107 protein-coding genes, 4 tRNA genes and 9 pseudogenes are annotated in these 114335 nt (G+C 63.2%); 50 read left to right on the top strand and 70 right to left on the bottom strand.

Annotation, left to right across the window (positions count from 1 at the left end; genetic code table 11):
* Window positions 1-6 precede the first annotated feature (6 nt).
* From ACHIRB_RS06265 to ACHIRB_RS06185, 17 genes are all read right to left on the bottom strand, one after another.
* Window positions 7-711 (bottom strand): cation efflux transmembrane domain-containing protein, encoded by a 705-nt coding sequence (locus ACHIRB_RS06265; protein WP_395126498.1) that lies wholly within the window; start codon window positions 709-711, stop codon window positions 7-9.
* A complete protein-coding gene (locus tag ACHIRB_RS06260; RefSeq protein ID WP_395126497.1) occupies window positions 711-1040 on the bottom strand; it encodes an ArsR/SmtB family transcription factor in 330 nt (109 codons plus the stop codon). Before ACHIRB_RS06260 ends, ACHIRB_RS06265 begins: the two co-directional genes overlap by 1 nt.
* A 294-nt stretch (window positions 1041-1334) precedes the next feature.
* A complete protein-coding gene (gene resB / locus ACHIRB_RS06255; RefSeq protein WP_395127639.1) occupies window positions 1335-2996 on the bottom strand; it encodes a cytochrome c biogenesis protein ResB in 1662 nt (553 codons plus the stop codon).
* A complete protein-coding gene (locus ACHIRB_RS06250) occupies window positions 2993-3799 on the bottom strand; it encodes a cytochrome c biogenesis CcdA family protein (protein ID WP_395126495.1) in 807 nt (268 codons plus the stop codon). Before ACHIRB_RS06250 ends, resB (ACHIRB_RS06255) begins: the two co-directional genes overlap by 4 nt.
* On the bottom strand, window positions 3796-4353 hold the full coding sequence (locus tag ACHIRB_RS06245; RefSeq protein WP_395126504.1) for a TlpA disulfide reductase family protein: 558 nt from the start codon (window positions 4351-4353) through the stop codon (window positions 3796-3798). Before ACHIRB_RS06245 ends, ACHIRB_RS06250 begins: the two co-directional genes overlap by 4 nt.
* Before the next feature lie 95 nt (window positions 4354-4448).
* Complete coding sequence (locus ACHIRB_RS06240; RefSeq protein ID WP_395126494.1) at window positions 4449-5084, bottom strand: TlpA family protein disulfide reductase; 636 nt, start codon at window positions 5082-5084, stop codon at window positions 4449-4451.
* A 117-nt stretch (window positions 5085-5201) separates the two neighbouring features.
* Complete coding sequence (locus ACHIRB_RS06235) at window positions 5202-5852, bottom strand: vitamin K epoxide reductase family protein (RefSeq protein ID WP_395126493.1); 651 nt, start codon at window positions 5850-5852, stop codon at window positions 5202-5204.
* The gene (locus ACHIRB_RS06230; protein ID WP_395126492.1) at window positions 5827-6474 is read right to left on the bottom strand and encodes a DsbA family protein; all 648 of its coding nucleotides are present in this window, start codon (window positions 6472-6474) and stop codon (window positions 5827-5829) included. Before ACHIRB_RS06230 ends, ACHIRB_RS06235 begins: the two co-directional genes overlap by 26 nt.
* A 227-nt stretch (window positions 6475-6701) precedes the next feature.
* A complete protein-coding gene (locus tag ACHIRB_RS06225) occupies window positions 6702-7634 on the bottom strand; it encodes a cytochrome c oxidase assembly protein (protein WP_395126490.1) in 933 nt (310 codons plus the stop codon).
* Between the two features lie 42 nt (window positions 7635-7676).
* Window positions 7677-8216, bottom strand: coding sequence for a copper resistance CopC family protein (locus ACHIRB_RS06220; RefSeq protein ID WP_395126489.1), 540 nt, complete (start codon window positions 8214-8216; stop codon window positions 7677-7679).
* An 802-nt stretch (window positions 8217-9018) separates the two neighbouring features.
* Window positions 9019-10797 (bottom strand): aa3-type cytochrome oxidase subunit I, encoded by a 1779-nt coding sequence (gene ctaD / locus ACHIRB_RS06215; RefSeq protein ID WP_395127638.1) that lies wholly within the window; start codon window positions 10795-10797, stop codon window positions 9019-9021.
* 104 nt (window positions 10798-10901) lie between these two features.
* Entirely contained in the window at window positions 10902-11810 is a 909-nt protein-coding gene (locus ACHIRB_RS06210; protein WP_395126741.1) for a M56 family metallopeptidase, read from the bottom strand.
* A 47-nt stretch (window positions 11811-11857) separates the two neighbouring features.
* A complete protein-coding gene (locus ACHIRB_RS06205; RefSeq protein WP_395126739.1) occupies window positions 11858-12247 on the bottom strand; it encodes a BlaI/MecI/CopY family transcriptional regulator in 390 nt (129 codons plus the stop codon).
* Between the two features lie 203 nt (window positions 12248-12450).
* Window positions 12451-12885, bottom strand: a complete 435-nt coding sequence (locus tag ACHIRB_RS06200; protein WP_395127637.1) for a M23 family metallopeptidase — start codon at window positions 12883-12885, stop codon at window positions 12451-12453.
* 1664 nt (window positions 12886-14549) lie between these two features.
* Window positions 14550-14624, bottom strand: a tRNA-Val gene (locus tag ACHIRB_RS06195).
* Between the two features lies 1 nt (window position 14625).
* Window positions 14626-14696, bottom strand: a tRNA-Cys gene (locus ACHIRB_RS06190).
* Between the two features lie 24 nt (window positions 14697-14720).
* Window positions 14721-14793, bottom strand: a tRNA-Gly gene (locus ACHIRB_RS06185).
* Window positions 14794-15036: 243 nt separating this feature from the next.
* Here ACHIRB_RS06185 and ACHIRB_RS06180 point away from each other — a divergent pair.
* From ACHIRB_RS06180 to ACHIRB_RS06140, 9 genes are all read left to right on the top strand, one after another.
* Window positions 15037-15108, top strand: a tRNA-Val gene (locus ACHIRB_RS06180).
* A gap of 342 nt (window positions 15109-15450) precedes the next feature.
* Window positions 15451-15672: a helix-turn-helix domain-containing protein gene (locus tag ACHIRB_RS06175; RefSeq protein WP_395124802.1), complete on the top strand. Its 222-nt coding sequence runs from the start codon at window positions 15451-15453 to the stop codon at window positions 15670-15672.
* 242 nt (window positions 15673-15914) lie between these two features.
* Window positions 15915-17177 carry an AAA family ATPase gene (locus ACHIRB_RS06170; protein WP_395124803.1) on the top strand — a complete coding sequence of 421 codons (1263 nt, stop codon included), beginning with the start codon at window positions 15915-15917 and terminating at the stop codon, window positions 17175-17177.
* 346 nt (window positions 17178-17523) lie between these two features.
* The gene (locus tag ACHIRB_RS06165) at window positions 17524-17973 is read left to right on the top strand and encodes a hypothetical protein (protein WP_395124804.1); all 450 of its coding nucleotides are present in this window, start codon (window positions 17524-17526) and stop codon (window positions 17971-17973) included.
* Window positions 17974-18325: 352 nt separating this feature from the next.
* Window positions 18326-18814 carry a hypothetical protein gene (locus tag ACHIRB_RS06160; RefSeq protein ID WP_395124805.1) on the top strand — a complete coding sequence of 163 codons (489 nt, stop codon included), beginning with the start codon at window positions 18326-18328 and terminating at the stop codon, window positions 18812-18814.
* A 308-nt stretch (window positions 18815-19122) separates the two neighbouring features.
* Entirely contained in the window at window positions 19123-20205 is a 1083-nt protein-coding gene (locus ACHIRB_RS06155) for a helix-turn-helix domain-containing protein (protein WP_395124806.1), read from the top strand.
* Window positions 20206-20231: 26 nt separating this feature from the next.
* Window positions 20232-20756, top strand: a complete 525-nt coding sequence (locus ACHIRB_RS06150; protein ID WP_395124807.1) for a PIN domain-containing protein — start codon at window positions 20232-20234, stop codon at window positions 20754-20756.
* Between the two features lie 1238 nt (window positions 20757-21994).
* Window positions 21995-23896: a coiled-coil domain-containing protein gene (locus tag ACHIRB_RS06145; RefSeq protein ID WP_395124808.1), complete on the top strand. Its 1902-nt coding sequence runs from the start codon at window positions 21995-21997 to the stop codon at window positions 23894-23896.
* Window positions 23897-24219: 323 nt separating this feature from the next.
* Window positions 24220-25044: a hypothetical protein gene (locus tag ACHIRB_RS06140; protein ID WP_395124809.1), complete on the top strand. Its 825-nt coding sequence runs from the start codon at window positions 24220-24222 to the stop codon at window positions 25042-25044.
* An 845-nt stretch (window positions 25045-25889) separates the two neighbouring features.
* Here the strand turns inward: ACHIRB_RS06140 and ACHIRB_RS06135 are convergent.
* Together ACHIRB_RS06135 and ACHIRB_RS06130 are read right to left on the bottom strand one after the other, a co-directional pair.
* Entirely contained in the window at window positions 25890-26255 is a 366-nt protein-coding gene (locus ACHIRB_RS06135; RefSeq protein ID WP_395124810.1) for a hypothetical protein, read from the bottom strand.
* An 11-nt stretch (window positions 26256-26266) separates the two neighbouring features.
* A complete protein-coding gene (locus ACHIRB_RS06130; protein WP_395124811.1) occupies window positions 26267-27463 on the bottom strand; it encodes a TRAFAC clade GTPase domain-containing protein in 1197 nt (398 codons plus the stop codon).
* Window positions 27464-27974: 511 nt separating this feature from the next.
* Here ACHIRB_RS06130 and ACHIRB_RS06125 point away from each other — a divergent pair.
* Window positions 27975-28529 carry a hypothetical protein gene (locus ACHIRB_RS06125; RefSeq protein ID WP_395124812.1) on the top strand — a complete coding sequence of 185 codons (555 nt, stop codon included), beginning with the start codon at window positions 27975-27977 and terminating at the stop codon, window positions 28527-28529.
* 73 nt (window positions 28530-28602) lie between these two features.
* Here the strand turns inward: ACHIRB_RS06125 and ACHIRB_RS06120 are convergent, their stop codons facing one another.
* The 3 genes and pseudogenes from ACHIRB_RS06120 to ACHIRB_RS06110 form a co-directional block, all read right to left on the bottom strand.
* The gene (locus ACHIRB_RS06120; protein WP_395124813.1) at window positions 28603-29037 is read right to left on the bottom strand and encodes a hypothetical protein; all 435 of its coding nucleotides are present in this window, start codon (window positions 29035-29037) and stop codon (window positions 28603-28605) included.
* Window positions 29034-30200 carry a hypothetical protein gene (locus ACHIRB_RS06115; RefSeq protein ID WP_395124814.1) on the bottom strand — a complete coding sequence of 389 codons (1167 nt, stop codon included), beginning with the start codon at window positions 30198-30200 and terminating at the stop codon, window positions 29034-29036. The genes ACHIRB_RS06120 and ACHIRB_RS06115 overlap by 4 nt, the downstream gene beginning before the upstream one ends.
* Window positions 30197-30424 (bottom strand): annotated as a pseudogene (locus ACHIRB_RS06110) (helix-turn-helix domain-containing protein); the annotation flags it as partial. The pseudogene ACHIRB_RS06110 and the gene ACHIRB_RS06115, both read right to left, overlap by 4 nt.
* A 105-nt stretch (window positions 30425-30529) precedes the next feature.
* On the opposite strand from ACHIRB_RS06110, the gene ACHIRB_RS06105 reads away from it, so the two are divergent.
* Window positions 30530-31018 carry a hypothetical protein gene (locus tag ACHIRB_RS06105; protein ID WP_395124815.1) on the top strand — a complete coding sequence of 163 codons (489 nt, stop codon included), beginning with the start codon at window positions 30530-30532 and terminating at the stop codon, window positions 31016-31018.
* 47 nt (window positions 31019-31065) lie between these two features.
* Here the strand turns inward: ACHIRB_RS06105 and ACHIRB_RS06100 are convergent, their stop codons facing one another.
* The 4 genes and pseudogenes from ACHIRB_RS06100 to ACHIRB_RS06085 form a co-directional block, all read right to left on the bottom strand.
* Window positions 31066-31647: a DUF6262 family protein gene (locus ACHIRB_RS06100; RefSeq protein WP_395124816.1), complete on the bottom strand. Its 582-nt coding sequence runs from the start codon at window positions 31645-31647 to the stop codon at window positions 31066-31068.
* Window positions 31640-34102 carry a tyrosine-type recombinase/integrase gene (locus ACHIRB_RS06095; RefSeq protein ID WP_395124817.1) on the bottom strand — a complete coding sequence of 821 codons (2463 nt, stop codon included), beginning with the start codon at window positions 34100-34102 and terminating at the stop codon, window positions 31640-31642. The genes ACHIRB_RS06100 and ACHIRB_RS06095 overlap by 8 nt, the downstream gene beginning before the upstream one ends.
* The gene (locus tag ACHIRB_RS06090) at window positions 34099-35238 is read right to left on the bottom strand and encodes a tyrosine-type recombinase/integrase (protein WP_395124818.1); all 1140 of its coding nucleotides are present in this window, start codon (window positions 35236-35238) and stop codon (window positions 34099-34101) included. The genes ACHIRB_RS06095 and ACHIRB_RS06090 overlap by 4 nt, the downstream gene beginning before the upstream one ends.
* A gap of 113 nt (window positions 35239-35351) precedes the next feature.
* Window positions 35352-35720: pseudogene (locus tag ACHIRB_RS06085) on the bottom strand (recombinase family protein); the annotation flags it as partial.
* A gap of 500 nt (window positions 35721-36220) precedes the next feature.
* On the opposite strand from ACHIRB_RS06085, the gene ACHIRB_RS06080 reads away from it, so the two are divergent.
* The gene (locus tag ACHIRB_RS06080; RefSeq protein ID WP_395124857.1) at window positions 36221-37348 is read left to right on the top strand and encodes a site-specific integrase; all 1128 of its coding nucleotides are present in this window, start codon (window positions 36221-36223) and stop codon (window positions 37346-37348) included.
* The gene (locus tag ACHIRB_RS06075; protein ID WP_068575068.1) at window positions 37345-38382 is read left to right on the top strand and encodes a hypothetical protein; all 1038 of its coding nucleotides are present in this window, start codon (window positions 37345-37347) and stop codon (window positions 38380-38382) included. The genes ACHIRB_RS06080 and ACHIRB_RS06075 overlap by 4 nt, the downstream gene beginning before the upstream one ends.
* A 70-nt stretch (window positions 38383-38452) precedes the next feature.
* Here the strand turns inward: ACHIRB_RS06075 and ACHIRB_RS06070 are convergent, their stop codons facing one another.
* The 4 genes and pseudogenes from ACHIRB_RS06070 to ACHIRB_RS06055 form a co-directional block, all read right to left on the bottom strand.
* Window positions 38453-39055 (bottom strand): cadmium resistance transporter, encoded by a 603-nt coding sequence (locus ACHIRB_RS06070; RefSeq protein ID WP_068575069.1) that lies wholly within the window; start codon window positions 39053-39055, stop codon window positions 38453-38455.
* Window positions 39056-39189: 134 nt separating this feature from the next.
* Window positions 39190-39669: pseudogene (lspA, locus tag ACHIRB_RS06065) on the bottom strand (signal peptidase II); the annotation flags it as partial.
* Entirely contained in the window at window positions 39666-41621 is a 1956-nt protein-coding gene (locus ACHIRB_RS06060) for a heavy metal translocating P-type ATPase (RefSeq protein ID WP_395124819.1), read from the bottom strand. The gene ACHIRB_RS06060 and the pseudogene lspA, both read right to left, overlap by 4 nt.
* Window positions 41618-41998: an ArsR/SmtB family transcription factor gene (locus ACHIRB_RS06055; protein ID WP_395124820.1), complete on the bottom strand. Its 381-nt coding sequence runs from the start codon at window positions 41996-41998 to the stop codon at window positions 41618-41620. Before ACHIRB_RS06055 ends, ACHIRB_RS06060 begins: the two co-directional genes overlap by 4 nt.
* Window positions 41999-42350: 352 nt before the next feature.
* Here ACHIRB_RS06055 and ACHIRB_RS06050 point away from each other — a divergent pair, with 352 nt between their 5' ends.
* The 6 genes from ACHIRB_RS06050 to ACHIRB_RS06025 all read left to right on the top strand — a co-directional run bounded on the left by ACHIRB_RS06050 (window position 42351) and on the right by ACHIRB_RS06025 (window position 47150).
* Window positions 42351-43010, top strand: coding sequence for a DsbA family protein (locus ACHIRB_RS06050; RefSeq protein ID WP_068575073.1), 660 nt, complete (start codon window positions 42351-42353; stop codon window positions 43008-43010).
* Window positions 42985-43632: a vitamin K epoxide reductase family protein gene (locus tag ACHIRB_RS06045; RefSeq protein ID WP_395124821.1), complete on the top strand. Its 648-nt coding sequence runs from the start codon at window positions 42985-42987 to the stop codon at window positions 43630-43632. The genes ACHIRB_RS06050 and ACHIRB_RS06045 overlap by 26 nt, the downstream gene beginning before the upstream one ends.
* A gap of 55 nt (window positions 43633-43687) precedes the next feature.
* Window positions 43688-44317, top strand: a complete 630-nt coding sequence (locus tag ACHIRB_RS06040) for a TlpA family protein disulfide reductase (RefSeq protein WP_068575075.1) — start codon at window positions 43688-43690, stop codon at window positions 44315-44317.
* A complete protein-coding gene (locus ACHIRB_RS06035; protein WP_082778227.1) occupies window positions 44314-44943 on the top strand; it encodes a TlpA disulfide reductase family protein in 630 nt (209 codons plus the stop codon). The genes ACHIRB_RS06040 and ACHIRB_RS06035 overlap by 4 nt, the downstream gene beginning before the upstream one ends.
* On the top strand, window positions 44940-45809 hold the full coding sequence (locus ACHIRB_RS06030) for a cytochrome c biogenesis CcdA family protein (RefSeq protein ID WP_068575076.1): 870 nt from the start codon (window positions 44940-44942) through the stop codon (window positions 45807-45809). Before ACHIRB_RS06035 ends, ACHIRB_RS06030 begins: the two co-directional genes overlap by 4 nt.
* 99 nt (window positions 45810-45908) lie before the next feature.
* Complete coding sequence (locus ACHIRB_RS06025; protein WP_068575339.1) at window positions 45909-47150, top strand: Nramp family divalent metal transporter; 1242 nt, start codon at window positions 45909-45911, stop codon at window positions 47148-47150.
* Here ACHIRB_RS06025 and ACHIRB_RS06020 read toward each other — a convergent pair.
* Window positions 47132-47485 (bottom strand): annotated as a pseudogene (locus ACHIRB_RS06020) (DUF5313 family protein); the annotation flags it as partial. The gene ACHIRB_RS06025 and the pseudogene ACHIRB_RS06020 overlap by 19 nt on opposite strands.
* 50 nt (window positions 47486-47535) lie before the next feature.
* Window positions 47536-47781 (bottom strand): YgaP family membrane protein, encoded by a 246-nt coding sequence (locus ACHIRB_RS06015; RefSeq protein WP_068575077.1) that lies wholly within the window; start codon window positions 47779-47781, stop codon window positions 47536-47538.
* Window positions 47782-47916: 135 nt separating this feature from the next.
* Here ACHIRB_RS06015 and ACHIRB_RS06010 point away from each other — a divergent pair, with 135 nt between their 5' ends.
* Complete coding sequence (locus tag ACHIRB_RS06010) at window positions 47917-48126, top strand: hypothetical protein (protein ID WP_395124822.1); 210 nt, start codon at window positions 47917-47919, stop codon at window positions 48124-48126.
* Here ACHIRB_RS06010 and ACHIRB_RS06005 read toward each other — a convergent pair.
* A pseudogene (locus ACHIRB_RS06005) lies at window positions 48093-48212 on the bottom strand (MMPL family transporter); the annotation flags it as partial. The gene ACHIRB_RS06010 and the pseudogene ACHIRB_RS06005 sit on opposite strands and share 34 nt — an antisense overlap.
* A gap of 3 nt (window positions 48213-48215) precedes the next feature.
* Between ACHIRB_RS06005 and ACHIRB_RS06000 the strand changes: the two are divergent.
* Together ACHIRB_RS06000 and ACHIRB_RS05995 are read left to right on the top strand one after the other, a co-directional pair.
* Window positions 48216-49631: pseudogene (locus ACHIRB_RS06000) on the top strand (MMPL family transporter); the annotation flags it as partial.
* 121 nt (window positions 49632-49752) lie between these two features.
* Window positions 49753-50016, top strand: a complete 264-nt coding sequence (locus tag ACHIRB_RS05995) for a metal-sensitive transcriptional regulator (protein ID WP_006898188.1) — start codon at window positions 49753-49755, stop codon at window positions 50014-50016.
* A gap of 54 nt (window positions 50017-50070) precedes the next feature.
* Here ACHIRB_RS05995 and ACHIRB_RS05990 read toward each other — a convergent pair whose 3' ends face one another.
* From ACHIRB_RS05990 to ACHIRB_RS05980, 3 genes are read right to left on the bottom strand one after another with little or no spacing between them, the layout of a single operon-like run.
* Complete coding sequence (locus ACHIRB_RS05990) at window positions 50071-50448, bottom strand: Rv2732c family membrane protein (RefSeq protein ID WP_395124823.1); 378 nt, start codon at window positions 50446-50448, stop codon at window positions 50071-50073.
* Between the two features lie 3 nt (window positions 50449-50451).
* The gene (locus ACHIRB_RS05985; RefSeq protein WP_395124824.1) at window positions 50452-50607 is read right to left on the bottom strand and encodes a hypothetical protein; all 156 of its coding nucleotides are present in this window, start codon (window positions 50605-50607) and stop codon (window positions 50452-50454) included.
* Window positions 50604-51809, bottom strand: a complete 1206-nt coding sequence (locus ACHIRB_RS05980) for an NAD(P)/FAD-dependent oxidoreductase (RefSeq protein ID WP_395124825.1) — start codon at window positions 51807-51809, stop codon at window positions 50604-50606. The genes ACHIRB_RS05985 and ACHIRB_RS05980 overlap by 4 nt, the downstream gene beginning before the upstream one ends.
* A gap of 581 nt (window positions 51810-52390) precedes the next feature.
* Between ACHIRB_RS05980 and ACHIRB_RS05975 the strand changes: the two genes are divergently transcribed.
* The 5 genes from ACHIRB_RS05975 to ACHIRB_RS05955 all read left to right on the top strand — a co-directional run bounded on the left by ACHIRB_RS05975 (window position 52391) and on the right by ACHIRB_RS05955 (window position 56610).
* On the top strand, window positions 52391-53785 hold the full coding sequence (locus ACHIRB_RS05975) for a rhodanese-like domain-containing protein (RefSeq protein WP_395124826.1): 1395 nt from the start codon (window positions 52391-52393) through the stop codon (window positions 53783-53785).
* Between the two features lie 462 nt (window positions 53786-54247).
* The gene (locus tag ACHIRB_RS05970) at window positions 54248-55036 is read left to right on the top strand and encodes a GntR family transcriptional regulator (protein ID WP_068575081.1); all 789 of its coding nucleotides are present in this window, start codon (window positions 54248-54250) and stop codon (window positions 55034-55036) included.
* Between the two features lie 28 nt (window positions 55037-55064).
* Entirely contained in the window at window positions 55065-55403 is a 339-nt protein-coding gene (locus tag ACHIRB_RS05965) for a rhodanese-like domain-containing protein (protein ID WP_082778229.1), read from the top strand.
* A gap of 1 nt (window position 55404) precedes the next feature.
* On the top strand, window positions 55405-56247 hold the full coding sequence (locus tag ACHIRB_RS05960; RefSeq protein ID WP_068575082.1) for a sulfite exporter TauE/SafE family protein: 843 nt from the start codon (window positions 55405-55407) through the stop codon (window positions 56245-56247).
* Window positions 56248-56388: 141 nt separating this feature from the next.
* The gene (locus ACHIRB_RS05955) at window positions 56389-56610 is read left to right on the top strand and encodes a hypothetical protein (protein WP_395124863.1); all 222 of its coding nucleotides are present in this window, start codon (window positions 56389-56391) and stop codon (window positions 56608-56610) included.
* A 170-nt stretch (window positions 56611-56780) separates the two neighbouring features.
* On the opposite strand, the gene ACHIRB_RS05950 is transcribed toward ACHIRB_RS05955, so the two are convergent.
* The gene (locus ACHIRB_RS05950) at window positions 56781-57107 is read right to left on the bottom strand and encodes a zf-HC2 domain-containing protein (RefSeq protein ID WP_395124827.1); all 327 of its coding nucleotides are present in this window, start codon (window positions 57105-57107) and stop codon (window positions 56781-56783) included.
* A gap of 120 nt (window positions 57108-57227) precedes the next feature.
* On the bottom strand, window positions 57228-57668 hold the full coding sequence (locus ACHIRB_RS05945; RefSeq protein ID WP_395124828.1) for an RNA polymerase sigma factor: 441 nt from the start codon (window positions 57666-57668) through the stop codon (window positions 57228-57230).
* A gap of 33 nt (window positions 57669-57701) precedes the next feature.
* Here ACHIRB_RS05945 and ACHIRB_RS05940 point away from each other — a divergent pair, with 33 nt between their 5' ends.
* Window positions 57702-57917 (top strand): YgaP-like transmembrane domain, encoded by a 216-nt coding sequence (locus ACHIRB_RS05940; protein WP_006898201.1) that lies wholly within the window; start codon window positions 57702-57704, stop codon window positions 57915-57917.
* 22 nt (window positions 57918-57939) lie between these two features.
* On the opposite strand, the gene ACHIRB_RS05935 is transcribed toward ACHIRB_RS05940, so the two are convergent.
* Window positions 57940-58359 carry a hypothetical protein gene (locus ACHIRB_RS05935; RefSeq protein WP_395124829.1) on the bottom strand — a complete coding sequence of 140 codons (420 nt, stop codon included), beginning with the start codon at window positions 58357-58359 and terminating at the stop codon, window positions 57940-57942.
* A gap of 381 nt (window positions 58360-58740) precedes the next feature.
* On the opposite strand from ACHIRB_RS05935, the gene ACHIRB_RS05930 reads away from it, so the two are divergent.
* Together ACHIRB_RS05930 and ACHIRB_RS05925 are read left to right on the top strand one after the other, a co-directional pair.
* Window positions 58741-60423, top strand: coding sequence for a Mu transposase C-terminal domain-containing protein (locus ACHIRB_RS05930; RefSeq protein WP_395124830.1), 1683 nt, complete (start codon window positions 58741-58743; stop codon window positions 60421-60423).
* 4 nt (window positions 60424-60427) lie between these two features.
* Complete coding sequence (locus tag ACHIRB_RS05925) at window positions 60428-61393, top strand: TniB family NTP-binding protein (RefSeq protein WP_395124831.1); 966 nt, start codon at window positions 60428-60430, stop codon at window positions 61391-61393.
* Between the two features lie 68 nt (window positions 61394-61461).
* Here the strand turns inward: ACHIRB_RS05925 and ACHIRB_RS05920 are convergent, their stop codons facing one another.
* Window positions 61462-62049, bottom strand: coding sequence for an IS5 family transposase (locus ACHIRB_RS05920; protein ID WP_395124832.1), 588 nt, complete (start codon window positions 62047-62049; stop codon window positions 61462-61464).
* Window positions 61970-62386: an IS5 family transposase gene (locus tag ACHIRB_RS05915; RefSeq protein ID WP_395124833.1), complete on the bottom strand. Its 417-nt coding sequence runs from the start codon at window positions 62384-62386 to the stop codon at window positions 61970-61972. Before ACHIRB_RS05915 ends, ACHIRB_RS05920 begins: the two co-directional genes overlap by 80 nt.
* Here ACHIRB_RS05915 and ACHIRB_RS05910 point away from each other — a divergent pair.
* From ACHIRB_RS05910 to ACHIRB_RS05895, 4 genes and pseudogenes are all read left to right on the top strand, one after another.
* A complete protein-coding gene (locus ACHIRB_RS05910; RefSeq protein ID WP_395124858.1) occupies window positions 62355-63590 on the top strand; it encodes a TniQ family protein in 1236 nt (411 codons plus the stop codon). The two genes, ACHIRB_RS05915 and ACHIRB_RS05910, sit on opposite strands and share 32 nt — an antisense overlap.
* Window positions 63591-63777: 187 nt before the next feature.
* Window positions 63778-64944, top strand: a complete 1167-nt coding sequence (locus tag ACHIRB_RS05905) for a site-specific integrase (protein ID WP_395124834.1) — start codon at window positions 63778-63780, stop codon at window positions 64942-64944.
* Complete coding sequence (locus ACHIRB_RS05900) at window positions 64941-66056, top strand: site-specific integrase (RefSeq protein WP_395124835.1); 1116 nt, start codon at window positions 64941-64943, stop codon at window positions 66054-66056. The genes ACHIRB_RS05905 and ACHIRB_RS05900 overlap by 4 nt, the downstream gene beginning before the upstream one ends.
* A gap of 151 nt (window positions 66057-66207) precedes the next feature.
* Window positions 66208-66373 (top strand): annotated as a pseudogene (locus tag ACHIRB_RS05895) (transposase); the annotation flags it as partial.
* 178 nt (window positions 66374-66551) lie between these two features.
* Here ACHIRB_RS05895 and ACHIRB_RS05890 read toward each other — a convergent pair.
* From ACHIRB_RS05890 to ACHIRB_RS05860, 7 genes and pseudogenes are all read right to left on the bottom strand, one after another.
* On the bottom strand, window positions 66552-66779 hold the full coding sequence (locus ACHIRB_RS05890; RefSeq protein ID WP_094686187.1) for a heavy-metal-associated domain-containing protein: 228 nt from the start codon (window positions 66777-66779) through the stop codon (window positions 66552-66554).
* A gap of 399 nt (window positions 66780-67178) precedes the next feature.
* On the bottom strand, window positions 67179-67988 hold the full coding sequence (locus ACHIRB_RS05885; protein ID WP_395124836.1) for a F510_1955 family glycosylhydrolase: 810 nt from the start codon (window positions 67986-67988) through the stop codon (window positions 67179-67181).
* A 383-nt stretch (window positions 67989-68371) separates the two neighbouring features.
* Window positions 68372-69229 carry a hypothetical protein gene (locus tag ACHIRB_RS05880; protein WP_395124837.1) on the bottom strand — a complete coding sequence of 286 codons (858 nt, stop codon included), beginning with the start codon at window positions 69227-69229 and terminating at the stop codon, window positions 68372-68374.
* Window positions 69230-69449: 220 nt separating this feature from the next.
* Window positions 69450-70009: pseudogene (locus ACHIRB_RS05875) on the bottom strand (PASTA domain-containing protein); the annotation flags it as partial.
* A 211-nt stretch (window positions 70010-70220) separates the two neighbouring features.
* Window positions 70221-70916 (bottom strand): GNAT family N-acetyltransferase, encoded by a 696-nt coding sequence (locus ACHIRB_RS05870; RefSeq protein WP_395124838.1) that lies wholly within the window; start codon window positions 70914-70916, stop codon window positions 70221-70223.
* Between the two features lie 226 nt (window positions 70917-71142).
* Entirely contained in the window at window positions 71143-71532 is a 390-nt protein-coding gene (locus ACHIRB_RS05865) for a hypothetical protein (RefSeq protein ID WP_395124839.1), read from the bottom strand.
* A gap of 691 nt (window positions 71533-72223) precedes the next feature.
* The gene (locus ACHIRB_RS05860) at window positions 72224-73537 is read right to left on the bottom strand and encodes an IS256 family transposase (RefSeq protein WP_395124840.1); all 1314 of its coding nucleotides are present in this window, start codon (window positions 73535-73537) and stop codon (window positions 72224-72226) included.
* A 130-nt stretch (window positions 73538-73667) separates the two neighbouring features.
* Between ACHIRB_RS05860 and resB (ACHIRB_RS05855) the strand changes: the two genes are divergently transcribed.
* Both resB (ACHIRB_RS05855) and ccsB read left to right on the top strand, forming a co-directional pair.
* The gene (resB, locus tag ACHIRB_RS05855; protein WP_395124841.1) at window positions 73668-75293 is read left to right on the top strand and encodes a cytochrome c biogenesis protein ResB; all 1626 of its coding nucleotides are present in this window, start codon (window positions 73668-73670) and stop codon (window positions 75291-75293) included.
* A gap of 4 nt (window positions 75294-75297) precedes the next feature.
* A pseudogene (ccsB, locus tag ACHIRB_RS05850) lies at window positions 75298-76270 on the top strand (c-type cytochrome biogenesis protein CcsB).
* 9 nt (window positions 76271-76279) lie between these two features.
* Here ccsB and ACHIRB_RS05845 read toward each other — a convergent pair.
* Window positions 76280-76411, bottom strand: coding sequence for a DUF3703 domain-containing protein (locus tag ACHIRB_RS05845; RefSeq protein ID WP_080733457.1), 132 nt, complete (start codon window positions 76409-76411; stop codon window positions 76280-76282).
* Between the two features lie 154 nt (window positions 76412-76565).
* Here ACHIRB_RS05845 and ACHIRB_RS05840 point away from each other — a divergent pair, with 154 nt between their 5' ends.
* Window positions 76566-77198 (top strand): TlpA disulfide reductase family protein, encoded by a 633-nt coding sequence (locus ACHIRB_RS05840; protein WP_395124842.1) that lies wholly within the window; start codon window positions 76566-76568, stop codon window positions 77196-77198.
* The gene (locus tag ACHIRB_RS05835) at window positions 77195-78016 is read left to right on the top strand and encodes a cytochrome c biogenesis CcdA family protein (protein WP_395124843.1); all 822 of its coding nucleotides are present in this window, start codon (window positions 77195-77197) and stop codon (window positions 78014-78016) included. Before ACHIRB_RS05840 ends, ACHIRB_RS05835 begins: the two co-directional genes overlap by 4 nt.
* A gap of 295 nt (window positions 78017-78311) precedes the next feature.
* Here the strand turns inward: ACHIRB_RS05835 and ACHIRB_RS05830 are convergent, their stop codons facing one another.
* The 4 genes from ACHIRB_RS05830 to ACHIRB_RS05815 all read right to left on the bottom strand — a co-directional run bounded on the left by ACHIRB_RS05830 (window position 78312) and on the right by ACHIRB_RS05815 (window position 80650).
* On the bottom strand, window positions 78312-78968 hold the full coding sequence (locus tag ACHIRB_RS05830; protein WP_395124844.1) for a DUF305 domain-containing protein: 657 nt from the start codon (window positions 78966-78968) through the stop codon (window positions 78312-78314).
* A 91-nt stretch (window positions 78969-79059) separates the two neighbouring features.
* Window positions 79060-79482 carry a DUF6153 family protein gene (locus ACHIRB_RS05825; RefSeq protein ID WP_395127644.1) on the bottom strand — a complete coding sequence of 141 codons (423 nt, stop codon included), beginning with the start codon at window positions 79480-79482 and terminating at the stop codon, window positions 79060-79062.
* A 100-nt stretch (window positions 79483-79582) separates the two neighbouring features.
* Complete coding sequence (locus ACHIRB_RS05820) at window positions 79583-79810, bottom strand: C40 family peptidase (RefSeq protein ID WP_395127643.1); 228 nt, start codon at window positions 79808-79810, stop codon at window positions 79583-79585.
* Window positions 79811-79819: 9 nt separating this feature from the next.
* On the bottom strand, window positions 79820-80650 hold the full coding sequence (locus ACHIRB_RS05815; protein WP_395124846.1) for a hypothetical protein: 831 nt from the start codon (window positions 80648-80650) through the stop codon (window positions 79820-79822).
* Window positions 80651-80937: 287 nt separating this feature from the next.
* Between ACHIRB_RS05815 and ACHIRB_RS05810 the strand changes: the two genes are divergently transcribed.
* A complete protein-coding gene (locus ACHIRB_RS05810) occupies window positions 80938-81441 on the top strand; it encodes a hypothetical protein (RefSeq protein WP_395124847.1) in 504 nt (167 codons plus the stop codon).
* A 16-nt stretch (window positions 81442-81457) separates the two neighbouring features.
* On the opposite strand, the gene ACHIRB_RS05805 is transcribed toward ACHIRB_RS05810, so the two are convergent.
* The 5 genes from ACHIRB_RS05805 to ACHIRB_RS05785 form a co-directional block, all read right to left on the bottom strand.
* The gene (locus ACHIRB_RS05805; RefSeq protein ID WP_395124848.1) at window positions 81458-82186 is read right to left on the bottom strand and encodes a TVP38/TMEM64 family protein; all 729 of its coding nucleotides are present in this window, start codon (window positions 82184-82186) and stop codon (window positions 81458-81460) included.
* A gap of 99 nt (window positions 82187-82285) precedes the next feature.
* Complete coding sequence (locus ACHIRB_RS05800) at window positions 82286-82642, bottom strand: metal-sensitive transcriptional regulator (RefSeq protein ID WP_395124860.1); 357 nt, start codon at window positions 82640-82642, stop codon at window positions 82286-82288.
* A gap of 23 nt (window positions 82643-82665) precedes the next feature.
* Window positions 82666-82833, bottom strand: a complete 168-nt coding sequence (locus ACHIRB_RS05795; RefSeq protein ID WP_395124849.1) for a hypothetical protein — start codon at window positions 82831-82833, stop codon at window positions 82666-82668.
* Between the two features lie 109 nt (window positions 82834-82942).
* Window positions 82943-85207 carry a heavy metal translocating P-type ATPase gene (locus ACHIRB_RS05790; protein WP_395124861.1) on the bottom strand — a complete coding sequence of 755 codons (2265 nt, stop codon included), beginning with the start codon at window positions 85205-85207 and terminating at the stop codon, window positions 82943-82945.
* Window positions 85204-85494, bottom strand: coding sequence for a hypothetical protein (locus ACHIRB_RS05785; RefSeq protein WP_395124864.1), 291 nt, complete (start codon window positions 85492-85494; stop codon window positions 85204-85206). The genes ACHIRB_RS05790 and ACHIRB_RS05785 overlap by 4 nt, the downstream gene beginning before the upstream one ends.
* Window positions 85495-86147: 653 nt before the next feature.
* On the opposite strand from ACHIRB_RS05785, the gene ACHIRB_RS05780 reads away from it, so the two are divergent.
* A complete protein-coding gene (locus ACHIRB_RS05780; RefSeq protein WP_094648397.1) occupies window positions 86148-86372 on the top strand; it encodes a DUF4396 domain-containing protein in 225 nt (74 codons plus the stop codon).
* Between the two features lie 145 nt (window positions 86373-86517).
* Here the strand turns inward: ACHIRB_RS05780 and ACHIRB_RS05775 are convergent, their stop codons facing one another.
* The 4 genes from ACHIRB_RS05775 to ACHIRB_RS05760 all read right to left on the bottom strand — a co-directional run bounded on the left by ACHIRB_RS05775 (window position 86518) and on the right by ACHIRB_RS05760 (window position 89864).
* On the bottom strand, window positions 86518-87807 hold the full coding sequence (locus tag ACHIRB_RS05775) for an MDR family MFS transporter (protein WP_395124850.1): 1290 nt from the start codon (window positions 87805-87807) through the stop codon (window positions 86518-86520).
* Window positions 87804-88934: a PLP-dependent cysteine synthase family protein gene (locus tag ACHIRB_RS05770; RefSeq protein WP_395124851.1), complete on the bottom strand. Its 1131-nt coding sequence runs from the start codon at window positions 88932-88934 to the stop codon at window positions 87804-87806. The genes ACHIRB_RS05775 and ACHIRB_RS05770 overlap by 4 nt, the downstream gene beginning before the upstream one ends.
* A gap of 104 nt (window positions 88935-89038) precedes the next feature.
* Complete coding sequence (gene lpqS / locus ACHIRB_RS31240; protein WP_465259339.1) at window positions 89039-89446, bottom strand: putative copper homeostasis (lipo)protein LpqS; 408 nt, start codon at window positions 89444-89446, stop codon at window positions 89039-89041.
* Between the two features lie 58 nt (window positions 89447-89504).
* Window positions 89505-89864: a hypothetical protein gene (locus tag ACHIRB_RS05760; protein WP_395124853.1), complete on the bottom strand. Its 360-nt coding sequence runs from the start codon at window positions 89862-89864 to the stop codon at window positions 89505-89507.
* Window positions 89865-89977: 113 nt separating this feature from the next.
* Between ACHIRB_RS05760 and lnt the strand changes: the two genes are divergently transcribed.
* Both lnt and ACHIRB_RS05750 read left to right on the top strand, forming a co-directional pair.
* Window positions 89978-91543, top strand: a complete 1566-nt coding sequence (gene lnt / locus ACHIRB_RS05755) for an apolipoprotein N-acyltransferase (protein WP_094642697.1) — start codon at window positions 89978-89980, stop codon at window positions 91541-91543.
* Window positions 91544-91706: 163 nt separating this feature from the next.
* A complete protein-coding gene (locus ACHIRB_RS05750) occupies window positions 91707-92492 on the top strand; it encodes a M23 family metallopeptidase (protein ID WP_395127636.1) in 786 nt (261 codons plus the stop codon).
* Window positions 92493-92693: 201 nt separating this feature from the next.
* Here ACHIRB_RS05750 and ACHIRB_RS05745 read toward each other — a convergent pair whose 3' ends face one another.
* Window positions 92694-93872 carry a peptidoglycan DD-metalloendopeptidase family protein gene (locus tag ACHIRB_RS05745; protein ID WP_395127635.1) on the bottom strand — a complete coding sequence of 393 codons (1179 nt, stop codon included), beginning with the start codon at window positions 93870-93872 and terminating at the stop codon, window positions 92694-92696.
* A gap of 458 nt (window positions 93873-94330) precedes the next feature.
* On the opposite strand from ACHIRB_RS05745, the gene ACHIRB_RS05740 reads away from it, so the two are divergent.
* The 4 genes from ACHIRB_RS05740 (at window position 94331) to ACHIRB_RS05725 (ending at window position 97979) form a co-directional block, all read left to right on the top strand.
* Complete coding sequence (locus ACHIRB_RS05740; RefSeq protein ID WP_032375710.1) at window positions 94331-94957, top strand: TlpA family protein disulfide reductase; 627 nt, start codon at window positions 94331-94333, stop codon at window positions 94955-94957.
* A gap of 85 nt (window positions 94958-95042) precedes the next feature.
* The gene (locus tag ACHIRB_RS05735; RefSeq protein WP_094662170.1) at window positions 95043-96542 is read left to right on the top strand and encodes a multicopper oxidase family protein; all 1500 of its coding nucleotides are present in this window, start codon (window positions 95043-95045) and stop codon (window positions 96540-96542) included.
* A gap of 121 nt (window positions 96543-96663) precedes the next feature.
* Window positions 96664-97020, top strand: coding sequence for a BlaI/MecI/CopY family transcriptional regulator (locus ACHIRB_RS05730; RefSeq protein ID WP_032375711.1), 357 nt, complete (start codon window positions 96664-96666; stop codon window positions 97018-97020).
* Window positions 97017-97979, top strand: a complete 963-nt coding sequence (locus ACHIRB_RS05725) for a M56 family metallopeptidase (RefSeq protein WP_395127634.1) — start codon at window positions 97017-97019, stop codon at window positions 97977-97979. The genes ACHIRB_RS05730 and ACHIRB_RS05725 overlap by 4 nt, the downstream gene beginning before the upstream one ends.
* A 668-nt stretch (window positions 97980-98647) precedes the next feature.
* Here the strand turns inward: ACHIRB_RS05725 and ACHIRB_RS05720 are convergent.
* Both ACHIRB_RS05720 and ACHIRB_RS05715 read right to left on the bottom strand, forming a co-directional pair.
* Window positions 98648-99145: a rhodanese-like domain-containing protein gene (locus ACHIRB_RS05720; protein ID WP_395127633.1), complete on the bottom strand. Its 498-nt coding sequence runs from the start codon at window positions 99143-99145 to the stop codon at window positions 98648-98650.
* Entirely contained in the window at window positions 99142-100437 is a 1296-nt protein-coding gene (locus ACHIRB_RS05715; RefSeq protein WP_395127632.1) for a prolipoprotein diacylglyceryl transferase family protein, read from the bottom strand. Before ACHIRB_RS05715 ends, ACHIRB_RS05720 begins: the two co-directional genes overlap by 4 nt.
* 296 nt (window positions 100438-100733) lie before the next feature.
* On the opposite strand from ACHIRB_RS05715, the gene ACHIRB_RS05710 reads away from it, so the two are divergent.
* Entirely contained in the window at window positions 100734-100985 is a 252-nt protein-coding gene (locus ACHIRB_RS05710) for an SHOCT domain-containing protein (RefSeq protein ID WP_032401334.1), read from the top strand.
* Window positions 100986-101686: 701 nt separating this feature from the next.
* Here ACHIRB_RS05710 and ACHIRB_RS05705 read toward each other — a convergent pair.
* The gene (locus tag ACHIRB_RS05705; protein WP_395127631.1) at window positions 101687-101815 is read right to left on the bottom strand and encodes a hypothetical protein; all 129 of its coding nucleotides are present in this window, start codon (window positions 101813-101815) and stop codon (window positions 101687-101689) included.
* Between the two features lie 126 nt (window positions 101816-101941).
* Here ACHIRB_RS05705 and ACHIRB_RS05700 point away from each other — a divergent pair, with 126 nt between their 5' ends.
* Window positions 101942-104155 (top strand): heavy metal translocating P-type ATPase, encoded by a 2214-nt coding sequence (locus tag ACHIRB_RS05700; protein ID WP_395127630.1) that lies wholly within the window; start codon window positions 101942-101944, stop codon window positions 104153-104155.
* Window positions 104156-104265: 110 nt separating this feature from the next.
* Here the strand turns inward: ACHIRB_RS05700 and ACHIRB_RS05695 are convergent, their stop codons facing one another.
* Complete coding sequence (locus ACHIRB_RS05695; protein ID WP_395127629.1) at window positions 104266-104892, bottom strand: DUF305 domain-containing protein; 627 nt, start codon at window positions 104890-104892, stop codon at window positions 104266-104268.
* A gap of 85 nt (window positions 104893-104977) precedes the next feature.
* Complete coding sequence (locus tag ACHIRB_RS05690; protein WP_395127628.1) at window positions 104978-105406, bottom strand: DUF6153 family protein; 429 nt, start codon at window positions 105404-105406, stop codon at window positions 104978-104980.
* 170 nt (window positions 105407-105576) lie between these two features.
* Here ACHIRB_RS05690 and ACHIRB_RS05685 point away from each other — a divergent pair, with 170 nt between their 5' ends.
* Window positions 105577-105855 (top strand): hypothetical protein, encoded by a 279-nt coding sequence (locus tag ACHIRB_RS05685; RefSeq protein WP_395127627.1) that lies wholly within the window; start codon window positions 105577-105579, stop codon window positions 105853-105855.
* On the opposite strand, the gene ACHIRB_RS05680 is transcribed toward ACHIRB_RS05685, so the two are convergent.
* Window positions 105847-107147 (bottom strand): IS3 family transposase gene (locus ACHIRB_RS05680; RefSeq protein ID WP_395124854.1). Its coding sequence is split into 2 segments (ribosomal slippage): window positions 105847-106874 and window positions 106874-107147, totalling 1302 coding nucleotides; the frame shifts between segments, so codons are not numbered across the junction. The two genes, ACHIRB_RS05685 and ACHIRB_RS05680, sit on opposite strands and share 9 nt — an antisense overlap.
* Before the next feature lie 18 nt (window positions 107148-107165).
* Window positions 107166-112148, bottom strand: a complete 4983-nt coding sequence (locus ACHIRB_RS05675) for a DEAD/DEAH box helicase (protein WP_395124855.1) — start codon at window positions 112146-112148, stop codon at window positions 107166-107168.
* Between the two features lie 343 nt (window positions 112149-112491).
* On the opposite strand from ACHIRB_RS05675, the gene ACHIRB_RS05670 reads away from it, so the two are divergent.
* Complete coding sequence (locus ACHIRB_RS05670; protein ID WP_395124856.1) at window positions 112492-113361, top strand: hypothetical protein; 870 nt, start codon at window positions 112492-112494, stop codon at window positions 113359-113361.
* Window positions 113362-114335 lie beyond the last annotated feature (974 nt).

Below are 114335 nucleotides of genomic sequence, written 5' to 3'. Positions count from 1 at the left end.
CGACGGTCAGTCGCAGCAGTCGCAGTCGTGCGCAGATGCTGTTGTGCCGGATTGTGTTTCGAAAGGCGTGGTGCAACAGGTGTCGCCGCGCCAGGCATCGCGGCCTTCCTTGACCGCGACGATTGCGATCACGAGGGCGGCGATCGGGTCGGCCCAGGACCACCCGAACAAGCTGTTGAGCAGTAGGCCGACCAGCAACACCGCCGACAGATAGGTACACAACAGGGTTTGCTTGGAGTCGGCGACCGCCGACAGCGAGCCGAGTTCGCGTCCGGCGCGGCGTTGTGCCGCCGAGAGCAGCGGCATGACCGCGAGACTGACCGCGGCCAAACCGATCCCGATCGTCGAGTGCTGGGCTTCGCCGGCGCCGAGGAGTGAGCGGACCGCATCGATGCTGACGTAGACGGCGAGCGCGAAGAACGAGAACGCGATGATCCGTAGCGCGATCTTCTCCCGCGCTTGCGGGTCGCGGCCCGTGAACTGCCACACCACCGCTGCCGCGGAGGACACCTCGATGACCGAATCCAGGCCGAATCCGATCAGCGCCGCCGACGAGACACGAGTGCCCTCGGTGATCGCAATGACCGCCTCGATCACGTTGTAGCTGATGGTCGCGGCGGCGAACCATCGAATCCGTTTGGTGAGCAAGGCTTTCCGCTCCGATGATGCGACATTCGAGCGCGTTCGGGGCATCCCCAACGGGGCGCTCATCAGCAGCACTCGTCGGTGGCGGCGGCCGGGCAGCAGGCCGGGTCCACGGCCAGGGCCACACCGAGCAGGTCGTCGAGCGCAAGCCCGATCCGAGGGTCCGCCAACTCATAGCGGCTACGGCGGCCCTCCGTGACGGCGACGACGAGCCCGCAACCCCGTAGACACGCAAGGTGATTCGACAGAATCTGGCGCGAAACCTGGATCGCGTCAGCCAGGTCGGACGGGTAACTCGGCTCGACGCGGAGGATCATCAGAATTTGCGTACGCGTCCGATCCGACAGGGCGTAGCCGAAGCGGGACAACGCCTTCGTATGCACGGCTGTGGTCATAACCCCAAACGATACATCCAGTTCTGTATTCAGGAAAGGATGAACTAGTTGCCGGCTCGTGTCGGTCGCGGTGCTCATGGATCGAGCAGCCGAATCATCAGCGAGCAGCATCCGAGCCCGCAACGGATGATTTGCTGGACCAGCGACAGCGCGTCGTGTCGCGGTCGCGTATTTGCATTCAGCTGAGGTCGGCAATCCCGGAAGTACTGCAGCACGCGCTGTCGCCCTCACCTCGGAGATCAGAAAGGGAGGGGACTTTCCTTCGGTCCCCGGCAATGATCGTGACCACAGCGGCTAAGCGCGATTCGTACCTGGCTGTGGTTTGTGCTTCGCGCGCGGTTGCTCGTCGCACGGTTGCTCGATCACATCCGCGAACAGGCTGTCGCAGAGTTTGTTGAACTCGGGTCCCCAACCTGCCTGGTCGGTCCTCGCCAGACCGCCGACTTCGACAACGACGAACGCCTCGACATCCTGCGGGTAAACGCGCAGCCAAACCCGACGTCTGGGCACCGCCAAAGACACAACGAGTCCGGAAATCAATGTGATCGCCGATACGAGCACCCACAGTTGTGCTGGATCGTGGGAGATTTTCAGGTTTACGAATTCCTTCGCGCCATCGAACCGAACGTTGGTGCCGTCGGCCAGGGTGGCGGACTCGCCCGATCGAAGATTGACTCGGTCCTGCCTCACGAGCTGTTTCCGGTCGATGAGTTCCTTGTTGAGGCCGAAGATGGATTGCGGAATTCCGGAGTCGAGTCCGGTGTCGCCTTTGTAGATATCGACGGCTACGGCGGGTTCGAGCATTTCTGGGAAGATTGAGGCCAACAGCGTTCCGTTGAACTTGGCGGTGGGCGCGAACAGTCCTTCGATGGCGATCTGGTTGCGGCGACGCTCTTCGTCGGTGTTGTATGTTCCGCCAGGAGGGTCGAACCTTAGAGCGCCACTGCTGAGGAACGTCGTCGCGTCGTTGGGCGCGAATTGGATCGCCTCGGTTCGAGTTTGCCCGTCCGGGAAGGTGACTGTGAACTGGGGTGCATACCCGTGCCCAGTGAGATAGACCCGTTCTCCGCCGACTCGTAGCGGGTTGTTGACTCGCAGCTGAAAATCTTGCCATGAGTTGGTTGCGAGGTCCGCGCCAGCTTGGAACGAGATGTTCGAGGTGAACATCTCTGCCTGCCCATTGGGAAGATAGGTTGCTTCGAAGTCCTTGACGCGGACGCACAAAGGTCGCAGTCCGGTTCCGTCGATACTGTTTCCTGCCTGGAACGAGTCGTAGACCGCGGGGGATGTGTTGCAGAACCCAGGACCGTTGTCGGCGATGACGATGACGGAACCCTCGTAGCCGAACATCTTCCCGACAGCGATCGAGACGAGCATCCCGATCAGGGAGAGATGAAAGGCGAGGTTTCCAGCCTCACGCAGGTAACCCCTTTCGGCGGACACGGTTGTAACGCCATCGTTTTCGACGCGGGTGATCACACGCCAACGCCGCAACGACACCGCGACCCGAGCTGCGATCTCCTGTTGCGCAACGTCCACACTGCCGGTGCGGTGGTGCGGTAGGCGAGACAAATTCCGAGGAGCAGCGACCGGATCCGCCCGCAGTGCTTTCGCGTGGTCGACAACTCGTGGGCCGAGACAACCGACCAGTGAGATGAACAGAAGGGCGTACACGGAGGTGAACCAAAAGCTGCTGAAGACGTCGAACAATTGCAGCTTGTCCATCGCTGGACCCAGCGTAGGACGGGCAGCGATGTAGGCACTGACTTTCTGCGTGTTCAGATTGCGTTGGGGCAACACCGCGCCCGGAACCGCTGCGAGTGCGAGCAAGAACAACAGGACCAGCGCCGTACGCATGGAAGTCAGCTGCCGCCACGTATTGCGGACGGTAGCGGCTACAGTGCGCACGACATTGGGTCGCGGCGCACGGGTAGGCGATGCCTTGATTGCCGTCATATCGGCAGGACCACATTGGAGACGAACTCGTTGCGTAACCATCCGACGAATAGTTCCCACGCCCCGGTGAGTAGTGCGAGGCCGACCGCGACGAGCATGACGCCGCCCAGCACTTGGATGGCTCGGGCATTGTGGCGTAGCCACCCCACTCCTCGGATCGCCTTGGCAGACCCGAATGCCAGGACCACAAAGGGCAGGCCGAGACCCAAACAGTAGGCAACGATCAATACGACTCCACGAGCCGCAGTCGCACCTTCGGTACCGGCTGCAACGGAGATCACTCCGGCCAGGGTGGGTCCAAGGCACGGCGTCCAACCGAGACCGAATACCGCCCCGAGCAAGGGCGCACCGGCGAGTGATGAAACACGGCGCGGCGCAAAACGGGTGTCGCGCTGCAACATCGGGATCAGACCGACAAAGGTCAGACCCATAACGATGGTGATCACTCCGCCAATTCGTTGCAAAAGCTCACGGTTGACACTGAGTGTGCCGATCACACCGAACACAGACGCCGTCGCGGCAACGAACACGACAGTAAATCCTGCGACGAACAACACTGCGGCGCCGGTGACGCGCCACCGTCCGGTGATTTTCACCTTGTGGCCGACCATCGCCGTAGCGGGAGGCGCTTCCGCGCCGGATATCCCGGCGAGATATGACAGATAGCCGGGTACCAGCGGCACGACGCAGGGCGAGGCGAACGAGACCAAACCGGCGAGAAAGCACGCCCCGAGTGCGAGCAACAGGGGTCCGCTCGCGGCGAGAGTCTGGAAGCTGTCGCCGACCTGTGCGAGAAACGTCATTGTTCGGCGGCGATGCGCTCGATGACAGGCTGCAGATCATCGGTGAGTAGTGCGCGCATGAATATCGCTGCAACACGATGCTGCCGGTCCAGTACGAGAGTGGAGGGGATAACGCTCGTCGGGTAGTTGCCGCCCAGCGCGATCAACGTCCGCATCGACGGGTCGTAGATCGACGGGTAGGAAACCTGATTGTTCCGGACAAAGTCCTGGGCCTTGTCCTTCTGCGGGTCGCGGACGTTGATCCCGAGAAACTGGACGCCCAACTGTTTCGTTGCCTCGTAAGCGCGTTCGAGGTCGTCGGCCTCGGACCGACATGGAGCGCACCATTGGCCCCAGAGATTGATCACGACAACTTTGCCCGCGTAGTCCGAGAGCGAGACGTTCTGGAGGTCATCCATGAGGTCGGGGCCGGACAGGGTGCCGACCGTCCCTCGCTGTGCTGGTGGGTCGTAGAAGATGTCGGTTTTCCCGCCGGGAGAGACGAAGTCGAAGTTGCCGCCAGACGCGACCGCGTCGCTACCTGACGCGCAAGCGGTACTGGCGACGAGCGCCACAAGGAGCGCGAAGAGGAACGCCGTCGAGCGTGTGTTCTGCGTTGCGCGGGACTCCGGCCGGAGGACCCGCCGTAGGTAGCCGGCGAGTGCAGTAGTCAACTCAAATCCCGAATGGCAGAACGGATTTGGTCAGGACTATCGAACACCATCGGCGAGGTGATCCGATCGACGGTTCCATCGCCGCGGAGCAGAAAACTCAGCGGAAGAACGGGTGGCGTCGCCAGCTTCTGCTGAGCTGAACCGCTATCTACGTAGGACGGATAATGTGTTCCCAATTCTGCGAGCAATGCGAGTGCCGCATCGCTGTCGTCCTGCACGTTGAGCCCGACGACCCGAATCGCACCCGGTTCTTCGTCGTACGCGTCGAGGACCGGGATCTCGGCACGGCAAGGACCACACCAGGATGCCCATAGATTGATAAGAGTCGGCTCACCGTCGAGGGCAGCGCCGAGGTCGATGTCGGTTGCTGCTCCCAAACACCTCACCATGACGCCTCGGAGAATTCCGTCTTGGACGTCTGCGCTTGTTGTCGCGGTCGGGCACTGTGCTGCCGATAGTCCTGGCTTTGGCGGCGCGAAGGGCGCGTCTCCAAGGAGACTGTCGTTGCGACCGTACTCGGTTCGGTTCGGGAAGAAGCCCGACTTCGATGATTGTGAGCGAGGCCAGATCGCCGCGATCAGGGTGACGATCACTATCAGGAAGAACACGCACCAACGGGTTCTGACCTGCATAAAACCTACTTTCGTAGTCGCTGATCGCGAGCGGATGGTCATCACGGTCCACCTGGACGTTTTATGGTCGTCGGTGAAATGCGTTGTCGTCGGGATGGCGCCGGGTAATCGCATGACTCACAACAGTCCGGACCAGTACGACCAGAATCGATGCGCGATCAGTGCGACCACGACAAGCGCCCAAACCGTCAGCGGCACAGCGTGATTGCTCGCGATGACGGTGAAGATCGAGCGCTGTTTCGGCGCCGCGAAGCGTTCGAAGTTGTGGAGAGTGGTGTACCAGAAAATCGGCACCGTAACCGCCCAGACAATCATGCAGTAGGGGCATAGAGCGCCGATGGTGTAAAGGCTCTGGAATATAAGCCAATGCACGAACAGCGCCCCGGCCAGAACGCCGGCTTGCAGGCCGAGCCAATACCACCGTGCGAGCTGAGCACCGGCGAGCAATGCGGCACCGGTGCTGGCAACTACAGCGAAACCACTGATGCCGAGCAGGGAGTTTGGAAAACCGAACACCGATGCCTGCCAGGTCTCCATCACCGAGCCGCAGTTCAGAACCGGACTGATGCTGCATGAGGGCAGGTACAGGGGATCGACTTCGAGCATGAACTTCTCGACCGTCAGCAGAAACGCTGCCGCCGACCCGGCCAACCCACCGATCAGTAGCAACCACGGCAAAATTCGTTCGAACCGGCCGGTGCCGGTCTCTGTCGCGGTGTCCGGCGCGGGCACGCCGTCACGATCAGCCGAGCGCGGCGTCGAGAGCATTGGTCAGGTCGGCGTAGCTACGTGGCTTGATTTGAGTGCCGTTGACAAAGAAGGTCGGGGTGCCTTTCACGCCGAGTGCCTGGCCGTCGGCAACGTCGATGCGTATGCGATCGAGAGTTGCCGAATCGGTGTAGGCAGAATCGAAGGCATTCATCTCGAGTCCCAGTTCGCTCGCGTAGCCACGGAACAACTCGTCTTTTGGTGTGCGTTGCTCACCCCATTCGGATTGCGTCTCGTACATTTTCTTATACATCTGTTCGAATTGGCCTTGCCGTGCAGCGGCTTCGACCGCTCGCGCTGCACGTTCGGCATTGAAATGCGATGGCAGCGGAAAGTAGCGGACGACGAAATTGACTCGATCGCCGTAGTCACGTCGCAGCTGTTCCACAACGGGAAACATCGCCCCACACGCCTCGCATTCGAAGTCGAGGAATTCCACGAACGTCACCTTCCCGTCTGCGACGTTGGAAAGTCGGTGACTGTCAGCGCGCACAATCGCAGCGGAGCGATCGCCGACAACGTCGTCGCCGTCGTCAGTGGTGCGGTTGGTCAACAACAAAGCGGCGAGCGCCACGATGAAGGCACCTACCAGTGCCAACGAAATCCTGAGGTTTCGTGTCATCGTTCGTTAGCTCCTCGGCGATCACGGGATACGGACAAATGCGACAAAGTGGTCATGCTCCCACACTAGCGGATTTCGAAACGGCGACCTGTGACGTGAGCTTCGAATCAAGTACACTCTTTGCTGTTTATAGCTGATGTTCGTTCGGCAACTGTGAATTGCGTTGGTTGGAAATCTATTTGGCCGGATGAGTTCGACGAGCGGACCCGAACGTAAAACACCCGCGATCACCGCTGTGGGTCGAGGCTCTTGAGATATAGGTTGTACGCGGTCAATTCGGCGTCGTCGATTCGGCGCTCCTTGACCGCGGATGTCCGCGCTTCGTCACGGTTCCATCGAACGGCGAAGACAATCACGATCAGCAGCGCGATCGGTTCGCCGTACGACCAAGCCAACCCGCCTGCCAGTTGCTGATCCGTCATCGGGTCGATTCCCCATTGCGGTGGGGGGTCTGCAAACAGCGAAACCATCGGGGATGTCGACATCATGACGATGACGCCAAAAAAGACATGTAACGGCATCTCGAGGAAAAGATCGAAGAATCGTCCGATGTTACTTTGTCGCACGGGAAGTGGTCCCGTTGACAGAATTGGAACAATGAATAACAGGCCACTTGCGAGGAAGAACAGCTCGATCGCAATGTGTCCGATCCAGCTGGACCCAACGATGTCGAGGAGAGAAGACAAGTACAGGCCGTAATAGCTGAAAAGGAACAGCGGGATGGTCACCCCGGGATTCAGCACGATCCTTGCTGCTCGGCTTCTGAGTCCACTCAAGGCAACGATCAGGAGAATTCGGCCAGCGCCGTGATGCGCAGCTGTGCGAAGGAGTAATCGACCGGGTGAGCCCAGAACCAGGAGGGGGGGAATCGCCATCGAAAGCGTCAGATGCTGAAACATCCACACGCTGAACAACTTGTGCCCATAGCCCTCGATGCCCAGTCCGGTTACAACGATCAGGAGCCCGCATCCGAAGAGGAAGGAGGCTGTTCGCCGCCCTTGCCATTTCGTGCCGCTTGCGCGCAATCGAAATAATCCCCAGCAGTACAGCACAGCGAGGGTTACCCCGATCAACGGCAGAATCGGTACCGGTTGGGGATTCCATCCCAGGAGCGTCGCAATCGTCGGCGGCGCCTCCGGGATGACCGCGATAGTTAGCATCAATTCGCCTATCGGTCCTGCGTCTGGGCTCGCACCGTCGAATCAGCGATTCTTCTTGCCCGTGCCGCGGAGCGCCAGAAAAGAGCCGACCACGAGCAGAACTCCCGCAGTGCCGGCTAGCGACCACTTGATCGCGTTGTTGCCGGAAGGCGTAGGTGCCGGAGTCGACGCTGCCGCGGGCGGTACTCCGGCTACGTTCGCTTGCGCCGGAGTTCGCGAACGATCGATAAGGTCGAATTCGTATGATCCGCTTATCGGATGGCCGTCTTCCGATACGACCCGGTAGGCGACGGTGTAGCGCCCCGGTGGTATCCCGTCACCGACCTCGGCTCGAACGCGCGCTTGCTCGACGACCGGACCTTCTGCAGCCCATTGGATTCCGTCGATTCCGGTCACCGTTAGTGCTGCAAAACTAGGTTCGATCTGCTGATTGAACACAAGGGTTACGGCGGTGAGCGGTGCCTCGAACTCGCCGCCGGCGGCGGGGTCGGAGGACTCGAGTTCGCTATGTGCACCTGCAACCCCCGCACTCCCGAAGAGGGCAAGAAACGCCGCCGCGAAAATTACCAAGATAGATTTCACGCGCGAGCCCTTCGTGGTTTCGTCCAAGGCTGGGGGACTAGCGACCAGCCAAACTTCTTCTACTACTACTATATATAATAGTAATACAGAAGGTCCATGCGGCAAGGTGGTGAGCGCGGTCTCGCTGGCGCTGGAAACCGATCGGGCGAGCGCCTGCCATCGAATCCTGAGTCTGGCCTGCGCCGCGCCTCCCTATGTCGGACTTGACTGTTGGCGCGTGGAATGGAAGTCAGCTCACGCCTTGAGTTCGACTTTAGCGTGCGGTTCCGACAGCCACAGCGACGTAAGCACTCGGCGATACGATTCGATCGCAGCGAACCGCATCTCAGGCACTGGTTGCGTGCCAGCGCCACTGCTTGCGACATCGAAGGCCAGCGAGACTGCCTGGCAAGCAAGCGCTGCGGCCGGACTCCCGACGTCCGTGATTGCACCGACGATGTGCGACGCGGCGTCGACAAGCTCCAGCGGTAATTCAACTTTCCTTCGTATAGGCATGGTTCGTGAGCGCGTCGAGTCTCCGCCTATAGCGAGGCGAGCTTCAGCGACACGAATCGACTTTTGCAGTTGCCGCTCGTAGACCGAAAACCGCCGTGGATTCTCGACGTGGGTGGCGGTGATCCGGGGGAGCGACCGAATTTGTCCCGCAAATGGTTTCAGCCCGCCGCCATGTAAAGCGTCCGCGGCCAATTCGCGAATTAACCAATCCGCCAATGTGGCCGTCACTGCATCGGTCGCAGGCAAGGTGATTACCGGAGTTGGACATGATCCCGTGCAGTGAACTTCGCTCGACATCCCAAAGCGCCTATTCGTGAGAGTTGGGCTTGGCGTCGCCAACCCCTCCTCGGATGCGGCCTCGTTCAATAATCGAGCGGTCGGTGACCTCGATCGCATCGCCTTGCGAACCCCATCCAACGTGCGCTTCTTTACGTATTCGATCAATCATGTGCGGATAATGCAGCTCGAATGCAGGACGCTCTGACCGGATGCGCGGCAACTCGTAGAAGTTGTGACGCGGGGGCGGACAGCTGGTCGCCCATTCCAAAGAGTTCCCGCATCCCCACGGATCGTCGACGGTGACAACCTCGCCATAGCGAAAGCTTTTGAAGACATTCCAAACGAAGGGCAATGTCGATGCACCTAGGATAAAGGCCCCGACGGTCGAGATGCTGTTCAGCAACGTGAACCCGTCGCTAGGCAGGTAGTCGGCGTAGCGGCGCGGCATACCTTGCGACCCGAGCCAGTGCTGGACCAGGAACGTTGTGTGAAACCCTATGAAGGTCAACCAGAAATGCGCCTTCGCGAGCCTCTCGTCCATCATTCGCCCGGTCATCTTCGGGAACCAAAAGTAGATTCCCGCGTAAGTCGCGAACACGATGGTGCCGAAGAGCACGTAGTGAAAATGCGCGACAACGAAATAGGAGTCGGTTACTTGGAAGTCCAGCGGCGGGCTCGCGAGGAGCACACCCGACAAACCACCGAACAGGAAGGTCACGAGAAAGCCGATAGAGAACAGCATCGGTGATTCGAAGGTCAACTGTCCCTTCCACATCGTTCCGATCCAGTTGAAGAATTTGACACCCGTGGGAACGGCGATCAAGAACGTCATGAAGGAGAAGAACGGCAGCAGCACGGCACCTGTCGCGTACATGTGGTGCGCCCACACCGCGATCGACAGAGCGGCGATGCCGAGTGTCGCATAGATCAGGGTGGTGTATCCGAAGATCGGTTTTCGGCTGAATACGGGGAAGATCTCGGACACGATCCCGAAGAACGGTAGTGCGATGATGTACACCTCGGGGTGACCGAAAAACCAGAACATGTGTTGCCACAAGAGGACACCACCTGTCGCTGGGTCGAAGATGTGGCCGCCGAGGTGACGGTCGACAGCGAGGCCCATCAACGCGGCCGTGAGTAGCGGGAACGCGAGCAGGACCAGGACGCTGGTGACGAGGATGTTCCAGGTGAAGATCGACATCCGGAACATAGTCATGCCAGGCGCACGCAAGCACACCACCGTTGTGATCATATTGACGGCGCCGAGGATCGTGCCGAGACCACTCACCACGAGGCCCATGATCCAGAGATCGGCGCCCACGCCGGGCGAATACAGGGCACTGCTCAGCGGGGAATAGGCGGTCCAACCGAATTCGGCGGCGCCGCCCGGAGTGATGAAGCCTGCGGTCGCCATCGTCGCGCCGAAGAGGTACAACCAGTAGCTGAAGGCGTTGAGGCGTGGGAAGGCAACGTCGGGAGCGCCGATCTGCAGCGGCAAGATGACGTTGGCGAAACCGAACACGATTGGGGTTGCGTAGAACAGCAGCATGATTGTGCCGTGCATGGTGAATAACTGGTTGTACTGCTCGTTCGACAGAAACTGCAATCCTGGGACCGCGAGCTCGCTACGAATCAGAAGGGCCATCAGGCCGCCGATCATGAAGTACGCCATCGATGTAACGAGATACATGATCCCGAGCACCTTGGGGTCTGTCGTCGTGACCATCTTGTACAGATAGGAGCCCTTGGGGCCGACCCGTGGCGGAACAGGCCGCCGCGCAACAAGTTTGGGTGCTACCGCTGTCATGGCGCCCTTCGGTCTCTCGCTTGATTGCAACTCAGAACAACGTCGAGTTTAGCCTATCTACTATTTCATATAGTAGAAAGGTGCGATCTTCGACTTGGTCCAGGTCAGCGCAGCAGAACGCACCCGATCGTGGCCGTGGCCATCAACGCAACTCCGGCAGCGAGGGCGGGAAGGAGGGTGGGTAACAACGCTGCAGCGATACACGCGCCAGCTCTTGTTCCGGTCCGTGGCACCCCGGACGTGACCATCTCGAGACGGCGCAGCCTGGTGCCCGTGGCGTCATTGAGAAGTCGAAGGGTCACCGTCGGCAGGTGTGTCACTGAAGCCGAGACTGCGAGCAGCGCAGACCGCATCGAGTCGGTACTCGTGGCTTCGGCGGCAGACTGATCTGCAGCAAGTTCGATCAGGGTTTCGACTGCTGCCGGTGCAGCGACGAAGAGTGGGATCCGCGGAAACGCTGCAGCAAGGACTTCGCACACACTCAGGATGAGATGATGGTGTGAACGCAAATGCGCACGTTCGTGAGCAATGACGGCGTCGCACTGTTGAGTAGTCAGACAGCGCGCCAGCCCTTCGGTCGCGACGATGTAGCCGGGTCGACCGTCAATGCTGTATGCCATCGGCAACGGATGCTCGAGCCAAATCACGCCACTATGCATTGCGTCTCTGCGGGCGACGACAGTCAGAATGTCTCGATGAAGGGTTCGAATCTTTGACCGGGCGTGCTCGTGCCGATGGGCGGAGAAAACAAGTCGCACGGCGACGGCGCCGGCTAAGAGCACACTGCCTACACCCACGAACGCGCCTATCCATGGGCGAACGGCGTGTTGCAAAGTAGCGAGGCACCTGGTGAGCGCTTCAAGCGTGGTTTCGACCGGAGCATGTGTGGGCCAGATCAGAACGAGAGCAGCTGATCCGGCGAAGAGAAAGAAGCCGGCGATCGTGGCTAGCCACGATGTCAAGGCAACGACGGGCGGGACCGACTTCGGGAGTCGCTCGAGGAGCACTGGCATGACGAGTGCCGCAACAACAGCGCCAACCACCATCGGGAAGGCTAGGATCACTGGCTGGAATCGCCGGAAGACAGACCTAGGCGAATCGCCTCGGATTCGGTCGCAGACACATTTCTCGCCAGGTGTAGCAACACAGCTGCGGAGTCGGCGCTCGCGTCCAAAATTTCCCGCAGTGCACGGGAGGTCGCCTCTTCGCGGCTTCGGCTCGGCCGATAGAGAAATCCTCGGCCGTGCTTATCGCGCAGAACCCAGCCCTTCTCGTAGAGATGCGTCATCACCGTGAGAACTGTTGTGTAGGCGAAAGTCTGGTTGCGGTGGGTCAAGGAGTCCAAAATGTCGCGGACAGACTGTGGCTCCGCGCATCTCCAGAGAATGTCCATCACATCGGCCTCGAGCGCTCCGAGGCCCTTGATGTGGCCCTTCTTCCCTCGTGTCATGCAGTCCTTCTACGATCGGGTAGCTGGGCATCGGCCGCGGAGTGGTAACAGATATATGACGGTCTGATCTGACAGACTACAACTATTTCTTATAGTTTTCTCGCTCGCCTTACGGTTGGCGAGCGCTGCGGGTGTGAATTCGCAAGCATGGACATTTGACGCACGGCTCGCGAACACCAGTATCTCGAGCCACCGAAGACCGCTCAGGCGGAATCGTTGGAGATAGATGCCCCGCGCGCTGCGAGCCACGCTGTCGGGTCGACCTGCTCCCCGGAAGGGGACTCCACTTCGAAATGGAGATGGGGTCCGGTGGAGTTTCCGCGGTTTCCTACCGATGCTATTTGATCGCCCGCACGTACTCGTTGACCGCTAGATACGTTGTTGCCTTGATTGTGACCGTACGTTGTAATTGTTCCGTCGTCGTGTCGAATGCGAATCCACAAACCGAATCCCTGCGCGGGACCGGCGCTGATCACCGTGCCCTCAGCCACGGCAACGATGGGCGTACCCAGTGAGTTCGCGATATCGATGCCACCGTGCCCGCGGCCGTCACCCACCAGCGAGGTGACGGTACCTGTCGTCGGTGGCACGACTTTCGCGTCGCTGCGGGGAATCGGTCGACCTTGTGTATTCGGCACTGGCACTGCACCTTTAGGCACATGAGGTACCGACTGTCGGTGCGGTGCGCTCTCGGCGTCTAGTACGCCGACGAGGCGGTCGACATCAAATGACGCCAGGAACCTCCGGCCCACGGTGGGATCGACTGAATCGAGGGCCGCGGCGCAGTCGATCGCACCGCTTTCAACCTCGCTCGCGATAGCGGAACCGACTCGTTCGGCCGTCCACTTCGTAATGCATTGTGTGAGTACCAGTTGTGACTCCGCGAAGTCGCCAAGGGTGCCGTCGGATGATGCGCTGTCGAGGCCATCTGTCACGATCGCAGCGATTGTGCCGATCAGGTATGGGTCCGGCGTCCCTGACCCCGAGTCGGGTGACGCGGACGCGAGGGGTGCTCCGATAGAAATGCTCACAATCCCACTGCAGGCACTGATCAGTGCTAGCCATCGTGCATTGCGTGACTGCGTCTGTTTCTTCATCGGGTACCTCTCGCTGGGGACTTCGGATCCGCCGAATTGATGTCGAGCCCGCCGTCAAGCCGACACGCCGCATCACTATTGCACTTCTGCCCCATGCGCGCCACCAGCCCCGTTGGCAACACAGGGGAGTGGGACGAGCATTGCGACCGATGTTCGGTCTGCGTTGCGTGGCAAGTCGTCCAGCTCGAATGGACGCCCTGATTTCAAAGATGCTGCGTGGCAGCAAGATCGGCGCTCATCGCACTCGGTTCGCAGGGTGCAGGCAGGCGGGAGGCGATGCGCAGTCTGCACTGGATCCGAAGCGGAAGTTCTACTATTTGAAATAGTATTGAGATGTACGCACCCCACCGAAGGCGGCGTCCAGGCAATTCGTTCGGCGATTGGCGAACGCACTCTCCAGTGCTCCAGAAGCGCCCGGCCTGGTCGCCGCTCTGCGCGTGGCGACTGAGAGCGCGGCGCACGGACTCATCATCGATGTCCGTTACGTTCCCGGCATCGGCCGGCATCTCAGAGCTGCTAGGTGGTGTCTGACGACGACTATTTGCACGTCGACGAATGTGCTCGCGCATGCACCGCACCAAGGTCAGATTCGTGCATTGGCGGCAGTCCGCGCCACCGTTCGAAATGAGTTCTGCACTGGTTGATCCGTCCAGATTCCGTCTTTCGGATTTCGATTCCGCGCTGTGGAGGTGCCGACGCATCTCGCGGACACGGCGTCAACTCACTTCGGGCTGCTGGGGACCCGCACGATCGAGTCGTGCCGCTCGCGTTGCTCATATCTTCTCTGGCTGGCTGGATCCGGACTGAACAGTCCCGGGCCTGGGCCACCGTGCGTTCCGCAGACCGCTTTCGTATGTCTCCGCCGAGGAGCCGTTCGAGCTTGGAGCGGACCGCCTCGTAGTCGGCCGGCGCGTCCGAATTCGGCCATTCCTGCGCGGCCATCCACAGCCAGTAGTGAATTGCTCTCAGCTCGGTTGACGTGAAATCGTGGCCGGCCGCGGAGTCGATGCCATCGATGTCACTCCTCCCGATTTGAGCGTTTTGTCAGCTTCGCCTGGCTCCATGGCTGTCGTTTCAGCAACAACCAGCCATCATCTGATGTCATCGACCATGGATGTAAGGGGTTCGCCGGCACGCCTACCCCACGATTACCCCACGCCAACAAGAAAGACCCCCTCGAAAGGGGGCCTGACCTGGTCTAACTGTGGTGCGCGATACTGGGATTGAACCAGTGACCTCTTCCGTGTCAGGGAAGCGCTCTCCCGCTGAGCTAATCGCGCGAGGTGGAGACGGGAATCGAACCCGTGTGCACGGCTTTGCAGGCCGTTGCCTCACCACTCGGCCACTCCACCGTAAGGTCGAAATCGACCTTCTCGAGCGGATGACGGGATTCGAACCCGCGACCCCAACCTTGGCAAGGTTGTGCGCTACCAGCTGCGCCACATCCGCATTTTGTCCCTGCGAGACTGTTTCCGGCCTCGCTGGGTGCGAGGTGAAACATTAGCCGACGTACAGGTGAAGTCACAAATCCGCTGGCCAGCGGCGGATTTTCCCTCAGTCGTCCAAGTGGTGAGCGGGTGCTCACCGATTGCCCTTCCCAACACCTCTTCCACGCTGGTACGGGGGATTGGGAACCGCCGGAGCCACCGTGTTAAAGTTCCACCTCGTTCGGGCGGTGTTACTACAGCCCCCGGTCCCGTGGCTCAGTGGAAGAGCGTCCGCTTCACACGCGGAAGGTCGCTGGTTCGATCCCAGCCGGGACCACAACAAGAAACCGCCTGTTAACAGGCGGTTTCTTGCGTTTCAGGCGGAGTCGATTCTTGGGCCCGTGGGCCCTGCGTGGGCCCTGCGGATTTGTAGGTCTCTGTGGGCACTGGTGACTCTGCGACGGCCTGCCCTAGCATCTGCACACCTTGGCGCCTCTGGTACGTTCGGTGTCATACGGCCCCCGTTGGTAGGGAATACCTGCTGAGAGCAGTGATCGGACGGTTTCATCGCCGCCTGTAGCGAAAAGGGAACTCGGGGATAACAGCAGGCCACTCATATGACGCCAGCCGCAGAAAGTCACCTGCCGTGCGGAACAACCAGTAATTCTGGAGTTCCGTCGTGTCTTCTGCATCTACGCTTCCTGAGCTTCGCGCCTTCTCAGTGCCCGAGGTCTCCGAACGTCTACAAATCAGCCAACGCGCCGTCTGGCGCTTGCTTGCGAATGGTCAGCTGAAAACCCTCTTTGCCCGTAAGCCGGGTGTACCGGTGCGCATTCCGGCAGAAAGCCTGCGTGCATTGCTGGCCAACGGCCACCGCGACGGTATTGGTGGCGATGCCTGATGCCGCATGCACAAAACCCCGCCAGCAGCGCTGACGGGGCCTTGAAGACTGGGGAGTCTTGGGATAACGATAACAGTGCCGCGGACGCTTACGCCCGTCTCTGCCAGAGCCTCGTGGACGAAGGCCATATCGACACTGAAGGCAGGGCAGTCGAGCGTTCGCAGCCTGACATGCTGCGCGCTGGACTTCTTCGCCTCGGCGTTAACCAAATCGACCGCTTCACCGATCTCGTGTCGGCCGGCATGCTGAATCTCACAGAGCTCGGACAGATCGTTGCCACCCGCGACAAGCACATGGTGAGCGAGCAGGCGGCCCGGCTGCAGCCCGACATCGAGCCCATCGAGATCGATCTGGCCGCCCTCGGCGAGATCGACCTTGCCACGGTCTCCGACACTGCTGACCCACCGCTAAGTCCCTACCTCGACGGCCTGTTACCCGAGGTCGGCTGCGCGCTCCTTGCCGGCAAGGGGGGCGTGGGTAAGACCTGGGTGTGCCTGCGAGCGTGTCAGGACGCGGCGAAGGCTTCAGGATGGGCCACCGGTGCTGCGGTGTACCTGGACTTGGACGGCAATGGTGTCGGCAAGCTGTACGCACGCCTGCGGATGCTTGGGATGCCGGACAGTGCCATCACCAGTCGAGCAGTGAACATCGTCGATCCGGCTGCCCTTGGTGGCGAGCGCCGAATGAGCACATTTGAGGCGCTGAGCGGCATCCTGAAGGGCCTCGAAACAACCCGGCCGCGACTGGTCATCATCGACTCGTTCGCGAAGGCGATCGCGGCTATGGGTGGCAGCGAAAATGATGCCTCGGATACTAACCGCGTGCTTGGCCTCGTCGAGGTGCTGCGGACCCTCTGCTCGGTCGTGGTGATCGACCACGTCGGTCACGAGAGCACGAGCCGGCCGCGTGGTGCAGCGGCGAAAATCGACACCCCCGACACGGTCGTGATGCTGCAACCCCATCAGGATGCCGACGCCGATGTGGTCGCGGCCGCCACAGTCATGGCTGTCAAGGACCGACACGGCGCGCTCCGGCAGCTTGCCGCTTCCGGTGATCTCGTGGGCTCGGGCAGTCACCTCGGGGTGATCCGAGTGCGGCGTGGTGAGCCGTACTCGGTCAATCTGGTGACCGCGAGGGCCGCGAACGAAGCTGCCGAGACGGCCGCCTCGATCGCTCGCGTCACCGGCACAGACCCGAACTCGCGGCGCCGGGCCGAAATCGAACGCTGGATCGCAGAATCGGGTACCGCAGGCGTTTCCAAGAGCGAGCTCGCCGTGTCGGTGGTGAAACTGCACAGCACCCTCGCACTACCGCGGGCGGACGCGCGCGCGTTTGTCGCCGATGTAGTGGACGGACTGCTGCGTAGCGGCTGGGTGACGGAGTCACCGGTGCGTGGTGGTACCCGCGTGGTCTGGACGGCACCCGAACCGATACTCAACCCCGCAACTGACGACCCGTTCGCAGGACCGGTCGCCCCGGGATGGGACGGCACCCCTCCGCGATGAAAGTGTGTCGGACCACGCTATGGCGGCTGTCCCCGGCAAGGAGATAGAAGTCCCGCACCGATTGGTGCGGGACTTTGCTGCGGGCGGTGCCGCCGGCAATCTGTTGAGGCGCACCCTCACGTGCGCCGCAAGCCTCGCGGCCGAAGTTTAGATATTCGAGTTGGATATTCGGACGTTTGATCTGTCCGGGCAAACGTCCGTTTTCAAGCGGCCGGTCGTTTCTTGCTCAGAAACTCGCGGATAAACTCCGCTTTGACCTGCAAAAACCGGTACTTGCGGTGGCTCGTGAGTTGTGTCAACTTGGACCAGACCGAGGATCGGAGACCGAAGGGTTCAGCTCGTGGCGATGGCCAGCAAGACCTCAGCGCTGCCGGCGAGTCATGTCTACAACGAACTCGTCGGTCCGTTCTATGACATCACCGGCCTGACCCGGTGGTGGGGCGTGAACCGGCAGACAGTCAACGAGGCCGTGGCCACAGGCACCGTGATTGCCTGCCAACTGGACGCTGGCCAGTGGGTTTACCCGGTCTGGCAGTTCATCGACTCGGGTGCTGCGCATCCACACCTGATCACCCTGTGGGCAACGCTGCGCGCTGCCGCAGACCCGTGGACATGCGCCGTATGGCTATGTACCCCTCAGTCCGAGCTCGACGATCAGAGCGCGGCGCGCTGGATCGCACATGGCCACTCTTTCGAGGCGGTCTTGGTGCTGGCCCGCGCCGACGCGCAACATTGGGCCGGTGATCAGTTGGGCGATCGAACCGTCTCGCAGCCCCCGCCACCAGAAACCGAGTAGCTGGCCCCGCCGACAGCGAGGGACGAAGTATCCCAAAGAGTCTGTGGCGGTGTACATCTCGCAAAGGTGTACGTCCCGGCCCCGTCATGGCTTGAATGCCACGCGCGCATTCGGAGCTGACCGCAATTGGTTCAATTCAAGGAGCAAGCCGTTGCGGCGAAGTTCAGCGTCGGGCCGAACGCCACAAACGGCGGAGAAGACTTCGAAAGGCCCATGGGGAGGGTTTAGTCGGTGCGGCGCAAGCCCCGGTCGAGTTCGCAATTGGTCACGGTGATGCAGGAATTCCCCGGAAGTGCCACTCAATCGATTGGTACTACGACTCAGCGTGTGGATTATCGAGGAAGGACATTTCGTGTCGAAATTGGCGGCCGGAGTTGCAGATCTGATCGCGATGGGAGTTGAGGGCCAGCACGAGCCCTTATGGCACCCGCTATGGCGGGAGTTGGCAGCCTATGCCGAACCGCTCGAGGTGGGAGACAAGCCCACGGCGACACTCCTGCGCGCGATCTGGCGGGCACTCGAACCGACGGATCCTGAAGACGCGGGATACATCGATTGTCCAACTTTGACCGACGAGCTCGAGCTATGGAGCGAGGGAAGAGTGCGCGAGGGACTCTATGCGCTTCGATACGTCGATCTGACTATCAACCATGGGTTCTATTGGCGGTGTGCATGGACTTACGGATACCAGCCACCAGTTATCGAATTGACGCTGGACCACGCCTTCGAACAGCTGGTCGTTGGGCGAAACAAACTGTCCGCTCAGCAATGGCGCGCAGTCCGCCTGAACGCCCGTAACCGCTGGCGCGAAGGCGCACCACACGGCCTCCCCCGACGGTGATTTTGCCCGCCTGATAGCCGCGGAACCACTGAACTTTCGTCGATGACCCGTACGCGCTGGGCGACGGCGCCGGGCTGCGGTGGTCAGGCAGATTCACCGCCAGGTCGACGCCCAAAGCGGTCGGCCTGTTCACGCACGCGGGGAGTAGGGCCGACCGGGCGACCGAACGCCGCAGCCGCTCACCACGGTGCCTGGCGCGACCGCATCGAGTGCCCAGGTGCACTCGCTACGGCGTTCGTTGATCCTGAGCCGAGGCAACTGCCGCGCCGGGGTGGCGCGAGATTCGGCGATGTGTGAAAATCGCACATGTGGATGCCAAGACACTGGGCGGGCGTATCAAACAGGCTCGCGAGGACCTCGATATAACCCAGGAGCACCTGGCCAATCGTGCCGGAATCGACCGCACTGCCGTCCTTCGTATCGAAAAGGGCGAGCGGAAGGTCTCGGCGGTAGAGCTTGTCAGTCTCGCCGAGGTCCTCGCAACCCCGCTGGCATGGTTCGTGCGAGACCCCCTGCCTATGGTTGTCAGTCGCCGCTCGGACGCCAGTCCCGCACATGAGGTGACGGCTCTGATGGACCGGCATCTGGAGCTGCTCGCGGGCGACGTCGCGGGCCTGCTCGAATCCGGGGTGATCACGGCTGTGCCGGACCGACCCCAGTGGCGCACACCGCAGTCGCATCCTGAAGCCGAGGCCACCGCTAGTCAGGTTCGGGCGCACCTCGGTGTCGGAGTCGACCCTGTGCTGGGGCTTCCCGAAATCGCCGAGCGGCTCGGCTTGTACTCATGTTCCTTGGGGCTCGGTGAGGGAGGCGCAGACGGCGCGATGGTGGAGGTGTCCAGCAATGCAGCCGTAGCAGTGATCGACGGCGACACCAGAATTGGCCGTCGGCGGATGTCACTTGCGCACGAACTAGGACATTGGCTGTTCGGCGATCCCTTCGACTCGGTCGCAAGCGACGCCGAGCGCATGATCAATTCGTTCGCGGCGCATTTCCTCGCCCCCCGCGCGGGTGTCAATGGGTTATGGCTCAAGCACCACAACGACGTTGTCCGAGACAAGGCCATCCGCGTGGCGGCGACTTTCCGCATGTCGTGGTCAGCGGTCATCTTCCATCTCCGGAATCTGAACCTCATCAACGAAGACGAGTACCGCCACCTCGAAGGGCGAAATCCGAAAACTGGTGAGTTTGCGAAGCTGGGCCTGACGCTCGATACCGACGAGCTGGGGCCTCCGTCGCTGTCACCGGTGCTGACCGCCGCAATCGTGGCGGCCTACATTGACCGCAGAATGACGGCAGGCCGCGCGGTGGAACTTCTCCGCGGTGCGCTCGTCGAGGACGACCTGCCCGACCGGCGTGAGGAATCGGCTGAAGACTTCGCAAGCCTGTGACCACGCCCGACGGCCCTCGATGGGTCATGGACACCTCCACGTTCACCCACTTCTGCCGTGCAGGTCACGAGGAAGTGCTCGAGCGGTTGGCGCCCCAGGGACTGATCCTGATCCCGGATACCGTGAACGCCGAGGTTGAGGATGGCCGCGAGGCCGGATACGACATCCCGGCGCTTGCGACCCTGTCCTGGGTCGAAATCGGGGTGCTCACCGAAGACGAGTCGATGACACAGCTGTACATCAAGGTCGACATGCCGTCAGGCAAGAGCGATCGTCCTGGGAAGAATCTAGGCGAGTGCGCGGTCCTGGCGTGCGCACAACACCGCGAAATGATCGCCGTAATTGACGACGGTGATGCGCGGGAACAGGCACGTGCGCGGAATCTCAAGTTCATCACAACGATGCGGATCATCGCCGAGGCGCATAGGCGTCTGGACGACGTCGACGCGGAGCACTTGTACGAGGCACTCATCGCAACGGGGATGCGCCTCCCGAAGACAGACAGTTTCGTCGGCTGGGCTTATGCGATCGGTTGGCTACCAGGCGACTGACATGGGCCTCGTCGGCTACTCAAGCTGTCGCCGCCCCGGCACCTGGCTGCAGTTTCGCTGACCCCAACAGTAGGAGAACTTGCACTCTGGCTTCCTGCGCCCGGTGCGGTTTCTCTTCTTTCGCCACCGGATCAGACGGGCGGGCGCGAAAATGTCATCCCAGTTTGGGGGGAGCACACAGCGAAATGGATTCGAAGCGCGTCCAGGAACCCTGGCTGCCGCGCTGGAGGGTCGGGTTCCTCTTTGCCTCCGGCTGAGCCGGGCGACCCTTCACTTAGCGGACGTCTAAGGGTCGTTCAAGGGACTGCAAATCTGTACACGCGGAGCCGACACGACATCTAATAGACAATTGAGTCACTAGATAACTGTCTCTCGGATGTCGTGGGCTCCATACCGTCCGTTTAACTGTCCTTTAGATGCACTTTGTACCGTCTCTAAACTGCTAGCGCATGGCTCCAAAGTGACTTTTGCGCAGTAACTGGAGCGCGGCGTTGTCGTCTTTCTCTGCGGGAATCTGTGTCGCTGACGAATCACCCTGCTACGCACACGATTATCAGGTGGTCCTGGGTCGGTGCGCAGCCGACAGGTCAAGGGGCTCTTGCGTTGTCACGGGCGGCGACGGGAAATACTCCGCGAGAAAACAGCAGTGTCGAACTGCGATAGTCCGGCGATCTTCGGCGCGGGCACATTCGCCGGGGCGAGGTCACCCGCAGGCGTCGTTGGCGCAGCATTGATCCCGGCGCTGGTTCGGAGTAGATCATGGCGGACAACGAGATGTCCGCGATCTTTCGGGAGGTGCTGGCGGTGCGCCCCACAGGTGCGTCTGAGGCTGCCGGCGCGGTGGTCGAGTGCCCGACAGCGGACGCGAGCGAGCGGGTGTTTGGGTCGGCCGTACTCCCAGCACGTAGTGGCGGTCAATGCTTTTGAGGTTCGTCGGGCGCAGCCCTAATGCCTCCGGCAGGGCGCAGATGGAGGGGTGAGCTTGCGAATCGGGAGGGGTGAGCTTGCGAGCCCCGACCACCCATCCTACGGCGCCTAGGAAGGGTCGGCGCGGAGGCTGGATACCAATAGGGGGTACGGGTATTATCGACAGGGAAGGGCCCCGACGATGATGCGCATACACCGGTATCCCCGGAGCGTTGAACCTTCTCCGGTGTGGGGCGGGGCTGGCGACGACCGTGCGAGGCGGAGGACCCTGCCGCAACACACACCGGATCACCGACTGAAGGGAGGATTCTGTGTCCGAGAACGCAAGCCGCGCGAGCATGAATCACCAGGGCCACGGCTCCACCGGAACGGCGGGAGACCGCAAGGCCCGCCGCGGCATCACCCGCGAGGCGCAGCGGAAGACCGAAGGGCCGAAAGCCATCGCGTGGTACGCGAAACACAATCCCGCGATTATTCCCGCGAAAACTCACCTGAATATCGACATGGTCAATGACGGAGCCGGTGGGTTCCGCGAGACCGAGTCGATTGACGAGGTGGTGGCGTACGGCGACGACCGCGCTTCACGGGTGAAGCCCGGCCTCAGGGATGGCAATCGATTTGCTGTGACGACGGTTGGACATCTGCCGTGGGCGTACCTGGAGCCCGATGGCACCGAGTACCAGCCGGTCGACGCTGCCGGTGTGCCGAAGGTCTTCGGCTCGGGTCCGAAGGCGGGACAGCCCATCATGGAGCCTCGGTACCGGATCAAAGCCGACTGTGAGGAGAAGGCGAAGGCCTACTTCAACGATTGGATTGAGTTCCAGGCTGGACTTCTGCCGGACGGGCGGTTGTCGATGCACGGTTACTCGATCAATCTCGACGAGTCGAGGCCGCACATTCAGCTTTTGAGCGATCCGTTCGAGGCCGCACCGAGCAAGAAGGACCCGGCCCGGCTCACCAATGGCTTCTCGCGGGCGTTCGGCTCGCACCCGAAGGACCGCGTGGTGCCGCAGCTTGATGGCCGCGGCGAGCCGGTATTGCTGCCCGACGGGTCGGCCAAGCTGGTGCGCGAGGGTGCCAGCCGGAAGATGGAGCGCTATCAGTCCAACTTTCGAAAGTTCATGATCAAGTGCGGTCACGAGGTCGAGGCCGAGCGCGACGAGGCCCGTCATGATCGGCACTTGGACCTGCAGGACTACAAAGACTTGCAGCACAGTCAGCGCGAAGTCGCCGACACCGCGCAGATGTACGCGGCAGACATCGGCGCGCTCCAGAGCGAGCGTGAGCATCTCGATGACAGCGTGATCGAGGCGCACCAGAGGCTCCATGAACAAATGGCCGGCGAATTGGGGCCGGCCATGGCCGCGGTCGCCGAGGCAGAATCACAGGTCGTCGAGACCTATCGAGCGGGCGAGGTCATGCTTGCCGAGTACAAGATCGCGCTGGACGCGCAGCGCGTCGACCAGACTGCTCGTGAGCAGAGCCTGGTTGCGCGTACCGCAGCCCTGGCCGAGCTCGAGACTGCGTTGATCGCGGACAAGACCCAATGGGACGAGGTCGAGCAGCCGGCGCTGCTCGCCAAGGTCCGAGCTGAGGGTGTGGCAGCGCTCCAGCAGGAATGGTCGGAAACGCGACCCGTGCTGGTAGCCCAGGCCAGGACCGAGGGATTGGCCGAGGGCTTGGCCGAGAGCGGGACCGACCGAGCCGCAGCGGCGCAGCTACTGAAGGACGCTCGAGCCGCCAAGACGGCCGCCGGGGCGTCGTTGGCGCGCCAAGCTGCCGTTGAAACCCGGCTCGCGGCTGAGGAGGACGAGCGGCGCCAGCAAGCTGCTGACCGGATCGCCGAGTACGAGGGCACGCAGATGGCAGGTATTGACGCCCTCGTTGGTGCCGAGGTCGAGCGCCTGGCTGGTCCGGCGGTGGAAGACGCAAAGAGAGCGGGCTTCGAGAGAGGCATGGAGATCGCCAAAGCAACGCTGGCGCGCACGCGGACCGAGCTGCAAGCAGCATATGACGGGCGGCACCGCGAACTCACTGCGTTGCAAGACAGCCTGGGGCGAATGCTCAAATCCGTACCTCGCGACAAGTGGACGCTTGCGATGAACCGGGGATACGCGAAGTTCAGCGAAGAAACGATTGCGCGCGGTAACCAATTACTTGAGGGGAACCCCGCCAGGCGCCAGGCCAAGTCCAACAGCAACAAGTACAGCTAGATTGCGAAGATTTAGCGCCGCAAACGATCTTGGTGCGGAGCCTGGTCTACATTGCGCTCGGTCCTGAGCCGTCGCCGAAGCTCGGTCGACTGGTGGACCGCCTCGCCTCCAGGCCTCGGCGCTCAAACTGGGTCACCAGCTTGCCGGTCTCACACTGGGTCAGATCCATTGTTCGCATCTCTTCGAAGATTGCTTTTGCCGACGACTGCCACGTCAGGAGGTCGGCAAAACCTGACCTTTGGGGCGATGGTCGGGAGTCAGGCCATTTCGCCAAGCTAAGGACCTCGGTCCCAAATGCGCCGAGATCGGCTGCCCTGAAACGGATGTCGGAGCCGGGCTCTATCGTCGACGCCATGACTGAGAGAAGGCCGTACACGGTGCCAGCCGCGGGCATGGAGTACAACGAGTTCGTCGGGTCGCTGGGCCCCTACGGGAACGGCAACCCGGTGAACACCGAGCTTCACGTGCGGTACGGGTTCCGGGGCGGGCGATACTACGACTGGACGATCGAGGTGGTGGCAAGGGAGGGCGACGTCGACTCCTTCCGTGCATCCGGCGAGCGCCCGGTGCGGTATGTGATGGACTCGTTTGCGGTGGAGCCGGGCGCCGTCGTGCACCGGGTCCGCACTGGCCCGGGGCCCGATGACTTCGAGACCACCGTGGCCAGGAAGCTCTACGCCGGCGACGGGGCCGTAGTGGACTCCGGTTACGACTTCTTCATGCAGCAGCTCGCCGAAGCGTGGGACGAGCGGCACGAGACGCGCGACCCCCGCACGGTCGCGACGTTCGGGTTCGCGAGCCGCAACCGCGAGCCGGAGTTCCGCGACGGCACGTATTCATGGGTGCGCAGCACCGTGGTGTGCATCGACGACGACTCTGCCGACGACGTCGTGGTCGAACGCTTGAAGCATTACTTCCCTGACGGCGGAACGGTGGCGGTGCACAGCCGAGCAGCCGAGCGGATGAAATTCTTGAGGGTCGGCGCGGGGTCTCGACCCGCTGACGGTGGCTATGCCAGCGAAAACGACCACGAAGACGAGGGCGAAGACGGCGGGACGATGACCGCGACCGGGTACACGTCGATGGGCATGATGGTCGACGCGATCTACCGCGGGGACGACTGGATCAGCGACGTCCTGCCGTCTTGAATTAAGAGGACAGAGCCCGCATCGGATCTCGGTACGTAGGTCTTCGCGGCTCGGGGTGCTCGATGGGCGGCGCGATCCGATCGACCAGACGGAGTTCAGACCCACCCGCAATGAGGGGTAAAAGAGGCCAAGAGAGGCGGGGTAAAACTACAGTGGGGATCGTGATTCGACGCTGCCGACGGGAACCCATCAGTACGCGTACGACGATTTACCCGACGTGCTGATGAACGGGTCTTCCCTCCACGCTCGTCTGGTGCGCGAGCTGTGCCCCGGTGACTCGAGTTGGATGCGCAGCGACCAGCAATCTCGATTGGGACGGCGGTCGAGCTGCTTGTCAAGAACGTCTTGGCGCGACAAGTTTCCACCTCCTGCCCGACAAGTACTCAGTCGAGACGGCGCTAACACTAGTTGGCAAGGGAGCAGCGTCCGCTCAGTTTCCCGAGCTGACAACGGTTGCGGGACTAGCGGCCTTCGATCGGGTGAGTTCCCAATCGACACCCGCGAGTGCTTCAGCCTTCAACATTTCCGCTGGCGACCACCGGGGCCCCGGCAAAGTCATAGTTGATGCCCGCTGGACTGCGACTTCAGTGCGAGATGGCGCCCGACAAGATGCGTCGATTGGGCGGGCACGACCGTCTCGGTGATGATTCAAGTTCCTCTACAATCGTCACAACCAAGAACGAGTGCTCCCGCAGCCCCATCCCCGCCAATGCATGCCCGAGTGTCCGTCACCGGGTTCCTCGACGCACTCGCCGAAGCAGTTGCGAGGCGCCATCGGGGTAGCTCCCAGGCGGCGCGTCACGATGCCCGCTTGACAAACTCTCCTACATATCAGCTGAGGCGGCTCATTCGAAGCGCAGGTCGGCGACGGACGGCGGCGTATCGGCGTCCCACACATGTTCGAAGGATTGTTCGACCATTGGCCACAGGTGCTGTTCGCCGTCGTACACGGAGTTCACGACGTCAGCCCCGTCACCAAAGACCACGAACTCGTGGGGGATGACTCGTCCCGCTGCGTCTCGTCGCCCCTCCGGGTCCGGGAATCGCACTGCGACCACTTGTCCGCTTCGGCGCCACACCGCGGGTTCGTCCGCGAGTTCGGCGAATGCACGCTCGTATCCTGAAAGCGGATCGCTCAGGCCCGCATCGAGCAAGAATCGAAAACCCCAGTTTCGGCCCCGAGTCGCCCAGATGAGGTGCGACCGAGACACCCCTCTCACGGTCACTTCTGCTTCCTGAGCACGTTCTCGGTCACCGCTTGGTCGAGGTCAATCTTGAACTGCGTGAGCATGGCTCGCAGGTACAGATGCTTCGCGCGCGCGTCCTCGTTCATCTCCTTGAGTTTCGGGCCGACGATCTTGATCGCAGAAGCGAACGCCGCAGGGAGAACTTTGGCCACGAACGCGGCTTGCGCATCGTTCTTGGTGACCATTCGCAGGAGCTTCTCGAATCCTGTGAACTTGGTATCCGTCAAGGCTGCTGCGATCACGTCCGCCCCGTCAGCGAGTGTGTTTGCCACCTTCCACGGGAGCTTCATCCTCTCCTCCCACAGGACACGGCGCTCTAGCGGCAGAAGTGACGCGATGGGGAGTACCAGGTCAAGGCCGATCCGCTGTTTCAGGTCGATCTCGACCGGCTCTGCGCTGTCCGCCTTGAGTTCGAACTTGGCAGACGAGAGGAGCATGAAATCCTCGCCGATGGACAGCGCGTCCGGCGTGACGATAATATCCGCGATTGTCGAGCGAAGCTGCTCGATATCGTCAGCAGCCTTCAGGATGACGAGATCACGGAAGGTATTCACGTCCCAGTCGGGGAGCAGATCGGCCTTGGATAGCGACAGGATCCAGATTCGTGGGAACTCGATCAGCGGCCCGTCATCGCTAAGGAGAGGGCCCTTGAGTCTGACCAAGGCCTGGCGGAAGTTGTGAAAGAGGGACTTGAGGTATCGCTCTTCCTCGCCGCGGTGGTCAAGGAGTTTCTGTCCATCGACGAGGAGGAGGGCAACGTCCGAACTGAGAAGGGTCCTGAATGTGTCGATCCGGTGCAGGTTCTCTTCCTCGCTGCTGGGATCGTCCTGGAACCACTCGCCCGGGTAGTCGTGCCATGCCAGGCGCAACTCGTCGAATGGACGGGACTTTTCCTCATCGCCTTCCCCTGCCTTGAGCTTGACTGAGAAGTCGTATGTGGTGTTCAGAAAGCGGTTTGTCATGGGCGTCTTTGCGCTGTCTCGCATGCCGAGGTAGTTCTGGTACAGGCGAATTCCTTGCCCGCCCTTGTCGGCGACGAGATCCCATAGGTCGTTCTTGTGGGAGCCCTCCTGGGTGCGGCCGTAGAACGATGACACCAGCACGGTCTTGCCCGACCCTGACTCACCAAAGACTGCGATGTTCTGTTGCCGAATTCGCGGATGCTTCGCCATGTCTGGAAACCTATCCCAGCCGTCCGACGCTACCGGTAGGGACCGGTGTACTTCGGCCTGACGCCCAGGGTGGTGGCGACCACCGACCTATATAACGGAGAAGGACTGATGTCCGCGATCAACATCACCGACCTGGCTGGCGCCGTCTAAACCTGCAGAAAAGTGTTCGATGGTCTGGCTGCCGGCCGCCGGGACACCGAGAGCTTCCTGCGCTCAGGGAGCATGGTCGGAGTCTCCGCCCGCTCCGACCTCGCGCTGCATGAAGACTTGCCAGACGTTGCACAGTTTCATCATCAACCACCACGGCTTTAAAGCCTATGCTGTCAATGCCATTTCGCTTTTGGCGTGCATCCTCGATGCGCTGGTGATTCGAGGTTGTCTCGTCACCGGCTGTGCCAGTGTGTGCGTTAGTGGCACCTAATCGAGCCCAGGACGCCTGGAACTGTCACCGCTGTCTGGTATTAACGCGCGAGAGCGACACCAAGTCGCCCAGCACGGACGGGAGGTATCCATGGGATCGAAACCGGTGACCACGGCATTGCGAGCGGCGCTCAGTTTCGCGCGCGATCAGCCGGGTCGGTGCGACGAACGGACCATTGAGTCGTTGCTGTGGGGCGCTTTGGGCGAGTCGCCCGATTTGGCGGAGGCGCTGACCGGTCATCGTGACCTGGACTTCTACCTCGGGATGCACGATCACGCCGACGTCGTTGGCTTCGAGGCCGGGACCACTGAGCACGCGATCGCGGTGATCGAGGTGAAGCTGCGAGCGGCATTCCACTGGCGTAAGCCCTCGGATAAGTCGCAACTCGACGCCTATGCGGAGAGGAGTCCCGCCGCGTCCCTGATCCTCGTCGCCTCAGATCAGTCGATCGCGAATTTCTATGCGCGGGGAACCGGTAAGTATCACCTCGATGGACGCCGCGAGTTCGAGTCCTACGATCGGTGGAACGCCAACATTGTGCCGCTCGACAGGCTCTACGAGATGCTTGATGCTGCATTAGACGGCGTACCGCCCGACGCGTCGGCCGAGACAATCGGGCGCGTTGTCGCGCGACAAGGTGTGTGAGTGCTCGGGAACGAGCACCGTCAAGGCCACCAGGAGGCGGGAGCACCCCGCCTCAGAGAGAATTGTCGTGCTTTCACTCGCTGATGATTGCCTTGAATTCGGCGCTGGTCCTCACTGAGATTTCGAACTCAGTGGCCTTGGCCTGAACAGCCCCGTCGTCGGAGACCACGACCCAAGTCGGCCAGAACAAAAGACCTTCATTTGCGTCTTGGGCGTCGAGTGCGCAGGCCACGATGAGCGGATCGGCATTGCCTTCGTTCGCGTACAGGTCGACGAGCCTGGTGTTGTCGATCGGTACGGTCTCCATGACCTTGACCAGCTGCCGCAGAACGCCTGGGGTGGTGGGGTACTCGCGAGTGCTAAGCGAATCAATGTCGGGGAATCCGCGTGCCTCGTGCAGAACTTCGCTCGGCACATGACATTTCGTGCGGAAGAAGTCGCTTGCACGCTGATCCCTTGACAGTTTGGTCAGGACGTTGTTGTCGATGAGGTACTGGAAGTCGGTCATTGCAAGGCCACGCGGAAGTCATTGAGCTGTGAGGGCTTGAGCTTGTTCAGGCACACAGCTTGGCAGAACTGGCCGGGTGAGAGCTTGCCCGCGTCGAGCGCGTCGAACATCCGTGAGGATAGTTCGCGGCCAGCGTACTTCTTGACGGCGTTGACCGGTAGTGGGTTGCGTGCCGTGGACTTGGGTCTCTCGGTGTGCCGTCGGGCAAGCTCGTCGAGGTGGTGGTTCGCGGTCTCGATGTCAATGCGCTTGAGTCGCATTGCGCGGACCGTCATCGCACTTGGCGTCACCTTGAAGTCTTCGGCTGCAGTCACAATGTCGTCGAGCGATGCCAGCGGCAGACGGCTAATCTCGCCTGTGGGCATTAGAATCTCTCCAACGATCTCGTACTCATGGCCAGGACTAGGCCCCGCGCTCTTCGCGTCATAGGTAACCGGTGCGAAGATCTTTCGCGCGATGAGAACGGTGAGCAGAGTCAGCGTAAAGACCTGCCGGCCGAAGAGCTCTTCTCGGTCAGATTCGCTCGCGAGGAAGATGTACGGGACCTTGTTGTCCTTGATAGTCATTCCGCTGAACTTCTTCTTCAACCGCTGGGGCATGTAGTTGTTGACACTGCGTGAGACCAGGATCTGGTTAGCCTCCAGCCGCTCGATGAGATGCTCCAGTGCGGTCTGCTTGTTCTTCGCCGCTCGCATAGCAGTGTGCGTTAACCCGATGGCTCGCATGAGCATGGCAGCGTCCTCCTCCACGGGCCTCCCCGGCCGTCCCAACAGTCCTACGATCTCGTTCCGAGCCAACGTGTCATCGTGCTTCTTGAGCAAGGCCTGTTTGCGCAGAAGGTCTTTGACGATCAGCTCGATGCTTCGCAGTTCAACCACGTCCCGCGAGTTCACCGAGAAGGTGGACTTGCCAACCCCCTCCAGTAATTTGGCGGTCTTAGTCTCAATCTGCGTTTCCACCAATGGCAATGGTGCGAAGAACAACGAGTAAGGGATCTCGCCTTTCGTGGCCAAAAAGACGAGGTTCTTGAACTTGATCGAGCCCTTGTCGACGGCGTTACGAAAAGCGACGTAGTCGCTTGCCACCGAGTTCTCCAGGAGAGCCTCGAACACGGCTTGAACGATCGGTACACGTTCCCCATCCAGAACTACGTCGATGGTCACGCACTTTTCCCGTGAGAGGCCAAGTCGCCAGCGCGCTCTACGGCGCGGTAGACGGTCGAGCGGGCTACGCCAAAGTCGGCGGCGAGCTCGGTGGTGGTGTGCTCACCGGTTCGCCACAGTTCGACGAGGCGTTTCTCCTGGTTCGATGGGAGTTTGGGCTTCTTGCCACGCAGCTTGCCCTTGGCCTTGGCGACCTGCATACCCTCGCGGGTCCGTTCCTTTATCTGCATGCAAAGGCCCCCGATCGTGGCTGTGAAGTGGGCCGATGGTCTTATTCGGTGAGTCTGGAACTCCGAGACACGTGAGGGACGTGACGTAGCGTTGACGCTGTGCGGAACACATGGCTGGAAAGGCGCGAGCGAGTATTGAAAGCGGTGTGGACGCCTGCGACCGGAATCAGTGATCTCACCGCCGATTTGCCTGATGATTGGTTCGCTGCTGTGCGCCGCCTCGGGCACGACCTGCATGTCCGCCAGTACGGCGGACAGATTGATCACATCGAATTGGTCGGCGAGTACGACGAAGACTTCGGCGGTGTGACGATTCTCGCCAACGTGACATCAAACGGCGGGCAGCCGAGCGGATTAAGCGGCACCGGCAGCCCTTCCCTCGACAGCGATCAGGAAACGATCATTAGCTATGTCGTGGACAGCATTCAAGACTCAATCGGCGACGCCGGAATCGCGTGGCCATGGGGAGACTCAGGCGGCTTCCTGCGCCCACGCATCGAGGACATCCAAGCGATCTGGTACGACGGGCGCCTTGGGCACACTGTCGCGCGAATCGGCGACTTGACCGATCTTTCGCCACCGCTTTGAGATTGACTTGCCGGGCGCCCGAGTCATGCGCACCCCGCCATCTCGGTCTAGCTCGGGTCGCACTGGGATCGGCTGGCCTCTTTCATGTAGCGGCGAAGCAAAATGTTCGCGGTCTCGAGATTGTCGTGTTGTTCGGCGTTGAGCCTGGTGAGGCTTGCGTTGGCCGCAGCGAGGTCGGCATTGTCGGTGCGCAATGTCGCGATGGCCGTCTCGAGGTCTGCGATGCGTGCAACGAGTTCGGAGCGGTCGATCTGCTCGATTTCGGCACCCAAGGTTCGTTGCAGTCGGTCACGCAGTTTGCGTTCGGATCGGCGCAGGACGGCGATCTCGTGTCGGGCGAGCTCGAGGTCGGTCCGCAGCCCGTCCGGCGCGGCGTGAGACTGTCCGCGCGACGACGTCGGTGGCTCGGGTTGTGGGTGTCGTTGCATCCCGCTGTGGATCGCCTGTTTGAGTTCGGGACTGTTGTAGAGCAGCCAGGTGGACACGCCGGCTTCCCGCGCGACACCTGCGAAACTGATCCGCGCCCCCGACTGCAGCAACCGATGCAGAGTGGTCAGAGTGCGTTCGTGCTTGTCTCGGCTGACCTGTTGCCGGGCCGCGATCAGCTTGTCCGTACGCGAGTCAGGCATCGATGTCGCCCGCACCGGAGTGAGTAACGAAGAGGGGCAACGCCTTTCGATGACGTTCCCGGGCAGAGCGGATGGTGCCGATCGCGGCGTCGAGCCCTGCCCGTTCGTGCGGGTCGAGTTGGGCGAGGTTCGCGGTCATCTTGGCCAGGATGGATTCGAACATCGCCAGGTTGTAGCGAAGGTTGTCCACCACTGGTGGGGCGGCACACAGCTGCGCCTCCATAATGTCGGCCTTGATCTTGCGGATCTCTTGCTCGATCTCGGGAATGTAGGACGGGTCCGGCCGGTAATGGTCACAGCCGCCGCACTGGAATCGGATCGGACAAGATTTACCACCCGATTTCACGTTCGACGGTTCCACACAGCCACCGAGGAGCGTGGATACCGACCGTCGTTCGTATTCGACCTGATCCACGGCAGGGCGCAGCGACCCGCGACGATCCATCACGAGGGCACCTACTCGTTCGATCGCCTCTCGTTTGCGTTTGGGCCCGACCCGGTAGTACCCCTGCGTGACGGCGACGTTGCGATGGTCGAGCAACGCGGCAAGCACGTCGACGGGCGTACCGGCGTCGGCATGACGCTGCGCATAGGTGTGACGTAGCGAGTAGGCGATCACGTCGCGCCGGTCGATGACACCCTCGGGGCTCGACGGCGTGCGAAGCAGGGCCTCCAACTCGGGGATCGAGTCGACCCACGCGCCGAAGATGGTCCCGAACGCCTGGGCCTTGAAATGGTTGTCGGACTGCGGTTCCGACCGGTGCAGCTGCGGAAACAGATACGCGGTGTCGCGATCGGGTCGCAGAGATGAGACTTTCGCCCGCCAGATCCTCACCACCTCCGCGGTGTTCGCAGTGATGTGTAATCTCCGGTTGAGCCGGTTGGCCTTGGAATTGGTGTAGATCAACACGGGGTCCCCCGCGTTGTCGGAGTCGAGGCAGTCACGGCGCAGTGCGGTGATCTCACCGGGGCGTCTTCCGGTGTCGCGCAGCAGCTGATAGACCGTCTGCCGCATCAATGCGTAGTCGTCGTTCGACCAACCTTCGATGCGGTATTGCGCCGACATCGACGGACGCAGCAGGTCCATGTTCTTGTCCAGGATGTCGACTACCACGTCGGGTAACGCCTTACCGGGGTCGTCGTCGTCTCGGCGTCGACTCTCGGGCCTGCCCCGCAGATGAGCTGTCGTGAGGACGAAGCTGCCGGGGACGTCGTCCATGTGCCCGGCGGACCGGCAGAACGCCAGTATTCCCTTCAGATCCCACAGTCTGCGCTCCGAGTAGTCACTATTGAAGGGTGTGCCCTCACTGGTGGTCTGCCGGCGGCAGTACCCGACGATGGCCGCAATGTCGCCACGTCCCGCCCGTGTGGGATCGGTGAATGCGCGGCTCGTCTCGAGTGCCAGCGACGCCCACGTCAACGCCCGCAGCGTTGGGCGGAGATTCTCGTACGTGGGCAGCGTTTCGGTGGCCCAGGTCTTGCCGAGCCGTCGCAGCCAATCGCATCCGACATCCGACCAGTCGATGACGATGTTGCGGCTGCGCGTGCGCTGGACACTGGGAAATCGTTCCAGCACATCGGGTCCCCACCGATCCGACACGGTCGCATCGGTTCCCTCCGACAGTGACCGCTGCGACTGCAGCAGCGGCATCGTCATCCGCAAGAACTTCGCCGAATGCTCATGCGACGCCGTGACCTCGAACAGGGTGTCCGCCCCCCGCGCGGCCTTCACGAGATTGCGCATACGAAGGATGCTGATGCCGAAGCCGCGACGGTCACGTTCCTGCAGAATCCACAACAGCTCCGCGATGACCGTCTCGCTGCAACCGACGAGGGTGAACTCGTGTGAATGGATCAGCGGCAACGCTTGCGCAGCGAACTCGAGGCGACCGATCGGTGATCCGCCGTTCTCGGTCCGGGCCCGGTACTGATGGTGGTGCGTCGAGCACAGCGGTGTGGCCTCATACAACACCTGATGACGACACCCCGACACTGCGCACGCTGCCAGCGAACCCAATGGCTCTGCGGTGGTGAGGAACTCGGCCAGACCGATCTCACCGACTTTGTTCGCGTAGTCGAACCGGGAGTTGTGGGTGAAGCACAAACCGGTGCCGGAATATCGGGGACGCTCGCACCGCTTCTCGTCGTCGTCGACGACGACGCAGGGATCGAACGGACTGTCATGGAATCGGCGCGCCACGGACCGGCTGCGTGGCTTGCGCTTCGCAACACAGAACGCGCACACCGTGTTTCGGACCCCGTTCGGATTCCTGCAGTCCGGGTTGGCGCACAGATACACGAAGGTCTTCGGGTTGTGCGGATCGCCCGTGAAGATCAGCGTATTCGGGTTCCATTCACCCAGGCGCCAACCTGGCTCCAGCCGTTGGGTAAGGAAGGTTCGCCACCGATCGCCGGGATCGACGGGTCGATTGCGGGCGGGACCTGCTGCTGTCATGGCACCCTGGTCCTTTCGAGCCGGAGACGTTCGACCGTGTAGACCGCCTCACGCATCTGCGCTTCGCACGGGTGCAGGTATTTCGCGGTCGATACCGGGCTTTGATGCCCCAGCAGCTTTTGCACGACATCGATCGGGGCACCCGATCTCACCCACGCGGTGCCTGCTGTGTGCCGCAACATATGCAATCGGGCCTCGACTCCCGCCCGTTTCGCGACCCGCTTCAGACACTTTCGTGTGTTCTGGTACTTCATGGCGGTGTCTCGGTCGTTGCCTGCGTAGAGGTTGACGAACACATAATCCGAGCGGCTGCGTGGGACGAACCGATCCCGCTCGTACTGGTAGTCCCGGTAGGTTTCAACCACGGCCGACCCGACCGGGACACTGCGCGGATAGTGGCTCTTGGCGAGCGCGTCGTTGTCGTTGACCCGCCGTCGTACGTGCAGGTGGGCGCCGACGACCGCGCAACCCAACACGCGGGAATCCGGCAGAAAATGAAGGTCCTCACGGTGCAGACCGAGGACCTCACCGACCCGCAGTCCGGTCTCCACCATCAGTTGGATCAGGAAGAAATCTCTTATGTTGGTCGTCGCCGTGAGAAGTGCGGTGACCTCGTCCTCGGCCAGCGACTCCGGCGGGCGGGTCACCTCCTTGGCCTTGATCACCTTCGCCTTGACCACCCGGTGTGAGCCGTCCTCCTGCTGCGCCATTCCATCGGGCAGAAAGCGCAGATGCTTGACCTCGACAAACCGATCGACGATCACAGAATCGATCAAACCGACTCGCGCGCAGTAACGCAGGAACTCGATGATCGCCGTCAAATGCGCGTTCACCGTCTTGCCGGCTCTCAGCTTGCCGGTCCGATTTTGCCCCGCTTCGAGTCCGCGCTTGTACAGAATCAGTTGCGGCAGAGTGATATTCGACCACTCCACGCCCTGAATGTGGCACCAATTGAAGAACCGGCCGACCCTCGGGATGTATGCCCGAAGGGTATTGACGCTCGCCCCGCCTCCGTCGAGATACAAAGCGAATTGAGTCACCTGATCGACAGGTTCCAGGTCGTCGTCGAGAACTAACCACGTGACCTTGCCATCGACAGGCCGGATCGCCTTCTCGACCACGAAAGGCCCGCCCACAAGGGAAAGCTAACCCACGTCACTCACACGGTGAGGGATATCCGTGAGTCACCTCAGGCCGCGAGTCGCAACCCCACGTCACTCACAGAGGCCCGCTGCGTATAGATAAGCATCCGGATCAGGTCGCTCTCGAACTCGGCGATCATAGCCAAGGTGTTGAACATGAGCTTGCCGAACGGATCGGCTGGGTCGTAGGCGCTATTGCCGATAGCCAGCACGACGTTCTTGGCAGCCAGCTCGTCGGCGATCTCGTGGGCGTCGCGGATGCTGCGAGCCAGACGGTCGAGTTTGGTGACCACCAGGATGTCGCCGGCTCGAACGGCACGGATCGCCGATTCGAGCCCGGGGCGCTGGCGATTGCGGCCGGTTAGGCCGTGGTCGGTGTAGACATTGTCGGACTCGACACCGAGCGCGCCGAGTCCGTCGATCTGTGCGGTCAGGTCCTGCTGCGCGGTGGACACACGCGCGTAGCCGATTCTCACGAGTCCAGTGTAGCGGTTTCCGGACCTTCACCGGGCTTTTTTGCGGGCGGGTTAAACGGCACGTTGCGGACTGGGAGTTCGACGTTGTGGGTTTGAGTGCTTTGCGGCGGTTTTGTCAGTTTCAGAAGACGGCGGCACTTTTTGCTGGCGATTTGTGGGTGAGTGCAGTGGTCTTCTGACATTCTGATCGCGGCCGAGGACATCGAGCGGCTGGTACCGGCCGGGTCTCGAAGCGATCGCCCAATTCGCCACCCAACCGGCTCAGGGCAAGGCCTGAACGTCGCGGCATGGCTCCGGCCCCAGAGAATCTGGCCAGGAGCCGAATTGTCAGTAGTGACGCGTCCCTACTGACATCTCCACAGGGGTTCCCCGAAGGATTCCGAGCTCCCGCGCACGCGCGCGGAACCGGTCCTTGACCAGTGGTTTACTGACATTTCGTGACGAGCTCTACTGACACGAGTGACGAATCCCCAGGTCACCCACTGACATCCAGATGACGAATCTCAGTCCCGGTCCGTGGTGCGGCGGTATTTCCGGACCTGACGACCGACGTCGCCGCGCGTATCGAACGGTCGATGGCGTCGGCGCGGTCAGCGGGGACCCGCCGCGCCTACTCCTCGGCGTGGCGACGCTTCGAGAGCTGGTGCGCACGCGCCGGCCACCGTTCACTGCCGGCGCACCCCGCCACCGTCGCGGCGTACCTCGTCGACGCCGCCGACATGATCACCGCGGACGGAACGCGCGTGTACGCGCCCGCGACGCTGGGGAAGTGGGTCGCCGCGATCGCCGATCGGCACCGAAGCGCCGGATGCGATAGCCCGTGCGGCCACGAGATGGTGCGGGCCACCCTCGCCGGGATCCGACGTGACTACGCCGCGGCGGGGGATCGACCCCGGAACCCGCGCGCACCGCTGGTGACCGCGGACATCACCGTCATCGTCGATCACGCCCGCCGCAGCGCGGACGGGTGGGCCTCGGAGGTGTTGGAGCGACGCGACTCCGCGCTGCTGTTGATGGGCTACGCCGGGGCGTTCCGGCGCAGCGAACTCGTCGCCCTCGAATGCCGCGATGTTCGGCGTGACCGCCTCGACGGCACCCATGTGCGGATCAGGCGCTCGAAGACCGACCAGGAGGGGTCGGGGGTGGTGAAGGCGTTGCCGTTCACCGACCACCACCGCACGTGCCCGGTGTGCGCGTGGCTCCGGTGGCTGCAGGTCGTTGCCGTGTTCGATGCGGGTGGACGGGTGGCTCTCATTCGATTGCTCACCCGCGCAACCGGATTCGACGAGCACATGTGCCGAGGTCCGTTGCCCACCCCGAATGGTCGAGCGCCGCTGTTCCGGTCCATCCGCAAGAACGGCAACCTCTCGGCGACGGCGCTGTCCGGCGCCGCGGTCCACGCTGCGATCCGGCGGCGCGCCGCCGACGCCGGCTACGACGAACACGCGGTCGCCCAATTGGGTGGGCACTCGCTGCGCGCGGGATTCGTCACCCAGGCGTTCCGCAACGGGGCCGATGCCCACGCCATTATGCGCCAGACCGGTCACGCCACCCCCGGCATGGTCGAGATTTACGCCCGGGAGAACGCACCCCTGATCGGCAACGCCGTGACCAGGCTGGGCTTGTGAGCGCCGAGGGCGGAACAGCGGAAGACGCGCCCGACAGGGCGGGTCGCGACCTGTCCGGATCGCCGACGTGGGCGTTGTTCCGCGACTGGTGTGCCGCCACCGAGCATTCGGCCCTGCCGGCCGATCCGGCCACGCTCACCGAGTTCCTCGACGCCCACCCGTCCACGTTGTCCACGCAACGCCGCCGAGTCGCCGACATCGACAGCGTCCACCGACGCAGCGGGTTGGCCGAACCCGGGCACACGGTGACGACGCGGCTCGCGGTGAACGAGCGACGCCGCGACCGCACAGCGCATGTCCGTGGGGCGGCAACGTCGATCATCGAGACCATTCCGACTCACGGGTGGCCCCACGGGATGTTCGGACGCCGAGACGCGATGATATTGACTCTTCTCGCGTCCGGGATGACGCCCACCGAGATGACAGCCTTGCGGCGCGGCGATATTGGCGTGGAGAACTCGGACCTCGTCGTCTCCGGCGACCACCGCATTGCGGCACACCTCTTCGGCGATCGACCCGGACACGACCCGGTCGCGATCCATCGGCGGTGGGCGCAGGTCCAGTCGCTCCTCGACGCAGCTGCGACCACGCGCATGGTGGCCGCCGCCCTCGCCCCGAACCGCACGCCTGCCTCGTCGAGCAGCAGCAACTCGAACGACGCAGTCCCGGCGGCGCACGCGAACGACCCGCTCCTGGTGCGCATCGACCGCTGGGGCCACACCCCCTGGGCGCCGGACTCGCTGACCCGCAGGTCGGCGTCCGCGCTGACGCGAGCGCACCTGACAGGACAGTCGCCCACTCACCCCGGACGCATCACCGAACCGGGCGCTGACCGCGACACCACGGTCGTCCCTTCGGCGTGGGACGACGTTGTTCTCGACCACGGCTACTACGTCCGGGGAACCGCGGCCCGCCGGGACGCCCACCAGCGACTGTCGGACATGGGTGCTCGACTCGACGAGGTCGAGGACCGCATCGATGATCTGCTGCGCCGGCTCGTCGACATCGACGTGGCCGCGCCGCACCCCCGCTAGGCGTACCCGGACGTGAGCCGGGTTCGGTTCCGCAGTGAGCCGCTGGAGTTGCCGGGCGAACAGACGTCGGTCATGACGAGGCGACGATGAGCCGGCCGAGGACACCGGATTCGAGCAGGATGATCGCACCCAGGACGATGAACACCACGGGTACGAGCCAGTGCTCGACCCGTTCGAGAGTGTCGACGACCTTTCTTCGAGTGCCCAACAGTCTGCCTGCGTAGCACCAGATTCCGACGCAGATCAGGAACACGGCGATGGTGACCGCGGTCTGTGGCGCACCGAGCGTGCGGAAGACCGGGGTATAGACGGCGATGTTGTCGGCTCCGTTGGCGATGGTGATGGCGGCGACACCGACCATTCCTGTTGCCACCACCGGGGGCTCGTCCTCGTCGCCGCTGCGCAGGCCGCGGATCAGGCCCCAGACACCCAACGACAGGGGCAGCAACCCCAGTAACCCGACCCAGTCCTCCGGGACGATCACCAATCCCAGAGCAGCGACGACACTGATCGCGACGAGGGTGATCAGGCCGAGGTACTGGCCGGTGACAATCTGCCATCCCCGCGGCCGCCCCTGGCTGGCGGAGGCGACGAACAGCACGGTCAACACGACGATGTCGTCGATGTTGGTGCCGGCGAACATCGCGACCGCCGCGGCGATGGTGGTGATCACTCCCGCACCGAGCGGCCACGGCGGTGCGGCCGAACGTCGTGTCCGGAGGGCTGGACCGCGGTAGAGGTGGATTGGCTGCGAGGCCGCGAGGCGGTCATCCGGATTTTTTCCTGCGCGTGTGCGGTACGAGTGTGGGTCGCTTCCTCCCAGAGCATGGAGCCGATGACCAGTACGACACCACAGGTGAGGTAGGTGTCGGCGAGATTGAAGGTGGGCCACCAGCCGGTGTGGAAGTAGTCCGTGACGCGACCGTCGACAGTGCGGTCGATGACGTTGGCGGCGGCGCCGGCGACAATCGCCGACAGTCCCACAGTCCCCGCCAGTGAGCCGGTGGGGACAGTGCGCCATGCGTACACGGCAATGGCGGCGGTGATGGTGGCGGTCACCGCGATGAGCACCCACGGCGGCAGCCCGTTCCCGACGCTGAAGGCGACACCACTGTTGTAGGCCAACTTCAGTTGCAGCACGCCTAGCTCGACGATGCGGCCGTCTGAGAGTGCGCGGCGGGCGACGGGGTCGCCCGCAAGTGCGACGCCGATGAGTACGACGGCGACGATCGACAGGGTCCGCCGGGACCGTGGCGCCGAGATGCCCAGGGCTGCGTCGGCGCTCATATGCGGGCCTCGGCTGCCGTCGGGGCCGATGCGGGTGCCGGTCCGGTGGACAGGGGGTGGGCGCGGCCTGCCCGGACTCCGTTGGCGATGACCACGATCTCGGCAAGTTCGTGCACCAGGACCACTGCTGCCAGTCCCAGAATCCCGAACAGGGCGAGCGGCATCAGCACGGTGATGATCGCCAGAGACAGCCCGACGTTCTGCAGCATGATGCGCCGAGATCGGCGGGCGTGGGCCAAGGCGTGTGGCAGATGACGGAGGTCCTCGCCCATCAGGGCGACGTCGGCGGTCTCGATGGCCACGTCGGTTCCCATGGCGCCCATGGCGATACCGAGGTCGGCGGTGGCCAGTGCGGGGGCGTCGTTGACACCGTCGCCGACCATCGCGGTCGACCGTCGGACCTTCAGGTCGCCGATGATGGCTGCCTTGTCCTCCGGTCGCAGGTCCGCATGGACCTCGTCGATGCCGACATCGGCGGCCAACGCTCGGGCGGTGCGTTCGTTGTCCCCGGTCAGCATCGCGACGTGGTATCCGTCACGGCGGAGACCGGCGACGACCTCTGCGGCTTCGGGTCGCAGTTCGTCGCGGACCGCGATCGCGCCGAGGGTTCGGCCGTCCTGCTCGATGAGCACAGCGGTGGCTCCTGCGTGCTGCATCCGTGTTACCTCCGCCGCCAGAGGGCCGGGCTCGATCCAGCCCGGCCGTCCAAGCCGGATGTCGGAACCGCGCAGGCGGCCGGTGAGGCCGGCGCCGGTGATGGACTCGACGTCCTCGGCAGGGGTGTGGTCGTCGACGGCGGCGAGGATCGCGGCGGCCAGGGGGTGCTCGCTGCGCACCTCGAGCGCTGCGGCCACCGCGAGGACCTGTTCGCGGGTCGCGCCGTTCACGGTGGCAACGTCGGTGACGACCGGCTTGTTGCGGGTCAGGGTGCCGGTCTTGTCCAGCGCGATGCCTCGGACCCGGCCCAGAGCTTCGAGCGCTGCGCCGCCTTTGACCAGTACTCCGAGTTTGCTGGCGGCACCGATCGCAGCGACGACGGTGACCGGGACGGCGATGGCCAAAGCGCACGGTGAGGCGGCGACGAGGACGACCAGTGCGCGTTCGATCCATATCCGTGGGTCGCCGAGCAGGCTGCCCACAGCGGCGATGAGGGCAGCGGCGACCATGATCGCGGGCACCAGGGGTTTGGCGATCGTGTCGGCCAGTCGCTGCGCCTCGCCCTTGCGGGACTGCTCGGCCTCGACGATCCGGACGATCTTGGCGAGCGAGTTGTCCTCGGCGCTCGCGGAGACCTCGACTTCGAGTACGCCGGTCCCGTTGATGGACCCGGCGAACACTCCGTCGCCGGGCCCTGCCTCGACGGGCACCGATTCGCCGGTGATCGCCGAGGTGTCGAGCGCGGTGGTGCCGGTGCAGATGGTGCCGTCGGTGGCGATGCGCTCGCCGGGCTTGACGATCATGATCTCGCCGAGCATCAACTCGGTCGGCGACACCACCTGTTCTCGACCATCTCGTCGGACTGTGGCGGTGTCGGGTACCAGGGACAGCAGCGCCCGCAGACCGCGCCGGGTGCGGGCGACCGCGTACTCCTCGAGGCCCTCGCTGATCGCGAACAAGAACGCGAGCATCGCGGCCTCGCCGACCTCACCAAGGATCACGGCACCGACCGCCGCGATGGTCATCAGGGTGCCGACGCCGATCTTGCCGCGGGCGAGACGCTGAAGGGTCGACGGGACGAAGGTGTAGCCGGCGACGATCAACGCGACCGACTCGAGCACCACGGCCACAGACTCGGGACCGTCGATCCAACCGACGATCAGCCCTGCCGCCAGCAATACACCGGCCAGTGCGGCGGCCCGGATCTCGGTGATCTGCCACAACCTGTCGGGTTCCTGCTCGTCGTCGTCGCCCGGGCGGGGCTCGTCGTGGCCGCAGCCGCATGCGTCGCTCATCCGGTCACCGCCGCGTCGGCGGAATCGGTACCGTAAACCGGGCAGAGTGCCACCGCGTTCCCCGTGACGGCGAGGAGGGTCTCGGCCGAAGCGAGCAGGTCCAACAGTTCCGGCCGGACGAGGGAGTAGAACACCTGCCGGCCCTGGGGGCGACCGACGACCAATCCGCAGTCCCGTAGGCACGCCATGTGCGCCGATACCGTCGACTGGGCCAGCCCCAGCTCGCTCACCAGGTCTGCTACACGTGATTCCCCGCCGGCGAGACGGCGCACGATAGCCAACCGTGTCGCATCGGAAAGGCTGTGGAACAACGCCACTGCCGCATCGAGAGCCGACGTGGTACCGCCGAGCAGGCACCCATCCCTATTGACTGTCATGCACCGATGATAGCACTTTGTGGCATTATGATCGTTTGTGGACGATTTGGCCGACAGGGGCGGGATGAAGGTGACACGTCCTGCGGCGAACGGGCCCGATGCCCAACTACTATGGGTCGTAGTATTTCTACTTCAGGCTCACGCCTACGCTTCACGCATCGTCCGGTGAAATGGGTGTGCCGGTCCGTCAAGGTCTCGATTGTTCTGTTCGCTGCTCTCGCGGTAGCCCTCGTGTCGTTCGTTTTCTGGATCTCGAACAATTCCGGGGCATCGGCGGCGACCGAGGAAGACGCTGGGGACCCGGCGGTGGAACAACTGCGCGAGACCCGGAACGAATCGAGAAGGTACCTGCATGAGCCGAGCGTTGAAGATTTCCTTGTCCCTGGTGGTCGTGTTCGCCGCCGCGTTGGTCGTATTTCTGGTGGTGGACCGATCGGGCACGCCAGATGCTGCCGCCGCGGAGCAGGCCGCCGCCGACCCTGCCTCGATCGCGGTGCGTGAGAACAGTCATCGGTTGAACTCGGTGCCCGACGGCCGGGTCACGTTCGTGGAGTTCCTCGACTTCGAGTGCGAGGCCTGCCGGTCTGCCTACCCGGCGATCGAACAATTGCGTGAAGAGTACGGCGACCGGGTGAGCTTCGTGGCCCGCTACTTTCCCATCGCCTCGCACTTCAATGCCGAACGCGCCGCACGCGCCGTCGAAGCCGCAGCTCAGCAGGGCGGCTTCGAGGACATGTATCAGCGCATGTACGAGACGCAGGCGCAGTGGGGCGAACAGCAGGTTCCGCAGGACGAGTTGTTCCGGAGCTTCGCCGTCGAGCAAGGGCTCGACATGAGCGCCTTCGATGCCGCCTACACCGACCCTGCGACGCTCGAACGCATCGACGCCGACGTCGCCGACGGGATCGCGCTCGGCGTCCAGGGCACCCCGACGTTCTTCCTCAACGGCACCAAGATCGAACCCACCACCTACGGAGACCTCACCGATGCCCTCGACGCTGCACTCGGCTGACCGCGCAGCCGCTCTCACCCGACGCAGCGGACCGTTCGCCCGAAGCCTGCCCTGGCTGCTGCTGGTAGGAGGCGTGATCGGACTTGCCGCCGCGTTCGTACTCACGGTAGAGAAGTTCGCCCTTGCGCTCGATCCCGCCTACGCCCCGACCTGCAGTATCAATCCAGTACTCAACTGCGGATCGGTGATGGACACCCCGCAGGCGTCTGCGTTCGGATTTCCCAATTCCCTTCTCGGGATCGCGGGCTTCGCCGTCGTGGCGGCAGTGGGTGCCGCCCTGCTCGCCGGAGCCGTGTTCGCGCAGTGGTTCTGGAGTGCACTGCAGGTCGGTGTCACTGCTGCCGCGGGCTTCGTGCACTGGCTGATCGTGCAGAGCCTCTACGACATCGGCGCGCTGTGCCCGTACTGCATGGCGGTGTGGGCGGTCACCGTCCCGATATTCTGGTATGTCACGCTGCGCAACCTCGACCGCGCCAGGTCGAAAACCGCTCTTCGGCAAGGGTTTCGGCTATGGCTTGATTCGGTGATTCGCAATCACTCGATTCCGCTGACCGTGTGGTTTCTCGTCCTCATCGCCCTGATCGCACAGCGTTTCTGGTCGTACTGGTCCACGCTCCTATGAACCGCGACGTACCGGTCGCCCCTCTGCCGATCTCTCGAGAAAGAAGGTCACGGCGATGACGCGCGGCTGGTCGATCGTCATGCTTGTCGTTGTCGTTGCATCGATCGTCGCACTGTGGCCCCGCACCGGTGGCGTCGAAGGCGGCCCGTCCGAGGCCATCGCCAACAATGTCGCGCCGGTCGGACCCGAACCCACACTGTCCCGCCCGCCGGATGACGCGGCACGAGCAACAGCACTACCGCTGTGTCCGCAGCCGGTACCAGACGAAGGCGGGCCGCTGGCAAGAGTGATGGCGCGCTGCATCGGCAGTGCCGACGATGTCGATCTCGCCGACGTTCTCGGCAGCGAGGTGACGCTGATCAACCTGTGGGCATCCTGGTGCGGCCCGTGCCGCACCGAGATGCCCGTAGTCGATGCCTACGCCGCAGAACCCGACGCGATCCCAGTCATCGGAATCAACGTCGAGGACCGACCCTCGGACGCGGCCGCGCTGGTCACGCAACTGGGCCTGAGCTATCCGAACTACATCGACGGCGGTCGCGTCCAGGACGCGCTCTCGGCACCGCCGGTCCTTCCCCTGAGCTTTCTCGTCCGCCCGGACGGAACGATCGAGCGCGTCACCGACCCCGCGGTGTTCGAGACGACAGACCAGATCCGCATTGCAATAAAGGATTTCACCTCATGACACGTTTCCTACCCGTGTGGGTCGGTACTCGACGACAAGGCGGCACGCCCACCGCGGCAATCGGATCGATTCTTGCCGTCCTACTGATCTCCGGATGCTCCGCTGGTGCCGACGCTGCACCGTCCGGCGGGAGCTTCGACTTCGTCGCGCCCGGTGGCCGAACCGACATCGTCTACGACCCTCCCGAAACACGCGGAACCATAGGCGAGCTCGCCGGCCCCGATCTGATGGAGGAGGGCAAGACGACCGCTCTGGCGGACTACGACGGAAAGGTCGTCGTGATCAATCTCTGGGGTCAATGGTGTGGCCCCTGCCGCGGCGAAGCCGACGACCTCGAAGAGGCCTACGAGGCCACCCGCGAGCGCGGTGTGCAGTTCCTCGGTATCAATGTCCGAGATCCGCAGAAGGACAAAGCGCAGGACTTCATGGTCGACAACAACGTCACTTACCCTTCGATCTACGACCCCTCGATGCGGACGCTGATCGCCCTCGGCGGGAACTATCCGACCAGCGTCATTCCCTCGACGCTGGTACTCGATCGCCAGCACCGGGTGGCCGCGGTCTTCATGCGAGCCCTGCTCACCGAAGACCTCCTTCCCGTCGTCGAACGGGTAGCCGCGGAATGACGACTCTTCTCGCCCAAGACATCGGGTCGACGTTCCAGAACGCGGCATCGAGCGGGCCCCTACTGCTGGCGATCGCGGCATGCATGCTCGCCGGGTTGGTCTCGTTCGCCTCCCCGTGCGTGGTGCCGTTGGTGCCGGGATACCTGTCCTACCTGGCAGGCATCGCCGGCGCCGACGCCCAATCAGCCCGCGGCACCCAATCGGCCTGCGAGGCTCAGTCAGCCGATGCCCGGGCACCCAGCACCGCGACCGCCGGCACGTCGTCGACGGGGCTCGTGAATCGCTGGCGTGTGGCCGGTGCAGCGTCGTTGTTCGTCGCCGGGTTCACCATCGTCTTCGTCCTCGCCACAGCCTCGGTCTTCGGAGTCATCGGCACCTTGCGCATCAACGAGCAAGTACTCCAACGCGTCGGCGGGGTCATCACGATCATCATGGGTGCGGCGTTCATCGGGTTGATACCCGCACTGCAACGCGACACCCGATTCGCACCCCGGCAGATCTCGTCCCTCGCTGGAGCGCCGCTGCTCGGTGGGGTGTTCGCGCTCGGCTGGACGCCGTGCCTGGGTCCGACCCTTGCCGGCGTGCTGTCCGTGGCGGCAGGCACCGAAGGTGCAACCGCAGCCCGCGGGGTCACTCTCATCGTCGCGTACTGCCTGGGACTCGGCCTACCGTTCGTCGTTCTTGCGTTCGGTTCGAGTTCGGCGATGCGCGGTGTGGGGTGGCTTCGGAGGAACTCTCAGAGGATCAAGGTGGCGGGCGGTGTCATCATGATCGCCGTCGGCGTGGCGCTGCTGACCGGGGTGTGGGGGTTGTTCATCGCCTGGATCCGCAACGAATTCGTCAGTGCAGTGGTCCTGCCCATCTGATCGAGATGTCGCCGAACCGCCACGCCGCATTGCATTGTTCGGGTGTCCGAACTATATTTTCAGGGTTCTGACATATTGTTGGTGCCGGAGGGTGTGGTCATGTCTGTGCTGCACCGCCGATCGTCTCGGCCGCCCTCGAGGTTTCGGTCTGGCCTCGTTCTGCTCGGACCCGCTTTCGTCGCCGCGATCGCCTACGTCGACCCCGGCAATGTCGCCTCCAACGTCAGCGCCGGCGCGCAGTTCGGGTACCTGCTGGTCTGGGTGATCGTCGCCGCGAACGTGATGGCCGGTCTCGTGCAGTTCCTCTCCGCCAAACTCGGCATCGTCACCGGAATGACACTGCCCGAAGTGGTCCGCGAGAAGTCGAGCAAGAGGGTGCGACTGGCATATTGGGGGCAAGCAGAAGTGGTCGCCATGGCGACCGACCTCGCAGAGATCGTCGGCGGTGCGATCGCCCTCTACTTGCTCTTCGACCTGCCGCTCCTGATCGGCGGCCTCATCACCGGAGCCGTATCGATGATCTTGCTGATGGTTCAGGATCGACGCGGACAGCGCCCGTTCGAGTTCGTGATTCTCGGGCTACTCGGTGTCATCGCCATCGGATTTCTTGCCAGCGTCGTCGTGGAACCGCCATCGTTCACCGAGGCCGCCGCCGGGTTGATTCCGCGGTTCGACGGCGCGGAAAGCGTGTTAATAGCCGCCGCGATGCTCGGTGCGACGATCATGCCGCACGCGGTCTATCTGCACTCCGGCCTTGCACGTGACCGGCACGGACACCCCGAGGCAGGGCCTGTCCGGCAGCGGTTGTTGCGGATCACCCGGATCGATGTCGGGTTGGTGATGCTGCTGGCCGGTGCAGTGAACATGTCGATGCTGCTGTTGGCGGCCTCGACGCTGGGGGGCCGCGAGGGCGTCGATTCCATCGAAGGAGCCCATACAGCAGTAGGAGACACTCTGGGGCCGGTGGTAGCGCTGCTGTTCGCGGTGGGCCTGCTGGCCTCGGGCCTTGCATCGACATCGGTCGGGGCATACGCCGGCGCGATGATCATGGACGGCCTACTACGTAAGCGCATTCCGATTCTGGTGCGACGACTGGTGACACTTGTTCCCGCACTGGCAATTCTGGCCGCGGGGGTCGACCCCAGTCGGGCACTGGTCGTCTCACAGGTCGTGCTGTCGTTCGGTATTCCGTTCGCGTTGATTCCCTTGGTGCGGTTCACCTCGGACCGCATCCTGATGGGCAGTGATGTCAATCACCGGATCACGGCATACGCGGCATGGCTCATCGCGGGAATCGTCGTCGCACTCCATGTCGCGTTGATCTATCTGACCGTCGCCTGACTGCGCGCGGGTGGACGTGTCCAGCATGCGCTTATTTCAGGACGATGACCACGCGTAGCGCGTCGACGGACGTCCGGGTCATCGAGTTTCTGCTCGTGTCGCACGAGGCGTCGTTGCCGATTCTCTTCCATGTAGGAGGCGGTGAAGAACAGCGAGAGCAGGACCGCTAGGAGCACCATGGCGCCACGCAACCACAGTTCACCCGGAAAGAACATGAACACGGCGTAGATGGGAAGAAACGGAACCTGGCCGCGGATCAGGTGCCGAGCCACGGCGTGATCGCCCGTAATGTCGTTGGCCACCCAGTCCGTCATGGTCGAGGGCAGAGTGCGGCCGAAGGCGTAGCCGACTCACTGCCACGGCGCAGGGCGGGTCCTGTTGCGGTTCACCGGGTCGGGGTCACTGCGCTCTGACGCATCCCCAGCCGCTTCATCAACACGCTGGCCGGGCACCATCCGACTGCGGAATACAGCAGCAGATTCCCGCCGACGAATGCTGTCAGGACATGCCAGCGGCGGTCGTGAAGGGAACCGGCGGCGAGGCTGGCAAGGACCATGGTGCCCGCCAGCGCGGGGACTGCGCGTTCGATACTCGGTCCGCCGGGGCCGGTGAGGGTGTCGGTGCATGACATGCGGTAGATCCTCGCTTCTCTGCGTGTGGTGCGGTCGTCCGTACATACCCTAGGGGGTAGATGCGATGATACCAGCATACCCCTGGGGGTACTGTGTTACGGTTCCTCCATCTTCCCGACCAGTAAGGACATGATGTGAGTTCCACGGACGTTCGAACCGACGAGAGTTCAGCCGACAGCTCGCCGCCAGCGATCACCGGCGGGCCGTTGGCGCGCTTCGGTGCGCGCATGGCAGGCAACTTCAAGTGGGTGGTCACCGCGTGGCTCGTGGTCATCATCGGATTGGGAGCGTTCGCCCCGTCGGTGTTCGGATCCCTCGCCGGGACGACGAGGAAGAGCGCGTAGTCGATACCGAGCGCCAGGGCGAACATCATCGCAAAGTTCATGGCCCACACCGAGATGGGTGTGATTTCGTTGAGCAGAACCAGACCTTACTCGTCGCGGCAGGTCTGCCCTTGCTGTTGACGTTGGCCGGTCTGGTCGCATCCGCGGGACGATTCCGGGATGCGCTCCGCAAGACCATCGACGCCGGACGGATCGACTCACGGCGTGCGGTGGCCGAAACGATGGACACGGCAGGCAAAGCGGTCCTGCTGTCCGGACTGACCGTGCTGATCAGCCTGTCCGCTGTACTTCTGGTACCTGCACCTGCGGTGCGCACGATGGCCGTGGGCATCATGCTGGCGGTGGTGTTCGTTCTCGCTGCCACCCTCACACTGCTTCCCGCAGTGCTGGGCAAGCTCGGGCCCAAGGTCAATGCAGGCTCCCTCCCGTACGCGAAGCGGCAGGTGCACCGCTCGCCGAAATTCGCGTCCTGGGGTCAGTTGCTGCACAAGCATCCGTGGCCGTTCGCCATCGGCTCGCTGTTGATTCTGGTGGCGCTGTCGATTCCGGCACTGGGCCTGAAGGTTGCCATGCCGTCCATTTCGGTTGTGCCCGAGGACGCTCCGGTCCGGCAGGGCTACGAATTGGTGCAGGCACAGATGGGTGAAGGTGCACCAGGCATGCTGCAGATCATCGCCCCCACGGCGGAGGCGGAGCAGACCGCACAGATTGCGGCAGGCGTGGACGGTGTGTCGATGGTGACGCCGCCCATGCCCGCCATGGACGGATCCGATTACGTCATGCTGCAGGCCATCCCGAACGTGGACCCGTCGGACCCCGCACTCGAGACCACACTCGACGCCTTGCGCGCCGAGCTGCCCGAGGGAGCGATCGTCGGCGGTGCACCCGCGGAGAACCTGGACCTACAGACCGCGTTGAACGAGTACCTGCCGATCGTGGTGTCGGTGATCCTCGTGCTCGGATTTCTGCTGCTGCTGATCGCGCTGCAGGCACCGCTGATCGCCCTGCTGGGGACCGTGGTCAGCCTGCTGTCCACCGGCGCAGCATTCGGTGTGGCGAAGCTGATCTTCCAAGACGGTCACGGGGCGTCGTTGCTCGGATTCACCCCGCAGGGATTCCTCAACGGTTGGGGCCCGGTGTTCTTCTTCGCGATGATCTTCGCAATCGCTATGGACTACACGGTGTTTCTGCTGTCGAGCGTCAAGGAACACTACGAGAACACCGGTGATCCGCACGGTTCTCAGGTCGACGGAATGGCGCATTCGGGACGAGTGATCTTCGCGGCGGCAGCGGTGATGATCGCGGTGTTCTTCTCGTTCGCGCTCGCCGAACCACTGCCACCCAAGGAGATGGGCATCATCCTCGGCGTCGCCGTACTGCTGGACGCCGTACTCATTCGACTGATCCTGCTGCCGGTGCTCCTGCGCCTGACCGGCCACGCCGCATGGTGGTCACCCACGTGGCTACGAGCAGTACTACCCAAGATCGGCTTCTCGCACAGCTGAGACGCTCACACAGTCGAGATGCTCACCATAGTGGTGGCCGATACCGTCCGGCGTCGGCCACCACGACCACCGTTACCCCTAGGGGTAACCTGGAGTTTCATCGAACGAAGGACTGAACGACATGACCGGTGACACCGAAAGCATCGCGTTGGTACTGAATCGTCTGCGGCGTGCGCAGGGTCAGCTCGCAGGAGTGATCTCGATGATCGAGAGCGGCCGTGACTGCAAGGACGTCGTCACCCAGCTGGCCGCGGTGTCGAAGGCTCTCGACCGGGCAGGCTTCAAGATCGTCGCCACCGGACTTCGTGAGTGCATCACCGGGGCGGAAACAGGGGAGAAGATGAGCGAAGCGGAGCTCGAGAAGCTCTTTCTCGCCCTCGCCTGACAACGGCCCGATCACCCCGTGTCGATGCACGGGGGTGATCGGATCCGCGAAGTGTCAGCTCCTGCGCGCTGGACCGGGCTGCTCGGGTGGGCGGGTGAACACCACACGAGCCCAGAGAACGGTGGACAGCAGGGCTGCCACCGCGCCCAGATACAGGCCGATCGATGGACCCGCCACCGTCCCGGTCGGTGCCAGTGACTGCCGAGCCCAGATCGCGAGCACACCGAACACCGTGGTGACACCGTTGCCCGCCAAAGCCAGAGCAGCCCACCGAAAACGCCGAACCAGACGCGCGATCGAGGCCGCTACGACGGTGAACGTGAGAGTGAATGCGGTGAACAGTGTCGCCAACACGCCCGCTGATTCCGCGTCGGCGTGTGCGGTGCGCAGAAGAACGTCGTACCCGTGTGCGCCGCCGGTGTGCGGAAGCACCACTCAGAGCACGGCCGCCGACACCAGAACGAGCAGATACGGGGTGAGCCGGGTGATCACCACCTCCGGTATCACGCGTCGTTCGATGGCCTCGAACACCGACCGGTAGTGGCTCAGGTCGCCTTCGCGGTCGTAACTGTGCGGGGGTCGACCGTTCACGCTCGGCCGGTGAGAATGGCTTTCCAGTACAACGCCGGCAGTCCGCGTCTCTTGAGGAACCACATGTCGCGGCGTTCGTGTGTGGTGTCGATCAGCGGTATCGAGGGCGCCGGCTGCATCGTGTAATCGAACTCGGCCAGAAGCATCGTCTTGCGAGAGGTGGTCAAGGGGCAGGAGGCGTACCCGCCGTACTGTGCGGTCAGTGGGCGGCCGGCGATGCTCGCCTGCAGGTTCTCGGCGACCACGGGTGCTTGCTTGCGGATGGCGGCACCGGTCTTGGAATTCGGTGACGATCCGGCGTCACCGAGGGCGAAGATGTTGTCGAATCTGTTGTGACGCAGTGTGTTCTTGTCGATCTGGACGTATCCGGCGGGATTGTCGGGGTCCGCTATGGGGCTGGCCTTGAGCCAGTCCGGTGCGGATTGGCGCGGTACGACGTGGAGCAGGTCGTAGGGTAGCTCGTCGGTGGTACCTGCACTGTTGTCGGTGATCGTCACCGATCGACCGTCCGGGTCGACGGCGGTGACTTCGCTGTTCTTGCGCACCTCGATGCCGTAGCGCGCCACGACTCGTTCGAGCTCCTCGGCGAACACCGGTACCCCGAACATTCCGGGTGTGGGCAGGACGAGGACAACTCGGATGGCATCGAGCACGCCCTGCTCTCGCCAGTAGTCGGCGGCGAGGTAGGCGATCTTCTGCGGTGCGCCGGCGCATTTGATGGGCCCGGACGGCATCGTGAACACTGCAGTGCCCGACCGCATCTTCTGAATCATCTGCCACGTCTTGGGTGCGAGATCGTAGCGATAGTTGCTCGAGACCGGCGGGGTGTCGATCGATTCGGCCATGCCGGGCACCGAATCCCAGTCGAGCTGGATGCCGGGACACACCACCAGGTGGTCGTAATGGATCGTAGTTCCCGAGGAGGTGCTGACCGTCTGGGCATCGGGGTCGACCCCCTCGGCTCGATCCTTGATCCAGCCGACGCCCTGGGGCATCACCGACGCCTCGGTGCGCGCACTCTCTGCGGCCGGGGCGCAGCCTCCACCGACGAGCGTCCACAAAGGTTGGTAATAGTGGGTCTCTGCCGGCTCGATGATGCCGATGTCGGTCATTCCTGCTCGCCGCAGACGTGCTGCGAGCGAAATACCGGCGTTGCCTCCGCCGATGATCGCGACTTTGTGGTCGATGGTGTGCGCGGACATGTGGTCCTCCTGTTCGAGACACGAGCTCGGTGAGCGCTGTCTCGATTTCGGTTGGTGCCGGGTGGTTCAGCTCGACGTCGGTGTGGGCGCGAGCCGTGTGGTCACGACATTGGTGGTCATTGAGGCCAGGTGCACTGCATCCAAAGCAGTCGTGCTGGAAGGTCATTCCGGCGTTCGAGCAGGTGGTGCAAGTGCACGTGCCGAGGTGTACGACGCCCTCTCCTTGATTGATCGTACGGATGTACGTACATTATGGATGAGGCTAGTCGCCAATTCCGACAAACGCCACACTCGGGACGAATGAAATTTCCTGGTCCGCCCCGAGTCGGCGAGTGCCGGACGGCTGAGGAGGACGTGATGGTCGGCAACCACTGCGGTGTCGCTGTGAGTCGTTGCGCCTCGCTGGATCAGTCGGTTGCGATGCCCCTGGTCGCCCGGTGGAATGCCGCCCACTCCACCTCCACCCCGCAGGAATCGGAACCGTGCACCTCGCCGCACAGAACCTCCTGGAAATACCCCACGGGGTACCATGAATTCTTGACGCCCCTACGAACGCCGCCACGATCGACAAGGAGATTTCGATGCTTCTCGAACGCATCTACGACGAAGACCTCGCCCAAGCCGGATATTTCATCGGCTGCCAGGCCAAGGGAGAGGCAGTGGTGGTCGACGCCCGCCGCGACATCGGTGTGTATCTGGACCTGGCCGATCGACATGGCATGACCATCACCGCCGTGACCGAGACCCACATCCATGCCGACTATTTGTCCGGCACTCGCGAGCTGGCCAAGGCCACCGGGGCGGTCACCTACGTCTCAGGAGAGGGTGGCGACGACTGGCAGTACGGCTTCGAGGCCGAACGCCTCCACGATGGCGACACGCTGGCTCTGGGCAACATCACCGTGCAAGCCGTTCACACGCCCGGTCATACCCCGGAGCATCTCTCGTTCCTGGTGACCGACGGTGCCTTCGCCGATGCTCCGGGATACATGTTGACGGGCGACTTCGTCTTTGCCGGTGATCTCGGCCGCCCGGACCTGCTCGACGAAGCTGCCGACGGTGTCGACACCCGTTTCGAGGGTGCCAAACAGATCTTCCGCAGTCTGAAGCGGTCGTTCGTCACGCAGCCGGATCATATCCAGGTCTTTCCGGGTCACGGTTCGGGCAGTGCCTGCGGAAAAGCTCTCGGTGCGTTGCCGTCGACCAGCGTCGGCTACGAACGTCGTTTCGCTTGGTGGGCCGGGTATGTCGAGCGCGACGACGAGCAGGGCTTCGTCGATGAGATGCTCGACGGCCAACCGGATGCACACGCATACTTCGGCCGGATGAAGCGTCAGAACAAGCAGGGCCCGGTCGTTCTCGGGCCACTCTCTCCCTTGCGCGAGTACGACTCCACCGAATTGGCACGCGCCCTCGACTCCGACGAGGTCGTCCTCCTCGACACCCGCGGCCAAGATGAGGTGCACGCCGGCGCTGTCCCCGGAGCGCTCAACATCCCCGGCATCGGCAAAGCAGCCTCGTTCGGTGCCTGGGTCTACGACCCCGAGCGAGAGGACACTCCACTGGTGGTGCTCGCCGAGGACCGCGCCGTCGCCGACGAGCTACGTGATCACCTGCTGCGGGTCGGTATCGATACGGTGACCGGGTACGTCACAAGTCTACGAGGACTCCCCATGATGACACCCGAGACGATCGGTGCGGACGAGCTGGATTCGTTCGACCCAGCAATGGTGCTGGACGTGCGTAACAAAACCGAACACGCCGACGGCCACATACCTGGCTCCGAACAGCTCAGCGGTGGCCGATTGCTGTGGAACCTCGACGGACTGCCCACGGGCGGTCCGATCGTGACCTATTGCCAGAGCGGCGTCCGTAACGCGGTCGCAGCCAGCGCCCTGCGCCGCGCCGGCTACCGAGTTGTCGAACTCGAGGGCAGCTACGCCGCCTGGGCCGCGCGCAACCTCGAAACAGTCTGATCGAACCCGCCCGAATCGGAGGCGGTCGTACAGTCCGCCCCGGTTCGGTCCGGTGCTCGCCCTGTCGGCTCGCCGCGCCACCGACGGTAGAGCAGACCTCGGGAGACACTCCTGATCCGGCACCGACTCGCCTGATCCGGGACCGACTGGGAAGCGACGTGATGACGCTCGCTACGCGGACGGATTCACCAAGTTCGGTGAGATCTTCACCAGGCGCTCGTTCTCCGCGACGACTTTCTCGATGCGAGCGTTGTCTCGTTGCGTGTCGGCGACGCCGACGGATGGTTTCTCGGGGACGGGGAGCTGCGGTCCCAGAGATCCTCGGTCGACATAGCTTCGACGCGTAGAGAGTATCACTCACGTCCGTACGGATGTACGTACATTTGTTGTACAGTGACCCCGAGGGCCAGCAGCCGGCGGCTCGAATTCGGATTCCGACACAGATCGACAGGAGAGCCTCTGATGGTTGAACCCGATCGCAGCGCCGCGCTCGACCGCTCCAGTGCGATGCCGCTGTGGGCGCAACTGCATGCCGATCTGGTCCGCCGAATCGGTGACGACGAATTCGCCGGCTCCGAGTTCCCGGGCGAGCATGCGTTGACGACGAGCTACGGGGTGAGCCGTCACACCACCCGCGAGGCCCTGCGGCACCTGCGGAACGAAGGAATCTTGATTGCAGAGCGTGGCCGGCCTTCTCGGTTGGCGGCTCCGCCGGTGATCGAGCAACCACTCGGTGCGCTCTACAGTCTCTTTGCTGCCGTGGAAGCCACGGGTGTTGCCCAGCACAGCGTGGTGCGTGCACTCGAACTGCGGACCGACCCCGCGGTGGCCGCTACCTTGCAAATCGGTCCCAAGGCTCCGCTGCTCTACCTGGAGCGCATCCGTATGGCAGGGACCATGCCGTTGGCGCTCGACCATGCCTGGTTGCCGGGGGATCTGGCACGCGACCTCCTGGATGCGGACTTCACTCACACGGCTCTCTACATCGAGCTCGAGAAACGCTGCGGCATCCGCCTGACCGGTGGCCGCGAGGACGTCACTGCCGTCGTCCCGGATCCGGAGGATGCGGCAGCACTCGAACTCGACTCGAAGACCGCCGCGCTGTCGATCCGCCGCTTGGGTTGCATGAATTCCCGGCCGGTGGAGTTGCGGCACACAGTGATTCGAGGAGATCGGTTCACCGTCTCGGCCACGTTTTCACCGAGCGACGGCTATCGCTTCGTGCCGGCCACGCCGCTGCACGCCCTGTAAGCACCCACTGATCCAAGGAGCGTTCTTCATGACTGAAGCACCACCGGAAGCCGATCCGGCCGCCGCACACGCACTGATCGCCGAATCGGGAGCCACCCTGATCGATGTCCGCGAGGACGACGAATGGGCAGCCGGACACGCCCCGGACGCCGTCCATGTACGCCTCGGCGATCTCGATCCTGCTGCCTACCCTCCTGAGCAGAAATTGGTCGTGGTGTGCCGCTCGGGCGCTCGGTCGAGCAAAGCTGTCGCGGCCCTCACCGATGCCGGTCGCACAGCGCACAATCTGTCGGGCGGAATGAAAGCGTGGCACGAAGACGGCCGCCCTGTGGTCCGTGATGACGGCACCCCCGGCGCAGTGATCTGACATGGTCGCCACCCTGGCGAGCGCAGTTGCCGCAGGGATTCTCATCGGTCTTTCCCTCGGCGCGCTCGGTGGTGGGGGATCGATACTGACTGTTCCTGCCCTGGTGTATCTCCTGGCGGTCGAACCGCAATCGGCAACGAGCGCCTCGCTGATCATCGTCGGAATCACCTCGATCATCGCGGCCATCAGCCATGCGCGAGCACGGCACGTTCGGTGGCGGGCAGCGGCAGTGTTCGGAATTCTGGGCTCGGGCGCCGCCTTCGGTGGATCGATCCTCAACCGATCGGTCGACCCGCAGATCTTGCTGCTCGCGTTCGCGGCACTGATGATCGTCGCCGCCGGTGCGATGCTGCGCCGCACCCGGCGCGGACACGATGTCGACCTACCGACACCGAACCCGGCCGAGACCGCGGGAACACGCCCGGGTGCCGTCGCGGTCGCCACCAAGCCCACGAAAGTGAAGATCACCACTTCCCAGGTAGTCAAGCTGGTCGCCTCCGCGCTCGTCGTCGGCTTCCTCACCGGGTTTCTGGGAGTGGGCGGCGGATTCCTCATCGTCCCCGCCCTGGTTCTGGCACTGGGTTACTCGATGCCCGTCGCGGTCGGAACGTCACTGGTGATCATCTCCATCACCAGCGCGGGAGCCTTCACCGAACGCCTCGGCACGGGTGCCACCATCCCGTGGGAGATCGTCGTACCGTTCACCCTCGCGGCAATTGCAGGCTCGTTCGCAGGAAAAGTCATCAGCGACAGAGTCTCTGCCACCACACTCACCCGTAGCTTCGCAGCCCTGTTGCTCGTCGTGGCCGTCTACGTCACCGTCCAGGCCTCCATGGCCCTGTAATACATCGTTGCCACTCCAGGGTCGGAGACGTCGATCACGACCTCCCACCGCTGCCCGCCGGACGGCTGGCTGTGCCGGTGATCGACGTGAGTGTGCCTGCGCGACATCGATTTTCCCGCGACGAAGCCCAGCTTGCTGGCGATGGCAAGTGTGGTCGTGCTGTTGCACCTGATCGGGTGGGGGCTGTTCGTTCACTACGATGCGGACCTGCGCATGCGCGGTCTGACCGGTCGACGCCGCGACGGGCGAGACCGCGACACCGAGATCGCGAAGAACTACGACTCGTGTCGCAGCCCTTGCAGGACCAGGGCTGCGGACCGCGATCTACTTCTTGGAGAACATGCGGGAGAGCAATCCCGGTGACTTCGGATCGGAGTCGTGCCCCTTGCAGCGATTGGACGCCGGAACGCCCCGCATCACCTGATCGACGTGTTGACCACATCCCGCCCACGTCGTTTTTCCGCACTTCTTGCACGTGACAGCCCTGCACATGAGTCTCTCCCTCGGTCGACGAATTACTCCCCCAATATACCCTATGGGGTATCCGATTCCGGGTGTCGGGGATGACCGGTCATCGCGGCGGGCGGGGGTCCGCCCAAGTGGGCGACGTCGTACACGAACTGTTCGGGTACCGCGCTGGTCCACGGCCGCAGGCCGAGTGCGGTCTTGATAGCGATCAGGGCCTGTGCGATGGGTGGGCAGCGGCGACACTGCCGCAGGTGCGTATCGATGCGGGCCGACGCGTCGACATCGAGACGCCCGTCCAGGTAGTCCGATGCCGCTGCGAGTGTGCTCCGGCACGCCTGGGAGTCGTTTCGCGGGTGTGCGGGACCGTCGTCGAGGGCGCGTAGCAGCTTCACCCGTGCACGGTGGATGCGCTTGTACACCGCTGCGGTGGTGAGCGCGCCGACCGCACCGATCTGTGTCGCCGTCCAGCCCTCGCCGTCGTGGTAATGCCAGGACCATTCGATCCTCGACGGTCAACGTCGCCAGCGCCGCTCGCACCGTGGATCGATCGCTGAGCGCCTGCGCCACCGTCTCGGGGTGCTCGAGGTCGCTGATCGGTACATCGATGTCGCCCGTGCCCGATGGTTCTGTGCGCTGAGTCTCCGCGCGTGCGGCCACATCGCGGGCAGGTTGATCGTGATCCGGTAGAGCCACGTCGTGAGCGCCGATTCGGATCGAAACGTTCTCCGGTTGCGCCACGCGCGTTCGAGGACGTCCTGCACCAGATCGTCGGTATCGGCCGGTGATCGTGTCATCGCGGCTGCGAAGCGACGAAGAGTCGTGCCCTGGTCGATCAGATCGCGCGCGAAGCGCTCGTCGTATGCCGCGCTGTCGAGGTCGGGGCTGGGGTTGGGGTTGGGCTGTTCGCGCGAGGAGCCGTGGATTGGTCCACTTCGGCGTGCTCGCCCGTCCAACAGTGAAAGTCCCTCTACAGAACTGGAATCATCATGTCGTTCGTCGAATTCATGCGCAGTACTGCCGGACGCGCACTGCGCATCGTGGTGGGAATCGCTCTGATCGTGGTCGCCGTCGTGCTCGGCGGTGTCGGGGGCATCGTGGTGGGAGTGATCGGCGGTGTCTTCGTGCTGACCGGGGTGATCAACGTGTGTCTGCTCGGTCCGTTGTTCTCCGTCGATCTTCGAGGTCGGCCCAAGACGTCCTGAACGGGGTGCGCGGGCGGTCAGCTCAGAAATGGGGGATCACCTTGAATGCGGTGTACCCGTCGCTGCTCTGGGCCAATGCGACACCGTTCGAGGTCACTGCTGTCGGTGCGGCACTCGGTGATGTGCCGGTGACGCGGCCGGAGGTCGCATCGATGGCAGTCACCCCCGAGTCCGACGCGCCGTAGACGACGCCGCCGACCAGAGCGAAGCGGTCGGCACGGGGAAATTGATCGGCGGTGAAACCTCGGGTGCCGCACTGCTCGAACAGGACAGCGATGCCGTTGTCGGTGAGGTCTGCGGTGGTGATCATCGTCGCCCCGCTACTGCTGTCGGCGGTCACCACCATCGGACTGCGGCTACCGCTGATCCATCGGATCTCGGCATCGGAGAGTCGATAGACCGCCTGGATCGGTTCGGGACGGGTCGGGATCGTCCATGCCACGACCTCCAAAACACGGACCGGGTAGTATTCGAATCCGCCAGAGTACCCCCAGGGGTAATTGGATGGTGCGCAATGTCGGAAATGACCGTGACTATGTCGGACCTGAGGGCAGAAAAAGGTCCGCGCACAAAACCATCGCAGTGTCCGAGCCCGAAATTGAATGTCCTGAACTGGACTCTGACCGAGTACGTTGAACCGCATCAGTGCAGTGCACTCTCGAAATCGTGCTGCTCTCTTCTGAAACTGACACACGACTGTCAGTTTCAGAAGTGGGCGTCATAAATTCCTGGGGTTTTACCTCCGATTCCAGTCGTCTTCTGACATTCTGAGTGCAGAAGTGGACTGCACAATCGGTCAACCAGGCGGCGTTCGGAGGCTGCGATGGACGCGGACAAGTTCGACGTCGCCGAGACTGGTGTGCTGACCGCGTCGGGCGAGGAGTGGGAGCAGGCACGGTCGCGGTTTGCAGTGCTCAGCGAACTAGCGGATCGATCCTCGATCGGTACCGCCGCGGTCGAGGACGCGGCACAGCAGTTGGGGGTCTCGCCCCGGCGGGTGTACGTGTTGCTGTCCAGGCTCCGGAATGGGGGAGGGGCGGTCTCCGATCTGTTGGTCTCCGCATCGTCAGGCGGGCGCGGACGGCCCCGCGTGCCAGCCGAGGTGGATGAAGTGATCGCCGAGCACATCAACCGTGATTTTATGGCTCGCCAGAAACTCAGTGTCGCTGCGCTGCATCGCCGTATCGCGCTGGCCTGCCACCGCGCTGGACTACCGATCCCAGCCCGCAACACAGTCAATGCTCGGATCGTAGCGTTGCACCCGGGCCGCGTCGCACGCTCGCGTGGCGGCCCGGATGCCGCTCGATCGCGGCAATCCGCTGGCGATGTCCCGCCGCCGGTGACGACTGTTCTGCAGCAAGTCCAGATCGATCACACCGTGGTCGATTTGATGATCGTCGACGAATACGACCGGGTGCCGATCGGACGTCCTTATCTCACGATTGCAATCGATGTCTTCAGCCGCTGCGTGCCAGGGTTCGTTGTCACACTCGATCCGCCGTCCGCAGTGTCGGTCGGGTTGTGTCTGGGCCGGGTGTGCTCGGACAAGAGCGTATGGATCGATGCTCTGGGCCTCGGCGCGGATGTGCGGTGGCCGATGGCCGGAAAGCCGCACCGCTTGTACGTCGACAATGCGTCCGAATTCAAAAGCGAAGCGCTACAACGCGGTTGCGAGCAACACGGCATCGACCTCGGATACCGACCACCCGGCCGGCCGCATTACGGCGGGATCGTCGAACGCATCATCGGCACCGTCATGAACCAGGTCCACGAACTCCCCGGCACCACGTTCTCGAACCCAACGCAGCGGGGTAGCTACGACTCGGAGGGCGCAGCAGCACTGACGTTACGAGAGTTGGAACGTTGGCTGATCCTGGCCATCGCGGCCTACCACGCGGATGTGCACACCGGCCTGAGCCGGAGCCCCGCTGCGCAGTGGACCAGCAGCACCGACGCCGACACCGCTCTGTCGACGTCGACAGTGGTGGACGAGACCGCATTCCTGGTGGACTTCCTCCCCGTCATACGGCGCCGCCTGACCCGGACAGGGTTCGTCATCGACCACATCCAGTACTTCTCCAATGCTCTAAAACCATGGATCGCCCGACGAGAGAAGCTGGGCCAGTTCGTGATCCGACGTGATCCGCGAGATCTGAGCAGGGTATGGGTCCTGGACCCAGACAACGGCAGCGGGTATGTCGAGGTGCCGTACCGGACGATGTCGCATCCGGCGGTGACATCGTGGGAACACCGCGCAGCAGTCACGCGCCTTCGAGAACACGGGCGAGCGGCCATCGACGAGCACGCTCTGTTCGCAATGATCGAGCAGATGCGTCAGATAGCCACGTCGGCACAGAGGGACACCAGACGAGCCCGGCGTAATCGCAGTCGCCGTTCCCACCTGAGCAACATCGCCACACCACCGAACACTCAAAGCCCGCCCGAGCACGGCCCAGGCACCGACGACGTGTCGGTTCCAATCTTCGACGACATCGAAGAATGGTGAATCGATGAACAACGACGCCCACAACGCTCCCGAAGGCGACGATGACGACCGTAGCTGCAACGACATCGACGTTGATCGCGCGGACCTCACCCACCTGCGAAGTTCGGTCAGACCGGTCGCAGTTCTTTCTGCTGCACAACGGATCAGGCACATTCGCACCGAACGGTGGATCGGGTATCCGCGTGCACAGTCGGTCATCGAGCACCTCGAGACGCTACTGGGGTGGCCGGACCGACAACGAATGCCGAACATGCTTCTGATCGGACCGACGAACAACGGCAAGTCGATGATCATCGAAAAGTTCCGCCGTGCACACCCTGCCGTCAGCTTGCCCAATCGCGAGCAGGTACCGGTGTTGTGTATGCAGATGCCACCGGACCCAGCACCCGCACGGTTCTACCTGGCGATGCTCGCCGCACTCGGAACGTCGATCCGGCCACGGAGCCGAGTCCACGAACTCGAACAGCAAGCGGTAACGCTGCTGCGAGCGACCGGGGTTCGGATGCTGATCATCGACGAGCTCCACAATGTTCTCGCCGGCCGCGACAACGTGCGCCGAGAATTTCTGAACCTGTTGCGGTTTCTGGGCAACGAGCTGCGGATCCCTCTTGTCGGAGTCGGGACCCGAGAGGCGTACCTCGCGATCCGCAGCGATGCACAGTTGGAGAACCGTTTCCACCCCATGACGCTGCCGATCTGGACCAACGACACCGACACCCGCTCCCTGCTGGCGAGCTTCACCGCCAGCTTTCCGTTGCGTGCGCCCTCGCACCTGACATCGGCGGAGATGACCGATTACCTCCTCACCCGGTGTGAGGGCACCATCGGCGAACTGGCCACGCTGCTGACCGCGGCCGCAGCGACCGCAATCGAAGCCGGAGAGGAATCGATCACCTCGCAGGTGTTGACCCAGACCGCCTACTCCGGGCCCACCGAACGCCGCCGCCACTTCGAACGGCACCTGGCATGACACCAGCTGATGCTCCTGCAGCACTTGCTCACAGCGGGCATCAACGCTGGCCACTGCACCCGCAACCACTAGGGCGTGTCTCCCATATGGCGTGTCCAGGTGATGCATGCGCTGAGGACGACCGCGGCGCGGTAGACGATGGCGAGTTTGTCGTAGCGGGTGGCCAGCCCGCGCCACTGCTTGAGCAGTGCGAATGATCGTTCGACGAGATTGCGCTGCTTGTAGCGGATCTCGTCGAGTGCAGGTGGTCGACCGCCGGCTGGCCCTCGTCGTTTCCGGGCGGCGATTTCATCGCGCTTCTGTGGAATGACTGCGGTGATCTTGCGGCTCCGCAGCAGGCGTCGGGTGACGCCACTGGAGTAGGCCCGGTCGGCGATCACCGCATCTGGATGCGAGCGGGCACGGCCGCGGTGGCGGGGCACCACGATCTCGTCGAGCACCGCGGCCAGCATGGCGCCGTCGTTGCGTTGGCCTCCGGTGACCACCACGGCCAGGGGACGGCCGCTGCCGTCGACGGCGGTGTGGATCTTGGTGGTCAATCCGCCCCGCGACCGTCCGATGCCATGACCTGCGGGTTCACACTCGTGCAGCGGCAGATTCGTGTAATTCGACCCAGCCCCCTGTGTCCTGATCAGGGCGGGTCGTGTTCGTCGCATGCTGGTGAGCCCGGTTGATCGTGGCGTCCACCGACACCGTCCAGTCCAGTCGGCCGTCGGCATCAGCGGTCGCCAACAACGCCATCAACACCCGGTCCCAGGTCCCGTCACCGGCGTAGCGACGATGACGTTTCCACACCGTCTGCCACGGCCCGAACTCCGATCGCGGCAGGTCACGCCACGGGATGCCGGTGCGATACCGGTAGATGATGCCTTCCACCACACGCCGATCATCACCGAACGGATGACCACGACGCCCCTCGTTGGAGGGCAACAAACCCGAAATCCACTCCCACTGAGCATCACTGAAGTACCGATACCGCGAAGCCGTCGTCACTTCGACAGCATCCCCTCAAAAACCTCACCTATATGGGAGACACGCCCTAGCTGGTGAGACTCTGACGTCGTGGCTGGCCCGGACCAGCGAACAGTATTCGTCGATCACCGCAGCGGACCTTCTCGGTGGGCTCGGCCTTGAGACTTCGGGCGTGGACCTGGACCGCGACACACCCGAGCCGATTTTGAATGCGCTCGCCCAGAGGAGTACCTCTGCTGCGGAACGGCTGCGGGAGATGACGTTGGCGGGCTGCACGCCCTGGCTCCTCGACAGCACCGACCCCGCCGAATGCGACTTCGACACCTACGTCCACCAGTTCTCTGTCTTACTGCCACCGGGTCTGGCAATGGCCGATCGACGTCGACGCGCACCGCCCGCCGGCACATGGCTTCCCTGGGTGAGCGAGCTCGATACGCGGGCATGCCCCCTGTGTATCGACGACCTCGACACAGACACCGATATCGCGGTCATGCTGGCTCAGCAGTACCCAATGCTGACCAGCTGCACGAAGCATCTCTGCCGGTTGGAATTCTGCGCTGTCGTGCCCGGCAGACTGGTTTTCTGGGACAGAACACCGCCCGGCTCGGACGAACACGCACCACCGATACCGGTCGCGGCGGCCGTCGCAGAAATCGACAGACGCTCTATCGCCGCGTTGACGAGCGGGGCGGTCGAGCTCGGCGGAGGCCATGTACATGCAGCAGTGTGGTTCAGGCTGCTGCGCACCGTCGTTGACGAAGTGTCTACACCGCTGGTCCGCACCGGATGGTGGGCGGAGCCACTGAGCGCGATATGGAAATCGACAGGGCATCCTCGCCCGCTGCGGACATCATGGGTTCCGTTCGAGGAACTGCGGTGGGACGAGCAAGCGAAAGTCCTGCTCGCAGCGGCGACCGCGATCGTCGCGGTCGAGAACGATGAGATAACCGCGAGCGGAGCTGACGCTTGCCTGCTGCGCCCACGCTCCTACAAGCCGGTCGATCCAGGGACTCCTCCGACGAGGTCTCACAATCCGGTACCCGCCCGCAGCGTCTGGGACGGCGTGATTGCGGCGATCGATGCCGCTGTCGCGGCCGCCCGCGTCGACAGCGACGCCGCCCGATCTCTGTTCGGATTCGCTCGAACGGGTTGCCGCACCGAGGAAGACGTCGACGAGCTGGCCTACGCCTTCGTCGAGCTCGGCATTCGACTGGACTGGGACTGAAGCGCGCTAGATCGCCACACGTTTCCCTACGCTTTCAGGCGGAAATCGATCGCCTCCTGTAGTCACCAACGTTATTTGTGCGGTGACCGACGAGAATTTTCCTTCCCGCATCGTCTCCGGCAAAACACCAGGTAAAGGTAGTTTCGGGTCTGGAAGTGTGTCGGAGGTGCCCGATACAGTCCTACCCATGACAGAACGCCAGCTCGTAGACGGCTCGAACACTGTTCCGGTTGTTCTGTCGTGTGCCGCGGCGGCGTTTCCGGACCTGCCACTCGAAGTGGCGGCCCGTATCGAGCGTTCCATGGCCGCGTCGCGCTCCTCCGGTACCAGGCGGGCCTACGCCTCGGCGTGGCGACGATTCGAGACGTGGTGCGCCGTCGCCGGGCACCACGCGTTGCCGGCGCATCCGGCGACGGTGGCTGCCTATCTCGTGGCCGCGGCGGACACGCTCACCGTCGACGGGACGCGGGCGTACGCGGCCGCGACGTTCGGCAAGTGGATTGCGGCGATCGCCGACCGGCATCGCCAGGTCGGCCACGACAACCCCTGCGGTCACGAGATGGTGCGCGCCACGCTAGCCGGTATACGTCGCGACTATGCCGCGGCGGGGGATCGGCCACGCAATCCCCGTGCCCCGCTCCTGACGTCCGATATCACCACGATCGTCGCTCTCGCGCGCGCCGGTGTAGCCGGGTGGGCCAGCGAAGTACTCGAACGCCGCGACACCGCGTTGCTGCTGATGGGGTACGCCGGGGCGTTTCGGCGCAGCGAGCTCGTGAGACTCGAATGTCGGGACGTACGCCGCGACCGGCTCGACGGGGCGCACGTGCACCTGCGACAATCCAAAACCGACCAAGACGGCACCGGCGCAGTGAAAGCGTTGCCGTACACCACCCATCACGATTCATGCCCAGTCTGCGCGTGGATCCGATGGCTCCAGGTGGTCGCTGCGTTCGACAGCGGAGGCCGGGTCGCCGTGATCCGTACACTCGCCCGTTCCGTGCCGTTCGATCAGCACGTCTGCCGCGGACCGGTTCCAGTTGCGGCACATCGGATGCCGTTGTTTCGGGCGATCCGGAAGAACGGCAACCTGTCCGAGACGGCACTGTCCGGTGCTGCGGTGCACGCCGCGATTCGCCGCAGGGCCGGTCAGGCTGGATACGCCGCGGATCTCGCTACTCAGTTGGGCGGGCACTCGTTGCGGTCCGGCTTCGTCACCCAAGCGTTCCGTAATGGGTCCGATGCACACGCGATCATGCGTCAGACCGGACACAGCACCCCGGGGATGGTCGAAATCTACGCCCGCGAGAACGCACCGTTGATCGGTAACGCCGTGAACGACCTCGGGCTGTGACCAGTCCATTCGGCGTCGATCCGAGTCGCAGCGACCGCGCGGAACGCGGCGAAGGCGCTCGACGCGATAACCCCGGTGCTTCGTCGGTGCAGAAGGGCGGAGTCGGTGCCGCAACGACCCGCCCCAGAGTTGCTTCGCCGAACGGTTACCGCTACGAGTGGGCGCTGTTCGAGGACTGGTGCATTGCAACCGAGGTAGAGCCACTGCCTGCCTCGCCGATCACACTGATGAAGTTTCTGGGTGCGAATCCCGCGAGCGACGCTGCGCAGCTCCGCAAGGTCGCCGCGATCAATCGCCGACATCTCGATTCTGGACATGCTCCGCCCGGGCGTACGACTGCACTGCGAATGGCGCTCGATTCCGCGCGGCCCGCACGAACGGCGCGCCGCGCCGAACACTACTGGGCACTGGCCTCAGCGCTACCCTCGGCGGGATCGATGCAGGCGTTGTTCGGTCGTAGGGACGCGGTTCTGCTCGTGTTGTCGGGAGCTGGGCTGTCGCACCGAGCAATATCGGCGCTCGATCGGTCGGACGTCACCAGCGCGGGCCTCGACGTGTGGATCGGGGGCCGGCACGGTATCCGGATCGCAGCAGATGAGTCGACACATTTCTGCCCGGCCGAGATCTGGGAACGCTGGCGCACCGTACTGCAATTCTCGGATCGATACCCCTCGACTACCTTGCTCGCAGAGCATTTACAGGCCAACGTCTTTCCCGACATGACTGGGTGGCCGCGGAGTGTGGGTCCGGTCGCTGTACCGATCGACCGGTGGGGCCACATGCCGTTACCGGCCGATCCGATGACGCCAGCTGCGGTCGGGACGGTGATCGATGCCCACCGCTCCGGGGAGCCGCCCCGACACGTTCTACGGTGTGCACTTCCGCACCCGCGGGGGCGCGGCGAGATGGACTCGAAGGTGGCTGTCCCGGTATCGGAACCCGTTTCAGCAGTACTGAATTCGGATTACTATCGCATCGGTCTCGACGCCCGGCGCCGCGCGCATTTCGCTTTGGCCGATGTGCCCGGCATCACCGACGATCTCGAGGACCGGATCGAGCATCTGCTGCAACGCACCGCGGAGCTGCTCGAGGTCGGCGATCGTTCAGGTTAGTGACGTTGCTGCACCTTTTCCTCGATCTACGGCGTCGACGGTGTCGGAGGACGATGACGCGCAAGATAGTGGAACTGACTGCAGCGGTGCGTCGTTCGATGCGCGGGATCAAAGTTGTAAGGTGGCCGGACACGGCAAATTCACCGTTGGCACGGGAGTGCAGGCCTACTTCTGCGACCCGCACTCCCGTGGCTGCGGGGCGCGCCAGCGAGAACACCAACGGATTGCTACGTCAGTATTTTCCCCAGGGCACCGACTTTTTCCAATGCAGCGTCGAGCGGCTCGACGAGGTCGCCGACCTCCTGAACAACCGACCCGAAGACTCTCGACTGGCATAATCGGCGGCAGGCGTTCCCTCTGTCGTAGAGGACCACGCCGACTTGTCAACGACCACGATGCGGCCGCGCTCCTTCCTTCTCGGAGCTCCCGAATTGCCGAGGATGCCGACAGCTCCAAGAACCTCTCTGTTTCCGGTGTCCGGACTGACCGAGTGAATCAGTCGGCAATCAAGTGATAGTCGCCCGCTTCGTCGAGCGCGGCCGTGACTTGTTCTCGAGTGAGTGTCGTCTCGGAGTCGACCGATACCGTCGACTCACCGCCTGCGACGAGATCGACCCTGACGTGGTGGACACCGTCGATCGCTTCGAGTTCGGTGGTGACTGCGTCGGCGCAGTGACCGCAGGTGAGGCCGGTAACGGTGTATTGCGTGCTGGTCGTACTCATGGGATCCTCCTTCGATTCTGTGGTCGTCGTGGACTGCGGTGAACTGCAGCCGCAGCCACTGCTCGGTGAAAGGTCGGTCAACGACAAATCTGACACGTTGTTCATCGGGTTCCGTTCATTGTTCATGGGCTCTGTAGTACCCTAAGGGGGTATCTAAACCAGGCAAACTATACCCCCTATGGGTATGTCTACGTCAAGTATTTCGGTTGTCCTCATTCCTGGATATCTCGGAGTCGGACCCCGGTGTCATCGCGGGATCTCGTGGCGGGCCGAACCCCAGGGGAGGAAGAGGGAGTAAGCCGCTCAACAGCGGCAAGCGCCCGCATCAGCCGCGCGGGTGACCGCCTGCGGTCGCGTCGAAATGTCGCTATCTGTCGGGCTAGTCTCGACCGGGCCGAGTTATGTCAGTGTGTACAACGCCTGGGGGCTGGCTGCGTAGGCGGTGTCGTAGTCGACCGCGGTCAATGCCTCGACGGACCCGGTTGCGGAACGCTTCTGCCAATCGGCGCCGTTGCGACTACGCCAGGCGTATCCGTCGGTGTCGATGCCCCACAGTGCATCGCCGGCACCGGCGAGCAATACCAAGTTCGGTGCGTCGAGGACAGGAGAGAATGTTCGGGCCGTGTCGGTGCTGTGCTGAAGTCCATCAGGTGTCACCGCCCATACTCCGGAGCTCGTAATCGCCAACGACGCCGCGGGCGCAGCGGCGCCGGGAGTCCAGGTGGAGCCGCTGTCGGCGGAGACGAGTAGACCGGTACTGCCATCGAATCCGACGAGGATGCGTCCATCGGCAGCCAGCGCGTGGAAGTCGACTTGTCCCTCCAGTGACCGATCCGACCACGACATTCCGCCGTCATTGCTGCTACGCAGTCCCAGTGGGTTCGCCGCCGTGCTGGATTCGCCGGGATGACCGGAGGTGAAGAGGGTATCGGTGGCCGGTACACCCGACAAACCCATGAAGTCATCGTCGGAAGAGCCGACCCTGGTCAGGTTTCCGGACGAACCGATGGCGAAGAGTCCTGTGTGGCTACCAGCGAGGACGGTGCCATCGGCGTTGACGTGCAATCCGTGCACATGAGCCAGTGAGGAGGTGAAGTCGACCACTGCCGGATCGGCCGCGCCGTCAGTCGCTGCCGGAGCGGAACATCCAACGAGGGACAGAGCTGCGATCAGAGACGGCAGCAGGATGCGGGAAAGCGAGATGAACATAAAGTGCGGTTCTCGTTCTGTCGATGAGGGCTCGGTGATGTAGTCGCTTGAGCGTCAACGCCAAGTGATCTCCCGGTCAGGCGCGGTGAACATGACCGGATACGGGGGCTGAGGTGGACGTGACTGCTCGGGCGGTATGTGCGGGACGACGTAGACGCATCGACCTTCATCTCCGTTCACTTAATCTCCAATCACTGAGGCGATGTACGAGCGCGGATCGTTCGGCGGCGAACAGCCGTGGCAGCGACATCGCACCGACGATCGGTATCGGCTGAGTGCGAACAATTCCGACACCTTCACCCGCCTCGCCGTGGCGAGCACTCAACTACTAACCAGCATAGTATTTCGGGCAGGCCAGGCCGAAGTGCCCATCCGGTTCGGTGTCATCGCAGATGCGCCGGTGCGTCGCCCGGGGTGATGCCGACGTGGACGTGGTCGCTGTGCACGTCGTCGGTGAAGAATCCTGGACGGTCACCGTTGAGGTCGGTCGGACCTCCGACCTCGGTTGCGCCCAGTAGGGCTGCCTCAGTGACGAATTCGGAGATCGTTGGGTTGTTGTAGGGATCGTCGACAACGCGCCGACCGTTGATTTCTCGGATGTCCACCGCTCGTCCCACTGCGTGGTTGGACAAGCGCGGGTGCGGGAAGACGGTCTGGATGTGACCGGTGTGCATCACCTGCACTGCGTAGGCGAATCGGTCGGCAAGTCCGAGCATGATCTGGAGCACATTGTTGTTGATGCGTCCGGTTCCGATGTCGAGTCGTGCAGGCTCGGAGAGCGTGATGCGAGGGTTGCTCAGCACCGACGACGCAGCGGCGGTCAGTGGTACTGGGGACCCAAGAGAGGTCAAAGGGTTGATCTTTTCCACGGTCCAGGCCGCGCCAGCGGCGATGTCGCGCTTGAGCCGGATATCGAGTGCCATCTGCCGGGTCGTCTCAGCCGGCTGCGCGAGCGTGGGGCGTTGTAGGAGTTGGTCGAACAGCACAATCACTGCAGCACTCTCTGGACCGATTCCGGCGTACTGCGGATACACCACACGTAGGGTGCTGGCGAGGGCATCGTCGGGTTGAAGCAGTGCTGCCGTCGCCGCGACTTCGAGCGATACCCCAGCGGTGCGCAAGCTGTCGAGTACTCCTCCTCCCTCGCTCCAGCTGCCACCGGCTTCGAGGAAGCTCGTCGCTGCGCGTTTGATCTCGGGCATCACTTCGCCGTCTGTCGGTATCCACCGCCCCGGATTCACCGGGGCCGATGATCGACTGCTCGGTGCGCTCACGGCCGGGGACCGTGCGGGAGATGCGGTACTGCTCGGTGCGAGGCTGGAGGATTGTCTGTCGGCGGTGTTGATGGTGCAGCCGGTTGTGAGCGGCAAAACCGCTGCGGCTGTGAGCAGTTGTCGACGGCTGACTGTGATGGCGTTTCCTTTCGTGCGCGGGGGTCTCAAGGGTGAGTGTCGTGGGTGATCACCGCGGCGGCGGTAGCGGCAGGCCGGGAATGTCGATACTGGGCAGCGCTGGTGTGGGTGTGCGGTCGGGGGCGGCGGAGCCGTCACTGACGTACAGCGTGATCAGCGATCCCGGGACCGCCGCGCCGGATGGGGATGTCCCGGTAGCGGTACCGCGAGCACCCTGACCGGTGGTGGTGACGACGGTCACCTCGAATCCTGATGCTCCAATCTCGATGTGGCCGACGACTGGCTCATGCCGCTGACCTCGGGTACTTGGCCGTTGGCGGAGCCGCGGACGTATTTGTCGTCGACCGGTGGCAGCTCGATGGGGCCGAAGTTCGTGGCGATTGGGTCCATCGCGTCGTACCAGGTTCGTGCGGGTTCGTTACCGCCGTAGAGGTTCCCGGAGCTGCAGGGCCGCAAAGGAAAGGAGCAGATCTGGCCCGGTGTCGGTGAGTCACCGTAGGTGTAGACGGCGGCGGCGTAGCGGTTGGTGAAGCCGAGGAAGCCCGAGGATCGGTTGGATTCGGTAGTGCCGGTTTTCCCGGACATCGGCAGCGTCCAGCCCACGGACCCGCGATCGGGTTGCCTGCGACGTCCGTCATCGTCGAGCTGGCAGGAACGATGCCCTCGGCGAGTTCGCCGGAAACGTTGTCGATGGTGTCAGCGGCGCGGTTCGAGACGTATCCCAGGCCACCGACGATGGGGAACAACACTCCTGCAAGCAGCACGCCTGCGAGCGCAGTGCATCCCACGAGTTCGAACACCGTTCGTCGGGTGCTTGACATCATTGGCTCGTTTCCGTTGACGGGGCAGTGCTCGCGGTCGTCCGGGTTGGTGAGACCGCCAAGGGGAGCGGCGCAGGGCCGCATCGGTCGTCTAGATCTCGCCGGTAGGTCTGCATGGTCCGGCCGTCTCGATCGAGACGGTTTCCGCTTTTATGCCATCCGAGGCGCTCGTAGAAGCCGCCTGCATTGTCGGCCACCCCGAGATCGGTGGACAGCTCGGCGCAACGTGCACCTGCCCGCGCAGAGTCGGATTCGAACCAGTCGAGCAACTGTGCACCCACTCCGATCCCTCGCACCCATGGGCTCACCGCTATCGCAACGACGACGGCGACACTGTCGGCCGGGGGAGTCTCGGGTTCGCCGTTCGGCAGTGGGATGGGCCGAGAGCGCGCCACTGTTCGGCACCAGGGGCGAAGACGCGTACGAACGAACCGCACCGCGGTGCGCGGGCGGACTGCCATCGCCGCACCGGCGTGTGCAGCCAACGACAGCACGGTCATCCTCTCGCGCAGTAGATCACCGATATGGGCATGGTGATCGAGGGTGCCGAGAAGGAATCCGACGACGGCACCTTCGCTGTCGGTCGCGACAAGAGCGATCGCGTGTCGTCGGTTGACGAAGCTATGGTGCCACCGGCGTAGAAACCGTGCTCCCAGCTCGGGGAACAGCCCAATCGGTAGCTCGTCGAGGTGCAACTGCGCGCTCTGCGGTAGATCGTGCGGCCCGGCCTCGCGAAGGACGATCGCGACTCCGTGAGGAGGCGCAGCGGGCGTGGGATGAGGGAAACAAAGGTTTGGCGTAGACGATGAAACGTTGAAGAAGATATGCATGGCGTTGTCCTCGACGAGGCAGGCTCGCGCCCTCACAGTGGAGGCGGCGCGCGAGAAGAAAGGTGGACCGATCTGCGCAAACGCAGACCTCTCACACCCTCAGAAGGCATCCCGCATCAAGCACGGACATCGGCGCAGGGGTAGAGACCGACCTGTCAGACTGCGACGATCTCGGTGCCTGTAGATCTCGAATCTGGTGCAGCAGCACTGTCCATCCGGTCCGGCGCAGCAACATTGCCAGCCCTAGCGCAAGGATCGCCACCGCCATGTGGACGGACCCGATCAGGGATCCGTGATTGTCGTGATGACCGGACGCGCTATCGCCGATCCCCTCGTCCTGCTCCGGTGCCGACATGTGCTCGATTTCAGAGACGCTCTCGATGACCGCAGCCAGCGGAGCGTGGCCGGGCTCGGCGGACGGCTCTGCGGTGGTGTGTGCGACCTGCGACATCATCAGCACCGCCAATGCCGTGGCCGCCATGATGGACCAGAGCAGGATTCGGCGAATACACTCGCTCAACCGAATCGGACACACACGACGAAAGTAGCAGATCCATGTCGCCGTCTACCCGCGCTAGCGACGAATACCGTGTGCGGTGACGCCTCCAGCGTTCCATGCGGGCCGCCCCTTCAACTGCCAGGCGTGGGTGGGTTCGACGTTGGCGCAGGTCCGTGGTGACCCAGATGGCGGCGGGCCCGTCATCGAGCAGGTGCGCGGCGGTGCGATCCACGGCGGCCAGTGCATCCTCGTAGGCCAGTCGTATTGGCGCTCGCTTATCGGGTTGTGGGACATCGCGACATCCTCGATCAACTGCAGAGGGAACCGCGTCGCTTCGTACTCGGCGCGCAGACAGCTAGTGCAAGTGTGCCTGATCTCACCGCGCAGATATTACTCCGCGGGATGAAACGCGTTTGGGCAGCATGAGTAGGAGAACCGATCCGCGCCTACCGTGGGGGCCGAAGGCGGCCTAACCCGAACCGCAGTCCGGCAGCGTTCCGGATGGACTAAGTACCGCGTTTGTGGTTGCAGCACTTCTCCTCTAGCCCCCCTTTAGCCCAGGCGACTACCGCGCACAACGGCATACGGCCCATAAACTACTATGTTGCGTAGTAGTTGAGATGCAATCGTCGAAAGGGTGTGAGAAATCGTCAAATCCTGTGGATCGGGTGTGTCAGGCGACCTCGGATGCCGGCGTGTCCGGTGACGGTTCCGGGGTGATCTCGACGGGCCGTTCGAGGAGCTTGCCCTTGTGGAACAGCGCACCGGCCCGCACCAACGCCACCAGATGCGGTGCGTTCACGGCCCGCCAGCGGGCCTGGGCGGCCTCGATCAGCTTGTAGGCCATCGCAATCCCGGCCGCCCGCGACCCCGGCCCCTTGGTCACCTTGGTCCGCAAACGCACTGTCGCAAAAGTAGATTCGATGGGATTAGTCGTGCGTAGATGCACCCAGTGCTCGGCCGGATACCGGAAGAACTCGAGCAGCACATCGGTGTCGTCGGTAATCTTCGCGACCGCCTTCGGGTACTTCGCGCCGTAATCGATCTCGAATGCCTTGATCGCCACCTGGGCCTTGTCGATGTCCTCGGCGAGGTAGATCTCCTTCATCGCCGCCAACGCACCAGGATGCGCGGACTTCGGCAGCGCAGCAAGAACATTCGCCTGCTTGTGGAACCAGCACCGCTGCTCCCGGGAGTCGGGGAACACCTCCCGCAGGGCCCGCCAGAACCCCAAGGCACCGTCACCGACCGCCAGCACCGGGGCCCGCATCCCACGCCGCCGGCAATCCCGCAGCAGATCCGCCCAGGACTCGGTCGATTCCCGGTACCCGTCGGAGAGGGCGACGAGTTCCTTGCGCCCGTCGGCGCGGACCCCGATCATCACCAGCAGGCAAAGTTTCTCCTGCTCGAGCCGCACTTTCAGGTGAATACCATCGACCCAGAGGTAGACGTAATCCGCCGGCGAGAGATCCCGCCGGGCGAAGGCCTTGGCTTCGTCCTGCCACTGAGTCGTAAGGCGGGTGATCGAGCTGGCCGACAAACCGGCACCGGTGCCGAGGAACTGTTCGAGGGCGGGACCGAAGTCGCTGGTCGACAGCCCGTGCAGGTACAGCAACGGCAGCACCTCGGACACCTGCGCGGATTTGCGGGCCCATGCCGGCAGGATCGCCGAGGAGAACCGCCTGCGTTCACCGGTGTCGGGATCGACGCGCTTGTCGTTGACCCGCGGCGCCTTCACCGCCACCGCGCCGGCGGCGGTGACCACCTCGCGCTCGGCGTGGTAGCCATTGCGAACCACCAGGCGGTGACCGTTGTCGTCGATCTCACCGGCATGCCGGGCAATATAGTCGGCGACCTCGGCCTGAAGGGCTGCGGCGAGCATATGCCGGGCGCCGTCGCGGACGATCTCGTCGAGCAACGAGCGGCCCGCGCCGACTACCTGGCGGGTCTCGTTGGAGTCGTCGTCCTGGTCCACTATCGTGAGCACGGGCGTGCCTTCCCGCCAGCGTTGGCGCGCTGGACTTGATCAGAATCCTGTTCGTGTACAGATCATCATCCGGGAAGGTGCGCCCTCCCGGGATCCACAGGTTTCGATCATTCCTCAAGGGTGTGGCGCGGTGACAGCTGATCAAACTCCGGCGCTCACATCGCAGGGACGGTTACGCAGAGCAATCACTGTGGTGCGCAACAGGTGGCGGCAACTGACCTCGATGCGAACGGCACTGGTGCTGCTGTTCCTGCTCGCTATCGCAGCAATCCCCGGTGCCCTGCTGCCACAGCGCAATCTCAACACCCAGGCCGTTGATTCCTACATCGCAGCGCGACCGGCTCTAGGGCCCGTCATGGACACGTTGGAATTGTTCGACGTATTCGGAAGTTTCTGGTTCACCGCCATATACGTCCTACTGTTCGTGTCGTTGATCGGCTGCCTGACTCCCCGAATGATCGAGCATGGTAAAGCCCTTCGCGCACAGCCAGTTCGCGTACCCCGAAACCTTGCGCGACTACCGCTTCATCATTCGGGCGCTCTCGCAGGTAGTCCGAAAACTGTCATCGCCGACATCGCGCCCCATTTGCGAGGGTGGCGTACTGCCGTTAGGCCCGAGCCCGATGGCGCGCTCACCCTCTCCGCCGAGAAAGGCTACACACGCGAAGCGGGAAACCTACTTTTCCATTTCTCGCTGATCGGCCTCCTCGCTGCCATCGCCATCGGCAAGCTCTTCGGCTACGAAGGATCGGTCATCGTCATCGCCGACAACGGGCCCGGTTTCTGCAACACCTCGCCCGCCATTTACGACTCCTTCCGCGCCGGCAACAGCACCGATGGAACCGGGCTAGAGCCGTTCTGTATCAGAGTCAAAGACTTCAACGCCGACTACCTCGACAACGGCCAGGCAGAGATGTTCACCTCGAACATCTCCTACCAGTCCGCCGCCGACATCGCTGCCGGCACCTGGCGCGACTACCAGCTCAAGGTCAATGAGCCCCTCCGGCTCGGAGACGAACGCATCTACCTCACCGGACACGGATACGCCCCGGAATTCACCGTGACCTTCCCCGACGGTCAGAGTCGAACCGAGGCCCTGCAGTTCCGGCCCGATGACGCCACCACGTTCCTGAGTAGCGGGGCGTTGCGTTTCGATCCACCCGGCGGGACCTATGCCACCGCCGATGAGCGACGCCGCGGCCAGATCGCCATCGAGGGCCTCTTCGCTCCCACGGCGCAATTCAACGGAACCCTGCTCTCCTCCCGCTTCCCGGACTTGGTCGATCCTGCTGTGGCAGTGGATATCTACAAAGGTGATACCGGCCTCGACACCGGCATCCCCCAGTCGATCTTCTCCCTGGACCAGGAGATGATCAACCAGGGCCGACTCGTGAAGCAGGATCGGGTGAACCTGCGTCCCGGTGAATCGAAGACCCTCACCGACGGCACCAACATTCGATTCAACGGCGCCAAGGAGTTCGCCAACCTGCAGGTCGGATACGACCCCGCACAGTTGTGGGTGCTCGTGTTCGCGATCACGATGATGACCGGACTGTTGGTCTCGCTGGTGATCAAGCGACGTCGAGTCTGGTTCCGTGTACTCCCGGCCGAAACAGGCCGATCGAGCGTGGAGATGGGCGGGCTCGCCCGTACCGATCACGCCGGATGGGGACCCGAATTCGAGACCCTCCGCACCGAAATCTGGACGCCTCGTACAAAGACCCACTCCGAGACCCTCGATACAGAAACGGTGTAGCGCCATGCCGATCGACGACACCCTCGCCCGCTGGAGCGACATCAGTTTCGAGACCGCCTTCGTGGTCTACCTTCTCGCAGCGATCCTGTTCATCGCACAACTCGCAACGACGCGAACAGCGACTCTGAGCCGGGCCGCGAGTCTGCATCCGCAACTGATCGCAGCGACATCATCGACACCGGGATACGTGCCGGTCCCCGAGCGTAGAGCCCCGTCCGAACGGCTGGGCCGCACGGGGCTCGTCCTGGTGATGCTCGCACTCACTTTGCATGTCGGGTCGATCGTCCTGCGCGGGATCGCCACGGGCCGCCCGCCGTGGGGCAACATGTACGAATTCGTCTCCGTCACCTGCGCGGCCGGCATACTTGCCGGACTGATCGTGCTGCGCTCGGAGCAACTGCGCACACTATGGTTGTTCGTCCTCGTGCCGACCTTGATCCTGCTCTTTATTGCCGGAACTGTGCTCTATGCCAACGCGGCCGCCCGTCGTACCAGCCTTGCAGTCGTATTGGCTCCCCGTGCACGTCTCCGTCGTCTCGCTCGGCAGCGGGGTGTTCCTGATCTCCGGTGCAGCCAGCACATTGTTCCTGATCCGGATCCGATATCCCAACGACAACGCCGTCCCCGACAGCAGAGTGGGCCGGATCGTCGCTCGTCTCCCGTCGGCGCACTCGCTCGACGTGCTGGCGTACAAGACCACCATCTTCGCGTTTCCCCTGTTCGGAATCGGTGTCATCCTCGGCGCGATCTGGGCCGAGGCCGCGTGGGGTCGGTTCTGGGGCTGGGACCCGAAAGAGACGGTCTCATTCATCGCGTGGATCATCTACGCCGCGTACCTGCACGCCCGGGCCACCAGCGGGTGGCGTGACACCCGGGCCGCGTGGATCAACATCGCCGGATTCGTGGCCATGCTGTTCAACCTGTTCATCATCAACATGGTGGTCTCCGGACTGCATTCGTACGCGGGTTTGAACTGATGTCGCCTGCTAGCCGCCGCCCTGTGCTTCGGCGAGGTCATGCGGCACCGGTCGCGTCAATCCCGCGTCGACCCGGCCGGTGTTGCCGACCGGGTATCGACCGGACCAGGATCCAGGAGCCACGACCACGATCCGAATCAACTGACTGCCTCGTGTCCGTAGTGCATTCCGGAGAGGGAAGTCACAGTGCCCCGAGCTTCGTCACCGGCCAAGACTGGGGCATCGACCGCGTCACCGATCCCACGATGTTCGAGACATCGGCGCAGATCCGTACTGCAGCGAAGGCGTCGACTTCATGAGACTCGGCCGCCCTACGGGGGCTCGCACACGCGAACAGAGCAGTCTGCCCGCCACGGCAACGGCATCCATCCTTGCCGTTGTACTCCTGGTCTCCGGATGTTCCGCAGGCGCCGACGCCGTGCCCTCCGGAGGTAGCTTCGATTTCGTTGCACCCGGTGGCCGAACCGACATCGTCTACGATCCCCCCGAAACGCGCGGAACCATCGGTGAACTCGCCGGACCCGATCTGATGGAGGAAGGTAAGAACACCGCTCTGTCGGACTACGACGGCGAGGTGGTCGTGATCAATCTCTGGGGTCAGTGGTGCGGCCCCTGCCGCGGCGAAGCCGACGATCTCGAAGAGGTCTTCGAAGCAACCCGCGAGCGCGGTGTGCAGTTCCTCGGTATCAATGTTCGAGATCCGCAGAAGGACAAAGCGCAGGACTTCGTTGTCGACAACAATGTCTCCTACGCCTCGATCTACGACCCCTCGATGCGGACGCTGATCGCCCTCGGCGGGAACTTCCCGACCAGCGTGATTCCCTCGACGCTGGTACTCGATCGAGAGCACCGGGTGGCGGCAGTGTTCATGCGTGCCCTCCTCTCCGAAGATCTCCTCCCTGTCGTCGAACGGATAGCAGACGAATGACTGTTCTTCTTGCCCAAGGCGGCGTTGGCTCGACGTTCCAAAATCTGGCATCGAGCGGACCTCTGGTACTGGCGATCGCCGCATGTATGCTCGCCGGGCTGGTCTCGTTCGCGTCACCGTGCGTGGTGCCCCTGGTGCCGGGCTACCTGTCGTACCTGGCGGGCATCGCAGGTGCCGACGTGCCGCCGCTCGCCGCCGCCTCGACTGGTGAAGCACCGCCGAAGCTGGCAAGCCGCTGGCGCGTGGCAGGTGCAGCGGGGTTGTTCGTCGCCGGCTTCACCATCGTCTTCGTCCTCGCCACCGCCTCGATTTTCGGGGTCATCGGTATCCTGCGCATCAACGAGCAGGTGCTTCAGCAGGTCGGCGGTGCCATCACGATCATCATGGGCTTGACGTTCATCGGGTTCATTCCCGCATTCCAACGCGACACTCGATTCGCGCCGCAAACCATCTCGTCTCTTGCTGGAGCGCCGCTGCTCGGTGGCGTGTTCGCGCTCGGCTGGACGCCGTGTCTTGGCCCCACGCTCGCCGGGGTGTTGTCCGTTGCCGCTGGCACTGAAGGCGCAACCGCAGCGCGCGGCGTCACTCTCATCGTCGCCTACTGTTTGGGACTCGGTCTACCGTTCGTGGTCCTTGCGTTCGGCTCGAGTTCGGCGATGCGCGGTGTCGGCTGGCTACGGCGGAACTCGCAGAGAATCAAAGTGGCAGGCGGTGTCATCATGATCGCAGTCGGCGTGGCGCTACTGACAGGAGTGTGGGGGTTGTTCATCGCCTGGATCCGCAACGAATTCGTCAGTTCGGTTGTATTACCCATCTGAGAAGGAAGCGAGCAGCCGCAGTGCACGATCCACGCCTCCCCAATTAGCAGTACAGGGGCCCGATCCGAGAGCCCCATTTCCCTCCCGCAAGTCTGCGTGTCCCAAGCGCAAACCCGTGGCTCGATACCGAACCAAGACCCTCTACCCAGGTGCATCGGCGGGGGAAGGCATGTTTCCCAGGCCCGTGTTGATCGGGGTGGCAGCTCAATTGGGGCCAGGTCCTTCGAAACCGAAGGGCGGGGCTCGGTATCGGCCGAGCCCCGCCCTTCGAGTTGATAGTTCCCAGCGTTGAGAGTTACTGGGCGAGCAAGCTTTCCATTGTGGAGATCTCGCTCTGCTGCGCATCGATGATGGTAGAGGCAAGCTCCTTGGCATCAGCATTGGAGCCGTCGGCCAACTCGATCTGAGCCATCTCGATGGCCCCCTTGTGGTGCTCTATCATCATGGTGAGCCACATGGAGTCGAACTCCGCTCCGTTAGCGGCCGACAACATGCCCATGTCTTCCTGGCTCATCATGCCGGTCATGCCACCGCTACCCATGTCCATACCGCCCATGTCCATTCCGCCCATGTCGGCGGATACGGCGGGTTGTCCCCATGCGGTGAGCAGAGCATTCATCTGCTCCATCTCCGGTGCTTGAGCTGCTTCGATGGCCTGGGCCAGCTCGATGACCTGAGCATTCTCGGTTCGGCCGTCGACAAGTGAAGCCATCTCCACCGCTTGTGCATGGTGGGGGTACATCCCTTCGACGAACGTGACATCGGCATCGTTGAATTCGGCCGATGCTTCGGCGGAATTCTCAGAGGACGACGAGGCCGGTGTATCGCTGCTCGACATGCCGGGCATGTTCATTTCGCCGTCGTTACTGCTGCAGCCAGCGAGAACTGCGGCGGCGACAGCGGAAGCCGCCGTTATCGCGATCGTGAAGCGGGTAGATCGATTCGAGCGCATAACAAACTCCTGAAATTGTGGTGGGGTGGTTCGGATCGACAGGCACACTGGCCCGTCGATATCTGTGTCTCACACAACGGTGAGTCACCTGTCAGATCCGAAGCACAGACAATTCGGAGAGAGTGAGAATGGTCCAGGGCGGCGGGTGCCCGGTTCGATGACGAACTGCCGACAGCCGCGCAGCGTGGACGAGAGAACCGGCGAAGCCAACAACGATTGCCCGTGAGACTGCCAACGCCGCGACAGCACCGATGATAGCCAGACATAGATGCATAACCGAGCTGTGATCGCCACAGCCGTTCCCGCAGTGTGCTGCGGAACCACTCTCCGGTGCCGTCGTCGACGATGCATCCGAATGCTCCTCGACGACAGGTGGAGCGCTGACCGTCGAGGTCATCGAGTGTTCGCCGATACCCGTCGCCGTTGCGAACGACATCGGCGCAGAATGCATGAGAAGGACTCCGAACAGCACTATCGAAGCGCAAACAGCACCTAGGAGCCACTTCTGGTTCATAGGTTCCGTGGCTGAAGTCCTCACCGGTTCGATCTTACCGGTCTGCCACACGGGCATCCGGCCTCCTCGCAGTCGCGGCGTCCGGACCGTGGACATCGAATCAGGTGGCGATGGGCCGGTTGATTGCCGTCACTTCATCCCAGGGAACGGGCGCGACTTTGACGACGTCGCCGCCGGTGGGGGCGTTGACGTATTTCCCGTCGCCGATGTAGATCCCGATGTGTCCGATCGGTGCGTAGAGAGAGATGAAATCACCCGGTTGCACTGATTCGCGGGAGACAGGTGTGCCCGCTCGTGCTTGGTCTGCGGCCACGCGTGGAACGGTCAGTCCCAGTTGTTAGTAGGCGAAGTAGATCAGTCCGGAGCAATCGAAGGACCCCGGCCCGGTAGCTCCCCAGGAATAGGGTTTGCCGAGTTGGTCGAGGGCGATGCGCATCGCCTCCGCTGATGTTCCACTCGCAGCCGAGGCGGCGGCGGGTAGCTCGGAAGGATTGGTGGTGCCGGGGCTGACGATGGCAGCTCGATCCGCATCTGTGAGGGCGGCGAATTGGTCGGTGATTTCGGCGATCTGATCGGCCAGGTCGGTCCGGCGTTGCTCGAGGTCGCGTTGTGTACGTGCGGCGTCCGCCTCGGCTGCCGCAGCGGACGCCTGTGCTTGCCGGGCTTGTTCGAGTTGGTCTCGCGCTTCGTCGTCGATCTGTGTCGAGTCGGCGAGTGCAGCGGCTCGATCGGCGAGGATCCGGTCCAACAACACCATCTGATCGAGTAGTTGCTGCGGGCTGTCCGCGACCAGAACGGCCCCGAGAGGGGATTGCGGTACACCCTTGTACGCGGCGTCGACAGCTGTGGCCAGTGCTCGACGGTTGGCAGATGCGGCCACTTCGGCTTCCCGAGCCGCCGCCGAGGTCTCGTGGGCGAATCGAACTGCGGTACTCAGTTCGCCGCGGCGACGATCGAGGGTGTCCTGAGCGGCGTACATGCTCTCGGTGAGAGTGAATGCGGTCGCATTGAGTGCAGTGAGTTGTCGTACGGCGTCGGATGCGTTCGCCGGGGGTGCAGCGGGGTCCGCTGATGCTGGAGCATTTACCGAAAATGCCGCGGCAACAACAATGATCGAGGCGATCAGGGTAGCGCGGACACGCCGCGTCGGGCCTGAAGAAGAAGTCACAGAAAAATCCTCTGGGGTCGGTGTCGGTTACCCTGCGTCACCAGCGAAGGAAACGGAGCGCGGTGAGAGCCGCATGGGACTGTGTCCGGCGCGCCTCGTCCGGTCACCATTGTCGGGTATCGGCAGTCGTAGACGGTTCCTCACGGTCGGCTGAGGCTGTCGCGTCGACGGTCGACGCCTGTGCGTATGGGCGGCTAGTCAGCGTCGATTGACGCTGTGTCACCGCACCTGCAAACTACTATCATCGATAGTAGTTTGTGGGGTGGCGTCCGCTGACCGGGAGAGGGATGACGACTGTGACGATGCGTGACTGGCCGGCGCGGCGTTGGGTGGCCGCGTTACTGGGCGCGATGGTGGCCGCGCTGGTCGTGGCAATCCCCACCGGGATCATCGATACTGCGTTCTACGTTCGAATGACCCCGGTGTTGTGGTGGAATTATCCGGTGTGGATTGCCACCGCTGTCCTCAGTGGTCTCATTCTTGCGACATATGTGAGTACAGGGCTGGCATCGTCGGTTTCTTCCCGTGTAGGGGTCAGTGCGAATGCGTTGTCGTTGTTGGCGGTCGGATGTCCGATTTGCAACAAACTGGTGGTGATGGCGGTCGGGGTGAGCGGTGCTCTGGATCTATGGGCACCTGTGCAGCCGGTGATCGGAGTGATGTCGGTGGGGGTGATGGTGTGGGCTCTTCGACTGCGAATCCACGGGGAACGCGCGTGCCCTACTTCTCGCGTAGGTCAGGAGTTCGGCGGCTCCGCTGGCTTTGGCGGTGCAGGCGCAGCAAAATTGTAGGATTTCTCGCTACGTCCTATTCGCCGTCCGGCAGCGACAGACGACGAAGACGACCGCTTCTCGATGCACCATCTGCGGTATCGGGCTGTGCCTGCGACACCGGCAGGCGGGCGTCGGCCAGCAATCCTGCCACCCCGGCGGCCACGCAGACCGACGTCACCACTATCAGTGCCGGATTCGTTCGCCCGGTCAAAGCGTCCCCGAACAGCACCGCGGCGATCGTGCCGGGCAGAATCCCCACTACAGTGGCCGTCGTGTAGGGCAGCAGGCGCACCGCCGAGAGCCCGGAGCAGTAGTTGACCAGGGCGAACGGTGCCGGGGCAATGAGCCGCAAGGACCCGACGGCCAGCCACCCCCGCCGAGCCAACCGGGCATCGATGGACTTGACCGCAGGATGCGTCAGCCGCGCCTGCACCGCGGTGCGCCCGAGCGCGCGCACCAGCAGCAACGCCAGCACGGCGCTGACAGTTGTGGCGGCGATCGTGACGGCGACCCCGGCGGCGGGACCGAACAACAGTCCGGCGCTGAGGGTGAACACCGTGCGCGGTACCGGGGCAATCGTCAACACCGCCTGGGTCAGAAAGAACACCACCACGAACGACGGGCCCATCGACTCCGCCCACTCGCGCACCACAGTGATCGACGGGTGGGGTACGAGGGCGGCAGCCACTGCCAGTATTGCCAGCGCAGCCACGGTGGCGAGGACTCGGCGATCGCGCAGAATCGTCGGTACGGCCTCGGTCATGACGGCCCCTGCCTGCGCCGCCTCGTCGAGATTTCCGACAAGCACGCGGGAGTAGACGCCGGAGTGGACGGCGAGGACTGGCTTCGCATTGCCGGGTGCTCAGGAGCGGACGAGCCGTGAGATTGCGTCGGTGGCCTCTTTGATCTTTGCGTCGGCTTGGGGACCGCCGGCGATGGCGGCGTCGACCACGCAATGACTGATATGGGCTTCGAGTAGGCCCATGGCCACCGCCTGCAAGGCTTTGGTCATCGCCGAGACCTGGGTGAGGATGTCGATGCAGTACTTGTCCTCCTCGACCATGCGCTGCAGTCCGCGGGCCTGCCCTTCGATGCGTTTGAGTCGCTTGAGGTAGGCGTCCTTTTCGGTGATGTAGCCGTGCGCGGCGTGATCATGGCCGTCGGTCTCGGCGGGTGCCTGCGCGGCCGCGGGGGCGGTGGTGGCCGCGGGAGTGGCCATGGTGTCCTCCTGGAATCCGAGTGTCATGCCGAGCATCCTCGATTATGCCCGCCCGGGGTATGGCGCGAGAGGGTCGGTCCGTCGAGTCGTCGCTGGGCCGCCGCCGCAGCGCACATCACCGCGCAGCGGGCCACCGCCCGGGTCGTGGGGTGCCGGGTGATCTGCACCAAGGTCGTTGTCACGAAGGACATGGTCCTCTCCTTTCGTAGGCTGCATTGGGGTTGTAGCGGTGGGGTGGGCGGGCGCGCCTGCATGCCACGCCCACCCCAGCCTCTGAGACGCTTGGTTCTACCCGCGCGGTTATCCGGCGAGGGGCTTGAACCGGCGCAGCCGCAAGCTGTTGCTGACCACGAACACCGACGAGAACGCCATCGCTGCACCGGCCAGCATCGGATTGAGCAGCCCGGCCGCAGCCAAGGGGAGGGCGGCCACGTTGTAGGCGAACGCCCAGAACAAGTTGCCCTTGATGGTGCCCAACGTCCGGCGGGACAGGCGGATGGCGTCCGCTGCGGCGCGCAGATCACCGCGCACCAACGTCAGATCGCTGGCTTCGATCGCAACGTCGGTACCGGTGCCCATCGCCAGACCGAGGTCGGCCTGCGCCAACGCGGCAGCGTCGTTCACGCCGTCGCCGACCATCGCCACCACCTTGCCCTGTTCCTGCAACCGTTTGACGACGTCCACCTTGTCTGCGGGCAGCACCTCCGCGATCACTTCGTCGATACCGACCTGGTCGGCGATGGCACGCGCGGCGGCTGCGTTGTCGCCGGTGAGCATGATCGGCGTCAGCCCGAGGCCCCGCAGCTGCTCGATCGCCTCGGCGGAGGTGGCTTTGACCGCGTCGGCGACGACGAGCACGCCGCGAGCCCGACCGTCCCACCCGACTGCGACGGCGGTCTTGCCCTCGGATTCGGCTGCGCGCAGGGCACTGTCGAGATCGTCCGGCAGATGCTGCGCCCGGTCGGCGAGCAGGCGGGCCCGTCCGACGATCACTGCGTGGTCGTCGACTATGCCCTGCACTCCGAGGCCTTCGATATTGGTGAACTGCTCTACCGGTGGCAGGGTGCCGACTTTCTCGCGGGCACCTTTGGCGATGGCCTGGGCGATGGGGTGCTCGGAGGAATCTTCGAGTGCACCGGCCAGGCGCAGTACCTGCGCGGTGTCGTCGTCGGCTGCGGTGATCACGTCGAGCAGAGTCATCTTGCCGGTGGTGACGGTGCCGGTCTTGTCGAGTACCACGGTGTCGACACGGCGGGTCGATTCGAGCACCTCGGGACCCTTGATCAGGATGCCGAGCTGAGCGCCGCGGCCGGTGCCGACCATCAGTGCGGTCGGGGTGGCGAGGCCGAGGGCGCAGGGGCAGGCGATGATCAGGACGGCGACGGCTGCGGTGAACGCGGCCGCGATCCCGCCGCCGGTGCCGATCCAGAAGCCGAGTGTCGCCGCGGCAAGGGCGATCACGATCGGGACGAAGACTCCGGAGATCTTGTCGGCCAGACGCTGAGCTTGGGCCTTACCGGTCTGAGCGTCTTCGACGAGTTTCGCCATCTGCGCGAGCTGAGTGTCCGAGCCGATGCGGGTCGCCCGGACCACGATTCGTCCGCCGACGTTGACCGTCGCGCCGACGACCAGATCGTCGGGTCCGACCTCGACGGGCACGGATTCGCCGGTCAACATCGAATTGTCGACCGCGGAAGAACCGTCGGCGACCACGCCGTCGGTGGCGATCTTCTCCCCGGGACGGACGACGAATTCGTCACCGACGATGAGTTGGTCGGTGGGGATTCGCTGTTCGGCACCCTCGCGCAGGACGGAGACTTCCTTGGCGCCGAGCTCGAGCAGGGCACGCAGGGCGGCTCCGGCGCGCCGCTTGGAGCGTGCTTCGAAGTAGCGGCCGGCGAGGATGAAGGTGGTGACTCCGGCGGCGGCCTCGAGGTAGATGTTGCCGGCGCCGTCGGAGCGGGAGATGGTCAGCTCGAACGGGTGGGTCATGCCGGCAATTCCGGCGGTGCCCCAGAACAGGGCATACAGCGACCACCCCAGTGCTGCGATGGTGCCCATCGAGATGAGGGTGTCCATCGTTGAGGTGGCGTGCCGCAGATTGGTGAAGGCGGCCTTGTGGAACGGCAATGCCCCCCACACCACCACGGGTGCGGCGAGGGTGAGGGAAAGCCACTGCCAGTTGGTGAACTGCAGTGCCGGAACCATGGCCATCGCGATCACCGGCACGCTGAGCACCAGCGATATGAGCAGGCGTTGGCGCAGCGAGGCGGTGGGGTCGATCTCGGCTGGCCCGGCCGCGTCGGGGTCGGTGGATGAGGTGGCGGACGCGGGGACCGTGGCGGTGTAACCGGCTTGTTCGACGGTGGCCACGAGATCCTCGGTCGAGACATCACCGACGTAGTCGACGCGTGCTTTTTCGGTGGCGTAGTTCACCGTCGCGGTGACACCGTCGAGCTTGTTGAGCTTTTTCTCGATCCTGTTCGCGCAGGAGGCGCAGGTCATACCACCGATGTCGAGTTCGACCCGGCCGTCGGCGGTGGGGTGGTGCGTGACGGGATTCATCGTTGCTCCTCTCGGGACGTGATGGTGTGTCCGTGCCCGGCGGGCATCGGCTCCGAGGCGGCGGGCACCGCGGCGTATCTGCTGTCGGTGACCATCAATCCTCCAGGTCTCTGATTGGCGACGGGCCCGCCCGCAGTGGACACCGCGGCGGCGTCGTGAGTCGAGGTGTCGTGTGTGTCGGGTGGTGCGGCACCTTCGGGGCCGAAGGCGTCCCCGGCTCCGAAGGCGAGCCCGAAGACCGCGGCTAGGGCGATGGTGAATCCGACGAACTTCGATGATGCGTTCATCGTGCGAATCTCCTGTCCGGGTCTGGTGTCGATCAGGAGGCGAGCTGGTAGCCGGCCTCGTCGACTGCGTGGGCGATGGCCGTCTGCTCGATCGGGGTGTCCGAGTCGATTCGACTCGGCCGCTCGCGAGGTCGACATTCACGGCGGTCACACCGGGGATGCCGCTGATCTCCTCTCGGACCGAGGAGACGCAGTGCCCGCAGGTCATTCCGGTGACGGTGACGGTGGTGTTCATCGATGCCCTTCTTTCTTCGATTCGGAATGTGATCGAGGTCGTCGCGACCCACTTACAGATTTACCATACCCCCCTACGGTATGCAACGAGATGTGCCGCACCGGTGCTACGGCATGACCCTGGGCACTGACCGGAACACCGCCCTCGGATGCGGGAGCGGCACCCAGAATCGAACGTCGCACCAGAGCCTGCATCGGCGGGCGTCCTCGACTCCGGCTACTACGAACGCGGATTACGCGCGCGCAGAGATGCCCACAATCTTCTCGATGATGTCGCTTCCGTCCTTGCCGACGTCGAATCTCGTGCGGACAGAGTGTTCTTTGGGTGATGATCATCGTCATCGCCATACTGGCCACGATCATGCTCTTCGTATACGAGCATTCGGCCATCACACCCGTAGTCGGTACGCAGGCAATCCATTCGGCGTTCTGTCGTGGCTGCGCTCGGCGTCGCTGCACTGACCGTACTGGCGTTCGACCTCGGGATGGGTGGCTGGATGCTGCTGCTGTACTACACCGAGACCATGCCACCGGCCACCGACGCTGCGTTCTGGATGCTCATGCAAATCGGTATCGTCCTCGGGGTGGTCACGGGTTACCCCGTCGTCCGTCGCCTCCAACGTCACCGCAACACCCCCGCCTGAGGCGTGGGTGGCCCGCATTCGTGTGAATGCGGGCCACCGGTCGGTGGATAGTCGTGAACGGTGCCGCGTCACACCCTCTGTTCGGCAACCATCGTCGAGGTCTCGGGTGTGGGCAATGCAGGCCACTTCTCGGCGTGCACTGCCGCTAGCCGGTGGCCGGTACCTCGCCGCTTTCGGTCACCATGGTCTCGGTGGGGGGTGGGGTGAGCCGGTCGGATCGATCGAGCGCATAGAGAGCGGCCACAGATGCCGCCCCGACCAGGGTCAGTATCGCCCAGATCAGTGCACCCAGATGCGCGTCGCTGAGAAGCCCGAAGACGGCACCTGTACCCAGGTTGCCGAGCAGGATGCCGACCCCGACGATGGTGTTGTAGAACCCGTAATGGGTAGCCACCAGCTTCCCACCCGACAGGGTCACCACCGTGTCCATCTCGAACGGAAACACCGCGGCGGTGCCGACCGCCAACAGTGCAGCGGTGAACACCAGGGCACCGGCGGCGGCCCACCCGCCCAGCGCGGCCGGGCTCGGCAGCACGATCAGCGGGAGGAACGCCAGCGCCATGATTGCCATACCGACCACCACGCTTCGCCCCGAACCCCACCTGCGGGACAACCAGGACGTGATCCGGAACTGCCCGGCGATCGCGACCACGCCGGAGACCACGAACAACGAGGTCACCAGAGCGGTGTCGGACCTGCCGTCACCGACTACCACCGCAGCCTGCAGCGGCAGCGCAAGATAGATCTGGAACGAAAGCACGTAGGACCCGATCATCGCCAGCGCGAACAGCACGAAGGGTCGGTTGGCCATCACCACCCGCCAGTCCTCGAGTACCGATGTCATGGCCCCGGTCGTCTCGGCCCGGTGCGCGGGGAGCGTCCAAATCTGCACGATCGTCAGCACAGCAAAAATCGCGGCCGCGGCCAGCGAGGTGACTCGGAAGTCGAGGGTGGTCAGCGCGAGACCGATCAACGGGCCCAGCAGAATCCCGGCCTGATAGAACACGTTGAACACCGCGAACGCCTCGACCCGCCGTGGACCGGCGTCGGCGGCCAGATACGCCCGCACGGCCGGGTTGAACAGCGCACCGGCGAACCCGGTCGCGGCCGAGGCGAGCAGGATCGCCGGCAGCGATTCCACGGCCGCGAGCAGTACGAAACCGGCAACTCGCAGCAGGCAGCCGGCGACGATCAGGGGTTTGTATCCGAGGCGGTCGGCGAGGGTGCCGCCGAGCAGGAACATCCCCTGCTGAGAGAAGTTCCGCATCCCCAGCACCAGCCCGACCGCCCACGCCGCCAGGCCCAGGGAACCGGCCAGATACCCGGCCAGATACGGCATCAGCATGTAGAAACCGACGTTGATGGAGAACTGGTTGACCATCAACACCTGGCTGGGCCGGTCGAAGCTACGGAACTTGGTCAGAAAAGTTTTCATCGAACGCTCTCGGTGGGATCGACGACGGTGGGATCGACGACGGTGGCGCACCGCGTCCACGACGTCACAGTCTCATCGGTGGGGTGGGCGATGGTCGTCGGCTCGGTCGGCGGGTCAACGTCGAGCAGGCCATGCTCGGTGCAGTACTCGTCGTTGTAGATGGTGTCGAAGTAGCGCTGCGGTCCGTCGGGGAAGACCGCCGCGACCCGGGTCTCCGGGGGGCTGGTGCGAGCGATCCAGCCGGCCGCGAGGGCCACGGCCCCGACGCTCCAGCCGCCGCTGGCGTGGTGCGTCGCCGCCAGGGTGCGGCACGACCACACCGCTTCGTGCGGCGCCACCCAGTGCACCTCGTCGAAGGCCGGATAGTCGATGTTGTCCGGGTAGATGCTCGAGCCCAACCCGCGCATCAACCGGGTGCTGGCGGGTTGGCCAAAGATGGTCGAGCCGACTGTGTCGACACCGACCAGTTTCAGGTCGGGGCAGAACCGGCGGAGCACCCTGGCCACCCCGGCGGAGTGCCCTCCGGTACCCACCGAGCAAACCAAGGTGTCGACGCGGCCGAGCTGGGCGATGAGTTCGTGAGCGAGCGACTCGTACGCCTCGACATTGTCCGGGTTGGTGTACTGATCCGGGCACCACGACCCTGGATGTGTATCGAGGAGCTCACGGACCTTCTCACGCCGGGCCTGCTGCCAGCCGCCGTCGGGGTGCGGTGTGGTGACCAGTTCGACGCGGGCACCGTACGCGACGAGCATCCGGTGCACGATCGGTTCCAGTCCCGGGTCGGTGACGAGGGTGACGGGGTGGTGATGGGTGATCCCGGCCAGGGCCAAACCCAGGCCGAGGGTGCCGCTGGTGGATTCGATGATCATCGAACCGGGAGCGAGGTCGCCGCGGGCCTTTGCTTTCTCGACCATGTGCAGCGCGGGGCGGTCTTTCATCCCGCCGGGATTGCTGCCTTCGAGTTTCGCCCAGAAACCGCGGCCGGAGTCCGCGAACGGTTCACCGATCCACAGAACAGGAGTGTTGCCGACCATCGTGCTCGGTTCCGGGCAGTTCTTGGCGGTCGCCAACATGTGGCCGGCGGAGGACGGTGGCACGAGTGTGGAGCGAACAGCACTGTTCATGAGTAATCCCTGTATGTGACCTGCGAGGGCGCAGTAAGTGAGTGATGGGCAGCACGAACTGGGCCATGAGAAGAGGAGTCCTCGGATGGCCCGCGGGCTGCTGATCAGCACCTGTTGATACAGAGTTCGTTCAAGACGGTTCGGCCGTGCCGGATCGGAATGGGTAGATCCGGTGGGGCTCGCGAAATGCGCGGGGCAGACATCGCCACCAACACCACATCGAAGGCCATCGCGGCGACCGCGGCGATGGTCGATGGGCGGGGCGGGTTGTCGGATCGGGGCATTGCGATGACGGTGTTCGTATCGTGCGCCATGTGGGGCGATCCGACGTCGATGTGCGCGTGGTTCGGGGAGAGTTCCGCGGCGGCCTGAGACGAGGACGAAACGATGTGTACGCCGTCGCTGTGATGGTCCTGTTCCCAGGCGATGCCGCATTGAGCGATGGTGTGAGCCAACAAATACAGGACAGCGGCGACTGCGATAACCGTCCGCAGGCGCGGCGGGCCCAGCACAGAGATTCTCACAACGCCTCGACGGTAGCAGCCGGAAACTGGGTTGGCCCAAACCCATTCAGGGTGCCCCTGATGTGCCGCCGCCGAATCGGGCGGTCACACCGCCCGCCCGCAGGCACCACATGTTTCTGGTCACGTCGAACACGGCCAGGACGATCGGGGCGGTGATCATGATGGCCGCCAGAGCAGATGCACCCGCATATGTCGGCGTGCTGCGGCGCGGTAGAAGCCAGTCTCCATCCCGGGGTCCAGCACGCATCTTGTGCGAGCCGAGGGTGGTCCGTGCACCGGTCGATGCCCGGCCACGAAGGGCACCGCGAAGAAGAAAGGGCACAGCGAAGGTGCGCGGTCGATATCCCGGGGTATGCATCGACGTCGCAGAGGCGCGGTGTCGGCGGGGGAGCCGGTCCGGGCTCACCGCTGTTACTACTATCGTGCATAGTAGCAACCGAGGGTGGTCAGGTGGCGCTATGCCGTACATGAGAAAAGAGCCATGCAGGCATGCTCGATATCGAGTCCAGCGCAACAACAATGAACCGTCACCGACGAACCCGACGTCGTGCGTTCACCGCGATAGCAGGCAGGTCATCGTCCGCGGTATCTGCTGGTGTGCTGTTGTACGCGGGCTTTCCACCTCGGTCGCTGTGGTTCCTCGCGCCGCTGGGTATCGGGGTTCTTGTTCTCGTCATCCGCGGCCGTTCCATCCGGGCGGCATTCTTCTATGGGTATCTGTCGGGGCTTGCGTTCTTTCTGCCCCTTCTGCCCTGGGTGGGCGTCTACGTCGGCGCCCCGCCGTGGCTGGCGCTCGCGGCGATCCAAGCGATAGCAGTGGCACTGTTCTGCGCTGCAGCGGCCGCAGTGTCCGGGTTGCGCTTCGAAGCGCTGTGGATCGCCGCGATCTGGACCGCCACCGAAGGTCTGCGCGCACGGATTCCGTTCGGGGGATTTCCGTGGGGGAGATTAGCTTTCGCCCAAGCAGACGGCCCTCTGCTCTCGCTTGCCGCGTTCGCCGGTGCGCCCGGTGTATCTTTCGCAGTCGCAGTGATCGGCGCGGCACTGGCAAGTGTGGTCCGCCAGGTACGCTCGCCGACGTCGCGATTCGCAGTCGGATCGGTGGCCACTGTAGTGATCGTGCCAGCTCTGGCTTTCGCGCTCACTCCCGCTGGCGACGCAGGCGCAGCGCGTGCGACGGTCGCCGTTGTGCAAGGCAACGTTCCGCGGTTGGGTCTGGACTTCAACTCGCAACGTCGAGCAGTTCTCGACAATCACATCGAGCGAACAAGGCAACTCGGGGACGACATCACCGTCGGCAGTGTGCCCGCTCCCGACCTGGTGATCTGGCCGGAGAATGCATCCGATATCGATCCGCTGCGCAATGCCGACGCCACTGCCGGGATCGACGCTGCAGCGCGGTCGGTCGGGGTGCCGATTCTGGTCGGTGCGGTCCTTGGCAACGACGACGGCACCTCGACGAATACCTCGATCGTGTGGGATCCGGTACTCGGACCAGGGGAGCGACACGACAAACGCAAACTTGTTCCTTTCGGAGAGTATCTCCCGATGCGATCTGTGATGACGGCGTTGTCCTCGTACGCCTCGCAGGCCGGTAACTTCGTTCCCGGGTCGGGCGACGGTGTCGTCGATATCGCCGGAATTCCGACGGCCGTCGCCACGTGTTACGAGGTCGCGTTCGATGACCTGGTCACTGAGTCCGTGCGTGCGGGGGCGCAGCTGATCACGGTCCCCACCAACAATGCGACGTTCGGGCGCACCGACATGACCTACCAGCAGTTGGCGATGTCGCGGCTGCGGGCGGTCGAGCACAACAGGACTGTTCTCGTTGCGGCGACCAGTGGGGTCAGTGCCGTCATCGACCCACAGGGGAAGGTCGCAGATCGTTCGGGCTTGTTCACTGCGCAGACGTTGGTCGCTGATGTTGCCCTGGAAACGAGATCGACGTGGGCGACAAAGCTGGGACCGCTTCCGGAGTACGCCGCGGTCGTTCTTGCTGTCGTGGGGTGTGCTCTCGCATGGAGAAGGCAGCGTTCGCCGGCCGATGGTCTCCGACCGTCGACGTCCGGTGCTACCGCGCTGTGAGGCACGAAACCACTGCGGGGGACATCGAACTACTAACCATGATAGTAATTACCCCACTCGTCGTGTATCTTTTCGTTATCGCGTCGTGATCCGTTCGATACATCAGTGAGGTGCGCACGTCGATGATTACGCCTCGCTCCATTCGATTACCGAGGACTCTGCTGTGGCACAACACCGTATGACCCGCATGACCGACCGACGTCGACAGTTGATGGACTGTGACGTGCAGGGAGTGGCGGTGACGCCGAGAGGGCGGCATCGCGCTCGGGCGCGCGCCACCGAGCGCCGCGGCAGTGTCGCTGTCGGTATTGCGGTGGCAGCGGGCGCTCTGGTCACGGCGGGTGCCCAATATGCGAGTCCCGCACAGGCGCAGGCAGTCCCCGTGCACGAAGCGACACCGATGCAGGACCCGGTGGCCGAATACTTGCCTCAGATCCTCGCCATACCGGAGATCTCCAATATCAACGATGCGATCGAGCAGTTGGCGAAGGGGCAACGAAGGGCAGAGGAGAGCGCTGCGCGTGATGCAGCGCCGCTGCGACCACTCGTCGTTCGTCCGGTCGCCGGGACCCTGACCTCGGATTTCGGTCCACGATGGGGGACTACGCACACCGGGCTCGACATCGCCAACGCTATCGGAACTCCCGTCTACGCGGCAGCCGACGCTACCGTGCTCGACTCCGGTCCTGCAGACGGATTCGGCCTCTGGGTACGTCTTCAACATGACGATGGAACGACAACGGTCTACGGGCACATCGATCAAACCTTGGTGACAGTGGGGCAACGAGTACAAGCCGGTGAGCAGATCGCCACCGTCGGCAATCGTGGCCAATCGACCGGGCCTCACCTGCATTTCGAGGTCGTCGACGCGGCGGGGAGCAAGGTCGATCCTCAGGAGTGGCTCGCCTCTCGGGGTGTCGCGCTGTCCGACGCGGCTGTTCGGTCGTAGGCCCCCGTTTCACCTCTCGGGCTCGCAGTAGGTACGGCGAACTTACCGGAATGCGGGCGATCGTACTGCGCTCCCGCTGAACATGTCGAGGCACCGAGGGTTCAGGTCTGATGGTGAAAACGAGACCGCAGAGACGCATCCGAAGTCAGTGCAACAGTGCGGAATTCGTTCCCATCGGCGGGCCGTGCGGTCGAGGCTCGACTACGAGTCACGGTCCGAACCGGTGATGGTGGCTCCGCGTTCCGCGAGCCAAAGTCTGGGGTCGACCTTGTTGCCGGCGGGTGTGTCGACCTCGAAGTGCAGATGTGGACCGGTGGAGATACCCCGGTTTCCTACCGTCGCAATTTCTTCACCAGCAGTGACGCGTTGACCTACGGTCACGAGGTTGTCGTTGTTGTGCCCGTAGGTCGTTACGGTGCCGTCATCGTGGCGTATACGCACCCAGAGTCCGAAGCCCTGGGCCGGTCCCGCGCTGATCACCTCGCCGTCCGCAACGGCGACGATCGGTGTACCGGTGGAGTTGGCGATGTCGATTCCTTGATGGGCGCGACCGTCGCCGAAGGTCGAGGTCAACGTTCCTGTTGTCGGCGCACGATACTTTCCGTTGCTCGACCCTGTTGTGCCGGTAGGGGATTGCGGGGCGGCCGACGGATGATCGCCCGCCTCGGGTGTCGTGGTTTCGGGTGTCGTTGTTTCAGATGACGTGCCGGGTGCCGACGTTTCAGGCACAGTGGCGTCGGGTTCGAGCGCGGGCAGTTCGGGCGTCGACGGGTCGGCGGCCGACTCGGGGTCCTGAGTGTCCTGAGTGTCCTGGGTGCCTTGGGCGGTCGGTTGTTCGGTCGAGGGCTCGGCGTTCGACCTGCCGGGTGGGACCGCCGCATGTCCGCGCGACGAGGTGTGCGGGGTGGCCGGATCGTGGGGAGTCTCGGCGGCCGCGAGTGTGGATGCAAGTGTGGCGACGTCCATCGACGACACCAGTCGGGGGAGAACTGTGGGGTCGATGTCGTCGATCGGCGCGAGACAGGGGATCAGTCGCGAAAGGGCTCCCGTTGGTCCGTCAGCTGTATCGGTGGCTCCGATCGTGCCCACGAGGCAGGAGACGATGCGGCTCTGTGGGCCGGCCAGGTCGTCGAGAGCGCCGTTGGCGCGAATCTCGCGTAGTGCGCCGACGACGAGATCGAGGACCTCCTGTTGGACGTGCGGGTCCGATTGGGCCTGCGCGGGGAAGGCAGGCGGCGGCGCAGCCGAATCGGCGTCCGGGGCTGCAGACGCCGTGGGTGCCAGCGCGAGGATGCCTCCCACGAACGCGGTACCGACGAGGATGCGAGTACCCCACCGAGTTCGGTGCGCCATGTACGAGGACGAGGGCAGAGGTCTCATGTCGGTGGTCCTCCTGGACGGCAACTGCATACCTGGCAGTAATTCAGGTCGCCTTCGAGTCAAGGCGACACGCCGCATCACTATTACACCCTTTCCGCACAAGCACCATCAGTCACAGTGAATTACATCGGTAACATTCGCACCTTGCGACCCATTTCGATCGTCGGGTTGTTTCTCGGGAGCCGGGGTTCATGTACGTAATATCTTCTGCGCCAGAAGGACTCGGCGTCGATGGACGGCCTTCATCGTGCGCCTCGATGGGGACGGTCGTCTTCGGCGAACGGCCGGAGAGCTGTGTGCTGGCACTGTGAGGCCCGAGGGTGAAGGGGGCCGCGAAAGCGTTGAAGGCGTGCAGGATCCACGTTGCTACTATCGAAGATAGTAGATCGTGTAGTATGACGCTGACAGACCGGAAGGCATCGTCGAGGTGAACGAGACAGAGGTGCAGGGTGCAGCGGGTGACGACACGCTGGTCCCTACTTGCGATCATCGTCATCGTGACAGTTGTTGGAGCGCTGGCATTGTGGTCTCGAGATCCCTCGACCCAGTCGGTGGGGTCCGCAGGATCGGCACCTCACGTCGAGGACGAGGATCTCCCGTCGGCAGTGATCGCTACCCGTGCTGCCCTCGAGCCGTGCCCGACCTCGTCGCCGGTTCCGTCCCCCGTAACTGGCGAGCTCGTCGGTACGTCCGCACGATGCTTGGGAACGTCGGACTTATCCGATCTGGGGACCTCCCTGGCTGGGCAACCCACATTGCTCAATGTCTGGGCGTCGTGGTGCGGTCCGTGTAGACAGGAGATTCCGGTTCTGGCCCAGTACGCCGCAGAACCGGATGCGGTTCGGGTCGTCGGTCTCAACGTCCAAGACGATGCCGATGCGGCATTGAGCCTGCTCACCGAGCTGGGAGTGCACTATCCCTCGTTCGATCAGGCCGACGCGGCGTTGCAGACACTTGACGCGCCCCCTGTCCTGCCCCTGAGTTTCTTGGTCCAGAGCGATGGAACGATCGAGCGCATCACCTCGACGCCGGTGTTCTACGACCCGAGTCAGGTGCGGGAGGCGGTAACAGCGCTTGTGCGCTGATCTCAGCACGAGCACCAGCACCAGCAACGCGGCGAGGATCGAACGCCCGCCGGCGGACGGACTTCTACAGAATTGGGAGATGTGTATGACCGGGCAGCGGGCAGGTGCGTTCTCGCTCACGCGCCGCAACTTTCTCGCGCTGAGCGCGGCCGGAACGAGTGCCGTCGTGTTGGGGGCATGCGGCAATGGCTCGTCCGCAACAGCAGTCGTCGGACCGGACTCCGATGTGGTGGGACAGGCCGAGGACGCGCGCCGCTCGGCTACCGGCAGACAAGTCGATATTTCCTTGAGTGCTCAGCCCAGCACGATCGACCTCGGCGGAGTGCAGGTACAGACCTGGACTTTCGGCGACAGACTCCCCGGTGCCGAGATTCGCCTGAGCCGAGGTGATGTGTTGCGCGCACAGCTCGACAACCGCCTCGAGCAGGAGACGACGATCCATTGGCACGGAATCGCCTTGCGCAACGACATGGACGGAGTGCCGGGCCTGACTCAGCCGGCTGTGGCTTCCGGTGACTCGTTCGGCTACGACTTCACCGTGCCCGACGCGGGCACGTACTTCTTTCACCCTCACGTCGGTACCCAACTCGACAGAGGACTGTATGCACCGTTGATCGTCGAGGACCCCGCCGACGGCTCGGACTACGACCTCGAAGCCGTCCTGGTCCTGGACGACTGGCTCGACGGGGTAGCCGGCGACCCCGATCGAGAACTCGAACGGCTGCGCAGCGAGGGCATGTCGATGGGCGGCATGTCGATGAGCGCGCCCACCGCCCAGTCGCCTCTCGGTGGCGACACCGGCGACGTGAGCTACCCGTATTACCTGATCAACGGCAAGATCGGGGCCGATCCCATCGTGCTCGGCGGACGGCCGGGCCAGCGGCTGCGCCTGCGCATCATCAACGCAGCTGCCGACACGGCCTTCCGTTTCGCAGTGGGGGGTCATCCTCTCACTGTTACTCACAGCGACGGATTTCCGGTTCAGCCCGAGCAGGCGCAATGCTTGTTGATCGGGATGGGAGAGCGTTACGACGCAATCATCACCTTGCAGGACGGGGCGTTTCCGATTGTCGCCGCCGCGGAAGGTAAGGACGGGAGCGGGTTCGCTGTGTTGCGTACCGGGCCAGGCGCCGCGCCGCAGTCCTCAGTCCGGCCTGCCGAACTCTCTGCAGCCCCGGTGATGGCTGATCGACTGCGGTCGCTCGATACGGTCCGCTTGTCCGCACGCGAGCCGGATCGCACGTACGACATCGCTCTCGGGATGGAGATGGGCGGGTACACCTGGACGCTCAACGGTGAGACGTACGAGCAGCACACTCCCCTCGACGTTCGCGAAGGCGAAAGAGTACGACTTCGTTTCGTCAACGCCACCACGATGTTTCATCCCATGCATCTGCACGGGCACACCTTCGAGGTTGTCAACGGTGCCGGATCGGGCCCCCGGAAGGACACCTCGCTGGTCTTGCCGAACCAAACTGTCGAAGTCGACTTCGACACCGACAATCCCGGCCAGTGGCTTCTGCACTGCCACAACCTCTATCACGGGGAAGCGGGAATGATGACATCGGTGTCCTACCTGGCGTGAGCCTACGGCCGCATTCGTATTCGAGGCATGCAAACCTCTCGGACCAGGGTGCTCGCTACCGAAGGATCACGTAGCTGGCTCGTTCGACGGGATAGAGTGAACACGCGCCTAGGAGGCACTCATGCAGGGTTTGGGAGAGCTCGAAGCTCTGGTGATGGACGTGGTGTGGAATACCAGCGCCGCAGTCCGGGTTCGTGATGTCATCGATCAACTCGAGGACGGTCGAGAACCGGCGTACACCACGATTCAGACGGTGCTCGACAATTTGCACCGTAAAGGCTGGGTACACCGACAACGCAACGGACGGGCATATTGGTACGAAGCCACCCGAAGCAGGGAAGAAGCCGCCTCCGACGCCTTGCGAATACTTCTCGAATCGACCGGCGACCCGACGAGCGTGCTGCTGCACTTCGCCCGCGGCGCTTCCGATGACGAATCGAAGGTGCTCACCCGCGGTCTGAAAGAGCGTCAGAGGTGACTGCCGTACTCCTGTGGGCCCTCGGTGGGCTGTTGGTTGCGGCTGCCGCGCCATTGCTGATGAGGTCGATGATCGACAGAGGTATCGATGCGCACGTCACGCTCTTGACGTGGTCGGCGCTCGTTGTGGGCACCTTGGTCAGCATTGCGGTACCGGTCGTGCTCAGTGCGATCCCCAGTCATGGGGGCGTGACGACCCTGGTCGACATCGCACACCAATGCTGGCTCGCCCTTCAGGGCGACATACCTGCCCGCGTCGAGGCCATCGTCGGGGTTGTCGGGATTGCGATGTTGGGCTGCGGCGCAGTCCGCTGGATCATTCACCTGAGGCGCGCAGTGTGTGAGCGACGGCGAGTGTACGAGCGGCACATCGATCTGCTGCGCATCATCGCTGGAGGCGTCGGGTTTTCCGGTTCGAATCAACCCGCGTCGACCTTGTGGCTTCCGTTGGACAGTCCTCTCGCGTACAGCGTCGCGGGACGACCGGCGATGGTCGTGGCCAGCGAGGGGCTGCGTACGCAGTTGACGCCTGCTGAAGTCGAGGCGGTCCTCGCACACGAACGTGCACACATCGATGGCCGGCATCATCTGCTCGTAGGCATTGCCGAGTCGGTGGCCTATGCGTTTCCGTGGCTACCGATCATGCGAGCGTCACCTTCGCTCGTGCGCGCTCTGGTCGAACTCGACGCGGACGCCCGCGCAGCCCGCTCGCACGGACGAGACCCCGTGCGGCGCGCTCTGACTTCGCTGCGCCCGCACCCTGTTCCTCTGCCCGCCCTCGGTATGGTTTCCGATGCCACCGTTGTGCGGCTCGATCGTCTCGCCGTGGACCGAGTGATCCCGCATGCTCCCTTCCGGTGGGCGCGGGCGTTCGTAGCGTGCACCGCCGTTGCCCTGCCTGCGTTACCAGTAGTGGCCCTGCTGGGGGCCATGACGTTGGCATCCTGCGCGGTGGGATGAAATGCCCCGCGCGGCACTACAGATCACGGGAGCGAGTCCGCAATACTCGCCCCTCGGCTTTCGGGTGCGGGAAGCGATCATCATGAGACCGACGAGCGCGAGGACCATCGCCATCGGATAGCCGACCGCGAGATCCTGCCATCCGGCGCTCGGAAGAAACCGAAGCTGCCCGAGATGAATTACGACGTGGGTCGCACCGATCACGACACCCGCCATCAGGACCACCCAACCCCGACCTTGACGGCGGCGCTCACGCTTGTACGCCTCGGTGTAGAGCGCCCGCGTCCTCCGGCGGCCGCCGTCTCGTTTTTGGCCTGTCATCGCGCGCCTGCACGTCCACACGCTATTGCTCGTGAGCGAGTTGGCCGACGGAGCCGAAGCACCGCCGAGAAGGCATTCCGCAAGCGGCGGCATCCCTGCGCTGGTAGCGCTGAGCGGGACAGCATGCGCGAGAGGTTCTGATTCGGCGGTACGGGGAGGGGGCCCGTTCGACTCCGTTGCGCCCGGTGGCAAACCGATATCGACTACTTCCCGGCAGCAGCGGGAACCATCGGCGAATTGTCCGGTCCCGACCTGGTGAACCCCGAACAAGACGATCTCGGCATCCGATTTCATCGGACACGTTCTGGTGATCAACCTCCGGGGTCGGCACTGCGGAAGGTGATTGATCATTCTTCGATGGTTCGTCCGGTGTGTCGCCACGCGAGCATGCCGCCTTGTAGTTCGACGACATCGGTATAGCCGAGAGCGGCCAGGTCTTTCGCCGCGGTGGCGCTCATTGTCCCGGTACGGCAGTAGATCGCCAGCGGTGTGGTCCGGTCGGGCGGCAACGTCGCGGCCTGTTGTCGGATCTGGTCGAAGGGAAGACTCGAATCGGTTCCAGGGAGCTGGCCCTCGTTGGGGGTATGGACGTTGATCGTGACTCGGCCGGGATCGGCGATCGCGGCGGCGAAGTCAGCGGGATCGAGCAGTTCTGCCCGCGTAGCGACGGGTATCGACGCACTGGGCTCAGTGGCCTCGCCGCCGGTACATCCAGCGAGTGCAAGGACGAGGACAGTCAGTATCGATGCCGGACTACGGAGCGTCGATCGGGACACCGAATGCGGTGCCATCGCATCGAGGTGATCACCGAAAGGCACACGCATAAAAATACGTTCGGTGATCACGAGAGCACCTGCGACGCTGCGAGGACGCCGATGAGGACCGCGCAGCAGATGAGCGAGACAGTGAGTCGGCCTCGACGAGTGTGCGCGTCCACTCGAAACAGAAACAGGCCTTGCCGGACCAATGTGTATGCGGCAATACTCCCCAGGAAGACCAGCCCTCCGACGGGAAGGTCGACCTGAAGTACCGCGGCGAGCGCAACTCCCGCGATCAACAGGGCTGCAGCGGCCTCGTAGAGCTGAACCGGAATCCTCCTCGTCGCCAGGGTGCGATCGGACGAAAACAGGCCCCACCGAGATCGAGTCGGACGCCCCGAACAGCAGCCCGCCAAGAAGCATCCCGGACGACCGATCGCCATGCCGAGAAACAATCCCGGGGTGGTTGCATCCAGGACTGCGCCGACGTCCATACCCCCGAGTGCTCCGCCGATGACCAAGGTGCCGAGCGAAACGAGGAGGAAGCCTTGTATGCACGCTCCTGCGCGGATGAAAGTAGATATCGGTCGACGGTGCAAGATCAAGTACCAAACCTTGGCACCGATATATCCCAGAATGCAACTCAGAGCTGAAATTGCAACAGCAGCAGCAACATTGGCATCCATGCGTGAGAGCAGGAATCCCTGAACAATCAATGCAACCACCGCTCCCGCGGCTACCAACGCCGGCCAACTCCACACCCGCACAGCGGGACCGTATGTCAGTAGCGCAGTGCGCGCGGTGAGCACAGAGTTCTGCTGCCGTTCGCTACTGTCTGCGCCCCCGTCGATGCGTCGCGCACTCACCTCCCACTCCCCGCTGGCAATGCCCTGAATACGGGTGGTCGCGGCGAACCGGCCTTCAGCGGCAGGACGTGATTTCACGACCAGAGTCCGATCGAAACCGACCTTCTCGGTCGATGCATGGCCCTCGACTTCCACCCGCGATCCAGTGAAGCGAATCGCCACGTCGTGGCTGGGCTCGGCATCGGCCCCGCCGACACCCCAGTACGTCACCGCAAGCCCCAGCGGCTCGACCTGGGAAATCTCATCGGTACAACTGGTGGCTGGTGAGCGCTTGGGTGCGTAACTCTGCGGTGCGGGCGCAACAGCTTCAGGCGTGCGGGCACGTGGGCGCTCCGGCGGCGCTGCAGTATCGATCGTCGGTTCTGCGGCCTGGGCCGACGCTCGCGGTGGGGTAGTGGAGGCCGGCGCGAAAGCCCGGGCGACAGTGGGATGGAGTGCACCGCTGCCGGGCGAGTGGCCCCTGCTTCGAAGATAATCGGCGGCGGCGACGCTGACCGCAGAATGTGGGGCCACCGCTGAGAGGGGATGCCTTGGCTGGGGCTCAGTACGTATGGCACCGGGGTGGGGAGCCGGTGGGCCGCCCCCGGATCGTGTCGCCGTGGTTCGTCGTTTGTGCGCTTTCGATCGCGACTTGCTGGATTTCTTTCCCACAGGTTGCCTCCATCATCGCCTGTCCGGGCGACGGCGTCTCGACAGCAGTCAACTACTATGCTCGATAGTAGCTGAACTACTAAGCGTTATAGTAGGAGCTGCGGGATGACCACACTCCGCAGGTCAGCAGGTGGCTGGTGCGAGAGTGAGGAGCAGCAATGATGAATATGGGCACCATGAGTGGCGGATGGACGATGATGGCAGGAATGGCCGCGTTCTGGCTGGTCGTGATCGCTCTGTTGATCTGGGGTGCGGTTCGGCTGATGTCCGCTCGCCCGCAATCGGGGGAGGACGCGCAGGAAATCCTCGATCGTAGATTCGCGGCCGGGGAGATAGATCGAGATTTCTATCGCGCAGCGGTCGCAGAATTGGCGACCGCTGCGCTGCGCAAGCGTGCCGACACTCGGTAAAGAGCACCTGCGGTGTGACGGGCAGGCATTTTCACCGCATGTGACCGAGTTTGCGGACTGGATATGTCGGTGCGCGCCGGCTGGCCGGTAGGGCAGGGCTCGCCCGGGGCCGGTGAGCGGCAACTGTCGGCGCGTTCGAAGGCGCACCGAAACGATCAGATCGAAAGTGGAACCGAACGTGAGTGATACACCCATCTACGACTTACTCAACGCTACATCGGCGTCGCCGCAGCCCCATGGTGAACGAGACAGTATCGCTCCACCGTCCGATCTGCGGCGTCAGCGATCGACCGAACGAGCAGTTCCGCGATCTTCGAGAGTCGACACGCGGGCTCGCCATGCGCGCCGTGACACGGCGTAATTCGCCCTGCCCTGCCTCCAGTCGGTGAGAAGACTCGTAACGGAAATCGCAGCGAACGCCGATGATCCACGCGCGTGTGCAGGTACGCCCGTCGCTGTAAGGCTCAGCTGTGCCGCGGATGCATGCGCCCCTTGACCGAATCGGTATCGACATCCATGCCCGTCCGTGAGCATGACAGCGACCGCGGGTGCACCTGGTGGCCAGCCGACTGGCGCTCACGCGTTGACAACACCCTGACGGTTCTTCCCAATGAGATCAGGAAGGGGTATGGTTCGACTTGATCGACATATACCCCTATGGGGTATATGTTGTCCGAGATGTCGAAAGCTACGCATGATCATCACGCACTGTCAGTTACGCCGGTATTGATGTACGGCCACTGTGAGTCGTCGGTCCGCAACGACGTCAACGCCGTGATCGGAATGGACACTGTCGCGTTATCGGCGGCGGCAGGGACATTCACGGTCACCAGTACAGCCGCGCTCGTCCAGGCGCAGATCATTGTCGCCCTCGACGCCGAATACACAGCCGAACCAGAACCCACGAGTTCATGGGATGAATGGATATCGAACTCGATGGATGAGAGGACTGCACGATGAACGATCACACACACTCCGACGTCGACTCCGCGCGGACGGATCCGCCGAACAGACTGCAGCACAGCGGGTATGAAGAAGGACCCGAAATGCACACGGACGTGGCAGAGAAGGCGACTCCGCAGTCGGATCACGACACCGGCGGGCACAACGCAGAGCACGGCGGGCATACCGGTCACGGTGGTCATGCCGGTCACGGCGATCACGTCGGTATGTTTCGTCGTCTGTTCTGGATCATGCTGGTCCTCGCGGTACCGGTGATCGTTGCCTCGACCATGTTCGCGATGCTCCTCGGCTACTCACTGCCCGACGCAGTGTGGATCGCCTGGGTCTCACCGGTACTCGGCACGGTGATGTATGCCTGGGGCGGTTCCCCGTTCCTCACCGGAGCAGTCAGCGAAATCCGTTCCCGTGCACCAGGAATGATGCTGCTCATCGCCCTCGCGATCACCGTCGCATTCATTGCGTCGATGGGCGCGAGCCTCGGCCTGCTCGATCATCAGCTCGACTTCTGGTGGGAACTGGCGCTGCTGATCGTGATCATGCTGCTCGGGCACTGGATCGAAATGCGATCCCTCGCGCAGACCACCTCCGCTCTGGACTCACTGGCGGCGCTGCTCCCGGACACCGCCGAACGCGTCGACGGCGACGATGTGGTGCCGGTGTCCCCGGCCGAGCTGCAGCGCGGTGATGTCGTCGTCGTGCGCCCCGGCGGCCGAGTACCGGCGGACGGCACCATCGTCTCCGGATCGGCGAGCATGGACGAGTCCATGATCACCGGCGAATCACGCACCGTCCGCCGCAGCGACGGCGACCAAGTTGTCGCCGGCACGGTAGCCACCGACTCCGGTCTGCGCGTCCAGGTCACCGCAGTCGGGGAGGACACCGCCCTCGCAGGCATCGGCCGCTTGGTCGCCGACGCCCAGAACTCGACCTCGCGCGCTCAGCGCATCGCCGACACGGCCGCCGGTTGGCTGTTCTGGTTCGCTCTCGGAGCGGCGGTCATCACCGCCGCTGTGTGGACTCTGGTCGGGATGCCCGACGACGCCGTCATCCGCACCATCACCGTGCTGGTCATCGCCTGCCCGCACGCACTCGGACTCGCGATCCCGCTGGTGGTCTCCATCGCCACCGAACGCGCAGCCCGCGGCGGTGTCCTGGTCAAGGACCGGCTCGCACTCGAAACCATGCGCACGGTGGACACCGTGCTCTTCGACAAGACCGGCACCCTCACCAAGGGTGAACCCACCGTCACCGCAATCGAGGTGACAGACGGGCGCACCGCCGACGAGGTCCTCGCTTTGGCCGCTGCCGCAGAAGCCGACTCCGAACATCCCCTCGCCCGTGCCATCGTCGGCGCCGCACGCGCGCGGAACCTGACCGTCCCGGCTGCAGCCGGTTTTCAGTCGTCTCCCGCTGTCGGGGTCGCTGCGGACGTCGACGGCACCCGCATTCAGGTCGGCGGGCCCGCGCTGCTCGAGCAGGAAAACGGATCCGAACTCGCTGTCGCCGACCGGTGGCGCGGCGACGGGGCGATCATCCTGCACGTCCTGGCCGACGGTGCTGTGATCGGTGCCCTTGCGCTCGCCGACGAGATCCGGCCCGAATCACGCACTGCGGTAGACGCGTTGCATGCGCGCGGAATCGCGGTGGTGATGATCACCGGTGATGCCGAAGCCGTCGCGAAGTCCGTCGCCACCGAGCTCGGTGTGGACCGCTACTTCGCGGGGGTGAAACCGGAAGACAAGTCCCACAACGTTGCTGAACTTCAACAGGAAGGGCGCACCGTGGCGATGGTCGGTGACGGAGTCAACGACGCACCGGCTCTCGCGCAGGCCGATGTCGGTATCGCGATCGGGGCCGGCACCGATGTCGCGATCGCGTCGGCCGGAGTGATCCTCGCCAGCGACGACCCGAGGTCGGTGTTGTCGGTGATCGAACTCTCGCGCGCCTCGTACCGGAAGATGAAGCAAAACCTCTGGTGGGCAGCGGGATACAACCTCATCTCCGTTCCGCTCGCGGCAGGAGTGCTCGCACCGGTCGGGTTCGTACTGCCCATGTCGATCGGCGCGATCCTGATGTCGCTGTCGACGATCATCGTCGCCGCGAACGCGCAACTGCTTCGTCGACTCGACCTCACACCCGACACCATCACCGGAGCGGTGAACGACGGGATTTCCAATGCTCCGTCGCAGCGCGAACCGGCACTGTAGGAGTTGATCTCGTCTCGGGAGTACAGCCCTGACAACTGTGGAACACGCTGATGGGCCGCACCCTCTCCGCCGGAGAGGATGCGGCCCATCGTTTCGGGAAGCGGACCAGGTCAGCCGAGCAGTCGCTGCATGGTGTCGATCTCCCGCTGTTGAGTCGCGACGATGGTGCGGGCCATCTCCAGGGCGTCAGGATTGGAACCGTCCGCTATTTCGGTGTTGGCCATCTCGATGGCACCGGTGTGGTGGGCGATCATCATCGTCAACCACTGGCGGTCGAATTCCGGTCCCGACGCTACCATCAACGCGTCCATGTCCTGAGCGGTCATCATGCCGCTGCCGGAGCTGTGGTCCATCCCGCCCATGTCAGCCATGTCCATGTCGGGCATGGGCTGGCCCCACTCGGTCAGCCATGCCGTCATCTGGTCCATCTCGGGCTGTTGCGCGGCGGCGATCGCCGATGCCAGCGACAGGACCTCCGGGTTGTCGGTGCGGCCATCCGCCAAGTCGGCCATCTCCACTGCTTGCGCGTGATGCGGGTACATCATCTGCGCGAACATCACGTCGGCATCGTTGAACTGCGCCGTCGAGCTCGCCGGCGCGGACGATGCCGGCGTCGAGGACATCGATCCCATCGAATGGCCATCCATCGACGAATCCGCCCCGTTGTCGCTACAGCCGACGACGAGGAACGCGCTCGCGGCGGCAGCAGCGATCGAGGCAATGACTTTGGTACGCATGAGGAAACTCCTTGTAAGAGTGAGTAGTACAGAGGATTCGATGTCGTTCAATCCGCCGACAGACACGCGTCTGACGGGCTCCCTGTCACACTCGCAAGGTCACCGATCTGTCCAACTCCCACAACGTCCACGGCGGCGCACGCCCCCACTCAGAGTCGGTGCGCCCAACGATCCGGTTAAGCAGCGTCGGTACCGGGTCGATGGCTGCGCTCGTCACCGGGACCGTCAGCGCGGGCCACGACGCTGTCGTACCCACACAGGGATGCATCATCTGGTGCCCCGTCGGGCAGTCGTGATCCCCGGTCATCACCGGAACCGACACCGAGTCGGCCATGTGAGACGGCGCTGCCATCGAGGCACGGCCGCCGCTCATCGACATGGACATCGAGCCGGTCACAGGCATCGACATCGGTGTCACCGAATGCATCAACAGCACACCGAACACCGTCAGGGCAATGAGCGCACCGATCGCCGAGGCCGTGCCCCGTCGCCCACGCTCGACTGCCGATTGCATGCCCTCGACGGTAGCAGGGCATACCCCCCAGGGGTAGCGCCGAACCGGGTGAGCGCCGACCCTCCGCTACTGTCGGGGCGGAGGCATCATTGCGAGCGGACACGACTACACCTACGACGTAATGTAGTACCCCATCGCTGCAGTAGGGCCAGGGACGCTACCCTTGATCGATGTCGGTATCGACCAGCATCGTGCGGCGTGTCCTCGTGGTGTCGGTCATCGTGGTCGTCACCGTCTGTGCACTGTTCTGCCAACGCCTGCCCGCAACGTTCGCGGCTGCGGGCATTCCGATGGAAATGGGCTCGACCGCCACGGAAGTGGGCTCGACCGCTGCGGCACTCGCGCGTATACCAGTCGTGGACACCGGAGTGCCGGTGGTGACCAGCGAGGCTCACGAGAGCATGGACTGCGGCGGAATCGCGGGTGGTTCCGCGTGTGAATCACCCTAGGTTCTGTGCCGCCTCCAATGTGGGCTGATCCTCGGTGGTGAGGTCAGCGTAGTGGAGAATTTCGTACTCGATCGGCGGGATCTGGCCGATGCTTGAGTGCAACCGTCTGGCGTTGTACCAGTCGACCCAACCGGCAGTGGTGAACTCGACGTCGGAGATGGTCTTGTACGGGCCGGAGTGGAAGATCGTGGTGCGGATGCACTCGGTCTTGTAGAGCCCGTTCACTGATTCGGCGAGGGCGTTGTCGTAAGCGTCACCGACCGATCCGATGGACGCAGTGATGTCCTCGAGCTTGAGTCGTTCGGTCAGCGTCGTCGACGTGTACTGACTACCTGCGTCCGAATGATGTATCAGCTCAGCAGCTTTGACTGGGTGTCCCTCTCGTTCGCGCTGCCACAGAGCCATTCTCAACGGAACGGTCACCAGGTCCACCGTCTTCGACGTCGACGCATGCCAGGCCACGATCCGCCGCGAGAACACGTCGATGATGAACACCACGTACACCCACCCGGCCCACGTTCTGACATATGTGAAATCGGTGACCCATACGCGGTTCGGTTCCACAGCACTGAACTGGCGGTTCAGCAGATCGCCGGCGCGTATCCCATCCGCGGACGGGATCGTGGTCCTGACGCCCTTGGACCGCCGAACCCCTTGCAGCGACAACACTTTCATTGCTCGATCGACCGCCCCGTAGGACACGCCTGGAGCCGCCGTTCGGTCGAGGTGAGCACGCATCTTCACCCGCCCGTAGAGTCCCTCCGGGTTCATCCGACGTCGGCCGTCGATCTCGGTGCGCCACACCACCGCTCGCACCGCATCGACGATGTGAGCGTCGGAGACGGTGCGGGCGGCGGGCGTAGATGTGCGCCATGCCCGGTAGGTTCGTGCGGCGACCTGGCAGCCCTGCTCACGCAGAACTCGGCAGATCGACTCGACCGCAAAACCTCTGGCGCGCATCGTGTCTATGAATCCGACGATCATCGGTTGCGGGGGTCGAGTTCCCCCGCGAAGAAAGTTGTTGCCGCTTTCAAGATCGCGACGTCCTCGCGCAGCTGCCTGTTCTCCGCTTTCAGTTTCTTGATCTCCACGGATTCCTCCGAGGTGGTACCGGCACGAGTCCCAGCATCGACCTGGGCCTGCAGGGCCCATCGCCGCACTGTCTCGTGTCCCACACCGACTTGCTTGGCGATCGCCGCCGATGCCGCGGTCAGGGAGGGGTATTCCGTGCCGTGGGTTTCCAGTAACCGCAAAGCGCGTGAACGGACCTCCGGATCGATTTTCTTGGGCATGCGCTCATCCTTCCTGACTCAGAAGGAAGCGGCATCAAACCTAGGGTGATTCAATCCGAGCGAGTCAACGATCTTCATCGTTTCGACCGCTACTGTAGTGACCCGTTTGATTAAGTCGATGATGTAGGTCGGGTCGTCCTGCTCTTCGCACCATTCGTTGGGATCATTGACGATTTTAGAGTCCTTGTTGGTCTTAACCTGGTAGCGATCAAGGATCCACGCCAATGCGGACCGAGAGCCGAGCTTATACCGTTCGGCCGCCTCAGGGATGCTGGCAATAGTGACCTTTGTGTTGTAAACGATACTTGTGTAATCGTCGACATTTTTGCCGGTATCGGGGTTTCTTCTCTTTCCCCACTTCATCTTCAAGACGCGCCAGGTGTCCCGATCCTCGGCGGAGGCCCCACTCTTGAGTTGCACATCGAGGTTGTACGCCTCGACGGTCTCATAGTTTAGGTGCAGCTCTTTCAGTCGTCGGCCTGCGTCGGTGAGTTGGTCAAACCGTTCACGAGACTCGGGGGTCGGGATGTGCGGCAACATCTTCTTCAGGTCCGCCGCATACGTCTCGCGGTACGCGGGATCATGAAGCAAACCGTAGACGTAGCAAAAGATTTCATCCTTTGTCACCTCGGCGCCGACCGAGGCTCGGTAAACGGCGAGGATGCTGTCGGTAATGTTGTCAACCTGTGTGTACCCGCTGGCTTGTTCGCCGCTGTAAAGGTTGGGCTCGCCCTCGGTCGGCTCATAGATGTAACGGGGAAAAAACTGACCCCCTTCGGATCCCCAGAGATTTACATCCGGAAGATGGTCGACCATGAGAGTTGCAAACGGCTTCTGTGCACCTATTCCGGGGAGGTAGAATCCGAAATTTTGATGCTCAGGTGTGGGGAAAAGTTTTGGTAGTTGATAGATGCTGTTGTTCAGTTGTCGATTGAAATAGACATGTTGCTTAGTGAATGGACGGTATGCTCCCAGGAATAGCGGTGCGGAAAACTTAGCTTTCCTCCCTTTTATCAAGTCGGACTGGAGCGATCCGTCCCAGCTGATCTTGGTCGAGTCAAGTTCGATAACGTCATTTAAATGATTCTTGCGGTCTGATATTCCATGAGATGTGCAATATTTGTCAAAGTCGTCTACTTGGCTGTTGTAGAAATTGATCATTTTTCTTACGTTGGCTTCGACAGCGTAAGCTGAGAAACTATAGACCCAGGCGTCCCGGTTGGATTTCAATCCCGCCGAGTAGGTAGTGAATACTGTCAGGGGAGATCGGCTTCTTCCTTTAGTTGGTTTTTCGCCGATGGGCGTGAAGGTGTCGAAGGCCTCGCTGCGATGGTTGATCCAGTCACCTTCCGCATTGGGAATAACTGTCTTCCAGTCTATTATGTCGAGCTGGCCATTGGTCAGAATCTCTAGTTTTTGTTCGCGGGTAAGGCAATCTCCTATGTCGCGGTAGAAGAGTTTGGATTCGCCAACATGGAGGGGGTTCTTGATGGCTATGATTATTGCAACCGTAGTCTGACTGCCTTCCCCGAAAATCTTCCCTCCTTCTTTTCGCCAATCACCCTTTTGGTTTCCTCGAAGGTTGTAAACGTAGATGGCAGAGTAGTCATCGGCGAGAGTCAGTCGGAGGCCGTCGGTCGAGTTGCCATCGATGTACCCACCATTTGTCACATAGGCGACAACGCCGGATTCGCCGATACGATCAGTTGCCCACCTGATCGCCCGAACGTATGAGTCTTTAAGTGATGTCTTTAGTCGTGCACGTGATTTTGCGGCATAGGTGCGATCGATTGCGGCATCGAGGGTCGGATACTTGAGGTTGGCATTGTTGTCGTTCGCGCTCGACTGCTTGCCCGAGTAGGGCGGGTTGCCTATGACTACGTTGATGGGGATGGCGTTCTGGCGGACGATACGATCGTTGTTCTGCGGGAATATTACTGCATCAAGGCTGTCGCCATCCTCCCGAATTTGGAAGGTGTCGGCGAGAACGATGCCCTCAAAGGGCTCGTACTCTGTAGCAGCTTCGGTTCCGAGGAGGGCGTGGTACGTCGTTTCGATGTTCACTGCTGCCACATAGTAGGCAAGCAGAGTGATTTCATTGGCGTGCAACTCAATTGCGTACTTGCGGGCCAAGTCCGCTGGCCTAATCAACCCGGATTGCAGTAGCCGGGTCATGAAGGTGCCGGTGCCGGTGAAGGGATCGAGTACGTGGACGTCCTGGTCGGTGAGACCACGCCCGAAGGTGTCCCGTAGTGCTGTGTCGGCGGCGCGGAGGATGAAGTCGACGATCTCGACGGGGGTGTAGACGATCCCGAGGGCCTCAGATTGCTTTTTGAACCCGACCTTGAAGAACCGTTCGTACAGCTCGGCGATGACTTTTTGTTTGCCTTCGGCGCTGGTCACTTCCGCAGCACGTACGCGAACCGAGGCGTAAAAGTCGTTCAGACCTGCGGTTTCTGCCTCCAGGCCGGTGTCGTCGAGGGTGTCGACCATGGCCTGCATAACCCGTGAGACGGGGTTGTGGGTGGCGAAGTCGTGTTCAGAGAACAGTGCGTCGAAGACGGGTTTGGTGATCAGATGCTGGGACAGCATGCTGATCGCATCGTCGCGGCTGATCGCGTCGTTGAGGTTGTCGCGCAGACCGGTGAGGAATCGTTCGAACTGCGCAGTGACTGCGGTGTCGGCGCCGTCGAGGAGGGCTTTGATGCGGGTGATCTGGGCGGCGGCGATGTCTGAGACGTCGCCAGCCCAATCTTCCCAGTAGGCGCGGGTGCCGACCTTGTCGACGATTTTGGCGTAAATCGCTTCTTGCCATTCGGACAGGGAGAACAATGCCATCTGCGTTGCCATCGCACCACCGGTGCCGGTGCCGTCGGCGACGCCCTGCTGTTCAGTGTCGGCGTCAGTTTCGGTAAGGCCGGCGCCATCAGCGCCAGGGCTGTTTCCGTTATTAGAGAAGCTCTCGCCACCCTCCACAAGTGGTCCGATGTGTCCCCCTAGCAAGCGATCGTTGCCCTTGCCGTCCTTCTTGTCAGTCGTGGTGTTCAGCGCGATGGAGTTGACCATTGCATTGAATCGATCATCGTGTGCGCGCAGCGCATTGAGGACCTGCCATACCACTCTGAACCGGGTGTTGTTCGACAACGCCTCGGATGGGCTGATGCCAGCGGGGACCGCGACAGGCAAAATGATGTAGCCATAGTCTTTGTCGTCGGATTTACGCATCACCCGGCCCACGGACTGCACCACATCGACCACCGAGTTGCGGGGGTTGAGGAAAATAACCGCATCAAGGGCGGGAACATCTACGCCCTCGGACAGGCAGCGGGCGTTAGTCAGAACTCGCGCCTCTCCCTCGGGGAGTGGAGCTTTGAGCCAGGACAGTTGTTCGTTGCGCTGCAACGCGTTGAATGTGCCGTCCACATGGTGCACCGAACAAGACAGGTTCAAGTTGGTGGAATCGACCCTCCGACCATCAGTTTCGCTTTCCTCGAGTAGGCCGCGGTAGGCATCGACCACTGCCGGAAATACTTCAGCGACCTTCTTGGAGGCAGCGATATCCTTCGCGAACGCGACTGCCCGCCTCATCGGTGGTTCGCCGGGACCGAACCCGGTGCCGTCGGGGGTCTCGCCCGCCCGTTTCGCCAGCGCATTCCAGCAACCGATGATCTTGGAGGCGTCGTCTAGGCGCAATTCACTGTGCGCGCCGGCGAGCTGATCTTGCAGCGGGGCGGCCATCAACGATTCGTCGACGGTCAACACGATGACCTTGTAGTCGGTGAGCAGGCCGCGGTCAACGGCCGCGCCGAACGAGAGTCGGTGGAACTCGGGGCCGTAGACGGAATCATCGTCCATGGAAGTGAGTTCGGCGGAGTGTTCTTCGGCTTTGTCTTTGACGGTGTCGTCAAAGATTCGCGGTGTTGCCGTCATGTACAACCGTCGCGTGGCGGCGAGGAAGTCGGCGTCGTGGACACGTACGAAGTTCGAGTCGTCTTCGCCGTAGAGGGTGACTCCGGTTGTTCGGTGCGCTTCGTCGCAGATCACCAGGTCGAACGGGTCAACACCCAGACCTTGGGCGGCAGCGACGACAGGCAATGACTGGTAGGTGGTGAAGACAACGGTCAGTCCTTTGGCGCGCTTCCGATGCGCCATCTCTGCTGCCAGCGTGACTGGGTTGGTAGTGACGGGGATCGCTACGTCGTGGACATTGACGTCCTCTGCGGAGCGGGACACCTTGGTGTCTGAGCAAACGGCGAACGCGCGCAGATCAACCTGAGTTTGGGCGGTCCATTCCCGCAGCGTTTGCGACAGCAGTGAGATCGAGGGCACCGCGAACAGAATCCGAGCGCTACCGCCGTTCTCTAGCGCTGCGCGCTCGGCGATTTTCAGCGCGGTGAACGTCTTGCCGGTGCCGCAGGCCATGATTAGTTTGCCGCGGTCGTTGCCGGCCTCAAACCCGGCGAACACATCATCGATAGCGGTCTGCTGGTGCAGTCGGGGTTCGTGGCGTTTCGCTTCAGTCAGGTGGACCTGCAGGTCGCCCTGGGGCCAGGCGATGTCCCAGTCGATGGGGGACTCAGCGATCTCAGCCAGCCCGATTCGCTGCACTGGGATCGACTGACCATCAAGTGCGTCTTCGGCGTTCTTACCCCACCGATCGGTGGTTGAGATGATGACTCGGTTGGTGAATGGAATTTTGCCCGACGCGGTGAAAAAGGTGTCGATGTCGCCTTTGGACAGAGTGCTGGTCGGCTCGTAGAACTTGCACTGGATCGCCGTCATGGCGCCGGTATCGCGTTCTCGGGCAACCAAGTCGATGCCGGTGTCGGGTTTGCCCTTGCGACCGGGCCAGTCAATCCATCGCCACACCTGCTCGTACTGCTGCGAGAGCATCGGATCGAGCTCGAAGTACCGGACCATCAACTGCTCGAACTTGGTTCCGCGTTCGGAATTGGTCGGGGCCTCACGGAACGCCTCGATGACCTCGTGCACTGAACCCATGACTGGACCAACTCTCTCCGCGACGAAATACCCGTGCTCGGAACATCTTGCCCGGCTCACTTCAACTAGGTGGGAAGGCGGGGCTTGTTTGGCGCGCCGGCCCAAAAGTGAGCAGGTAGGTCGGACAAAGCAGTGCACTTTTCGACCGGGGCTGCTGCATCAATGCTCCGCAAGACTATCGGTGATCGCTGAGATGTTCGAAGTCGAGAAAGCCCAGGTCCAGCAGCGGATGAATAACTACGCCACCGGCACCGGTACCGGCGGCTAAGCGGCACAGCTACAGTCAGCGCTCTCGAGATCTGGGAGTCCCGTCGCCATCAGTAGCCCGTGCAAAGATTCTGGCGTGAGCACAGAAGCATCCCCAGCAGCGGCATCGAACCAAAGTCGAGATTCGGCTGGAGGCGACCACACCTACTCGCAGCTTCGTGCCTTCACGGTTTCTGTCTTCCACGGCGCCCGACGTTCCTTCGCAGAGGAGATCAGCAGCGTCGGTTTCGCGCCGATATCCGTCGCGGATCAGCTGCAGGCCGTGGCCGTCGATCACGAGGTCGCTTTGGAAGTCGTGCTCAGTGACCTCAAAACACACGGCAGGTTCGCCATCCTCGACCCGCGGCCGAACTCCATATATTTCGTGGGTGACAGAGATCGGGCCGGCAGTTGGGCAGACCGCGCTCCAGAGGCAACGTGGGAGGCACTGTGGGCGGTTTACCGAATTAGGAACCCACAACTTGGTGACGACTGGTGGCAGTCAGATGAGGGACACTGGTGGGTGCTCGCGCAGCGACTTGCGGATCCTCCGGTAGTCGTGGAGGCCAAGGCCACACTTAGTGCTCTCAGCCATCGTGGCAGTGAGAGCACGGCTGCAGACTTGTTTCACGACCGCAGTGCTGCTGGCGGTTCAGTAGATGACACGTTCGCGCTATTCCTGGCGATCCCAGAGTGGATGGCCGATCCACGAAACGTCACGTACGTTGGCCACCAACATCTTCCGGCCCGAGTCGATCCATCACTTATGCGTTTCATGACCGGGGAGGAGGATGACGTTTTCTACGGGAAGCTAGAGGCCGGCCATTGGGGGGCGCCTGCCGGATCCCACCTCGGCACCGATTGGTATTCCTTCGACGATTTCTGCAGTCGGCTCAGCGCCGCTCGCCAGTCCGAGCTCGAACAAATCGTAGGTATGACGATCACCTGGAACCCAGATACTCCTTAGAGCGAGCGAAGCAAGCGTTTCGTCGAACCCGCGCAGCCCGGCGGATGCGTAACACCCAGGCGACCCTGAGCGATTCGGCTGCGCTTGTGCGGCTGGCGGCGAGGCTCTGCGTCGACGGGGAAGGCCTTGTACAAGGCGATCTGCTTAGGCAAGACCCGACCCCTGTGTTCAGTCATTGATGTGTGCTGCGTGCGTGCGTCTGGGACTACCTACGCATCCTCCGACACACCTCGGAGTGGAGCTGCAGGCATCTTTTCTATGGCGTACTGCGCCGAAGTCGTTAGTTGTCAGAGAGATTCACCAGACTATCAACGCGGCAGTCCTACATTGCCATGCAAGTGATTGCTGCTTGCCTCGGCGCGACTTGGCCGTCCGATGGGGCATATTGGCGACATTCAGAATCCGTTGGAGGCCCGCCAGGCCCTTCATGGAACGAGAAGATTCGGCACCAACCTGGTGCAGGTATTCGTCGCGGCGGGCGGTTCCGCCGCGCCCCGGGCGGCCGGCCGGTCCGGTGGGGGAGTCGGTGGCAGATGTTGCGGAAGTCGACATGGAAAGAGGCAACGTGCTTCTTCCACCGTCCTGTGCCGCACCGCCTTGCTCCCCATCTCACGTCGTTTTCCGCAGCACTCGGGACTGCGTGTTCGACAGTCATGTTCACCGTGTGCCGCATTCGCGCCGTAGCAGCCGCCCGGAGCTTTGCGCCTGCCCGGGGTCGCTACGCTGCCCCCGGGCAGACTTGCAAAGTTCCCTCCGCTGTAGCCATAGGGCCAGGTCAGCCCGCATGGTTAAGATTGCCGTCAAGTTTTCTGGACGGACTTGGCGGTAACTTAGAAACCGCAGATCACAGCCTTCTTCTGCGGATAATCCAGACTTACTGCGGACCACGGCGGCAAGCAGGGAAAAGTCGGGTTAGCCCGGATCTTTCACGCGGGGCGCGTGCTGGCCTGAGCGGTTCGGGTTGATGGTTTCGA

The sequence above is a fragment of the Antrihabitans spumae genome (assembly GCF_043944905.1).
GTDB classification, from domain to species: domain Bacteria; phylum Actinomycetota; class Actinomycetes; order Mycobacteriales; family Mycobacteriaceae; genus Antrihabitans; species Antrihabitans spumae.
Note: the sequence above shows the minus strand (reverse complement) of the source record. Positions and strands in the feature narration are given on the sequence as shown.

Coding starts and splice junctions, on each gene's coding strand:
- ACHIRB_RS05905 (WP_395124834.1), top strand. CDS start 63,778: ATGACAGAACGCCAGCTCGTAGACGGCTCGAACACTGTTCCGGTTGTT.
- ACHIRB_RS05745 (WP_395127635.1), bottom strand. CDS start 93,872: ATGAGACCTCTGCCCTCGTCCTCGTACATGGCGCACCGAACTCGGTGG.
- ACHIRB_RS06030 (WP_068575076.1), top strand. CDS start 44,940: ATGACGACTCTTCTCGCCCAAGACATCGGGTCGACGTTCCAGAACGCG.
- ACHIRB_RS05890 (WP_094686187.1), bottom strand. CDS start 66,779: ATGAGTACGACCAGCACGCAATACACCGTTACCGGCCTCACCTGCGGT.
- ACHIRB_RS06165 (WP_395124804.1), top strand. CDS start 17,524: ATGGCCAGCAAGACCTCAGCGCTGCCGGCGAGTCATGTCTACAACGAA.
- ACHIRB_RS05795 (WP_395124849.1), bottom strand. CDS start 82,833: ATGTCCTTCGTGACAACGACCTTGGTGCAGATCACCCGGCACCCCACG.
- ACHIRB_RS05685 (WP_395127627.1), top strand. CDS start 105,577: ATGTCGGTATCGACCAGCATCGTGCGGCGTGTCCTCGTGGTGTCGGTC.
- ACHIRB_RS05710 (WP_032401334.1), top strand. CDS start 100,734: ATGATGAATATGGGCACCATGAGTGGCGGATGGACGATGATGGCAGGA.
- ACHIRB_RS06235 (WP_395126493.1), bottom strand. CDS start 5,852: ATGCTCTCGACGCCGCGCTCGGCTGATCGTGACGGCGTGCCCGCGCCG.
- ACHIRB_RS05810 (WP_395124847.1), top strand. CDS start 80,938: ATGACGACTGTGACGATGCGTGACTGGCCGGCGCGGCGTTGGGTGGCC.
- ACHIRB_RS05700 (WP_395127630.1), top strand. CDS start 101,942: ATGAACGATCACACACACTCCGACGTCGACTCCGCGCGGACGGATCCG.
- ACHIRB_RS05805 (WP_395124848.1), bottom strand. CDS start 82,186: ATGACCGAGGCCGTACCGACGATTCTGCGCGATCGCCGAGTCCTCGCC.
- ACHIRB_RS05800 (WP_395124860.1), bottom strand. CDS start 82,642: ATGGCCACTCCCGCGGCCACCACCGCCCCCGCGGCCGCGCAGGCACCC.
- ACHIRB_RS06055 (WP_395124820.1), bottom strand. CDS start 41,998: ATGACAGTCAATAGGGATGGGTGCCTGCTCGGCGGTACCACGTCGGCT.
- ACHIRB_RS05925 (WP_395124831.1), top strand. CDS start 60,428: ATGAACAACGACGCCCACAACGCTCCCGAAGGCGACGATGACGACCGT.
- ACHIRB_RS06130 (WP_395124811.1), bottom strand. CDS start 27,463: ATGGCGAAGCATCCGCGAATTCGGCAACAGAACATCGCAGTCTTTGGT.
- ACHIRB_RS06120 (WP_395124813.1), bottom strand. CDS start 29,037: ATGACCGACTTCCAGTACCTCATCGACAACAACGTCCTGACCAAACTG.
- ACHIRB_RS06230 (WP_395126492.1), bottom strand. CDS start 6,474: ATGACACGAAACCTCAGGATTTCGTTGGCACTGGTAGGTGCCTTCATC.
- ACHIRB_RS06100 (WP_395124816.1), bottom strand. CDS start 31,647: ATGCCTGACTCGCGTACGGACAAGCTGATCGCGGCCCGGCAACAGGTC.
- ACHIRB_RS05995 (WP_006898188.1), top strand. CDS start 49,753: ATGACCGGTGACACCGAAAGCATCGCGTTGGTACTGAATCGTCTGCGG.
- ACHIRB_RS05690 (WP_395127628.1), bottom strand. CDS start 105,406: ATGCAATCGGCAGTCGAGCGTGGGCGACGGGGCACGGCCTCGGCGATC.
- ACHIRB_RS05865 (WP_395124839.1), bottom strand. CDS start 71,532: ATGGCGGCCACGGCATTGGCGGTGCTGATGATGTCGCAGGTCGCACAC.
- ACHIRB_RS06265 (WP_395126498.1), bottom strand. CDS start 711: ATGAGCGCCCCGTTGGGGATGCCCCGAACGCGCTCGAATGTCGCATCA.
- ACHIRB_RS06140 (WP_395124809.1), top strand. CDS start 24,220: ATGTCGGAGCCGGGCTCTATCGTCGACGCCATGACTGAGAGAAGGCCG.
- ACHIRB_RS05980 (WP_395124825.1), bottom strand. CDS start 51,809: ATGTCCGCGCACACCATCGACCACAAAGTCGCGATCATCGGCGGAGGC.
- ACHIRB_RS06225 (WP_395126490.1), bottom strand. CDS start 7,634: ATGCTAACTATCGCGGTCATCCCGGAGGCGCCGCCGACGATTGCGACG.
- ACHIRB_RS05770 (WP_395124851.1), bottom strand. CDS start 88,934: ATGAACAGTGCTGTTCGCTCCACACTCGTGCCACCGTCCTCCGCCGGC.
- ctaD (WP_395127638.1), bottom strand. CDS start 10,797: ATGACAGCGGTAGCACCCAAACTTGTTGCGCGGCGGCCTGTTCCGCCA.
- ACHIRB_RS05920 (WP_395124832.1), bottom strand. CDS start 62,049: ATGCGACGAACACGACCCGCCCTGATCAGGACACAGGGGGCTGGGTCG.
- ACHIRB_RS06240 (WP_395126494.1), bottom strand. CDS start 5,084: ATGCAGGTCAGAACCCGTTGGTGCGTGTTCTTCCTGATAGTGATCGTC.
- ACHIRB_RS05960 (WP_068575082.1), top strand. CDS start 55,405: ATGGTCGCCACCCTGGCGAGCGCAGTTGCCGCAGGGATTCTCATCGGT.
- ACHIRB_RS05940 (WP_006898201.1), top strand. CDS start 57,702: ATGTCGTTCGTCGAATTCATGCGCAGTACTGCCGGACGCGCACTGCGC.
- ACHIRB_RS06025 (WP_068575339.1), top strand. CDS start 45,909: ATGTCTGTGCTGCACCGCCGATCGTCTCGGCCGCCCTCGAGGTTTCGG.
- ACHIRB_RS05930 (WP_395124830.1), top strand. CDS start 58,741: ATGGACGCGGACAAGTTCGACGTCGCCGAGACTGGTGTGCTGACCGCG.
- ACHIRB_RS06260 (WP_395126497.1), bottom strand. CDS start 1,040: ATGACCACAGCCGTGCATACGAAGGCGTTGTCCCGCTTCGGCTACGCC.
- ACHIRB_RS06040 (WP_068575075.1), top strand. CDS start 43,688: ATGACGCGCGGCTGGTCGATCGTCATGCTTGTCGTTGTCGTTGCATCG.
- ACHIRB_RS06060 (WP_395124819.1), bottom strand. CDS start 41,621: ATGAGCGACGCATGCGGCTGCGGCCACGACGAGCCCCGCCCGGGCGAC.
- ACHIRB_RS05840 (WP_395124842.1), top strand. CDS start 76,566: ATGAGACTCGGCCGCCCTACGGGGGCTCGCACACGCGAACAGAGCAGT.
- ACHIRB_RS06035 (WP_082778227.1), top strand. CDS start 44,314: ATGACACGTTTCCTACCCGTGTGGGTCGGTACTCGACGACAAGGCGGC.
- ACHIRB_RS05730 (WP_032375711.1), top strand. CDS start 96,664: ATGCAGGGTTTGGGAGAGCTCGAAGCTCTGGTGATGGACGTGGTGTGG.
- ACHIRB_RS06170 (WP_395124803.1), top strand. CDS start 15,915: ATGCTGAATCTCACAGAGCTCGGACAGATCGTTGCCACCCGCGACAAG.
- resB (WP_395127639.1), bottom strand. CDS start 2,996: ATGACGGCAATCAAGGCATCGCCTACCCGTGCGCCGCGACCCAATGTC.
- ACHIRB_RS05970 (WP_068575081.1), top strand. CDS start 54,248: ATGGTTGAACCCGATCGCAGCGCCGCGCTCGACCGCTCCAGTGCGATG.
- ACHIRB_RS05825 (WP_395127644.1), bottom strand. CDS start 79,482: ATGAACCAGAAGTGGCTCCTAGGTGCTGTTTGCGCTTCGATAGTGCTG.
- lnt (WP_094642697.1), top strand. CDS start 89,978: ATGAACCGTCACCGACGAACCCGACGTCGTGCGTTCACCGCGATAGCA.
- ACHIRB_RS05975 (WP_395124826.1), top strand. CDS start 52,391: ATGCTTCTCGAACGCATCTACGACGAAGACCTCGCCCAAGCCGGATAT.
- ACHIRB_RS05785 (WP_395124864.1), bottom strand. CDS start 85,494: ATGAACGCATCATCGAAGTTCGTCGGATTCACCATCGCCCTAGCCGCG.
- ACHIRB_RS05955 (WP_395124863.1), top strand. CDS start 56,389: ATGGCAAGTGTGGTCGTGCTGTTGCACCTGATCGGGTGGGGGCTGTTC.
- ACHIRB_RS05675 (WP_395124855.1), bottom strand. CDS start 112,148: ATGGGTTCAGTGCACGAGGTCATCGAGGCGTTCCGTGAGGCCCCGACC.
- ACHIRB_RS05735 (WP_094662170.1), top strand. CDS start 95,043: ATGACCGGGCAGCGGGCAGGTGCGTTCTCGCTCACGCGCCGCAACTTT.
- ACHIRB_RS05790 (WP_395124861.1), bottom strand. CDS start 85,207: ATGAATCCCGTCACGCACCACCCCACCGCCGACGGCCGGGTCGAACTC.
- ACHIRB_RS06125 (WP_395124812.1), top strand. CDS start 27,975: ATGGGATCGAAACCGGTGACCACGGCATTGCGAGCGGCGCTCAGTTTC.
- ACHIRB_RS06210 (WP_395126741.1), bottom strand. CDS start 11,810: ATGCCAGTGCTCCTCGAGCGACTCCCGAAGTCGGTCCCGCCCGTCGTT.
- ACHIRB_RS05965 (WP_082778229.1), top strand. CDS start 55,065: ATGACTGAAGCACCACCGGAAGCCGATCCGGCCGCCGCACACGCACTG.
- ACHIRB_RS05775 (WP_395124850.1), bottom strand. CDS start 87,807: ATGAAAACTTTTCTGACCAAGTTCCGTAGCTTCGACCGGCCCAGCCAG.
- ACHIRB_RS06150 (WP_395124807.1), top strand. CDS start 20,232: ATGGACACCTCCACGTTCACCCACTTCTGCCGTGCAGGTCACGAGGAA.
- ACHIRB_RS05835 (WP_395124843.1), top strand. CDS start 77,195: ATGACTGTTCTTCTTGCCCAAGGCGGCGTTGGCTCGACGTTCCAAAAT.
- ACHIRB_RS06095 (WP_395124817.1), bottom strand. CDS start 34,102: ATGACAGCAGCAGGTCCCGCCCGCAATCGACCCGTCGATCCCGGCGAT.
- ACHIRB_RS06205 (WP_395126739.1), bottom strand. CDS start 12,247: ATGACACGAGGGAAGAAGGGCCACATCAAGGGCCTCGGAGCGCTCGAG.
- ACHIRB_RS05885 (WP_395124836.1), bottom strand. CDS start 67,988: ATGTTCATCTCGCTTTCCCGCATCCTGCTGCCGTCTCTGATCGCAGCT.
- ACHIRB_RS05695 (WP_395127629.1), bottom strand. CDS start 104,892: ATGCGTACCAAAGTCATTGCCTCGATCGCTGCTGCCGCCGCGAGCGCG.
- ACHIRB_RS06250 (WP_395126495.1), bottom strand. CDS start 3,799: ATGACGTTTCTCGCACAGGTCGGCGACAGCTTCCAGACTCTCGCCGCG.
- ACHIRB_RS05830 (WP_395124844.1), bottom strand. CDS start 78,968: ATGCGCTCGAATCGATCTACCCGCTTCACGATCGCGATAACGGCGGCT.
- ACHIRB_RS06045 (WP_395124821.1), top strand. CDS start 42,985: ATGCCCTCGACGCTGCACTCGGCTGACCGCGCAGCCGCTCTCACCCGA.
- ACHIRB_RS06050 (WP_068575073.1), top strand. CDS start 42,351: ATGAGCCGAGCGTTGAAGATTTCCTTGTCCCTGGTGGTCGTGTTCGCC.
- ACHIRB_RS06015 (WP_068575077.1), bottom strand. CDS start 47,781: ATGTCATGCACCGACACCCTCACCGGCCCCGGCGGACCGAGTATCGAA.